The sequence below is a fragment of the Streptomyces klenkii genome (assembly GCF_003626645.1).
Taxonomy (GTDB): Bacteria; Actinomycetota; Actinomycetes; order Streptomycetales; family Streptomycetaceae; genus Streptomyces; species Streptomyces klenkii.
The window spans coordinates 169,375-280,327 of sequence record NZ_RBAM01000007.1; the positions used below are offsets into that span (position 1 = coordinate 169,375).

At 71.7% G+C, this 110,953-nt stretch carries 110 protein-coding genes (2 of these 110 running past the window's edge); 76 read left to right on the forward strand and 34 right to left on the reverse strand.

Translation table 11 applies throughout. The features are described 5' to 3' along the window. From rpsC to truA, 24 genes are all read left to right on the forward strand, one after another. A protein-coding gene (gene rpsC, locus D7231_RS18370) for a 30S ribosomal protein S3 (protein WP_030368410.1) crosses the window boundary here: on the forward strand, positions 1 to 304 show its end. It extends 527 nt beyond the left edge of the window; 304 of the gene's 831 nt are visible here — the last part of the coding sequence; its start codon lies off the left edge, out of view; its stop codon occupies positions 302 to 304. Positions 305 to 309: 5 nt separating this feature from the next. Further along, a complete protein-coding gene (rplP, locus tag D7231_RS18375) occupies positions 310 to 729 on the forward strand; it encodes a 50S ribosomal protein L16 (protein WP_030368409.1) in 420 nt (139 codons plus the stop codon). Continuing rightward, positions 729 to 953, forward strand: a complete 225-nt coding sequence (gene rpmC, locus D7231_RS18380; RefSeq protein ID WP_030368408.1) for a 50S ribosomal protein L29 — start codon at positions 729 to 731, stop codon at positions 951 to 953. The genes rplP and rpmC overlap by 1 nt, the downstream gene beginning before the upstream one ends. Further along, positions 953 to 1,234, forward strand: a complete 282-nt coding sequence (rpsQ, locus tag D7231_RS18385; RefSeq protein ID WP_120756561.1) for a 30S ribosomal protein S17 — start codon at positions 953 to 955, stop codon at positions 1,232 to 1,234. The genes rpmC and rpsQ overlap by 1 nt, the downstream gene beginning before the upstream one ends. Positions 1,235 to 1,339: 105 nt before the next feature. After that, positions 1,340 to 1,708 (forward strand): 50S ribosomal protein L14, encoded by a 369-nt coding sequence (gene rplN, locus D7231_RS18390; protein ID WP_030368406.1) that lies wholly within the window; start codon positions 1,340 to 1,342, stop codon positions 1,706 to 1,708. Between the two features lie 3 nt (positions 1,709 to 1,711). Further along, positions 1,712 to 2,035 carry a 50S ribosomal protein L24 gene (rplX, locus tag D7231_RS18395; protein WP_120756562.1) on the forward strand — a complete coding sequence of 108 codons (324 nt, stop codon included), beginning with the start codon at positions 1,712 to 1,714 and terminating at the stop codon, positions 2,033 to 2,035. Then, positions 2,035 to 2,595 carry a 50S ribosomal protein L5 gene (gene rplE / locus D7231_RS18400; protein WP_087927569.1) on the forward strand — a complete coding sequence of 187 codons (561 nt, stop codon included), beginning with the start codon at positions 2,035 to 2,037 and terminating at the stop codon, positions 2,593 to 2,595. The genes rplX and rplE overlap by 1 nt, the downstream gene beginning before the upstream one ends. 5 nt (positions 2,596 to 2,600) lie before the next feature. Then, the gene (locus D7231_RS18405) at positions 2,601 to 2,786 is read left to right on the forward strand and encodes a type Z 30S ribosomal protein S14 (RefSeq protein WP_030368403.1); all 186 of its coding nucleotides are present in this window, start codon (positions 2,601 to 2,603) and stop codon (positions 2,784 to 2,786) included. Between the two features lie 262 nt (positions 2,787 to 3,048). Continuing rightward, positions 3,049 to 3,447: a 30S ribosomal protein S8 gene (rpsH, locus tag D7231_RS18410; protein WP_030368402.1), complete on the forward strand. Its 399-nt coding sequence runs from the start codon at positions 3,049 to 3,051 to the stop codon at positions 3,445 to 3,447. Between the two features lie 22 nt (positions 3,448 to 3,469). Further along, positions 3,470 to 4,009 (forward strand): 50S ribosomal protein L6, encoded by a 540-nt coding sequence (gene rplF / locus D7231_RS18415; protein ID WP_030368401.1) that lies wholly within the window; start codon positions 3,470 to 3,472, stop codon positions 4,007 to 4,009. 3 nt (positions 4,010 to 4,012) lie between these two features. Next, positions 4,013 to 4,396 (forward strand): 50S ribosomal protein L18, encoded by a 384-nt coding sequence (gene rplR, locus D7231_RS18420; protein WP_116212433.1) that lies wholly within the window; start codon positions 4,013 to 4,015, stop codon positions 4,394 to 4,396. Positions 4,397 to 4,442: 46 nt separating this feature from the next. Beyond that, positions 4,443 to 5,045, forward strand: coding sequence for a 30S ribosomal protein S5 (gene rpsE, locus D7231_RS18425; protein ID WP_030368399.1), 603 nt, complete (start codon positions 4,443 to 4,445; stop codon positions 5,043 to 5,045). Beyond that, the gene (gene rpmD, locus D7231_RS18430) at positions 5,045 to 5,227 is read left to right on the forward strand and encodes a 50S ribosomal protein L30 (protein ID WP_087927574.1); all 183 of its coding nucleotides are present in this window, start codon (positions 5,045 to 5,047) and stop codon (positions 5,225 to 5,227) included. The genes rpsE and rpmD overlap by 1 nt, the downstream gene beginning before the upstream one ends. A gap of 1 nt (position 5,228) precedes the next feature. Beyond that, a complete protein-coding gene (rplO, locus tag D7231_RS18435; RefSeq protein ID WP_120756563.1) occupies positions 5,229 to 5,684 on the forward strand; it encodes a 50S ribosomal protein L15 in 456 nt (151 codons plus the stop codon). A gap of 202 nt (positions 5,685 to 5,886) precedes the next feature. Continuing rightward, complete coding sequence (gene secY / locus D7231_RS18440; RefSeq protein ID WP_120756564.1) at positions 5,887 to 7,200, forward strand: preprotein translocase subunit SecY; 1,314 nt, start codon at positions 5,887 to 5,889, stop codon at positions 7,198 to 7,200. Further along, positions 7,200 to 7,850 carry an adenylate kinase gene (locus tag D7231_RS18445; protein ID WP_120756565.1) on the forward strand — a complete coding sequence of 217 codons (651 nt, stop codon included), beginning with the start codon at positions 7,200 to 7,202 and terminating at the stop codon, positions 7,848 to 7,850. Before secY ends, D7231_RS18445 begins: the two co-directional genes overlap by 1 nt. Positions 7,851 to 7,950: 100 nt before the next feature. Beyond that, positions 7,951 to 8,787 (forward strand): type I methionyl aminopeptidase, encoded by an 837-nt coding sequence (gene map, locus D7231_RS18450; protein WP_120756566.1) that lies wholly within the window; start codon positions 7,951 to 7,953, stop codon positions 8,785 to 8,787. Between the two features lie 163 nt (positions 8,788 to 8,950). Next, on the forward strand, positions 8,951 to 9,172 hold the full coding sequence (infA, locus tag D7231_RS18455) for a translation initiation factor IF-1 (protein ID WP_003956442.1): 222 nt from the start codon (positions 8,951 to 8,953) through the stop codon (positions 9,170 to 9,172). 57 nt (positions 9,173 to 9,229) lie between these two features. Next, positions 9,230 to 9,343 carry a 50S ribosomal protein L36 gene (gene rpmJ, locus D7231_RS18460; RefSeq protein WP_003956441.1) on the forward strand — a complete coding sequence of 38 codons (114 nt, stop codon included), beginning with the start codon at positions 9,230 to 9,232 and terminating at the stop codon, positions 9,341 to 9,343. 178 nt (positions 9,344 to 9,521) lie between these two features. Further along, complete coding sequence (gene rpsM / locus D7231_RS18465; RefSeq protein WP_030368393.1) at positions 9,522 to 9,902, forward strand: 30S ribosomal protein S13; 381 nt, start codon at positions 9,522 to 9,524, stop codon at positions 9,900 to 9,902. A gap of 105 nt (positions 9,903 to 10,007) precedes the next feature. After that, the gene (gene rpsK, locus D7231_RS18470) at positions 10,008 to 10,412 is read left to right on the forward strand and encodes a 30S ribosomal protein S11 (protein WP_003948617.1); all 405 of its coding nucleotides are present in this window, start codon (positions 10,008 to 10,010) and stop codon (positions 10,410 to 10,412) included. A gap of 249 nt (positions 10,413 to 10,661) precedes the next feature. After that, entirely contained in the window at positions 10,662 to 11,684 is a 1,023-nt protein-coding gene (locus D7231_RS18475) for a DNA-directed RNA polymerase subunit alpha (protein WP_004946635.1), read from the forward strand. A 145-nt stretch (positions 11,685 to 11,829) separates the two neighbouring features. After that, a complete protein-coding gene (gene rplQ, locus D7231_RS18480) occupies positions 11,830 to 12,294 on the forward strand; it encodes a 50S ribosomal protein L17 (RefSeq protein WP_030368392.1) in 465 nt (154 codons plus the stop codon). Positions 12,295 to 12,373: 79 nt separating this feature from the next. Continuing rightward, the gene (truA, locus tag D7231_RS18485) at positions 12,374 to 13,228 is read left to right on the forward strand and encodes a tRNA pseudouridine(38-40) synthase TruA (protein WP_120756567.1); all 855 of its coding nucleotides are present in this window, start codon (positions 12,374 to 12,376) and stop codon (positions 13,226 to 13,228) included. Between the two features lie 57 nt (positions 13,229 to 13,285). On the opposite strand, the gene D7231_RS18490 is transcribed toward truA, so the two are convergent. Then, a complete protein-coding gene (locus D7231_RS18490; RefSeq protein ID WP_120756568.1) occupies positions 13,286 to 15,409 on the reverse strand; it encodes a glycosyltransferase family 4 protein in 2,124 nt (707 codons plus the stop codon). A 448-nt stretch (positions 15,410 to 15,857) separates the two neighbouring features. Between D7231_RS18490 and D7231_RS18495 the strand changes: the two genes are divergently transcribed. Continuing rightward, entirely contained in the window at positions 15,858 to 16,673 is an 816-nt protein-coding gene (locus D7231_RS18495; protein WP_120756569.1) for a hypothetical protein, read from the forward strand. A 36-nt stretch (positions 16,674 to 16,709) separates the two neighbouring features. Here the strand turns inward: D7231_RS18495 and D7231_RS18500 are convergent, their stop codons facing one another. Next, positions 16,710 to 17,666, reverse strand: coding sequence for a hypothetical protein (locus D7231_RS18500; RefSeq protein WP_120756570.1), 957 nt, complete (start codon positions 17,664 to 17,666; stop codon positions 16,710 to 16,712). A 203-nt stretch (positions 17,667 to 17,869) separates the two neighbouring features. Between D7231_RS18500 and D7231_RS18505 the strand changes: the two genes are divergently transcribed. From D7231_RS18505 to glmM, 4 genes are all read left to right on the forward strand, one after another. Beyond that, entirely contained in the window at positions 17,870 to 19,498 is a 1,629-nt protein-coding gene (locus D7231_RS18505) for an ABC-F family ATP-binding cassette domain-containing protein (protein WP_199739406.1), read from the forward strand. A gap of 287 nt (positions 19,499 to 19,785) precedes the next feature. Next, positions 19,786 to 20,232, forward strand: coding sequence for a 50S ribosomal protein L13 (gene rplM, locus D7231_RS18510; protein WP_120756571.1), 447 nt, complete (start codon positions 19,786 to 19,788; stop codon positions 20,230 to 20,232). A gap of 43 nt (positions 20,233 to 20,275) precedes the next feature. Further along, complete coding sequence (rpsI, locus tag D7231_RS18515) at positions 20,276 to 20,791, forward strand: 30S ribosomal protein S9 (protein ID WP_120756572.1); 516 nt, start codon at positions 20,276 to 20,278, stop codon at positions 20,789 to 20,791. Between the two features lie 194 nt (positions 20,792 to 20,985). Further along, positions 20,986 to 22,344, forward strand: coding sequence for a phosphoglucosamine mutase (gene glmM / locus D7231_RS18520; protein ID WP_120756573.1), 1,359 nt, complete (start codon positions 20,986 to 20,988; stop codon positions 22,342 to 22,344). 94 nt (positions 22,345 to 22,438) lie between these two features. On the opposite strand, the gene coaA is transcribed toward glmM, so the two are convergent. Then, the gene (gene coaA / locus D7231_RS18525) at positions 22,439 to 23,431 is read right to left on the reverse strand and encodes a type I pantothenate kinase (RefSeq protein ID WP_120756574.1); all 993 of its coding nucleotides are present in this window, start codon (positions 23,429 to 23,431) and stop codon (positions 22,439 to 22,441) included. 221 nt (positions 23,432 to 23,652) lie between these two features. Between coaA and D7231_RS18530 the strand changes: the two genes are divergently transcribed. From D7231_RS18530 to tgmC, 6 genes are all read left to right on the forward strand, one after another. After that, positions 23,653 to 23,904 (forward strand): hypothetical protein, encoded by a 252-nt coding sequence (locus tag D7231_RS18530; protein ID WP_120756575.1) that lies wholly within the window; start codon positions 23,653 to 23,655, stop codon positions 23,902 to 23,904. A 71-nt stretch (positions 23,905 to 23,975) separates the two neighbouring features. Continuing rightward, positions 23,976 to 25,823, forward strand: a complete 1,848-nt coding sequence (gene glmS, locus D7231_RS18535; RefSeq protein WP_120756576.1) for a glutamine--fructose-6-phosphate transaminase (isomerizing) — start codon at positions 23,976 to 23,978, stop codon at positions 25,821 to 25,823. Further along, positions 25,820 to 26,188 (forward strand): holo-ACP synthase, encoded by a 369-nt coding sequence (locus D7231_RS18540; protein WP_120756577.1) that lies wholly within the window; start codon positions 25,820 to 25,822, stop codon positions 26,186 to 26,188. The genes glmS and D7231_RS18540 overlap by 4 nt, the downstream gene beginning before the upstream one ends. A 101-nt stretch (positions 26,189 to 26,289) precedes the next feature. Further along, positions 26,290 to 27,483, forward strand: a complete 1,194-nt coding sequence (locus D7231_RS18545; RefSeq protein WP_120756578.1) for a helix-turn-helix domain-containing protein — start codon at positions 26,290 to 26,292, stop codon at positions 27,481 to 27,483. A gap of 166 nt (positions 27,484 to 27,649) precedes the next feature. After that, entirely contained in the window at positions 27,650 to 28,297 is a 648-nt protein-coding gene (locus tag D7231_RS18550) for an MvdC/MvdD family ATP grasp protein (RefSeq protein WP_241999786.1), read from the forward strand. Continuing rightward, positions 28,290 to 29,408, forward strand: a complete 1,119-nt coding sequence (gene tgmC, locus D7231_RS18555) for an ATP-grasp peptide maturase system methyltransferase (RefSeq protein ID WP_120756579.1) — start codon at positions 28,290 to 28,292, stop codon at positions 29,406 to 29,408. The genes D7231_RS18550 and tgmC overlap by 8 nt, the downstream gene beginning before the upstream one ends. Positions 29,409 to 29,529: 121 nt before the next feature. Here the strand turns inward: tgmC and D7231_RS18560 are convergent, their stop codons facing one another. After that, positions 29,530 to 29,778: a chaplin gene (locus D7231_RS18560; protein WP_120756580.1), complete on the reverse strand. Its 249-nt coding sequence runs from the start codon at positions 29,776 to 29,778 to the stop codon at positions 29,530 to 29,532. 193 nt (positions 29,779 to 29,971) lie between these two features. Here D7231_RS18560 and D7231_RS18565 point away from each other — a divergent pair, with 193 nt between their 5' ends. After that, entirely contained in the window at positions 29,972 to 30,931 is a 960-nt protein-coding gene (locus D7231_RS18565) for a MerR family transcriptional regulator (RefSeq protein ID WP_120756581.1), read from the forward strand. 164 nt (positions 30,932 to 31,095) lie between these two features. Further along, positions 31,096 to 34,425, forward strand: a complete 3,330-nt coding sequence (locus D7231_RS18570) for a serine protease (RefSeq protein WP_120756582.1) — start codon at positions 31,096 to 31,098, stop codon at positions 34,423 to 34,425. Between the two features lie 25 nt (positions 34,426 to 34,450). On the opposite strand, the gene D7231_RS18575 is transcribed toward D7231_RS18570, so the two are convergent. The 3 genes from D7231_RS18575 to D7231_RS18585 form a co-directional block, all read right to left on the reverse strand. Further along, positions 34,451 to 34,831: a PIN domain-containing protein gene (locus D7231_RS18575; protein ID WP_194960034.1), complete on the reverse strand. Its 381-nt coding sequence runs from the start codon at positions 34,829 to 34,831 to the stop codon at positions 34,451 to 34,453. Beyond that, positions 34,828 to 35,082, reverse strand: coding sequence for a hypothetical protein (locus D7231_RS18580; RefSeq protein ID WP_120756583.1), 255 nt, complete (start codon positions 35,080 to 35,082; stop codon positions 34,828 to 34,830). The genes D7231_RS18575 and D7231_RS18580 overlap by 4 nt, the downstream gene beginning before the upstream one ends. Before the next feature lie 110 nt (positions 35,083 to 35,192). Continuing rightward, positions 35,193 to 36,641 carry an NAD(P)H-hydrate dehydratase gene (locus D7231_RS18585; protein ID WP_120756584.1) on the reverse strand — a complete coding sequence of 483 codons (1,449 nt, stop codon included), beginning with the start codon at positions 36,639 to 36,641 and terminating at the stop codon, positions 35,193 to 35,195. Positions 36,642 to 36,806: 165 nt separating this feature from the next. On the opposite strand from D7231_RS18585, the gene alr reads away from it, so the two are divergent. From alr to tsaE, 3 genes are all read left to right on the forward strand, one after another. Next, the gene (alr, locus tag D7231_RS18590) at positions 36,807 to 38,000 is read left to right on the forward strand and encodes an alanine racemase (RefSeq protein ID WP_120756585.1); all 1,194 of its coding nucleotides are present in this window, start codon (positions 36,807 to 36,809) and stop codon (positions 37,998 to 38,000) included. A 148-nt stretch (positions 38,001 to 38,148) separates the two neighbouring features. After that, the gene (locus tag D7231_RS18595; RefSeq protein WP_120756586.1) at positions 38,149 to 39,453 is read left to right on the forward strand and encodes an alpha/beta fold hydrolase; all 1,305 of its coding nucleotides are present in this window, start codon (positions 38,149 to 38,151) and stop codon (positions 39,451 to 39,453) included. Between the two features lie 162 nt (positions 39,454 to 39,615). Next, positions 39,616 to 40,098: a tRNA (adenosine(37)-N6)-threonylcarbamoyltransferase complex ATPase subunit type 1 TsaE gene (gene tsaE, locus D7231_RS18600; protein ID WP_228774286.1), complete on the forward strand. Its 483-nt coding sequence runs from the start codon at positions 39,616 to 39,618 to the stop codon at positions 40,096 to 40,098. 475 nt (positions 40,099 to 40,573) lie between these two features. On the opposite strand, the gene D7231_RS18605 is transcribed toward tsaE, so the two are convergent. After that, positions 40,574 to 41,185: a hypothetical protein gene (locus D7231_RS18605; protein WP_199739407.1), complete on the reverse strand. Its 612-nt coding sequence runs from the start codon at positions 41,183 to 41,185 to the stop codon at positions 40,574 to 40,576. Positions 41,186 to 41,427: 242 nt separating this feature from the next. Here D7231_RS18605 and tsaB point away from each other — a divergent pair, with 242 nt between their 5' ends. The 5 genes from tsaB to D7231_RS18630 are packed head-to-tail and all read left to right on the forward strand — an operon-like array spanning position 41,428 to position 44,822. Further along, positions 41,428 to 42,096, forward strand: a complete 669-nt coding sequence (tsaB, locus tag D7231_RS18610) for a tRNA (adenosine(37)-N6)-threonylcarbamoyltransferase complex dimerization subunit type 1 TsaB (RefSeq protein WP_120756587.1) — start codon at positions 41,428 to 41,430, stop codon at positions 42,094 to 42,096. 23 nt (positions 42,097 to 42,119) lie between these two features. Further along, a complete protein-coding gene (gene rimI, locus D7231_RS18615) occupies positions 42,120 to 42,602 on the forward strand; it encodes a ribosomal protein S18-alanine N-acetyltransferase (protein ID WP_120756814.1) in 483 nt (160 codons plus the stop codon). After that, positions 42,586 to 43,740: a tRNA (adenosine(37)-N6)-threonylcarbamoyltransferase complex transferase subunit TsaD gene (gene tsaD / locus D7231_RS18620; RefSeq protein ID WP_120756588.1), complete on the forward strand. Its 1,155-nt coding sequence runs from the start codon at positions 42,586 to 42,588 to the stop codon at positions 43,738 to 43,740. The genes rimI and tsaD overlap by 17 nt, the downstream gene beginning before the upstream one ends. A gap of 40 nt (positions 43,741 to 43,780) precedes the next feature. Continuing rightward, positions 43,781 to 44,404, forward strand: a complete 624-nt coding sequence (locus D7231_RS18625) for a hypothetical protein (protein ID WP_147449759.1) — start codon at positions 43,781 to 43,783, stop codon at positions 44,402 to 44,404. Between the two features lie 52 nt (positions 44,405 to 44,456). Continuing rightward, complete coding sequence (locus tag D7231_RS18630; RefSeq protein ID WP_120756590.1) at positions 44,457 to 44,822, forward strand: hypothetical protein; 366 nt, start codon at positions 44,457 to 44,459, stop codon at positions 44,820 to 44,822. A 40-nt stretch (positions 44,823 to 44,862) separates the two neighbouring features. Here the strand turns inward: D7231_RS18630 and D7231_RS36545 are convergent, their stop codons facing one another. Beyond that, complete coding sequence (locus D7231_RS36545) at positions 44,863 to 45,015, reverse strand: hypothetical protein (RefSeq protein ID WP_158673782.1); 153 nt, start codon at positions 45,013 to 45,015, stop codon at positions 44,863 to 44,865. Then, a complete protein-coding gene (locus tag D7231_RS18635; protein ID WP_120756591.1) occupies positions 45,012 to 45,230 on the reverse strand; it encodes a hypothetical protein in 219 nt (72 codons plus the stop codon). Before D7231_RS18635 ends, D7231_RS36545 begins: the two co-directional genes overlap by 4 nt. A gap of 433 nt (positions 45,231 to 45,663) precedes the next feature. On the opposite strand from D7231_RS18635, the gene D7231_RS18640 reads away from it, so the two are divergent. Together D7231_RS18640 and D7231_RS18645 are read left to right on the forward strand one after the other, a co-directional pair. Continuing rightward, a complete protein-coding gene (locus D7231_RS18640) occupies positions 45,664 to 46,557 on the forward strand; it encodes a hypothetical protein (protein WP_120756592.1) in 894 nt (297 codons plus the stop codon). 56 nt (positions 46,558 to 46,613) lie between these two features. Next, positions 46,614 to 47,192, forward strand: a complete 579-nt coding sequence (locus D7231_RS18645; RefSeq protein ID WP_120756593.1) for a Uma2 family endonuclease — start codon at positions 46,614 to 46,616, stop codon at positions 47,190 to 47,192. Between the two features lie 20 nt (positions 47,193 to 47,212). Here D7231_RS18645 and D7231_RS18650 read toward each other — a convergent pair whose 3' ends face one another. The 3 genes from D7231_RS18650 to D7231_RS18660 all read right to left on the reverse strand — a co-directional run bounded on the left by D7231_RS18650 (position 47,213) and on the right by D7231_RS18660 (position 49,312). Further along, positions 47,213 to 47,614 carry a hypothetical protein gene (locus D7231_RS18650; RefSeq protein ID WP_120756594.1) on the reverse strand — a complete coding sequence of 134 codons (402 nt, stop codon included), beginning with the start codon at positions 47,612 to 47,614 and terminating at the stop codon, positions 47,213 to 47,215. A 121-nt stretch (positions 47,615 to 47,735) separates the two neighbouring features. Beyond that, positions 47,736 to 48,050 (reverse strand): hypothetical protein, encoded by a 315-nt coding sequence (locus tag D7231_RS18655; protein WP_120756595.1) that lies wholly within the window; start codon positions 48,048 to 48,050, stop codon positions 47,736 to 47,738. A gap of 71 nt (positions 48,051 to 48,121) precedes the next feature. Next, positions 48,122 to 49,312 (reverse strand): THUMP-like domain-containing protein, encoded by a 1,191-nt coding sequence (locus tag D7231_RS18660; RefSeq protein WP_199739408.1) that lies wholly within the window; start codon positions 49,310 to 49,312, stop codon positions 48,122 to 48,124. 98 nt (positions 49,313 to 49,410) lie between these two features. Here D7231_RS18660 and D7231_RS18665 point away from each other — a divergent pair, with 98 nt between their 5' ends. From D7231_RS18665 to groL, 3 genes are all read left to right on the forward strand, one after another. Further along, entirely contained in the window at positions 49,411 to 50,298 is an 888-nt protein-coding gene (locus D7231_RS18665; protein WP_120756597.1) for a polysaccharide deacetylase family protein, read from the forward strand. A gap of 336 nt (positions 50,299 to 50,634) precedes the next feature. Further along, positions 50,635 to 50,943, forward strand: coding sequence for a co-chaperone GroES (gene groES, locus D7231_RS18670; RefSeq protein WP_058046787.1), 309 nt, complete (start codon positions 50,635 to 50,637; stop codon positions 50,941 to 50,943). Positions 50,944 to 51,038: 95 nt separating this feature from the next. Beyond that, positions 51,039 to 52,661: a chaperonin GroEL gene (gene groL / locus D7231_RS18675; RefSeq protein WP_120756598.1), complete on the forward strand. Its 1,623-nt coding sequence runs from the start codon at positions 51,039 to 51,041 to the stop codon at positions 52,659 to 52,661. 121 nt (positions 52,662 to 52,782) lie between these two features. Here the strand turns inward: groL and D7231_RS18680 are convergent, their stop codons facing one another. The 3 genes from D7231_RS18680 to D7231_RS18690 form a co-directional block, all read right to left on the reverse strand. Continuing rightward, positions 52,783 to 53,481, reverse strand: a complete 699-nt coding sequence (locus D7231_RS18680; RefSeq protein WP_120756599.1) for an ester cyclase — start codon at positions 53,479 to 53,481, stop codon at positions 52,783 to 52,785. Positions 53,482 to 53,634: 153 nt separating this feature from the next. Further along, complete coding sequence (locus tag D7231_RS18685) at positions 53,635 to 54,408, reverse strand: SDR family NAD(P)-dependent oxidoreductase (protein WP_120756600.1); 774 nt, start codon at positions 54,406 to 54,408, stop codon at positions 53,635 to 53,637. Between the two features lie 169 nt (positions 54,409 to 54,577). Beyond that, positions 54,578 to 55,252 carry an MOSC domain-containing protein gene (locus D7231_RS18690; protein WP_120756601.1) on the reverse strand — a complete coding sequence of 225 codons (675 nt, stop codon included), beginning with the start codon at positions 55,250 to 55,252 and terminating at the stop codon, positions 54,578 to 54,580. Positions 55,253 to 55,332: 80 nt separating this feature from the next. Between D7231_RS18690 and D7231_RS18695 the strand changes: the two genes are divergently transcribed. Then, entirely contained in the window at positions 55,333 to 56,244 is a 912-nt protein-coding gene (locus tag D7231_RS18695) for a LysR family transcriptional regulator (protein ID WP_120756602.1), read from the forward strand. A 56-nt stretch (positions 56,245 to 56,300) separates the two neighbouring features. Here the strand turns inward: D7231_RS18695 and D7231_RS18700 are convergent, their stop codons facing one another. Further along, positions 56,301 to 56,606 (reverse strand): WhiB family transcriptional regulator, encoded by a 306-nt coding sequence (locus tag D7231_RS18700; protein ID WP_030368345.1) that lies wholly within the window; start codon positions 56,604 to 56,606, stop codon positions 56,301 to 56,303. A 400-nt stretch (positions 56,607 to 57,006) separates the two neighbouring features. Between D7231_RS18700 and D7231_RS18705 the strand changes: the two genes are divergently transcribed. From D7231_RS18705 to D7231_RS18720, 4 genes are all read left to right on the forward strand, one after another. Beyond that, positions 57,007 to 57,618, forward strand: a complete 612-nt coding sequence (locus D7231_RS18705; RefSeq protein ID WP_003948568.1) for a response regulator transcription factor — start codon at positions 57,007 to 57,009, stop codon at positions 57,616 to 57,618. A 368-nt stretch (positions 57,619 to 57,986) separates the two neighbouring features. Beyond that, positions 57,987 to 58,589, forward strand: coding sequence for a sigma-70 family RNA polymerase sigma factor (locus D7231_RS18710; protein ID WP_058046781.1), 603 nt, complete (start codon positions 57,987 to 57,989; stop codon positions 58,587 to 58,589). A 210-nt stretch (positions 58,590 to 58,799) separates the two neighbouring features. Continuing rightward, a complete protein-coding gene (gene guaB, locus D7231_RS18715) occupies positions 58,800 to 60,302 on the forward strand; it encodes an IMP dehydrogenase (protein WP_120756603.1) in 1,503 nt (500 codons plus the stop codon). A 217-nt stretch (positions 60,303 to 60,519) separates the two neighbouring features. Next, positions 60,520 to 61,647 carry a GuaB3 family IMP dehydrogenase-related protein gene (locus tag D7231_RS18720; RefSeq protein ID WP_030368342.1) on the forward strand — a complete coding sequence of 376 codons (1,128 nt, stop codon included), beginning with the start codon at positions 60,520 to 60,522 and terminating at the stop codon, positions 61,645 to 61,647. Between the two features lie 88 nt (positions 61,648 to 61,735). Here D7231_RS18720 and D7231_RS36550 read toward each other — a convergent pair whose 3' ends face one another. After that, the gene (locus D7231_RS36550; protein ID WP_158673783.1) at positions 61,736 to 62,338 is read right to left on the reverse strand and encodes a hypothetical protein; all 603 of its coding nucleotides are present in this window, start codon (positions 62,336 to 62,338) and stop codon (positions 61,736 to 61,738) included. A gap of 153 nt (positions 62,339 to 62,491) precedes the next feature. Between D7231_RS36550 and D7231_RS18730 the strand changes: the two genes are divergently transcribed. Next, positions 62,492 to 63,643 carry a rod shape-determining protein gene (locus tag D7231_RS18730; protein ID WP_120756604.1) on the forward strand — a complete coding sequence of 384 codons (1,152 nt, stop codon included), beginning with the start codon at positions 62,492 to 62,494 and terminating at the stop codon, positions 63,641 to 63,643. 119 nt (positions 63,644 to 63,762) lie between these two features. Here D7231_RS18730 and D7231_RS18735 read toward each other — a convergent pair whose 3' ends face one another. Beyond that, entirely contained in the window at positions 63,763 to 65,034 is a 1,272-nt protein-coding gene (locus tag D7231_RS18735) for a nucleotide sugar dehydrogenase (RefSeq protein WP_120756605.1), read from the reverse strand. A gap of 218 nt (positions 65,035 to 65,252) precedes the next feature. Here D7231_RS18735 and D7231_RS18740 point away from each other — a divergent pair, with 218 nt between their 5' ends. The 3 genes from D7231_RS18740 to D7231_RS18750 all read left to right on the forward strand — a co-directional run bounded on the left by D7231_RS18740 (position 65,253) and on the right by D7231_RS18750 (position 72,759). Further along, the gene (locus D7231_RS18740; protein ID WP_120756606.1) at positions 65,253 to 66,959 is read left to right on the forward strand and encodes a glycerol-3-phosphate dehydrogenase/oxidase; all 1,707 of its coding nucleotides are present in this window, start codon (positions 65,253 to 65,255) and stop codon (positions 66,957 to 66,959) included. A gap of 372 nt (positions 66,960 to 67,331) precedes the next feature. Next, positions 67,332 to 69,233 carry a serine/threonine-protein kinase gene (locus D7231_RS18745; RefSeq protein WP_120756607.1) on the forward strand — a complete coding sequence of 634 codons (1,902 nt, stop codon included), beginning with the start codon at positions 67,332 to 67,334 and terminating at the stop codon, positions 69,231 to 69,233. A 388-nt stretch (positions 69,234 to 69,621) separates the two neighbouring features. Further along, positions 69,622 to 72,759 carry a protein kinase gene (locus D7231_RS18750; RefSeq protein ID WP_120756608.1) on the forward strand — a complete coding sequence of 1,046 codons (3,138 nt, stop codon included), beginning with the start codon at positions 69,622 to 69,624 and terminating at the stop codon, positions 72,757 to 72,759. Here D7231_RS18750 and D7231_RS18755 read toward each other — a convergent pair. Continuing rightward, on the reverse strand, positions 72,741 to 74,354 hold the full coding sequence (locus D7231_RS18755) for a class I adenylate-forming enzyme family protein (protein WP_120756609.1): 1,614 nt from the start codon (positions 74,352 to 74,354) through the stop codon (positions 72,741 to 72,743). The genes D7231_RS18750 and D7231_RS18755 overlap by 19 nt on opposite strands. 142 nt (positions 74,355 to 74,496) lie before the next feature. Here D7231_RS18755 and D7231_RS18760 point away from each other — a divergent pair, with 142 nt between their 5' ends. The 4 genes from D7231_RS18760 (at position 74,497) to D7231_RS18775 (ending at position 78,841) form a co-directional block, all read left to right on the forward strand. Next, a complete protein-coding gene (locus D7231_RS18760; protein WP_120756610.1) occupies positions 74,497 to 75,696 on the forward strand; it encodes an amidohydrolase family protein in 1,200 nt (399 codons plus the stop codon). Positions 75,697 to 75,702: 6 nt separating this feature from the next. Further along, positions 75,703 to 76,872 (forward strand): acyl-CoA dehydrogenase family protein, encoded by a 1,170-nt coding sequence (locus tag D7231_RS18765; protein WP_120756611.1) that lies wholly within the window; start codon positions 75,703 to 75,705, stop codon positions 76,870 to 76,872. A 2-nt stretch (positions 76,873 to 76,874) separates the two neighbouring features. Next, the gene (locus tag D7231_RS18770; RefSeq protein WP_120756612.1) at positions 76,875 to 77,957 is read left to right on the forward strand and encodes an acyl-CoA dehydrogenase family protein; all 1,083 of its coding nucleotides are present in this window, start codon (positions 76,875 to 76,877) and stop codon (positions 77,955 to 77,957) included. A 413-nt stretch (positions 77,958 to 78,370) separates the two neighbouring features. Then, entirely contained in the window at positions 78,371 to 78,841 is a 471-nt protein-coding gene (locus tag D7231_RS18775) for an ATP-binding protein (RefSeq protein WP_120756613.1), read from the forward strand. Positions 78,842 to 79,068: 227 nt separating this feature from the next. Here D7231_RS18775 and D7231_RS18780 read toward each other — a convergent pair whose 3' ends face one another. Beyond that, positions 79,069 to 79,995, reverse strand: coding sequence for a cyclase family protein (locus D7231_RS18780; protein WP_120756614.1), 927 nt, complete (start codon positions 79,993 to 79,995; stop codon positions 79,069 to 79,071). A 102-nt stretch (positions 79,996 to 80,097) separates the two neighbouring features. Between D7231_RS18780 and D7231_RS18785 the strand changes: the two genes are divergently transcribed. The 4 genes from D7231_RS18785 (at position 80,098) to D7231_RS18800 (ending at position 84,831) form a co-directional block, all read left to right on the forward strand. Then, positions 80,098 to 81,009: an SDR family oxidoreductase gene (locus tag D7231_RS18785; RefSeq protein ID WP_120756615.1), complete on the forward strand. Its 912-nt coding sequence runs from the start codon at positions 80,098 to 80,100 to the stop codon at positions 81,007 to 81,009. A gap of 13 nt (positions 81,010 to 81,022) precedes the next feature. Further along, entirely contained in the window at positions 81,023 to 82,186 is a 1,164-nt protein-coding gene (locus tag D7231_RS18790) for an acyl-CoA dehydrogenase family protein (RefSeq protein ID WP_120756616.1), read from the forward strand. Further along, a complete protein-coding gene (locus tag D7231_RS18795; RefSeq protein WP_120756617.1) occupies positions 82,183 to 83,691 on the forward strand; it encodes an aldehyde dehydrogenase family protein in 1,509 nt (502 codons plus the stop codon). Before D7231_RS18790 ends, D7231_RS18795 begins: the two co-directional genes overlap by 4 nt. A 69-nt stretch (positions 83,692 to 83,760) precedes the next feature. Beyond that, a complete protein-coding gene (locus D7231_RS18800; RefSeq protein ID WP_120756618.1) occupies positions 83,761 to 84,831 on the forward strand; it encodes an alcohol dehydrogenase catalytic domain-containing protein in 1,071 nt (356 codons plus the stop codon). 27 nt (positions 84,832 to 84,858) lie between these two features. Here the strand turns inward: D7231_RS18800 and D7231_RS18805 are convergent, their stop codons facing one another. After that, positions 84,859 to 85,980: a GlxA family transcriptional regulator gene (locus tag D7231_RS18805; protein WP_241999787.1), complete on the reverse strand. Its 1,122-nt coding sequence runs from the start codon at positions 85,978 to 85,980 to the stop codon at positions 84,859 to 84,861. Positions 85,981 to 86,213: 233 nt separating this feature from the next. Between D7231_RS18805 and D7231_RS18810 the strand changes: the two genes are divergently transcribed. Both D7231_RS18810 and D7231_RS18815 read left to right on the forward strand, forming a co-directional pair. Next, positions 86,214 to 87,578: an MFS transporter gene (locus tag D7231_RS18810; RefSeq protein ID WP_120756619.1), complete on the forward strand. Its 1,365-nt coding sequence runs from the start codon at positions 86,214 to 86,216 to the stop codon at positions 87,576 to 87,578. Between the two features lie 218 nt (positions 87,579 to 87,796). After that, the gene (locus D7231_RS18815) at positions 87,797 to 88,858 is read left to right on the forward strand and encodes a hypothetical protein (RefSeq protein WP_147449760.1); all 1,062 of its coding nucleotides are present in this window, start codon (positions 87,797 to 87,799) and stop codon (positions 88,856 to 88,858) included. A gap of 60 nt (positions 88,859 to 88,918) precedes the next feature. On the opposite strand, the gene D7231_RS18820 is transcribed toward D7231_RS18815, so the two are convergent. The 3 genes from D7231_RS18820 to D7231_RS18830 all read right to left on the reverse strand — a co-directional run bounded on the left by D7231_RS18820 (position 88,919) and on the right by D7231_RS18830 (position 92,912). Further along, on the reverse strand, positions 88,919 to 89,611 hold the full coding sequence (locus tag D7231_RS18820; protein ID WP_228774228.1) for a flavin reductase family protein: 693 nt from the start codon (positions 89,609 to 89,611) through the stop codon (positions 88,919 to 88,921). Between the two features lie 147 nt (positions 89,612 to 89,758). Then, complete coding sequence (locus tag D7231_RS18825; RefSeq protein ID WP_120756622.1) at positions 89,759 to 90,649, reverse strand: enoyl-CoA hydratase/isomerase family protein; 891 nt, start codon at positions 90,647 to 90,649, stop codon at positions 89,759 to 89,761. 37 nt (positions 90,650 to 90,686) lie between these two features. After that, positions 90,687 to 92,912 carry an acetate--CoA ligase family protein gene (locus tag D7231_RS18830; protein WP_120756623.1) on the reverse strand — a complete coding sequence of 742 codons (2,226 nt, stop codon included), beginning with the start codon at positions 92,910 to 92,912 and terminating at the stop codon, positions 90,687 to 90,689. A 159-nt stretch (positions 92,913 to 93,071) separates the two neighbouring features. On the opposite strand from D7231_RS18830, the gene D7231_RS18835 reads away from it, so the two are divergent. Then, the gene (locus tag D7231_RS18835) at positions 93,072 to 93,596 is read left to right on the forward strand and encodes a Zn-ribbon domain-containing OB-fold protein (protein ID WP_120756624.1); all 525 of its coding nucleotides are present in this window, start codon (positions 93,072 to 93,074) and stop codon (positions 93,594 to 93,596) included. Here the strand turns inward: D7231_RS18835 and D7231_RS18840 are convergent. Next, positions 93,539 to 94,243: a pyridoxine/pyridoxamine 5'-phosphate oxidase gene (locus tag D7231_RS18840; RefSeq protein ID WP_422396738.1), complete on the reverse strand. Its 705-nt coding sequence runs from the start codon at positions 94,241 to 94,243 to the stop codon at positions 93,539 to 93,541. The two genes, D7231_RS18835 and D7231_RS18840, sit on opposite strands and share 58 nt — an antisense overlap. Before the next feature lie 34 nt (positions 94,244 to 94,277). Continuing rightward, entirely contained in the window at positions 94,278 to 95,456 is a 1,179-nt protein-coding gene (locus tag D7231_RS18845) for a thiolase C-terminal domain-containing protein (protein WP_120756625.1), read from the reverse strand. Between the two features lie 88 nt (positions 95,457 to 95,544). Here D7231_RS18845 and D7231_RS18850 point away from each other — a divergent pair, with 88 nt between their 5' ends. Then, positions 95,545 to 96,810, forward strand: a complete 1,266-nt coding sequence (locus D7231_RS18850; protein WP_120756626.1) for an acyl-CoA dehydrogenase family protein — start codon at positions 95,545 to 95,547, stop codon at positions 96,808 to 96,810. Between the two features lie 29 nt (positions 96,811 to 96,839). Further along, complete coding sequence (locus D7231_RS18855) at positions 96,840 to 97,307, forward strand: nitroreductase family deazaflavin-dependent oxidoreductase (protein WP_120756817.1); 468 nt, start codon at positions 96,840 to 96,842, stop codon at positions 97,305 to 97,307. Between the two features lie 173 nt (positions 97,308 to 97,480). Here the strand turns inward: D7231_RS18855 and D7231_RS18860 are convergent, their stop codons facing one another. Beyond that, the gene (locus D7231_RS18860; protein WP_120756627.1) at positions 97,481 to 98,128 is read right to left on the reverse strand and encodes a TetR family transcriptional regulator; all 648 of its coding nucleotides are present in this window, start codon (positions 98,126 to 98,128) and stop codon (positions 97,481 to 97,483) included. Positions 98,129 to 98,618: 490 nt separating this feature from the next. Between D7231_RS18860 and afsK the strand changes: the two genes are divergently transcribed. Further along, complete coding sequence (gene afsK / locus D7231_RS18865; protein WP_194960009.1) at positions 98,619 to 101,150, forward strand: protein serine/threonine kinase AfsK; 2,532 nt, start codon at positions 98,619 to 98,621, stop codon at positions 101,148 to 101,150. A gap of 65 nt (positions 101,151 to 101,215) precedes the next feature. On the opposite strand, the gene D7231_RS18870 is transcribed toward afsK, so the two are convergent. From D7231_RS18870 to D7231_RS18880, 3 genes are read right to left on the reverse strand one after another with little or no spacing between them, the layout of a single operon-like run. Beyond that, on the reverse strand, positions 101,216 to 102,010 hold the full coding sequence (locus D7231_RS18870) for an enoyl-CoA hydratase/isomerase family protein (RefSeq protein WP_120756629.1): 795 nt from the start codon (positions 102,008 to 102,010) through the stop codon (positions 101,216 to 101,218). Beyond that, positions 102,007 to 102,474, reverse strand: a complete 468-nt coding sequence (locus D7231_RS18875; RefSeq protein ID WP_120756630.1) for a Zn-ribbon domain-containing OB-fold protein — start codon at positions 102,472 to 102,474, stop codon at positions 102,007 to 102,009. The genes D7231_RS18870 and D7231_RS18875 overlap by 4 nt, the downstream gene beginning before the upstream one ends. 4 nt (positions 102,475 to 102,478) lie before the next feature. Beyond that, positions 102,479 to 103,675: a lipid-transfer protein gene (locus D7231_RS18880; protein WP_120756631.1), complete on the reverse strand. Its 1,197-nt coding sequence runs from the start codon at positions 103,673 to 103,675 to the stop codon at positions 102,479 to 102,481. A 162-nt stretch (positions 103,676 to 103,837) separates the two neighbouring features. Between D7231_RS18880 and D7231_RS18885 the strand changes: the two genes are divergently transcribed. Together D7231_RS18885 and D7231_RS18890 are read left to right on the forward strand one after the other, a co-directional pair. After that, positions 103,838 to 105,583, forward strand: coding sequence for an AMP-binding protein (locus D7231_RS18885; protein ID WP_120756632.1), 1,746 nt, complete (start codon positions 103,838 to 103,840; stop codon positions 105,581 to 105,583). Between the two features lie 120 nt (positions 105,584 to 105,703). Next, positions 105,704 to 106,135, forward strand: a complete 432-nt coding sequence (locus tag D7231_RS18890) for a pyridoxamine 5'-phosphate oxidase family protein (RefSeq protein ID WP_120756818.1) — start codon at positions 105,704 to 105,706, stop codon at positions 106,133 to 106,135. Positions 106,136 to 106,170: 35 nt separating this feature from the next. On the opposite strand, the gene D7231_RS18895 is transcribed toward D7231_RS18890, so the two are convergent. The 3 genes from D7231_RS18895 to afsR all read right to left on the reverse strand — a co-directional run bounded on the left by D7231_RS18895 (position 106,171) and on the right by afsR (position 110,602). Beyond that, positions 106,171 to 106,434 carry a hypothetical protein gene (locus D7231_RS18895; RefSeq protein ID WP_120756633.1) on the reverse strand — a complete coding sequence of 88 codons (264 nt, stop codon included), beginning with the start codon at positions 106,432 to 106,434 and terminating at the stop codon, positions 106,171 to 106,173. Between the two features lie 585 nt (positions 106,435 to 107,019). Next, the gene (locus D7231_RS18900; RefSeq protein ID WP_120756634.1) at positions 107,020 to 107,259 is read right to left on the reverse strand and encodes a hypothetical protein; all 240 of its coding nucleotides are present in this window, start codon (positions 107,257 to 107,259) and stop codon (positions 107,020 to 107,022) included. 412 nt (positions 107,260 to 107,671) lie between these two features. Continuing rightward, complete coding sequence (gene afsR / locus D7231_RS18905) at positions 107,672 to 110,602, reverse strand: SARP-family global regulator AfsR (protein ID WP_120756635.1); 2,931 nt, start codon at positions 110,600 to 110,602, stop codon at positions 107,672 to 107,674. Positions 110,603 to 110,766: 164 nt separating this feature from the next. Between afsR and D7231_RS18910 the strand changes: the two genes are divergently transcribed. Then, positions 110,767 to 110,953: the start of an amidohydrolase family protein gene (locus D7231_RS18910; RefSeq protein WP_120756636.1), read on the forward strand. It continues 1,040 nt past the right edge of the window; 187 of the gene's 1,227 nt are visible here — the first part of the coding sequence; it begins with the start codon at positions 110,767 to 110,769; its stop codon lies beyond the right edge, outside the window.

Genomic DNA, 110,953 nt, shown 5'->3' on the forward strand with positions numbered 1-110,953 from the left:
GCTCCGCGCGAACGTCGACTACGGCTTCTTCGAGGCCAAGACGACCTTCGGTCGCATCGGCGTCAAGGTCTGGATCTACAAGGGCGACGTCAAGAACATCGCCGAGGTCCGCGCCGAGAACGCTGCCGCCCGTGCGGGCAACCGCCCGTCGCGTGGTGGCGCCCAGGACCGCCCGGCCCGTGGTGGCCGTGGTGGCGAGCGTGGCGGCCGCGGCCGCAAGCCGCAGCAGAGCGCCGCTGCCGAGGCCCCCAAGGCCGAGGCCGCTGCCGCTGCTCCGGCTGAGTCCACCGGAACGGAGGCCTGACCGACATGCTGATCCCTCGCAGGGTCAAGCACCGCAAGCAGCACCACCCCAAGCGGAACGGCATGGCCAAGGGTGGCACCGAGCTCGCCTTCGGTGAGTACGGCATCCAGGCCCTGACCCCGGCCTACGTGACGAACCGTCAGATCGAGTCCGCTCGTATCGCCATGACGCGTCACATCAAGCGTGGCGGCAAGGTGTGGATCAACATCTACCCGGACCGTCCGCTGACCAAGAAGCCGGCCGAAACCCGCATGGGTTCCGGTAAGGGTTCTCCGGAGTGGTGGATCGCGAACGTCAAGCCCGGTCGGGTGATGTTCGAGCTGTCTTTCCCGAACGAAAAGGTCGCTAAGGAGGCGCTCACCCGCGCCGCCCACAAGCTTCCGATGAAGTGCCGCATTGTTCGGCGCGAGGCAGGTGAGTCGTGATGGCCGCTGGTATCAAGGCGACCGAGCTGCGTGAGCTGAACGACGAGGACCTCGTCGCGAAGCTCCGTGAGGCCAAGGAAGAGCTGTTCAACCTCCGCTTCCAGGCGGCGACCGGGCAGCTTGAGAACCACGGTCGGCTCAAGTCCGTCCGTAAGGACATCGCCCGGATCTACACCCTGATGCGCGAGCGTGAGCTGGGCATCGAGACGGTGGAGAGCGCCTGATGAGCGAGAAGAATGTGACTGAGACGAACCAGCGCGGTTTCCGCAAGACCCGTGAGGGTCTCGTCGTCAGCGACAAGATGGACAAGACCGTCGTCGTCGCTGTCGAGGACCGTGTCAAGCACGCTCTGTACGGCAAGGTCATCCGCCGTACGAACAAGCTCAAGGCGCACGACGAGCAGAACGCTGCCGGCGTCGGCGACCGCGTCCTCATCATGGAGACGCGTCCGCTGTCGGCGAGCAAGCGCTGGCGCATCGTCGAGATCCTCGAGAAGGCCAAGTAATTACCTGAGGGGATTCCCTCTCAGGCCAGTTCCGCCAGGCTCGGCGTGGGGCCCTCACTCCGGTGAGGCCCCCGCCGGGAACCGGCAGACGATCAGGAGATAGACGTGATCCAGCAGGAGTCGCGACTTCGGGTCGCCGACAACACTGGTGCCAAGGAGATCCTTTGCATCCGTGTTCTCGGTGGTTCGGGTCGCCGCTACGCGGGCATCGGTGACGTCATCGTCGCCACCGTCAAGGACGCGATCCCCGGTGGCAACGTGAAGAAGGGTGACGTCATCAAGGCCGTCATCGTTCGCACCGTCAAGGAGCGCCGCCGTCCGGATGGCTCGTACATCCGTTTCGACGAGAACGCCGCTGTCGTTCTCAAGAACGACGGTGACCCCCGCGGCACCCGTATCTTCGGCCCCGTGGGCCGAGAGCTGCGCGAGAAGAAGTTCATGAAGATCGTCTCGCTCGCGCCGGAGGTGCTGTAACCGATGAAGATCAAGAAGGGCGACCTGGTCCAGGTCATCACCGGTAAGGACAAGGGCAAGCAGGGCAAGGTCATCGTGGCCATGCCCAGCGAGAACCGCGTCCTCGTCGAGGGTGTCAACCGGGTCAAGAAGCACACCAAGGCCGGCCAGACCGCTCGCGGTTCGAAGACCGGCGGCATCGTGACGACCGAGGCCCCGATCCACGTGAGCAACGTTCAGCTCGTCGTGGAGAAGGACGGCAAGAAGGTCGTCACCCGCGTCGGTTACCGCTTCGACGACAACGGCAACAAGATCCGCGTTGCCAAGCGCACCGGTGAGGACATCTGATGACTGCCACCACCAACGCGCCGCGTCTGAAGCTGCGCTACCGCGAAGAGATCATCGGCAAGCTGCGTGAGGAGTTCTCCTACGAGAACATCATGCAGGTTCCCGGCCTCACCAAGATCGTGGTCAACATGGGTGTGGGCGACGCCGCCCGCGACTCCAAGCTGATCGAGGGCGCCATCCGCGACCTCACCACGATCACCGGCCAGAAGCCCGCCGTCACCAAGGCTCGCAAGTCCATCGCGCAGTTCAAGCTGCGTGAGGGCCAGCCGATCGGCGCCCACGTCACCCTCCGCGGTGACCGCATGTGGGAGTTCCTGGACCGCACCCTGTCGCTCGCGCTGCCGCGCATCCGCGACTTCCGTGGTCTGTCCCCGAAGCAGTTCGACGGTCGGGGCAACTACACCTTCGGTCTCACGGAGCAGGTCATGTTCCACGAGATCGACCAGGACAAGATCGACCGCGTCCGGGGTATGGACATCACCGTGGTGACCACGGCGACCAACGACGACGAGGGCCGCGCCCTCCTTCGTCACCTCGGCTTCCCGTTCAAGGAGGCGTAAGCGAGATGGCGAAGAAGTCTCTGATTGCCAAGGCTGCTCGCAAGCCCAAGTTCGGTGTGCGCGCGTACACCCGCTGCCAGCGCTGCGGCCGTCCGCACTCCGTGTACCGCAAGTTCGGCCTCTGCCGCGTGTGCCTTCGTGAGATGGCTCACCGTGGCGAGCTGCCGGGCGTGACCAAGAGCTCCTGGTAATACCCACCCGTCGCCCAACCACCGCCCCTCAAGGGCGTTCTGGCGAACGGCGACATTTTCGGTGGGTTGACCAGGGCTCTCGGTAAGCATCAAGGACGGTGGGGCCCGGCCCGGCACTCGCGTAGAGTTGCAGGGTTGGGTGCCCGCCGCCCATGACCGTCTTACTACGCCGTAGGTCCCCGCACCGCACCCGCCCCGACTCAGTTCGGGGAGAGGGATGGCGCACATAGGAAACCCCGGCGAGAGAGGCCGAAGGCCAAACATGACCATGACCGATCCGATCGCAGACATGCTGACCCGTCTGCGGAACGCGAACTCGGCTTACCACGACACCGTGGCCATGCCCCACAGCAAGATCAAGGCGCACATCGCCGAGATCCTGCAGCAGGAGGGCTACATCGCCGGCTGGAAGGTCGAGGACGCCGAGGTTGGCAAGAGCCTCGTCATCGACCTGAAGTTCGGTCCGAACCGCGAGCGCTCCATTGCGGGCATCAAGCGGATCTCGAAGCCGGGCCTGCGTGTCTACGCAAAGTCCACCAACCTGCCGAAGGTCCTCGGCGGCCTGGGCGTGGCGATCATCTCCACGTCCCACGGTCTCCTGACCGGCCAGCAGGCCAGCAAGAAGGGCGTGGGTGGGGAAGTCCTCGCCTACGTCTGGTAACCAGGGAACGGAGGAATAGCCAATGTCGCGTATTGGACGGCTGCCCATCCAGGTTCCCGCTGGTGTGGACGTCACCATCGATGGCCGTACGGTGCACGTGAAGGGCCCCAAGGGTTCCCTCACGCACGCCGTTGCCGCGCCCATCGAGATCGCTAAGGCCGAGGACGGCACCCTTGTCGTCTCTCGTCCGAACGACGAGCGTCAGAACAAGGCCCTGCACGGCCTGTCCCGCACGCTGGTGGCGAACATGATCACCGGCGTGACCGCGGGCTACAGCAAGGCTCTCGAGATCAGCGGTGTCGGTTACCGCGTCCAGGCGAAGGGCTCCAACCTGGAGTTCTCCCTGGGCTACAGCCACCCGATCCTGATCGAGGCGCCCGAGGGCATCACCTTCAAGGTCGAGTCGCCCACGAAGCTCAGCGTCGAGGGCATCGACAAGCAGAAGGTCGGCGAGGTCGCGGCGAACATCCGCAAGCTGCGGAAGCCCGACCCGTACAAGGCCAAGGGCGTCAAGTACGCCGGCGAGGTCATCCGCCGCAAGGTCGGAAAGGCTGGTAAGTAAGCCATGGCATACGGTGTGAAGATCGCCAAGGGCGACGCTTACAAGCGTGCCGCCAAGGCCCGCCGCCATGTCCGCATTCGCAAGAACGTGTCGGGTACGGCGGAGCGTCCGCGCCTCGTCGTGACCCGCTCGAACCGCGGTATCACCGCTCAGGTCATCGACGACATCAAGGGTCACACCCTGGCGTCGGCGTCGAACCTGGACGCTTCGATCCGTGGTGGCGAGGGCGACAAGTCCGCGCAGGCCAAGCAGGTCGGTGCCCTGGTCGCCGAGCGTGCGAAGGCCGCCGGTGTCGAGGCCGTCGTGTTCGACCGTGGTGGCAACAGGTACGCCGGGCGCATTGCCGCTCTGGCTGACGCCGCCCGCGAAGCCGGGCTGAAGTTCTAAGCCCCGGTTCCGGAGCTAGCGGACGTAACAGAGAGAGGTAAATCCAATGGCTGGACCCCAGCGCCGCGGAAGCGGTGCCGGTGGCGGCGAGCGGCGGGACCGGAAGGGTCGCGACGGTGGCGCTGCCGCCGAGAAGACCGCGTACGTTGAGCGCGTAGTCGCGATCAACCGCGTCGCCAAGGTTGTCAAGGGTGGTCGTCGCTTCAGCTTCACCGCGCTCGTCGTGGTGGGTGACGGTGACGGCACCGTGGGTGTCGGTTACGGCAAGGCCAAGGAAGTTCCGGCTGCCATCGCCAAGGGCGTGGAAGAGGCCAAGAAGAACTTCTTCAAGGTCCCCCGTATCCAGGGCACCATCCCGCACCCGATCCAGGGCGAGAAGGCCGCGGGCGTCGTCCTGCTCAAGCCGGCTTCCCCCGGTACCGGTGTTATCGCCGGTGGCCCGGTGCGTGCCGTGCTCGAGTGCGCCGGCGTTCACGACATCCTGTCGAAGTCGCTCGGTTCTTCGAACCCGATCAACATCGTGCACGCCACGGTGACGGCCCTCCAGGGACTCTCCCGTCCCGAGGAGATCGCCGCCCGTCGTGGCCTGCCGCTGGAGGACGTTGCTCCCGCCGCTCTGCTGCGGGCGCGTGCAGGGGCGGGTGCGTAATGGCTCGCCTCAAGGTCACGCAGGTCAAGTCCTACATCGGTAGCAAGCAGAACCACCGCGACACCCTGCGTTCGCTCGGGCTCAAGCGCCTGAACGACGTGGTTGTCAAGGAGGACCGTCCCGAGATCCGCGGCATGGTGCAGACCGTCCGCCACCTCGTGACGGTTGAGGAGGTCGACTGACATGGCGGAGAACAACCCGCTGAAGGTCCACAACCTCCGTCCTGCCCCGGGCGCCAAGACCGCCAAGACCCGTGTGGGTCGTGGTGAGGCGTCCAAGGGTAAGACCGCAGGTCGTGGTACCAAGGGCACCAAGGCCCGTTACCAGGTTCCGCAGCGCTTCGAGGGTGGGCAGATGCCCCTCCACATGCGCCTGCCGAAGCTCAAGGGCTTCAAGAACCCGTTCCGCACCGAGTTCCAGGTCGTGAACCTGGACAAGCTGGCCGCGCTCTACCCGCAGGGTGGCGAGGTCACGGTGGCCGACCTGGTCGCCAAGGGTGCGGTGCGCAAGAACCAGCTCGTCAAGGTCCTGGGCCAGGGCGAGATCTCCGTGGCGCTGCAGGTTTCGGTTGACGCCGTTTCCGCCTCCGCCAAGGAGAAGATTGCCGCTGCCGGCGGCACCGTCACCGAGCTCGTCTGAGCTCGTTGAACTGACAACCGGGGATGTCCCAAAAGGGGCATCCCCGGTTGGTCGTTCCAAGGGGGGCACGGTCGCCGGTAAGGTGGCGTGCACTGTTAACCTCCGCGCGGCCTGTGTCCGCGCGGATTTTGACTGATAAGTAATCGTCGATCCTCAAGACCGTCACCTCTCGCGTGGCAACGTGAGAGGCGCAGGAGGCACCGTGCTCACCGCGTTCGCCCGGGCGTTCAAGACGCCCGACCTGCGCAAGAAGCTGCTGTTCACGCTGGGCATCATGGTGCTCTTCCGGCTCGGTGCTCATGTACCGGTGCCGGGCGTCGACTACCGCAATGTCCAGATGTGCATGGACCAGACCAAGAGTGGTCAGGGACTCTTCGGCCTCGTGAACATGTTCAGTGGTGGCGCGCTGCTGCAGATCACGATCTTTGCGCTCGGGATCATGCCGTACATCACGGCGAGCATCATCCTGCAGCTCCTGACCGTCGTCATCCCACGGCTGGAAGCCCTCAAGAAGGAGGGTCAGTCGGGACAGGCAAAGATCACGCAGTACACGCGTTATCTGACCGTGGCTCTTGCGATCCTTCAGGGCACCGGCCTGGTCGCCACGGCCCGCAGCGGTGCTCTGTTCGGGGGCTGCACCGTCGGGAACCAGATCGTTCCCAACCAGTCGATCTTCACCACCGTCGTCATGGTCATCACCATGACCGCCGGTACCGCGCTGATCATGTGGCTCGGTGAGCTCATCACCGACCGCGGCATCGGCAACGGCATGTCGATCCTGATGTTCACCTCCATCGCCGCCGGCTTCCCGACCGCCCTGTGGGCGATCAAGCTGCAGGGCAGCCTGATGGGCGGCTGGCTGGAGTTCTCGCTGGTCATCCTCTGCGGCCTGGCCATGGTCGCGCTCGTCGTCTTCGTCGAGCAGGCCCAGCGCCGGATCCCCGTGCAGTACGCCAAGCGCATGATCGGCCGCCGTTCCTACGGCGGCACGTCCACCTACATCCCGCTCAAGGTGAACCAGGCGGGTGTGATCCCCGTCATCTTCGCTTCGTCGCTGCTCTACATCCCGGCGCTGCTCGTGCAGTTCACCGGGTCGAAGGCGGACTGGGCGGAGTGGATCCAGCGCAATCTGGTCAAGGGTGACCACCCGATCTACATGGTCACCTACTTCCTGCTGATCGTTTTCTTCGCCTTCTTCTACGTCGCCATCTCCTTCAACCCCGAAGAAGTTGCCGACAACATGAAGAAGTATGGTGGGTTCATCCCGGGCATCCGGGCGGGTCGTCCCACCGCGGAGTACCTGAGCTACGTGCTGAACCGCATCACGTGGCCGGGCTCTCTCTACCTGGGCCTGATCGCCCTGGTGCCCACGGTGGCGCTGGTCACACTCAACGCGAACCAGAACTTCCCGTTCGGCGGAACCAGCATCCTGATCATCGTGGGTGTCGGTCTGGAGACTGTGAAGCAGATCGAGAGCCAGCTTCAGCAGCGCAACTACGAAGGGTTCCTCCGCTGATGCGAATCGTCCTCGTCGGGCCGCCCGGCGCCGGCAAGGGTACGCAGGCCGCGTACCTTGCCAAGAACCTCGCGATCCCGCACATCTCGACGGGCGACCTCTTCCGGGCGAACATCAGCCAGGGCACGCCCCTGGGCCAGAAGGCCCAGGAGTACATGCGGGCCGGCCAGCTCGTGCCGGACGAGGTCACCATCGGCATGGCCAAGGACCGCATGTCGCAGCCGGACGCCGGCCACGGCTTCCTGCTCGACGGCTTCCCGCGGAACCTCGCCCAGGCCGAGGCGCTGGACGCCATCCTCAAGGCCGACGACCTCAAGCTGGACGCCGTCCTGGACCTGGAGGTCCCGGAGGACGAGGTCGTCAAGCGGATCGCCGGTCGCCGGATGTGCCGCAAGGACAGCTCGCACATCTTCCACGCGATCTACAACCCGCCGGCCGTGGAGGGTGTCTGCGACACCTGCGGCGGCGAGCTGTACCAGCGCGAGGACGACAGCGAGGAGACCGTCCGCCGTCGGCTGGAGGTCTACCACAGCGAGACCGAGCCGATCATCGACTACTACAAGGCCCAGGGCCTCGTGGTGACGATCTCGGCCCTCGGCAAGGTCACCGAGGTCACGGAGCGGGCGATGAGCGCGCTCGACCGCGGCTAAGCCTTTTGCAGCCAGGACTACGGCCGCGGTGCCCCCAGGGGCACCGCGGCCGTAGTGTTGTTACCCGAGTCGGACCGCAGTCCCAGAAAGGCACCACCCCATGGTCGAGATCAAGACCGCCGAGCAGATCGCGAAGATGCGCGAGGCGGGGCTGGTCGTGGCCGCCATCCACGCGGCCACCCGGGAGGCGGCCGTGCCGGGTGCCACGACCAAGGACCTGGACGAGGTCGCCCGCAAGGTGATCGCCGAGCACGGCGCCAAGTCGAACTTCCTCGGGTACGGCGGCTTCCCCGCCACCATCTGCACCTCGGTGAACGAGGTCGTCGTCCACGGCATCCCGGACGAGAAGACGGTCCTCAAGGACGGCGACATCATCTCGATCGACGCCGGCGCCATCATCGACGGCTGGCACGGCGACGCGGCCTTCACGGCCTTCGTGGGCACCGGTCACGCTCCGGAGCTGCTGGAGCTCTCCCGGGTGACCGAGGAGTCCATGTGGGCCGGCATCGCCGCCGTGAAGAACGGCAACCGCCTGGTGGACATCTCCCGGGCCATCGAGGGCTACATCCGCCGCCAGCCCCGCCCGGCCACCGGCAAGTACGGGATCATCGAGGACTACGGCGGCCACGGCATCGGCTCCGAGATGCACATGGACCCCCACCTGCTGAACTACGTCTCCCGCAAGCGCGGCAAGGGCCCCAAGCTCGTCCCGGGATTCTGCATCGCCATCGAGCCCATGGTGAGCCTCGGCACGGCCCGTACGCACGTCCTGGAGGACGACTGGACGGTCCTCACGGACGACATGTCCTGGTCCTCCCACTGGGAGCACTCCGTCGCCCTGACGGAGGAAGGCCCGCTCGTCCTGACGGCCGTGGACGGCGGCAAGGCGAAGCTGGCGGAATACGGCGTCACGGCGGCTCCCGACCCCCTGGCGTGACCGCCGGTTAAGGATCACTGCGGCCGGGCAGTCACCCCTGGATTAGTCTTTCGGGTTGCCCTGACGTAGACTGACGCGTCGGCTCTCGTGTATCCGCATGCCTTCGTACTGATGGCACGCACATACGAGAGTTGATCAAGGTAGCCGATTCGAAAGGCGAAGCGTGGCCAAGAAGCAAGGTGCCATCGAGATCGAGGGCACCGTGATCGAGTCTCTGCCGAACGCAATGTTCAAGGTGGAGCTCCAGAACGGTCACAAGGTCCTCGCGCACATCAGCGGCAAGATGCGTATGCACTACATCCGCATCCTTCCGGATGACCGGGTCGTCGTGGAGCTCTCTCCGTACGACCTGACGCGTGGCCGGATCGTCTACCGCTACAAGTAGATCTTGTCGCCGCCCCGGTTTTCGGGGTGACGGCACTGACCCGGAGAACCTCACACCATGAAGGTCAAGCCGAGCGTCAAGAAGATCTGCGACAAGTGCAAGGTGATCCGCCGTCACGGCCGGGTCATGGTCATCTGCGACAACCTGCGCCACAAGCAGCGCCAGGGCTGACGCAGAACCTGCACTTCGCAGTTTCTTCGCGCGACGCGAGCAAAAATCGTACATACGCAGAACCCGTCCAGTGATCACTGGCGATACCTCCGGCGGGGGCCGGGGACCCGGAACGTACCTAGTACGGCGGCCGGGATCGGTTCTGTGTCAGACCCCCGAGAACATCTGGAGCCATTGAATGGCACGCGTTTCCGGTGTTGACATCCCGCGCGACAAGCGCGTGGAGGTTGCACTCACCTACGTCTTCGGTATCGGCCGCACCCAGTCGCAGGCGACCCTCGCCGCCACCGGTGTGAACCCGAACACCCGCGTTCGTGACCTTCCCGAAGAGGACCTGGTCAAGATCCGCGAGTACGTGGACGCCAACCTCAAGACCGAGGGTGACCTCCGTCGCGAGATCCAGGCCGACATCCGCCGCAAGGTCGAGATCGGCTGCTACCAGGGTCTGCGTCACCGTCGTGGCCTGCCGGTCCACGGTCAGCGCACCAGCACGAACGCTCGTACCCGCAAGGGCCCGCGTCGCGCCATCGCCGGCAAGAAGAAGCCGGGCAAGAAGTAGTCCACAGCGGACGCTGCGGTGCACCGGGGGGCGACCCCCGAGACGCCCGCAATCCAGCGGTCTTCGCTGTAGGACCGACCACCTCCCTCCATTCAGGAGTAAGACATGCCCCCCAAGGGTCGTCAGGGCGCTGCCAAGAAGGTGCGCCGCAAGGAAAAGAAGAACGTCGCTCACGGCCACGCGCACATCAAGAGCACGTTCAACAACACGATCGTGTCCATCACGGACCCGACCGGCAACGTGATCTCCTGGGCCTCCGCCGGCCACGTCGGCTTCAAGGGCTCGCGCAAGTCCACGCCGTTCGCCGCGCAGATGGCTGCCGAGTCGGCCGCCCGCCGCGCGCAGGAGCACGGCATGCGCAAGGTCGACGTATTCGTCAAGGGCCCGGGTTCCGGTCGTGAGACCGCCATCCGTTCGCTCCAGGCGACCGGTCTCGAGGTCGGCTCCATCCAGGACGTCACCCCGACCCCGCACAACGGCTGCCGTCCCCCGAAGCGCCGCCGCGTCTGACGCTGCGCTGAGCTTCGGCGGTGCGGCACCGGCTGGGGGTGCGGGGGTTATCCCCCGCATGTCGCAGCACGGCTGCCGTCCCCCGAAGCGCCGTCGCGTCTGATCCGTCGGGCCGCGAGGCCCGCTGATCATCTTCGCGCCGCTTCGTACGGCACACGGGCGGTACGGCTCCTCGGGGCCGTATCGCCCGTACCCTTGTAGTACTCAGGACATCAAATAGTGGGTGTCCATGACTGAAGGATTCATCGCATGCTGATCGCTCAGCGCCCCTCGCTGACCGAAGAGGTCGTCGACGAGTTCCGCTCGCGGTTCGTGATCGAGCCGCTCGAGCCGGGCTTCGGCTACACCCTCGGCAACTCCCTGCGTCGTACGCTCCTCTCCTCGATCCCGGGTGCGGCGGTCACGTCCATCCGCATCGACGGTGTCCTGCACGAGTTCACCACCGTGCCGGGCGTCAAGGAGGACGTCACCGACCTCATCCTGAACATCAAGCAGCTGGTCGTCTCCTCGGAGCACGACGAGCCGGTCGTGATGTACCTGCGCAAGCAGGGCCCGGGTCTGGTCACCGCCGCCGACATCGCCCCGCCGGCCGGCGTCGAGGTGCACAACCCCGACCTGGTCCTGGCGACCCTGAACGCCAAGGGCAAGCTGGAGATGGAGCTGACCGTCGAGCGCGGTCGCGGCTACGTCTCCGCCGTCCAGAACAAGCAGGTGGGCCAGGAGATCGGCCGTATCCCGGTCGACTCCATCTACTCGCCGGTTCTCAAGGTCACCTACAAGGTCGAGGCGACCCGTGTCGAGCAGCGCACCGACTTCGACAAGCTGATCGTCGACGTCGAGACCAAGCAGGCCATGCGCCCGCGCGACGCCATGGCGTCCGCCGGTAAGACCCTGGTCGAGCTGTTCGGTCTGGCCCGCGAGCTCAACATCGACGCCGAGGGCATCGACATGGGCCCGTCCCCGACGGACGCCGCCCTGGCCGCCGACCTGGCGCTGCCGATCGAGGAGCTCGAGCTCACCGTTCGCTCGTACAACTGCCTCAAGCGCGAGGGCATCCACTCCGTGGGTGAGCTCGTCGCCCGCTCCGAGGCCGACCTGCTCGACATCCGCAACTTCGGTGCGAAGTCGATCGACGAGGTCAAGGCGAAGCTGGCCGGCATGGGCCTGGCCCTCAAGGACAGCCCGCCCGGATTCGACCCGACCGCTGCCGCGGATGCCTTTGGCGCCGACGACGACGCGGACGCGGGTTTCGTGGAGACCGAGCAGTACTGATCGGTCTTCGGCTGCCGGCCCGCTGTGGCTGGTGGCGCAGTTCCCCGCGCCCCTTTGGGGTGCGGGGTCTCCGACGGGCAACCGCCCGCTCGGATACTGACTCCGGTACCTGATACGGCCGGGGCAGACACCTAGGAGAAACACCATGCCGCGTCCCACCAAGGGTGCCCGTCTGGGCGGCGGTGCCGCGCACGAGAAGCTGATGCTGGCGAACCTCGCCAAGTCGCTCTTCGAGCACGGCCGCATCACGACGACCGAGGCCAAGGCCCGCCGCCTGCGTCCGGTCGCCGAGCGCCTGATCACCAAGGCGAAGAAGGGCGACATCCACAACCGTCGCCAGGTGCTGCAGACGATCACGGACAAGGGCATCGTGCACGTGCTCTTCACCGAGATCGCTCCGCGCTTCGCCGAGCGTCCGGGTGGCTACACCCGCATCACCAAGATCGGCAACCGTCGTGGCGACAACGCCCCGATGGCCGTGATCGAGCTGGTCGAGGGCGAGATCGCCAAGAAGGCGACCGTCGCCGAGGCCGAGGCCGCCACCAAGCGTGCGGTCAAGGAGTCCGAGGCTGCTGCCGAGGCTCCGGCCGAGGAGTCGAAGGACGCCTGACCACGCTGATGCGTGTCAGTGACGGGCCCGCCCCTTTCGGGGGCGGGCCCGTCCCGCATTTCTGTGAGAGGAACTCTCGGTGAGTGACGAGGTGGCACCCGGTTTCGTGCGGGTGCGGCTGGACCTGTCGTACGACGGCAAGGACTTCTCCGGCTGGGCCAAGCAGCGCGAGGGCCAGCGCACGGTGCAGGGTGAGCTGGAAGCCGCGATCCGGACCGTGACCCGGTCCAAGGAGACGTACGAGCTGACGGTCGCGGGCCGTACGGACTCCGGGGTGCACGCGCGGGGCCAGGTCGCGCACGTCGACCTGCCGGCCGAGGTGTGGGCCGAGCACGAGGAGAAGCTGCTGCGCCGGCTCGCCGGCCGGCTGTCCCACGACGTACGGGTGTGGAAGGTCGCCGAGGCGCCGGCCGGTTTCAACGCGCGCTTCTCCGCGATCTGGCGGCGCTACGCCTACCGGGTGACGGACCATCACGGTGGTGTCGATCCGCTGTTGCGCGGTCATGTCCTGTGGCACGACTGGCCGTTGGACGTGGCGGCGATGAACGAGGCGTCGCAGGCGCTGCTCGGCGAGCACGACTTCGCCGCGTACTGCAAGCGGCGCGAGGGCGCGACGACCATCCGGACGTTGCAGCAGCTGAGTTGGGAGCGGGACGCTTCCGGCGTCATCACGGCGACCGTGCGGGCGGACGCGTTCTGCCACAACATGGTGCGCTCGCTGGTGGGTGCGCTGCTGTTCGTCGGTGACGGGCACCGGCCGGTGGACTGGCCGGGGAAGGTCCTGGCGGCGCGGGTGCGGGATTCCGCCGTGCATGTGGTGCGGCCGCACGGGCTGACGCTGGAGGAGGTCGGGTACCCGGCCGATTCCGAGCTGGCGGCGCGGAATATCGCGGCGCGGAACAAGAGGACGCTGCCCGGCGCGGGCTGCTGCTGACAGAACGAAAACGAAGTGGGGCCCGGCTTTCGCCGGGCCCCACTCACGCTTCGAGGCTCAGACGGAGCAGCTGATCGCCAGGTCGCTGTTGACCGTGAAGTACGGCTTGATGCCGTCGATCTTCGGGTACAGGTCCGTCTTGTTGCGGTCGACGATGTCGCCGATGAGGCGGGCCACCTTGACCGGCTCGCCGTCCGGGGTCAGGCGCAGGGCCAGGTCCCAGACGGTGTTCTCCTCGCCGGTGCCGCGGGCGTGCCGCAGGTCGGCGTAGGGGACGGTCACGCGGAAGGTCGTGCTGTCGACGGCGGTGACCTCGGCGGTCACCCGGTCGGCGGTGTCCGCGCGCGGGGTGGCGACGAGGACCGGCTCGGCGCCGTCGGCGAACTCGGCGCCGTGCAGGGTGCCTTCGACGGTGACGGTGGTGTCGTCCTGGTGGACGGCGCGGGCCTCGGCGTGGACGGGGCGGTTCCAGGCGCGCAGGGCGAGGAAGCCGTCGACCGTCGGGTAGGGCACCCACCAGGTGAAGGGGGCGCCGGGCAGGGCCTCCAGCTCGACGAGGCCGCGGCCTTCGGCGAGGTGGGAGACGACGCGGCGGCGGGCGTTGTCGTCGCCGCGGACGACGTGGAGGTCCCAGCGGCCCTCGCCGAGGCGGAGCTGCTTGCGGTCGAGGACGGCGGTGTACGGGGCCCGGGGGCCGGCCGGTGCCTTGAGGGGCACGCTGACGGGCTTGCCCTCCTTGCGGCGGGTGACCGTGAGGGAGAGCTTCTCGCCGGAGAGGCCCTTGCGGTCGACGAAGACGTGGATGTTGCCGTCGGCGTCGACGCGGCAGGAGGCGGTGCAGCGCAGCGGCTTGCGGACGATCTCCTTGAGCGCGGCCTTCACCGGCGGGGTGGCGGGCTTGGCGACGCCGCGGCGCAGCGGGCGCAGCAGCTTGCCGGCCGTGCGGCGCAGCATCTTGGAGAGGGGGACGGGCGCGGGCTTGCGCTCGGCCGTCCCGGAGCCGGTGCCCGTGGGGGCGGCGGCCGGGGCGGAGCCGTCGCGGACGCCGCCGAGGCTCTCGATGAGCTCCTCGTAGCGGCGGGCGATGGCGTCCGGGTGGTAGCGCTCGGCGGAGACCAGGGCGTTCTTGCCCATGGTGTGCCGCAGCTCGTCGTCCTCGATGAGCTTGAGGAGGCCCTTGGCGATGGCGTCGCTGTCGAGGTTGGTGACGAGGAGGCCGTCGTGGCCGTCCTTGATGATCTCGCCGGGGCCGTGCGGGCAGTCGGTGGCGACGACGGGGACGCCGCAGTTCATGGCCTCCACGATCGTCATGCCGAAGGACTCCTCGCGGGAGGTGACGGCGGCGATGGAGCCCTTGGCCCACTCGGTCTCGATGGGGGAGTGGGCGCCCATGAGGGTGATGTGCCCGGCGAGGCCGAGCTGGTCGATCTGCTCGCGGAGCTTGGCCTGCTGGGGGCCGCGGCCGTAGATGCGCAGCTTCCAGTCGGGGCGGGCGGCGGCGACGGTGGCCCAGGCCTTGACGAGGAGGTCGTAGCGCTTGACGGGGATGAGGCGGCCGGCGGCGACGACGAGCTTGGCGTTGCCGTCGGAGGGCTCGACCTCGGAGGCGGGGACGCCGTTGGGCAGCGCGATGAGCTTGGTCTTGATGCCGGGGAACTGCTCGCGGTGGGTCGCGGCGTCGGCGTCGGAGACGGCGGTGTGGGCGTCGAGGTGCGGGATCGCGAGGTCCTGGGCGGCGCGGATGTTCGGCTCGTGGGTGCCGTAGATCCGGTGTTCCTGGCCGATCCGCAGGTAGCGGTCCTGCCCGAACTCGGCCAGGTACATGACCAGGCCGGGGCGGGTGGCGACGACGACGTCGGCGTCGGTGCGGGCGAGGTGCTCGGCGACGCGCTTGTCGGTCAGGGCGCTGAAGTGGGCGCCCTTGGCCTCGACGGGCGGGATGTGGGCGCTGTCCTGCTCCAGCAGGGGGTTGTCCCGGTCGGCTCCGGTCTCGGCGCGGGTGTCGATCAGGTGGACCAGCTTCACCTTGCGGTCCAGGGGGAGCTTGGGTGTGCCGCCCGTCCTGTGGATCGACACGATCTCCACGTCGTGCCGGGCGGCGAGCGCGCCGGCGACGTTGAAGGTGGAGCGGATCGTGCCGCCGATGCCGTAGGCGTTCTGCAAAAGGAAAGAGATCTTCATGGCGGTGTGTGCGCGGCGCGAGCGGGCGGCGCGTCCGTCCTTCCCCCTGGCCTGGGTGTACGGGTCTCCCCTCGGCCGGACGTCTCGTCGGTCCGGTCCGATCCGTCGGTTAAGACCGTTGGGAGGGATTTCGGTTGCCTGTGCAGGCTACATTGTGGCTTGAGTCACATCGTCTACGTCAAGGGTGAGATCGTTCTCCGGGTCGGTCTACGCCCTCGCCCGTGAGACGCCCGGGCGGGATGTGCGGTTCCACGGGTGCGGGGCGCTGCATGGGTGTGCGCTCCCCTCTCCCGCTGGTCCGGTGTCGCCCGCTTGTTCGGGCGAGCGAACTGTAGGGGCAGTCGCGAAGCCCCTGTCAAGCCGTACGTCGAACGGCAGTCCCGAGGGTAACCGTGTGGACTGGCGTGGCGCGGGGACGGACCCCCCGGGCGCTGGGAGGCTGTGCCCTGTGAAGGCGATGGTGGCGGTCTCCGCGGTCGTGGCCCTCGGGCTGACGGCCGGATGCGGCGGCAGTGGCGGCGGCAACGGCGGTACCGGTGGCGCGGGGAGCCGCGGCGGCTCCCGGGGCGAGGCCAAGGGGCTGCGCAGTGCCGTGCGGATACTGAGCCCTGCGCAGCTGCGGCACGTCGAGCTGGGGGCGCGTGAGGTGCCCGGCTTCCAGATCGAACGCGCCGGCAGCAGTGCGGCGGGCGGCGGGCGGCCCCGTACCGACGCCGACGCCTGCCGGCCGCTCGTCGAGGCCCTCGGCTCCGAGCCGCGGCCCGAGCCGGCCGCGTCCGTCGTCAACACCTTCGCCAAGGCCGGCGAGGACAGCGACTTCCAGGGGCTCATGGGCATGATCCGCGTCTCCGCGTACCGCGGTGACGGCGCGGCCGCGACGCTCCGCGGGCTGCGCTCCGCCGCGGGCCGCTGCGCGGGCGGCTTCGCGATGCTCACGGGCGAGGGCGAACCGCAGGAGTTCCGGGCCGTACGGACCGTCGCCGCGCCGCGGCTGGGCGACGAGGCCGTCTCCTACCGCCTGGAGAACGCGGCGGAACGGGCGCCGAGCCTGATCACGGTCGTCCGCTCCGGCGCGACGCTCGCGATGTTCTTCGCGACGAGCCTGGGTGACCCCGAGGACGTCGAAATCCCGCCGGACCTGGTGGCCGCGCAGGTGAAGAAGGTCGAGCAGGCGGAACAGAAGGCCCCCACGGCGCCGCCGCCGTCGTCGCCGATGGCGGCGGGGGAGGGCGGGGAGGCGGGGGACGGCGGGGACGGGGGCTGAGCCCGGCGGGTGCTCCGCACCCCCCCCCGCGAGGGCTTACGCCTGCTTCTTCGCCCCCGGCGACGGTGTCGCCACCGATGCCGCCGCCTGGGCGTTCGCCCGGGCCATGATGCGGCGGAACGTGTAGCCCGCCACGTCGCGGCCCGCCTGGAGGGCGTCCTTGTCGTCGTCGGGGACGGCCTTGCCGTTCGTGTACCCCGCGACCGTGAAGTACGCGTAGCGCCCCTCCGCATTGGCGGTGAGGCGGCAGGCCGTGGCCCGGCAGAAGGACGGGCCGTCGCCCGCGAAGGACTCGATGTTGCCCGTGGACTGCTCCTTGGCCTTGTCCGCCGCGGCCTTCGTGTCGAAGACGGCGACGCCGACCGTCACCGCGACCCCGTCCCGTACGTACGTGGCCCGCAGGACCTCGCGGCAGCCGTTGCCGGTGAGGACGGCGCCGAGGCCGCCCTGCGCCGCCGAGGCGCAGTCGTTGTTGGTGGTCGTGGCCGTGCGGTCGTACTTGCGCTTGTCCAGGGACGGCTTGCTGTGCGGGAACAGCGTCTTCGTGCTCAGCGGGGCCTTGTCCTTGTCCGCACTGGCTATGAAGTCCCGCGGATTGGGCGGGGGCGGCGGGGCGACCTGCGAGAACGACGGCTCGGGCGAGCCCGGGGAGCTGGGGAGCTTCTGCGGCGAGGGCAGGCCGGCGGCCTTGCCGCTCTTGCCGGAGCCGACGACGAGGGCCGCCACGGTGCCGGCGACGGCGATCGTGGCCAGCGCGCCGCCGCCGATCAGCAGCCACTTGCGGCGGCGGCCGCGGGAGGCGGTGGTGTCGGCGAGGGCGTCCCAGTCGGGGGTCTGCGAGGCGGCCTGGCCCTGGCCCGGGACGGGCCCCCAGGGAGCCGGCTGCTGGGGCAGCGGCTGAGGCTGAGAGGGAGCCTGGGACGGGGCCTGGGGCTGCTGGGGAGCCTGCGGCAGCAGCACCGGCGGCGGACCGAACTGCCCGGCCGGCGGCATCGGCTGCCCGCCCGGCGCCGGAGCGGGCGCAGGAGCCGGAGCCGGACCCGGCGGCGGTCCCGAGGGCGGCCCCGGCGGCGGTCCCGGCTGCTGCGGATCACCCGGGGCCCCGTGCGGCCCTCCCTGCCCAAAGTTCATGGCGTGCATCGTAAACCGCGGAAACTGGTTGGTCGCCCCCTGTGGAAACAGGGAGAATCCCGCCCATGGGACATGTCGAAGCGGGCCACCTGGAGTACTACCTCCCCGACGGGAGGGTGCTCCTCGGCGATGTCTCCTTCCGCGTGGGCGAGGGGACCGCGGTCGCCCTCGTCGGCGCCAACGGCGCGGGCAAGACCACGCTGCTGCGCCTGATCGCGGGCGAGCTCCAGCCGCACGGCGGCGCGGTCTCGGTGAGCGGCGGGCTCGGCGTGATGCCGCAGTTCGTCGGCTCGGTCCGCGACGACCGTACGGTCCGTGACCTGCTGGTTTCCGTCGCCCAGCCCCGCATCCGCGAGGCCGCGAAGGCCGTCGACGAGGCCGAGACCGCGATCATGGAGCGGGACGACGAGGCCGCGCAGATGGCGTACGCGCAGGCGCTCTCCGACTGGGCCGAAGCCCGTGGCTACGAGGCCGAGACGGTGTGGGACATGTGCACCACGGCCGCGCTCGGCGTCCCGTACGAGAAGGCGCAGTGGCGCCGGGTGCGCACGCTCTCCGGCGGCGAGCAGAAGCGGCTGGTCCTGGAGTCCCTGCTGCGCGGCCCGGACGAGGTCCTGCTGCTGGACGAGCCGGACAACTACCTCGACGTCCCCGGCAAGCGCTGGCTGGAGGAGAAGCTGCGCGAGACGAAGAAGACGGTGCTCTTCGTCTCCCACGACCGCGAGCTGCTGGCCCGCTCCGCCGAGAAGATCATCAGCGTGGAGCCGGGCCCGGCGGGCAGCGACGTCTGGGTGCACGGCGGCGGCTTCGCCACGTACCACGAGGCGCGCAAGGAGCGGTTCGCCCGCTTCGAGGAGCTGCGGCGGCGCTGGGACGAGAAGCACGCCCAGCTGAAGAAGCTGGTGATCACGCTGCGGCAGGCGGCGGCGGTCAGCCACGAAATGGCCTCGCGCTACGCCGCGGCGCAGACCCGGCTGCGGAAGTTCGAGGAGGCGGGCCCGCCGCCGGAGCCGCCGCGCGAGCAGGACATCCGGATGCGGCTGCGCGGCGGGCGCACCGGCGTGCGGGCGGTGACCTGCGAGAAGCTGGAGCTCACGGGGCTCATGAAGCCCTTTGATCTTGAGGTCTTCTACGGCGAGCGGGTCGCGGTGCTGGGCTCGAACGGCTCGGGCAAGTCGCACTTCCTCCGCCTCCTGGCCGGGGACTCCGAAAATCCGGTGGCGCACACGGGCTCCTGGAAGCTGGGCGCGCGCGTCGTGCCGGGGCACTTCGCGCAGACGCACGCCCACCCGGAGCTGCTGGGCCGCACGCTCGTCGACATCCTGTGGACGGAGCACGCCAAGGACCGCGGCGGGGCGATGTCCGCCCTGCGGCGGTACGAGCTGGAGAAGCAGGGCGACCAGCCCTTCGAGAAGCTGTCGGGCGGGCAGCAGGCCCGCTTCCAGATCCTGCTGCTGGAGCTCGCGGGAACGACGGCCCTGCTGCTGGACGAGCCCACGGACAACCTGGACCTGGAGAGCGCGGAGGCCCTCCAGGAGGGGCTGGAGGCGTACGAGGGCACCGTGCTGTGTGTCACACACGACCGCTGGTTCGCCCGTACGTTCGATCGCTTCCTGGTCTTCGGTGCGGACGGCCGTGTCCGTGAGGTCCCGGAGCCCGTCTGGGATGAGGGGCGTGTGGCGCGGGCGCGGTGACCGTGCGGGCGGCCGCCTGCGGCGGTGTCCTCGAACGCCGGACGGGCTGAATTGTCCGAGCGGTGAGACCATGTGTTTTGACCCCGCCGGTGGGCTCCCGGTACTCTACGAGTTCGTTATGCGTATTGGCTTGGTCGTTCTCACGCGAGGGGCCCTTACGCTTGCCCACCAGAGTGGCCGCCAGCGGCCCGCACCCGGGTTGCGTCCCCGGAGTGCGTCCCTCGCCGGCAGCCGCCTCAGGCGGGCCGTGTCAGGACCCACTCACTGAAGAAGCGAAGGCTACGACCGTGCGTACGTTCAGCCCCAAGCCCGGCGATGTCCAGCGCCAGTGGCACATCATCGACGCGCAGGACGTCGTCCTGGGCCGTCTGGCCTCTCAGGCCGCCAACCTCCTGCGTGGCAAGCACAAGCCCGTGTACGCCCCGCACATGGACATGGGTGACTTCGTCATCATCATCAACGCCGACAAGGTGCACCTGTCCGGCAACAAGAAGACCCAGAAGATGGCGTACCGCCACTCCGGCTTCCCGGGCGGTCTCCGCTCCGTGCGTTACGACGAGCTGCTCGACAAGAACCCCGAGAAGGCCGTCGAGAAGGCCATCAAGGGCATGGTTCCCAAGAACTCCCTCGGCCGTCAGATGCTCTCGAAGCTGAAGGTCTACTCGGGCCCCGTGCACCCGCACGCCGCCCAGAACCCGCAGCCGTTCGAGATCACCCAGGTCAAGCAGGGCTAGTCCCGGCCACCGCCGACCAGACAGAAAGTATCTGAGGAGAATCGTGGCTGAGACCACCGCCGAGACCCCCGTCATCGACGACGAGGCTGGCGTCGAGGAGTACACCACCGAGACCGAGGTCGTCGAGTCGGAGTACACCTCCGAGTCGCTCGCTTCCCGTTTCGGTGACCCGCAGCCGGCCGCCGGCCTGGGCCGTCGCAAGAACGCCATTGCCCGCGTCCGGATCGTTCCGGGCACCGGCAAGTGGAAGATCAACGGTCGCACCCTTGAGGACTACTTCCCCAACAAGGTGCACCAGCAGGAAGTCAACGAGCCCTTCAAGGTGCTCGAGCTTGACGACCGCTACGACGTCATCGCCCGCATCGCGGGTGGCGGCGTTTCCGGCCAGGCCGGCGCCCTGCGCCTCGGCGTGGCCCGCGCGCTGAACGAGGCGGACGTGGACAACAACCGCGGCCCGCTGAAGAAGGCCGGCTTCCTGAGCCGCGACGACCGTGCGGTCGAGCGCAAGAAGGCCGGTCTGAAGAAGGCCCGCAAGGCCCCGCAGTACAGCAAGCGCTAATCACGCGGCTTCGCTGCTTCTGCTCGAACGCCCCGGCGGCACGCTCCGTGCCCGCCGGGGCTTTCGGCTATCGGGCACCCGGGACGTATCGGCGTATACCTGAAGTCAACGTTCCGGTTCCGGACCCGACACTTTTGTTTGCGGGGCCCGTTCACAGGCAGGCCCCGTATCCGCGCGTTTTTCGGAGGACACCAGTGGGACGACTCTTCGGTACGGACGGTGTGCGCGGCGTCGCCAACGCCGATCTCACGGCTGAGCTCGCGCTCGGCCTGTCGGTCGCCGCGGCGCACGTGCTCGCCGAGGCGGGCACCTTCGAGGGCCACCGCCCCGTGGCGGTCGTGGGCCGGGATCCGCGCGCTTCGGGCGAGTTCCTGGAGGCCGCCGTCGTGGCCGGCCTGGCCAGCGCCGGCGTCGACGTGCTGCGGGTGGGCGTCCTGCCCACGCCCGCCGTCGCCTACCTCACCGGCGCGCTCGGCGCCGACCTCGGCGTGATGCTCTCCGCGAGCCACAACGCCATGCCCGACAACGGCATCAAGTTCTTCGCCCGCGGCGGCCACAAGCTCGCCGACGAGCTGGAGGACCGCATCGAGCAGACCTACCGGGCGCACGCCTCCGGCGAGCCCTGGGACCGTCCCACCGGTGCCGGCGTCGGCCGCGTCCGCGAGTACGACCAGGGCTTCGACAACTACGTCGCCCACCTCATCGGCGTCCTCCCCAACCGCATGGACGGCCTCAAGGTCGTCATCGACGGCGCCCACGGCGCCGCGGCCCGCGTCTCCCCGGAGGCCTTCGCCCGCGCCGGCGCCGAGGTCATCACCATCGGCACCGAGCCCGACGGCCTCAACATCAACCACGAGTGCGGCTCCACGCACCTGGACAAGCTCCGGGCCGCCGTCGTCGAGCACGGCGCCGACCTGGGCGTGGCCCACGACGGCGACGCCGACCGCTGCCTCGCCGTGGACCACAAGGGCAACGAGGTCGACGGCGACCAGATCCTCGCCGTCCTGGCCCTCGCGATGCGCGAGGCGGGCTCGCTGCGCAAGAACACCGTCGTCGCGACCGTGATGTCCAACCTGGGCTTCAAGCTGGCCATGGAGCGCGAGGGCGTCGAGCTGATCCGGACGGCCGTCGGCGACCGCTACGTCCTGGAGGAGATGAAGGCGCACGGCTTCGCCCTCGGCGGCGAGCAGTCCGGCCACGTCATCGTCCTCGACCACGCCACCACCGGCGACGGCACGCTGACCGGCCTGATGCTGGCCGCCCGCGTCGCCGCCACGGGCCGCTCGCTGGCGGATCTGGCCGGCGTGATGGAGCGCCTGCCGCAGATCCTCATCAACGTCCGCGACGTCGACAAGTCCCGGGTGAACTCCTCGGAGGAGCTCGCCTCGGCCGTCGCCGACGCCGAGCAGCAGCTGGGCTCCACGGGCCGCGTGCTGCTGCGCTCGTCCGGCACCGAGCCGCTCGTCCGGGTGATGGTGGAGGCCGCCGACATCGAGCAGGCGCGGACGGTCGCGCAGTGCCTCGCCGACGCGGTCAAGTCCGCGCTGGGCTAGCCTTTCCGGCTTCCCGTGGCCGTACGTACGAGCTTTGAGGCCCGTGCGTACGGCCACGCGGCTTTCAGGGGCTCTCGGGGGCTCTCAAGGGCTGTCAGAGCTTGCGCAGCGACAGCCGCTGCACCTTGTGGTCCCGCCCCTTGCGCAGGATCAGGTTCGAGCGGCCGCGCGTGGGCGCCACGTTCTCCAGCAGGTTGGGCTTGTTGATGGTCCGCCAGTTGCGGCGCGCGTAGTCCAGGGCCTCCTCCTCGGAGACCTCGGTGTAGCGGCTGAAGTACGAGTCGGGGTCGGTGAAGGCCGTGGCGCGCAGCTTCTTGAACCGCTCGTAGTACCAGCCCTCGATGTCCTCCGCGCGCGCGTCCACGTACACGCTGAAGTCGAAGAAGTCGGCGAGCCCGACGCGCGTGCGGCCGTCCTTGCCGGGCAGGGCCGGCTGGAGGACGTTGAGGCCCTCGATGATGAGGATGTCGGGGCGGTGCACGGTCAGCCGCTCGCCGGGCACGATGTCGTAGATCAGGTGGGAGTAGACGGGGGCGGTGACCTCGTCCTTGCCCGCCTTCACGTCGGCGACGAAGCGGGTCAGGGCGCGCCGGTCGTACGACTCGGGGAAACCTTTCCGCGACATCAGGCCGCGGGCGTGCAGCTCGGCGTTGGGCAGCAGGAAGCCGTCGGTGGTGACCAGCTCGACGCGCGGGTGCTCGGGCCAGCGCGCGAGCAGCGCCTGGAGGAGGCGGGCGGTGGTCGACTTGCCGACCGCCACGCTGCCCGCGACCCCTATGACGAAGGGCGTGCCGGGCTGGGAGTGGGAGCCGTGCCCGCCGCCGACGTCGCCCAGGAAGGTGTTCAGCGTGGCGCGCAGCCCGCTGGTGGCCTCCACGTAGAGGTGCAGGAGCCGGGACAGCGGCAGGTAGACCTCGCGGACCTCGTCCAGGTCGACGACGTCTCCCAGGCCGCGCAGCCGCTCGACCTCCTCGGCGGTCAGCGGCAGCGGGGTGTCCTCGCGCAGGGCGCTCCACTCGGCGCGGGTCAGGTCCACATACGGGGACGAGTCGGCGCGGCGGCGCTGCTGCTCTGTGGTGGTCGGCACGGCCCCATTGTGCGCGGCCGGGGCGCGGCGCTCACTTCCGGGTGGCGGGAGCGGGCGTTCTCGTGGGGTTTGCGCGCCTCGTACGGGCGGTAACCGGCCGGGCTCGGTGGGTGAACTTTCACCGATCTCTGTACCTACTGACCGGTCAGGCACTACGTTCCGCTCGCGGGCCGCACGCGCACCTGCCCCCCCCACGCGGCCGCATCACGCTAGGGACGGCCGTGTTCGCTCTCCGAAACCACCCTCGCAGCCCCCGCCGGCGGCCGGTCTCCCGGTCTGCCGAGGCCGACCGGGAGGCCTTCGCCGCGCGCGTCTGCGCCGAGCTGGCCGACGATCTGCCCGAGGAGGACCTCACCCAGGACCTGGACGACTGCCTCGACCGCTACGAGCTCGGCAGCAAGCCGCGCTGCGAGGAGGTCGAGTACCTGGAGATGGTGCAGGACGCGATCGACAGGATCGAGCGGGGCTGCTGATCCGCCGGAGGCGGTGGCGGTTGCGCCGTTGCCGCCACGCGCGGGGGCGCCCGGGCCGTAACCTGCTCCGCATGTGCGGAATCGTTGGCTATGTGGGAGGGCAGTCCGCCCTCGATGTCGTATTGGCGGGGCTGCGGCGGCTGGAGTACCGCGGCTATGACTCGGCCGGGGTGGCGGTGCTGGCCGACGGCGGCCTCGCCGCCGCGAAGAAGGCGGGCAAGCTCGCCAACCTGGAGAAGGAGCTGTCCGACCGGCCGCTGCCGTCCGGCCCGACCGGCATCGGCCACACCCGCTGGGCCACGCACGGCGCGCCCAACGACGCCAACGCCCACCCCCACCTGGACAACCCGGGCCGCGTCGCCGTCGTCCACAACGGCATCATCGAGAACTTCGCCGAACTGCGGGCCGAGCTGACCGAGCGGGGCCACGCCCTCGGCTCGGAGACCGACACCGAGGTCGTCGCGCACCTGCTGTCCGAGTCCTTCTCCTCCTGCGGGGACCTCGCCGAGTCGATGCGGCAGGTCTGCCTCCGCCTGGAGGGCGCGTTCACGCTGGTCGCGGTGCACGCGGACGAGCCGGACGTGGTGGTCGGCGCGCGCCGCAACTCCCCGCTCGTGGTCGGTCTCGGCGACGGCGAGTCCTTCCTCGCCTCCGACGTCGCCGCGTTCATCGAGCACACCCGCGAGGCCGTCGAGCTGGGCCAGGACCAGGTTGTCGAGCTGCGCCGCGACGGGGTGACCGTCACCGGCTTCGACGGCGCGCCCGCGGACGTCCGCCCGTACCACGTCGACTGGGACGCCTCGGCCGCCGAGAAGGGCGGCTACGACTACTTCATGCTCAAGGAGATCGCCGAGCAGCCGAAGGCCGTCGCGGACACGCTGCTGGGCCGGATCGACGCCGCGGGGACGCTGTCGCTGGACGAGGTGCGGATCCCGGCGTCCGTGCTGCGCGAGGCCGACAAGATCGTCATCGTGGCGTGCGGGACGGCGTACCACGCGGGGATGATCGCCAAGTACGCGATCGAGCACTGGACGCGGATCCCCTGCGAGACCGAGCTGGCCAGCGAGTTCCGCTACCGGGACCCGATCCTCGACCAGCGGACGCTGGTGATCGCCATCAGCCAGTCCGGCGAGACGATGGACACCCTGATGGCGCTGCGGCACGCGCGGGAGCAGGGCGCGAAGGTCCTCGCCATCTGCAACACCAACGGCTCGACGATTCCGCGCGAGTCGGACGCGGTCCTGTACACGCACGCGGGCCCGGAGGTGGCCGTCGCCTCCACGAAGGCGTTCCTCACCCAGCTGGTGGCCTGCTACCTGGTGGCGCTGTACCTGGGGCAGGTGCGCGGCACCAAGTGGGGCGACGAGGTCGTCTCCGTGATCCGCGAGCTGTCGCAGATCGCGGGGCAGGTGGAGGAGGTCCTGGAGACCATGGAGCCCGTGCGGGAGCTCGCGCGCTCCCTGGCGGACAAGAACACGGTGCTGTTCCTGGGCCGGCACGTGGGCTATCCCGTGGCCCTGGAGGGCGCGCTGAAGCTCAAGGAGCTCGCGTACATGCACGCGGAGGGCTTCGCGGCGGGCGAGCTCAAGCACGGGCCGATCGCGCTCATCGAGGAGGACCTGCCGGTGGTGGTGGTCGTGCCGTCGCCGCGGGGCCGGTCCGTCCTCCACGACAAGATCGTGTCGAACATCCAGGAGATCCGGGCGCGCGGCGCGCGCACGATCGTGATCGCCGAGCGGGGCGACGAGGCGGTGCGGCCGTACGCCGACCACCTCGTGGAGATTCCGCGGACGCCGGTGCTGCTGCAACCCCTGGTGGCCACGGTGCCGCTCCAGGTCTTCGCGTGCGAGCTCGCGACGGCCCGCGGCAACGAGGTCGACCAGCCGCGCAACCTGGCGAAGTCGGTGACCGTCGAATGATCGTCGGAGTGGGCATCGACGTCGCCGAGATCGAACGCTTCGACGCCGCCCTGCGGCGTACGCCCGCGCTGGCGGAGCGGCTGTTCGTGGAGCGGGAGCTGTACCTGCCGAGCGGCGAGCGGCGCGGCATCGCGTCCCTGGCCGCACGCTTCGCGGCGAAGGAGGCCGTCGCCAAGGCCCTGGGCGCGCCGGGGAACCTGCTGTGGACGGACGCGGAAGTCACGACGGAGGCGAGCGGCCAGCCGCGGCTGCGGGTGTCGGGAACGGTGGCGGCGCGGGCCGAGGAGCTCGGGGTGACGTCGTGGCACGTCTCGCTGAGCCATGACGCGGGGGTGGCGTCGGCGGTGGTGGTGGCGGAGAAGTAGCGCTCACCGTCGCCCTGTTGCAGGGCAGTTGACCTGTGGCCGGTCGGCCTGTCACAGGACAGGGGTACGGTTTCCGTGTCGCGTCAGAAACGGAGCCACGTATGCCCCCGCACTTTGACGAACACACCGGCCACACCGGCGCACGCATCGCCGGCGTGCGGAAGGTCCGCCGCCTGACCCGGCGCGAGTTGGCGGACCTGGCCCACGTCTCGTACAGCACCCTGACCAAGGTCGAGCAGGGTGCTCTGCCCGCAAGCCCTTCGGTCATCGGGGCGCTGGCTCGTGCGCTCTCCCTGCCCGTCACCGAACTGACCGGCCAGCCCTACGTGGACGAGCTGCGGGCGGACCAGCTGGACGGGCTGATCCAGCCGATCCGCGAGGCGCTGGACGTCTACGACCTCGGGCCCGATCCGGACGTCATGCCGCGCACCCTGCCCGAGCTGGAAGCGCACGCCGACGAGCTGTGCGCCATGGTCCGTGCGACGAACATCAAGCAGGTCGCCGCCGGTCTGCCCGCGCTGATCCACGAGGCGACCACGGCGGCGCACACGGCCCCCGGGGACCGCAGCTGGCGCGTCCTGGCCAGCACGTACCGCACGGCCTACGACGTGACCACGAAGCTCGGCTTCCTCGATCTGTGCACGGTCGCGCTGGACCGCCTGGAATGGGCCGCGCAGCGCGCCTCGGACCCGGTCCTCGGCGGGATGCGCCAGTACTTGCGGGCCCTGGCCTACCTGCGCGCCAGTGACTACCGCACGGGCAAGCGGCTCGTGCGGCTCGGCATGGCCACCTTGGCGCAGGCCGAGGCGGGGCGGGTGCGCGACGTCGTCACGGGCCAGCTGCACCTGGGTGCCGCCGTCCTCGCGGGCCGCGACAAGGACGAGGGCGCCGCCACCGGGCACCTCGACGAGGCGCGGCGGATCGCGGAGCGCACGGGCGAGGCCGGGAAGGTGCACTGGCTGTCGTTCGGGCCGACCAACGTCGGAGCGCACCACGTGAGCGTCCTCGCCGAGCTGGACCGGTATCCGGAGGCGGTACGGGCGGCCGAGGACACGGTCATCCCGGCCACCTGGCCACCGTCCCGCCGGGCCCACCACTACACCGAGGTCGCACGGGCCGAGCTGTGGACCGGCCGCACGGACGCGGCCTTCAGGAATCTCCAGCTGGCGCGGAAGGTGGCGCCGCAGCAGACGCGCTACCACCCGGTGGTGCGGGAGACGTTCGCGGGGCTGGAGTCGGCGAGGCGGCGCATGCCGGAGACGTTCAGCAACTACGGTGCTTGGCTGGGCCGGTGACGCACGGTCGAGCGGATGGGGTGGACGGCTCATGGTCGGGGAGAGGACTGCCGACTTATCCGCCGTGCGCGCTCTGTACCACCGTCGGCCGAACGTCTACGCAACGGACAGCGGGGGGCAGACCGCTCGGTTCGCCGCTCAGGAGAACCGGCGTGGACTGGGCGGAGTGCTGGGCGCGCTCCCGGGGTGTCTGTACGTCAGCCACCCGCAGGCCATCGCGCGGGCCGAGTACAAGCCTGCTCAGCTGGACGTGGCGACTCGGGCGGGGCTCACCGTCCCGGCGACCCTGATTACGAACGATCCGGTGGAGGCCGAGGCCTTCTGCGCTGAACAGCCTTCGATTTACAAGCCTTTGCATGCCGGGGCGTATGACATCGGAGGCGAACCTGCCGGAATCTGGGCCGCTCCGGTCGGACCGGGAGAGATCGACGGGGCGGTGGCCGGCAGCGCCCACCTGTTCCAGGCTCGTGTGCCCAAGGTGGCCGATGTGCGCGTGGTTGTTGCCGGAGATCAGGTGTTCAGCGCCCGGATCACCGCGCCACCGGGCGTCGTGGACTGGCGGGCTGAGTACCAGAGTCTCGCTTATGAGCCGGTGACCTGCCCTGATGGGATACACGAGGCATTGGCGCGGTTCCTTGCCGACTTCGGACTGCGTTTCGGCGCCTTCGATTTCGCCGTGACCGCGGACGATGCTTGGTGGTTCCTGGAGTGCAATCCCAACGGCCAATGGGCGTGGCTGCAAGCTGCGGCCGGGCTGCCGATCACGAACGCAATCGCGGATCTGCTGGCGAACGGAGCGAGCCATCATGATTGACCCCGTGCTCTCGGAACACCGGCGGGCCGGCCTCGCGCGGCACCTGTCCGAGGTCGGTGCTTTGCGCAGCCCGGAATGGGAGGCGGCCGTGTTGTCCGTGCCCCGTGAGTCGTTCGTCTCGGGTTGGTTCGAGTACGAAGACGGCCGCTGGTACCGGCCTGTGTCCGTGGACTCTGCGGCCGGGCTCGCTCGGATCTACGAAGACGACTCCCTTGTGACGCAGGTGGCGGGCGGCGTTTTTCCTGACCAGGTCGAGGGACGTATCGCGGCGGCCCCCTCTTCGTCGTCCACCATGCCGAGCCTGGTTGTGCGGATGCTCGAAGATCTGCGGGTGCCCGAAGGCGGACACGTCTTGGAGATCGGCACAGGCACGGGTTACTCGACGGCGCTGCTCTGTCATGTCGTCGGTGAGGACAACGTGACTACGGTCGAAGTCGACGCGGAGGTGTCCGCCCGCGCCGGGATGGCGCTCGCAGGCGCCGGGTACTGGCCTGCCCGTGTGGTGGGCGACGGCCTGAAGGGCTGCAAGGACGGCAGCCCCTATGACCGGGTGGTCGCCACATGCGGCGTGCACACGGTGCCGGCCGACTGGCTCGCGCAGACGCGTCCCGGCGGTGAGATCCTGGTGACGGTCGGTGGATGGATGTACGCATCCGAACTCGTGCGGCTCACGGTCGCTGAGGACGGCACGGCGAGCGGCCCCGTACTCGGCGGCCAGGTCTCGTTCATGCTCGCCCGTCCGCACCTTCCACCCCCGCTCGGAATCCTGCCGGATCTCAGTGAGGGTGATGCAGTGCCCACAGAGCTGGGTGCGGACGTGCTGGACGACTGGACGGCTCGATTCGTCGCACAGTTCGCAGTGCCGTGCGCGCAGCGGTTCACGCTCGAACGGGACGGCCTGGCGGAGCACGTCGTCGTTGACGTCGAGGCCGGATCCTGGGCGGCCATCTTTCAGGACCGCGGACAGTGGATGGTGAGGGAAGGCGGCACGGCACGCCTGTGGGATCAGATCGCTGAACGCGTCACACACTGGCAGGCGGACGGGCGGCCGTCGGCCGACCGGATGCGGCTGCACGTCGGCCCCGCCGGGCAACGCCTTACGTGGGCGTAGCCGTCAGCAGTCTGCTCATGGCGCCCGGTCCTCGGACGGGGCCGCGCCTCCGGTCCCGGTCAGCGCGGTCTCGTCCGGTGCGGTTTCGCCGTGCCGGACGAGATGGAGGAGGCGCGCGGGGCTAGTCGGTGATGCAGACGTTTCCGGCGGTCTGGTTGAGGAGGCCGATGATGTTGATGGGGAAGGAACACAGCGTCACCGGCACGCGGATGGGCACCTGGATCGTGTTGCCCGTGATGACGCCTTGAGAGTTGGCGGCGGCGCCGGCTGCGACGCTGTCCGCGGAGGCCGTACCCGCGGTGGCCGCGCCTGCGGCGGCGAGGAGCGTGGCGGTGGCGGCCGCGCTGGCGGCCTTGGCGGAGGGTGTCATGGGAGCTCCCGGGGATGGGGGGTTGATGCGCGGCCAAGTCTCCCGCATGATTCTCCCTTTTTGTCTCATTTGCCGTGTGTGCCGTATCCCGGTGAGTGCCGCATCCCGGCGAGTGCCGTGGCGCGCCGGGTGCCCGTAAGCCGGCGGATCCGGTGTTGACTCTCCAGCGACCGGAGACTCCAAGGTGAGGGACATGGACGACGACACCTCGTACGCCTCGGGCTCCCCGCACTCGATCGGGGAGCTGGCCCGGCTGACCGGGCTGACGGTCAGGACGATCCGGTTCTGGTCCGACACGGGCGTGGTGCCGCCGACCGACCGCACACCCGCGGGCTACCGCCTCTACGGCCCCGACGCGCTCGCGCGCCTCGGCCTCGTGCGGACGCTGCGCGAACTCGGCGTGGGTCTGCCCGTCATCCGGCAGGTGCTGGAGCGGGAGATCACCGTCGCCGAGGTCGCGGCCGTCCACGCCGAGGCCCTGGACGTGCAGATCCGCACCTTGCGGTTGCGTCAGGCCGTGCTGCGGGCGGTGGCCGGGCGCGGGTCGACACCGGAGGAGATGGAACTCATGCACAAGCTCGCGACCCTGTCTGATCAGGAGCGGCGCCGGCTGATCAACGAATTCATCGACAGCGCCTTCGAGGGCCTGGACGTCGACCCCGGCTTCCTCGCCTCGATGCGCAGCGGCATGCCAGAGCTGCCGGAGGACCCCTCGCAGGAGCAGCTCGACGCCTGGGTGGAGCTCGCGGAGCTCGTCCAGGACGAGGGGTTCCGGGCCGGGATCCGGCGGGCGGCCGAGGACCAGACGCGCGTGTGGAAGGAGTCCGGGCGGCCCGACGGCGAGCGCACGAAGCGGGTCGCGCAGGCGATCAAGGAGAGGTCGGAGGCCGCGCGGCAGGCCGGGATCGCGCCGGACAGCCCCGAGGCCGGGCCGTACCTCGACGAGCTCGCCGCGGTCTGCGCGGAGATCTCGGACCGCGAGGACGGGCCGGAGTTCCGGGCCTGGCTGCTGGAGCGGCTGGAGACCGGCAACGACCCGCGCTACGGCAAGTACTGGCGGCTCATCGCCGTGATCAACGGCTGGGCGCTGCCGGACATGGAGCCGGCGACGGAGTGGTTCACGGCCGCGGTTCGCGCTTCGGTGCGCGGATAGGGGCTGTGGGGCGGGGCGCGGCCGTGCCCCGCCCCAGCAGCCTCCCGGGAGGCCGTGCGCACTTGTGCGGAACCCCCTGTCGCCTCACGTCTCCTGACGTATCGTCTGTTCGCGGTAACGCGGCGGCCGGAGCGGAATCGGACGGGGATCGGACGGCGATACGGGTGCACCCGGCGAAGGAACGCATCGCGGCGGTTTTCGGACGGAGTCAGGGCAGCGGATACCTCCTCGCCCCGAACCTGGTCCTGACCGCCGCGCACGTGATCGGCGATTGCGCGCACCCGCGCGCGATCGTCCCCGGCGGCACCGGCCAGGTGCGCTGCAAAGTGGTCTGGGCGCGCGACGACAGCCGCCGCTGCGACGTCGCCCTGCTCGTCGGCGAGCGCGACCTCGTGCCCGCCGAGGTCGCCGGAGCCTTCGAACCCCTCGTCTGGGGCCGGGCCTACGACCTGCGGGTCTGGCCCGGCGCCCAGGCCGTCGGCTTCCCGCACGTCCAGCGGGACGCGGCCGACGAGCTCGACACCGAGCAGGTCGTCGGCACCCTCAAGCCCGGCAGCAACCTGCTCAGCGGCCGGCACGTCCTCGACGGCGAGCACGGCCCCCCGCTGCCGCCCGCCGACGGCGGATCCCCCTGGGCCGGCATGTCCGGCGCCGCCGTCTTCGTGGACGGCCTGCTCGCGGGCGTGGTCTGCGCCGACCCGCACGGCTGGCAGCACGGCCGCCTCACGGTCACCCCGTCGGCCACGCTCTGGCAGGACTTCGCCTTCCTCAGCGCGTGCCTGCTCGCGGGGCACAAGCCCGAGTCCCGCTCCCTGGCCTCGCCGCGGCAGCTGGAGATCGAGGCCTTCGAGCGGCGGCTGCGCGACTACATCGTCGGGAAGTGCGGCGAACTGACGATCATCGGCCTGACCCTCTCCGACGGCGAGGGCGAGACATGGCCGCTGGACGCCGCCTACCTCAGCCTCGAACTCACGGGAGGCGGCGGCGCGCAGAGCGGCGGCGGCCACGCCGAGGCGCGCGTCCCGGACGAGTGGGCGGCGGAGAACTCCACGCCCTCACCCAAGCGCGCCGAGGAGGCCCTCGCCGGCCGCCGCCGCGTCCTCCTGCGCGGAGCCGCCGGCTCCGGCAAGACCACGCTGCTGCAATGGCTCGCCACCCTCACCGCCCGCGGCGACCTCCCGCCCGGCCTCGGCCACCTCAGCGGCTGCATGCCGATCACCCTCCCCCTCCGTACGCTCATCCGCCGCGGCGAACTCCCGCAGCCCGAGGAGTTCCTGGCCGCGGCCGCGGGCCCCCTCGCCGGCCTGCCCGCCGCGCAGGGCTGGGTGACCCGGCGGCTCACGGAGGGCACGGCGCTGCTGCTGATCGACGGCGTGGACGAGGTCCCCGAGGCCGACCGCCGCCGCACCCTCACCTGGGTCAAGGACCTCCTCGCCGCCTACCCCGACGCCCGCTACGTCATCACCACCCGCCCCTCCGCCGTACGCGAGGGCTGGCTCGCCGACGCCGGCTTCACCGAGCTGGAGCTGCTCCCCATGAGCCGCGGCGACGTCGCCGCGTTCATCGACCGCTGGCACGACGCGGCGGGCGCGCGCCACCACGAGCCCCTGCGGCACTTCCGCGACGCCCTCACCACCGCCGTCGTCACCAAACGCGACCTCGGCATGCTCGCCACCAACCCCCTGATGTGCGCGCTGATCTGCGCCCTCAACCGCTCCCGCAAGGGGTATCTCCCGCACGGCCGCATGGAGCTCTACCGCGCCGCCCTGGAGCTCCTGCTCGTACGGCGCGACCGCGAGCGGGGCGTGGTGACCGGCGAGGACGGGCCGGAGCTGGAACACGCCCAGCAGGTCGCCCTGCTCCAGAAGATCGCCTACTGGCTGATCCGCAACGGCCGCTCGGTCATCGAGTGGCACAAAGCCGTCGAGATCCTCGACCGGGCCCTCCCCGCGATGCCGGCCGTCGCCGCCCGCGGCGGCGCCGAGGACATCCTGCGCCACCTCGTCCTGCGCAGCGGCCTGCTGCGCCGCCCCACGACCGAGAGCCTCGACTTCATCCACCGCACCTTCCAGGACTACCTGGGCGCCCAGGCCGCCGTGGACGACTGGGACTTCGACGTCCTCGTCAACCACGCCCACGACGACCTGTGGGAGGACGTCCTGCGCATGGCCGTCGGCCACGCCCCGCCGCGGGCCCGCGCGGAGCTGCTGCGGATGCTCCTGGAGCGGGGCGATGAGGAACCGGGGAACCGGGCCCGCCTCCACCTGCTGGCCGCCGCCTGCCTCGAACACGCCACGGAGGTGGACTGGGAGGTCCGCGCGCGCGTCGAGAAGGCGGCGGGGGAGCTCGTACCGCCGCGGGACCTGGAAGCGGCGAAGGAGCTGGCGGCGGCGGGGCGGGTGGTGCTGGATCTCCTGCCGGGGCCGGAGGGGCTCACGGACGAGGTCGCGCACGCGGTGGTCGTCGCGGCGACGACGGTGGCGGACGAGAAGGCTCTGCCGTTGCTCTCGCGGTACGTGGACCATCCGCACCAGCAGGTGCGGGCGCAGCTGGCATGGGCGTGGGACCGGTTCGATACGGAGGCGTACGCGGAGGGGGTGATCGGGCGGCTGGCGTACGAGGGCGAGGCCTACGAGGGGCTGGAGTTCGTCGCGAAGACGGAGAAGCACCTGGCCGCGATCAAGCGGCTCGGCGGGCGGCCGCGGGTGCAGCTACGGGACTGGCCGGCCGGCGGGGATCTGTCAGCCTTGGCCACCCCGGTGCTCAGCCACATCACGTTCTGGGGGCACGGGGAGACGGTCGATCTGCGCATGCTGCGCGGGTGCCGTCCGCTGCGGGGTCTGCGCGTCGTCGACTCCGGACGCCTTCTCCACCTGGACAAGTTGGACGCGAGGGCCCTGGAGGGCCTGCACGTGTGGCTGGCCGAGGAACTCGACGGCTTCGCTGCGTTGCGGTACATGCCGGAGCTGCGCGAACTGACGCTGTCCGGGACGCCGGCGGTGGGCGCGTTGCGCGGCCAGGAGCTGCCGCTGCCTCCGGGGATCCGCCGTCTGAACCTCGGGAGGGGCCCCTGCGCCCTCGCGCGCTTCTCGGGCCTTGACGGGCATCCCGGGCTGGAGGAGCTGGCGTTCGGCGCTTCCGGCGGCTACCGGACGCACTTCGCCCCGGAGTCCCTGCCCGCCCTGCGGACCCTGCGGGTCTGGTCGGAGGACCTGAGAACCCTGGCGAAGGCCGAGCCCGCGCCACAGGTGCAGGAGCTCGACCTCAGCGAGGCGTTCGGCCTCGCCGGGCTGGGCGATGTGCGGCGTGCTTACCCCGGCCTCAAGGAATTCGCTCTCATCGACCCCGTGGTCACGGACAACGGCCCCCTCGACCTGGCCCCCCTCGCCAACCTCGGCCCGGTGAAGATCTTCATCCGCCACCACGGCCCCGTCATCAACCAGGAAGCCCTGGCCGACGGCTGCGAACTGACCCTCCTCACCGACCGGAAGTGAGAGGCAGAGGTTCAGCGGCAGATGTTCAGGGGTTGATGTCGAGGACCCGCACGGGTTCCCCCGCCCAGCGTCCGGGCTCCGCCGTGGCGACGAAGGCCCCGTCGGGCCGCTCGAGGTTCGGCTCGGCGGCGTGCCGTGTGTGTGCGTCAGCCCAGCTGCCGCTGCGTGCAACGGCCAGTGCTGCCGGCAGGTCCAGGTCGAGGACGGTGACGCCGGGGAGTGCGGCGAGGTGCTCGGCCGTGCCGGGGCGGGCCCGGTCGGCCTCGACCAGTGCGCAAGCCGGTGCGTACAAGTGCCATCCCGCTTCGATGTGCGCGCGGTGGATGAGCCGGGAGGCGACGGCATTGCCACGGCCGGCGGCCACCATGGCCGTGTCGTCGAGGACGATGTGCAGGTGGTCGCTCACCGGGCCGCCTCGGAGAGCCGCCGGTCCAGCTCGGCGTCGAGCCGTTCTTCTTCGTCCTGGCCGGGGTCGTAGCCGTTCCACTCGCGCAGCATCCGACGGGCTCGTTCGGCTTGCTCGGCGCGCTCGGCCGGGGTGAGGAGCTCGTCGGCCAGGCGGGAGAGATAGGCGCGCAGGGACAGGCCTTCCGCCGCGGCGACCTCGGCGAGGCGGTCACGGGCATCGGCGGGAATGCGGATGTTCGCGTCTGCCATGGGTAATCCTCTGTTCAGCATGCGGCGAGGGTATGGGTACGTACCCGTACCCATATCGCATTCTCTTCGATTTCTCTCGAACGAGTGGTCTCCCGATGCCGTGGCTGACGTCATCCCGCCACGTCCCTCCACACCCCCCGCAGCTCCTCCGCCACCCCCACCGCCGTCAGCGGCGCGTCCCCCAACTCACGGGCCGCCAGCCCGTGCAGGTACGCGCCCACCGACGCCGCGTCCCGTCCCGACAGCCCCGCCGCCAGCAGTGACCCCGTCAGCCCCGACAGGACGTCGCCGCTCCCCGCCGTCGCCAGCCACGGGGTGCCCGTCGGGTTCACCCGTACCGTGTGGTGCCCGCGGCTGCCCGGGGCCGCGGCGATCAAGGTCGTGGAGCCCTTCAGCAGGGCCGTGACTCCGAAGCGTTCGGCGAGGGCGCGGACCGCCGCCAGGCGGCCGGACTCGACCCGTTCGCGGGAGACGCCCAGCAGGGCCGCCGCCTCGCCGGCGTGCGGGGTCAGTACGGTCTCCGCCGTGCGGTCACGCACCGCGTCGGGCGACATCAGCCGCAGTCCGTCCGCGTCGACGAGTACGGGGACGTCCGAGGCCAGGACGTCCTCCAGCGCCTGCCGGGCGTCCGCGCCGTCGCCGAGGCCGGGGCCGACGACCCACGCCTGGACGCGGCCCGCCTTCGACGGGGGGCCGGCCGAGACGAGGGTCTCGGGGAAGCGGGCGATCACGGCGTCCGCGGCGGGCCCCGCGTAGCGGACCGCGCCCGCGCCGCCGTGCAGGGCGCCCGCGACGGCGAGGACGGCCGCGCCGGGGTAGCGGGCCGAGCCCGCGACGACGCCGACGACACCCCGCCGGTACTTGTCGCTCTCCGCCTCCGGCCACGGCAGCAGCGCCGCGACGTCCGCGTGCTGGAGGGCCTCCGCGTCCGGCCGGGAAGGCAGCTCCAGCCCGATGCCGACGAGCCGGAGCGCGCCCGCGTGCTCGCGCGCCGGGTCGATGAGCAGCCCGGGCTTGTACGAGCCGAAGGTGACCGTCGCGTCGGCCCGTACCGCCGTGCCCCGTACCTCGCCGGTGTCGGCGTCGACACCGCTCGGCAGGTCGACGGAGACGATCACCGCGCCGCCGTCCGACGCGGCCCGGGCGAGCTGGGCCGCGTCGGGGCGCAGGCCGCCCTTGCCGCCGATGCCGACGATCCCGTCGACGACGAGGTCCGCGCCGCGCAGCACCCCGTCCGCGGCCTCGGCGGAGGCGACGCGCCCGCCCGCGGCGCGCAGGGCGGCGAGCCCCTCGACGTGCGCCCGCTCGGGGTTCAGGAGCACCGCGGTCACCCCGGCGCCGCGCCGGGCGAGCCGCGCGCCGGCGAACAGGGCGTCGCCGCCGTTGTCGCCGCTGCCGACGAGCAGGGCGATCCGTGCCCCGTACACGCGCCGGAGCAGGCCGGCGCAGGCGGCGGCGAGCCCGGCGGCGGCGCGCTGCATCAGGGCGCCGTGGGGGAGCTGGGCCATGAGCGCGCGCTCGGCGGTCCGTACGGTCTCGACGCTGTAGGCAGTCCTCATGCCCCCAGTCTCGCCACGGCGGGCCGTTCACGCCCCCGGTCTCACGACGCCGGGCCGTTCACGCCCCCGAAATGACGTCCGGACCGTCCCCGAAATGACACCCTGTGTCCCTCCCTGAGCCCCACCCCTCACCTCCTCCCCGGCCGTCCTGAGAGACTGACGTGGATGAACGAGACTCCGCTTCGCGCCCGCGAGACCCCGATGCGCGCCCGTGCCCTGGTCGACCTGGCCGCGCTGCGGGCCAACGTACGCACGCTCAAGGCCCGCGCTCCCCGGTCGCAGCTGATGGCCGTGGTCAAGGCGAACGCCTACGGTCACGGCGCCGTGCAGTGCGCCCGCGCGGCCCGCGAGGCCGGCGCCGAGTGGGTCGGCACGGCCACGCCGGACGAGGCGCTGGCGCTGCGCGCGGCGGGCGACACGGGCCGGCTGATGTGCTGGCTGTGGACGCCGGGCGGCCCGTGGCGCGAGGCCGTCGAGGCGGACATCGACGTGTCGGTGAGCGGCGTGTGGGCGCTCGCGGAGCTCACGGAGGCTGTACGGGCCGCGGATCGTCCCGAGGGCCGTCCCGCCCGCGTCCAGCTGAAGATCGACACGGGTCTGGGGCGCAACGGCTGCCAGCCCGACGACTGGCCGGAACTGATCGCCGCGGTGCGCGAGGCGGAGGACGCGGGCCTGGTGAAGGTGACCGGCATCTGGTCGCACTTCGCGTGCGCCGACGAGCCCGGCCACCCCTCCATCCAGGCCCAGCTGCGCGTCTTCCGGGACGCGGTGGCGTACGCGGAGCGGCAGGGCGTCGAGCCCGAGGTGCGCCACATAGCCAACTCGCCGGCGACCCTGACGCTCCCCGAGGCGCACTTCGACCTGGTCCGGACGGGCATCGCGATGTACGGGGTGTCGCCGAGCCCCGAGGTCGGCACGCCGCAGGACTTCGGCCTGAAGCCGGTGATGACCTTGTCGGCGTACTTGGCGTCGGTCAAGCAGGTGCCGGGCGGCCACGGCGTCTCGTACGGGCACCACTACGTCACCCCGGGCCCCACGACCCTCGCGCTCGTGCCCGTGGGCTACGCGGACGGCATCCCGCGCGCGGGCTCCGGCACGGGCCCGGTGCTGGTGGGCGGCAAGTGGCGGACGGTGGCGGGCCGGGTGGCCATGGACCAGTTCGTGGTCGACCTGGGCGGCGACGACACGGCGCGGGTGGGCGACGAGGCGGTGCTGTTCGGGCCGGGCGACCGGGGCGAGCCGACCGCCGAGGACTGGGCGCGTGCCACGGGCACGATCGCCTACGAAGTTGTCACGCGCATCTCCAATCGGGTGCCGCGCGTCTACGTCGGTGAGAACGTGGACGGATACACGGAGTAGGTCCGGCAAGGAGCCGGTCCAACTGGTCCAGCCGGACCTGGAACGGCGTACGAGCACGACCCAGCACGACCCAGCACCACCCAGTACGACCAGCACGACGAGTACGCGGACGTGGACATGCCGAAAGACGGGGACACGGGGGCGCGCGATGAGCAGTGACAGCGGGAGCGCGGGCACAGCGGCGGCCGGGGCCGCCGCGGCCGCCGGGGCGATCGGAGCGATCGAGGCGATCGGGGCCGTCGCCGGGAGCGGCGCGGCGGCGCAGGGCACGGCCGGCGGCGGCTGGCGGCGCGGGGCGGGGGTCGCGGGCGCGGCCCTGGGCGTCCTGGCCGCGGGAGCTGCGGTCGGCGTGGCGGTCGAGCGGCTGACGGTCGGGCGCGGCATGCGCCGCAAGGCGCGGCTGGCCCTGGACTCGTCGGGCCCGTACGGGACGCTGCGGGGGACGCCGGGCTCGGTCGTCGCGGAGGACGGCACGCGCTTGTACTACGAGGTGGACGAGCCGGGCGAGGGGGAGGCGGCGGGGGAGGCCGCCCCGCGGCGGCTGTTCGGCGGCCGGCGCGGGCCCGCCGCCCCGCCCCTCACGGTCGTTTTCAGCCACGGTTACTGCCTCAGCCAGGACTCCTGGCACTTCCAGCGCGCCGCCCTGCGGGCCGCGGGCGTCCGCGCGGTCTTCTGGGACCAGCGCAGCCACGGCCGCTCCGAGCGCAGCCGTACGGACGCCGTCTCCATCGACCTCTTCGGCCGCGACCTCAGGGCCGTCATCGACGCCGCCGCCCCCGAGGGGCCGCTGGTGCTCGTGGGGCACTCGATGGGCGGCATGACGACGATGGCGCTGGCCGCGCAGTACCCCGGCCTGATCGCCGAGCGCGTCGCCGGCGCGGCCTTCTTCGGCACGTCCTCGGGCGGGCTCGCGGAGAACACGTACGGGCTGCCGGCCGCCGGGATGAGCCTGGTGCGGCGGCTGGTGCTGCCGGGGGCGTTCAAGCTGATGGCGGCCCGGCCCGAGCTGATCGAGAAGGGCCGCCGGGCCACCGCCGACCTGTTCGCGGGCGTGCTGCGCTGGTACTCCTTCGGCTCGAAGGACGTGGACCCGGCGGTCGTGCGGTTCGCGGAACGGCTGATCGAGGCCACGCCGGTCGACGTCGTCGCGGGGTTCTACCCGGTCTTCGCCGAGCACGAGAAGCGGGAGGCGCTGTGCGCCTTCGAGCGCCTGCCGGTGGTCGTCGTGGCCGGCGACAAGGACCTGCTCACGCCCGCCGAGCACAGTGAGGCCATCGCGGAGGCCCTGCCCGGCTCCCGGCTCCTCCTCCTGGAGGACACCGGCCACCTGGTGATGCTGGAGCGGCCCGAGGTCGTCACCGGCCAGCTCGCCGACCTGCTCGCCGCGGCGGCGGACGGCGGCGCGCTGGACCGCGGACGGCGCGCGGCGGCGGGGGCGCGCGGCCGCGCCTGAAACGCGCCGGGGCCGCCCGGCCCCGTACCATCGGCGGGTATGAGCGCCCAGCCTGACATCACCGCCACCGCCGCTGAGACCCCCACCGCTGAGACCACCTCCACCGGGACCAGCACCAGCACCAGCGCCGAGACCGAGCTCACGGTCAGGACCGCCGACGCCATGCGGGAGGTGGGCCGCCGGCTGGCCGGCCTGCTGCGCCCCGGTGACCTGGTGCTGCTCACGGGCGAGCTCGGCGCGGGCAAGACGACCCTGACCCGCGGCCTGGGCGAGGGCCTCGGCGTCCGCGGCGCGGTCACCTCTCCGACGTTCGTCATCGCGCGCGTCCACCCCCACCTCGGCGGCGGCCCGGCGCTCGTCCACGTCGACGCGTACCGGCTCTCCGGCGGCCTCGACGAGATGGAGGACCTGGACCTCGACGTCTCCCTTCCCGAGTCCGTGATCGTCGTGGAGTGGGGCGACGGCAAGGTCGAGGAGCTGTCCGAGGACCGGCTGCACGTGGTCATCCACCGGGCGGTCGGCGCGAGCGCCGCGGACGCGGCGGACGTGGCCCACGCGGCGGAGGACGCGGACGACGTGCGGAGCGTACGGGTGACGGGCGTGGGCGCGCGCTGGGCGGGCGTGGACCTGTCACAGCTGGGCTGAGAGGCACGTGCTCCGGGTTGCGGAAGCGCGTGCTCCGGGCTGAGGAACACGCGCTGCTGTACGCCGCTATACGTTCCGACAAGCCGTCGGCAAGATGTTGCGTCGGCGGCTGCGGGCGTGGTCTGCTGGTAGGCAGAGACACGGTTAGGTCTACCTAACCTTGCCCAGTTGCCCCCCAGGAGGCACCATGCCGGCCCCAGAGCAGCAGACGCAGTCCGGGACCCGCTCGGAAGAGCGGCCTCCGTCGACGTCGATGCGTGACCTGCTGGCTTCCTGCGCGGCGGCGGACGCGGTGTCGAAACCGCCGCGGGCGCCGGAGGCGCCCGATGAAGATGAACAGGACGCCGCATAAATTCAGCCTGTCCGGCGTTTGAGAACGACGCGCGTCAGCGCGGACAGGGGTCCGGGGCGCAGCCCCGCTCGCGGGAAAGGACGCAGCCCCGCTCGCGGGAAAGGGCGCGGCCGGGGAGAACCCCTACGCGACCACGACCACCTTCGTGCCGTTCAGCGCGAAGTCCCACATCGCCCGCCCGTCCGCAGGCGTCTCCCGCACCGCACCCGTCTTCTTGCCCGCGGCCGCCGGATCCGGCAGGGAGCCGTCCACCGCCGCGCTGAAGCCGAAGACGACCCCCGCCGGGTTGGTGTGGAACCGCACCACGTGCTCGATGGCCTTGCCGTCGGAGCCGGTCCCCGTGGCGGACCGCGAGGTCACCGCGTAGGGCCCGGGCACCGGGTTCACCGCGCTCGGCGCCACCTCGAAGCTGTGCGTCGCCTTGCCGTCGGCGCCGACCAGCCACACCCGCTTCTGCCCGACCGCGTAGACGACCCGCTTGCCCGCGCCGGAGCCGGCCGGCACCTCCGGGAGGGCGGCCTGCGCGCCGCTGTCCTTGCCGGAGCCGTCGCCGGTGCCCGCGCCGGCGGGGTCGTCCTTGCCCTTGTCCTCGTCCTTGGCGGCGCCCGGAGGGCTCGCGTGCGAGGCCTGCGGCTTATCGGGCGCGGCCTCGGCCTGGAAGGCGAGGAAACCGACTCCCGCGAGGGCCGCCGCGGTGAGCGCGGCCACGATGACCCCCGAGCTGCTGCGTGCCACGGCTGCGCACCCTTCTCTTCCTGCGTATCTCTTCCTGCATACATACGCATACGGCGATGCGGTGACCGTAGCACCCGCGGCCACCCGCCCCGCGCCGCCTGCACCGGGCCCCGTGCCGCCCGCGACCGCGCCCCCGCGCTGCCCGCGACCGCGCCCCCGCGCTGCCTGCAACCGCGCCCCCGCGGCCGCCTCCCCGGCTCCTCGGGAGTCGCCCACCCCACGGCGAGCCGTAGTCTGTCAGTGTGCTGCTGCTCGCTCTTGATACCGCCACGCCCGCCGTCACCGTAGCCCTCCACGACGGCGACAAAGTCGTCGCCGAATCGCGTCAGGTCGACGCGCGCAGGCACGGTGAGCTGCTGCTTCCCTCCGTCGACCGGGTGCTCCGCGAAGCGGGCCACAAGCTGGACGCCGTCACGGACATCGTGGTGGGCGTCGGCCCCGGCCCGTACACCGGCCTGCGGGTCGGCATCGTCACCGCCGCCACCTTCGGCGCCGCGCTCGGCGTGCCCGTCCGCGGCCTGTGCTCGCTCGACGGCATCGCGTACGCGGCCGGGCAGGCGGGCCTGGAGGGCGAATTCGTCGTGGCGACGGACGCCCGCCGCAAGGAGGTCTACTGGGCGCGGTACGCGGACGCCCGTACCCGCGTCACCGAGCCCTCCGTGGACCGCCCGGCGGACCTGACCGAAAAGCTGGCCGGCCTGACCGTCATCGGTGCGGGCGCGGTCCTCTACGCCGACGCCTTCACGGACGTACGGGCCGACATGCCCGAGCACCAGTCCGCCGGGGCCCTGGCCTCCCTCGCCGCCGAGCGCCTGCGCACGGGCGGCGAGTTCCTCCCCGACCAGCCGCTCTACCTCCGCCGCCCCGACGCCCAGGTCCCCGCCAACTACAAGGTGGTCACTCCCAAGTGACCACGAACGTGCGTGTCCGCGAGATGCGCTGGTGGGACATCGGGCCGGTGCTGGAGCTGGAGCGCGCGCTGTTCCCGGACGACGCCTGGTCCAAGGGGCTGTTCTGGTCCGAGCTGGCGCACGCGCGCGGCCCGGGCGCCACGCGCCGCTACGTGGTCGCCGAGGGCGGCGACGGCCGCGTCGTCGGCTACGCCGGCCTGGCGGCGATCGACGGCACGGGCGACGTCCAGACCATCGCCGTCGCCCAGGAGCACTGGAGCACCGGCCTCGGCTCCCGGCTGCTGCGCGAGCTCCTGACCGCCGCGACCGACTTCGAGTGCCGCGAGGTGCTCCTCGAAGTGCGGGTCGACAACACCCGCGCCCAGCGCCTGTACGAACGCTTCGGCTTCGAAGGCGTCGGCGTGCGCCGCGGCTACTACCAGCCCGGCAACGTCGACGCCCTCGTGATGCGCCTCTCCGATCCCCTCTCCGCAGTGCAAGGAATGACCCATGGCTCGCAAGGCTGACGAACCCCTCGTCCTCGGCATCGAGACCTCGTGCGACGAGACCGGCGTCGGCATCGTCCGCGGGCACACCCTGCTCGCCGACGCGGTCGCCTCCAGCGTGGACGAGCACGCGCGCTTCGGCGGCGTCGTCCCCGAGGTGGCGAGCCGCGCCCACCTGGAGGCGATGGTCCCGACCATCCAGCGCGCGCTGGACGAGGCCGGCGTCTCCGCGAAGGACCTCGACGGCATCGCGGTCACGGCGGGCCCGGGGCTCGCGGGCGCGCTGCTGGTGGGCGTCTCGGCGGCGAAGGCGTACGCGTACGCGCTGGGCAAGCCCCTGTACGGCGTGAACCACCTGGCCTCCCACATCTGCGTCGACCAGCTGGAGCACGGCCCGCTGCCGGAGCCGACGATGGCCCTGCTGGTCAGCGGCGGCCACTCCTCCCTGCTGCTCGCCCCCGACATCACCTCCGACGTCCGCCCGCTCGGCTCGACCATCGACGACGCGGCGGGCGAGGCCTTCGACAAGGTCGCCCGCGTCCTGAACCTCGGCTTCCCCGGCGGCCCGGTCATCGACCGCTACGCCCGCGAGGGCAACCCGGACGCCATCCGCTTCCCCCGCGGCCTCACCGGCTCCCGCGACCCCGCCTACGACTTCTCCTTCTCCGGCCTGAAGACGGCCGTGGCCCGCTGGATCGAGGCCAAGCGCGCGGCGGGCGAGGAGGTGCCGGTCGCGGACGTGGCCGCGTCGTTCCAGGAGGCCGTCGTGGACGTCCTCACGCGCAAGGCCGTCCGCGCGTGCAAGGACGAAGGCGTCGACCACCTGATGATCGGCGGCGGCGTGGCGGCGAACACGCGCCTGCGGGCGATGGCCCAGCGGCGCTGCGAGGACGCGGGCATCACGCTCCGCGTGCCGCGGCCGAAGCTGTGCACGGACAACGGGGCGATGGTGGCGGCGCTGGGCGCGGAGATGGTGGCGCGGGGACGCTCGGCGTCGTCGTGGGAGCTGTCGGCGGACAGCTCGCTGCCGGTGACGGAGACGCATGTGCCGGCGGAGGAGGGCCATGGGCACTCGCACGGCCATTCTCACGGCCACGGTCACGCCCATGACCACGACCACGTTCACGAACTGAGCAAGAAGAACCTGTACGAGTCGTAGAACGAACCAGACGAACCAAACGACCAAACGAATCAATTCGATGGGTATAGCGAAGCTGCCACCGCCACCACCGCCGTGGCACCTGAGCACATGGCCGACGCGCGAGGCCATGCTGGCGGACCGGTCGAGGGCGCTGGACGCCCTCATCCGGAAGACGCTGTCGCCGGGCCGCCTGCTGCTGACGTGGCTCCTGACGTGCGTGTTCGTGCTGGGCTGGACGTTCGCGGTCCTGGGCCTGCAATCCGTGGTCGAAGGCGGGATCTCTTACGTCTACGCGGCGGCGTTCCTGATCCTGGCGGCGGGCGCGGCGATCCCGTCACTGCTGGGTATCCGCGCCGGCCTCCGGACCGGGAAGGAAGCCCGGCGGCGGCTGCGCCTGTGGGCGGCGCTGGACCGCGACGCGGTGCACGACGCGGGCCTGGAGGCGGGCGGCCGCGTGTGGTTCTGGCTGCTGATGTCACTGCTGCCGTGCGCGGGCGCGCTGGTGGTCGGGGGCGCGTTCGTCCAGGAGGTACTGACGACGGCCGGCGCCCCGAAGGACGGCTCGTCCCTGGCCTACGCGTGGGGCCTGACGGCCCCGCTGGCGGCGGCAGGCGCGTACGGCGTGGCCACCGCCCTGACCCACCGCCGCTGGTTCCGCTCCCTCAACCGGCAGCGGCGCTGAGCGTATTCTGGCGAGGGAGCGGACAGGGCAGGCGGTTGGGGAGGAGCCGGACATGGAGTGGCTCTGGTGGGTGCTGATCTTCTTCGGCGTGGGCGGCTTCACCAAGGCCGCCGACACCGCCCGCACGGCCCTGCGCACCCGCCATGAACGCAAGCTGGAGCTCCTGGAGACGGAGCGCGCAGAGCGCGCGGCCCTGGAGGCCGCCTCCAAGCCGCCCCAGCCCATATGCGGCTGCACACACCATCTGGCCAAGCACGACAAGCAGGGCAAGTGCCATGAGGCGGTGGAGACTCCGGTCTCCTGGGACGCGGAGAAGAAGCCGACGTCGTACGAACTGCGCCAGTGCAACTGCCAGCAGTACGTGGGACCGCAGCCGCTGACGACGTTCTACGCGGAGGATCTGACGGACCTGGCGTGAGGGTGCGACGGCCGTTCAGAGGTGCTGGAACTGCTGCTGGTCACCGGCGCTCGGCCTCCGGGGCGGCGCCCGGGAAGGGCGCGAACTCCGCGACGGCGGTGTGGGCCGCGTCCGGGGACTCGGCCGCGGCGACCGCCGCGCGGAGGTCGTCCGGGGTGTGCCCGGACGGTTCTTCCGGCGCGGCGGTGTTCACACGAGCCTCCGCATACGGTTCGCCTCGATGACGCGGGCGCGCAGGTAGACGCGGAGGGACGTCACCTCGGTCGCCTCGACCGGGCAGTCCCATGCGGCGCCCCCGTTGGGCGGCCGTAGACGCACCAAATCCACGGCGTGTGCGGTGACTTGACCGACCTCATCGATCCGCGTGTCGATGACGTACGCCCCGAGAGGCGGAATTTCCTTGTTCACGCTATCCAGGGTTATGGCCCGTCGTCAGCCTGGGGAGAAACCTTCGCGGTACGAGGCGCGTGGGTACCGTTGATCTTGGCGGGAAGGTGCGGCGCGGTGACGAGTATGAACTCTCAACCGCTGATGACCTGGCGAAAGCGATGGAACAGGGCCACGCGGCGAGCTGACCGCGCTTCGGGATCCGGGATCCGAGTTCCGAGTTCCGAGCGTTCTTTCCATGGAATGGGTGGGGAGATAACCCACCCACCCTCCCTCCGCGCGCATCGCGCGAGGGAGGGGCCAACCGCCCCGCATACCACACGAGTTCACTTTCGGCGACCCGGTTGCGACGAACGGTCACGGCCCTCTAGCGTTCGCAGCAACAAATCAGCCCCGGCAGGTGCGCCAACACCTCACCGGGGCCTGACCATCACGATCGAACAGGCTCGATCCCATGGCTGACGCCAACTCTAGCGCCGACGCGCGCGCCGTATCCGCCCACCCCCAGGCCAAGCCCGGCTACGGCAAACGAAGCGCCCCCGACCAGCACCGCCGCACCGCCAAAGACTTCGCGCACCTCCCGCCCCGCGAGGCGTCGATCGCCGCATTCATCGACCGCCTGCCCGAAGGCGCGGCCATGGATGCGAAAACCCTTGCGGCTCACCTCCCCTCCTACGGCCAGGCGGCCTGCCTCACCGCGCTCCGCCGCCTGTCGGCCGCAGGCCACCTCCGCAGGGTGAGGGAGCGGATCAAGGATGACGGCGGCAGCACGCACTGGGTGACCCGTACGTACTTCTCCCGCACGGCGCGGGACGACGCCTGGTGGGCGGACCTCCAGGCGGGCAACGTGCCCAAGCCGCCCGTTCAACCGCAATCGCCGTCGCAACCGGCAGCAAAACCGCCCCGCTCGCAGGCGTACGAGGCGCTCGCGCTGGCCGGCCGCATGGACCCGCGCATGACGCTGTCCGCCAAGGACTGCGCCGCGCTGGAGCCCCTCGCGGAGGAGTGGCTGGCGAGGGGCTCGACCCCGGCGGACGTCGCGCGGGAACTCACCGCCGGCCTGCCGCCGGAGGTCCACCACGCCACCGCTCTGGCCCGCCGCCGCTTGCGGGACAAGCTCCCGCCGGAGCGGCCGGCGCAGCCGCCGCCGGGGCGGACCCTCCGCATCCTGGAGTGCACGGTCTGCCGCCTTCCGGGCCGCCCGGAGGCCCTCCCGGGCGGCCTCTGCCGCGACTGCCGCGGCGAACCGGCCCCGTACGTCCCCGAGGCCGTCCCCGCGACGGAAATCCACCGCCGAGCCGCCGCCATCCGCGTAAACCTCCGCACCCTCGAAAGGAGCACCAGGTGAGTGTTCAGGAATTGCCTCAGGTCATAGAGGCACCATGGAGGGGAGGAGGCGACGCCATGACCCCTACGTCCGCCCATCGGCCGCAGATGCTCGTCGAGGACTTCGAGCGGATCGCCAGTTCGGCGCCGGAAACCGTGACGCTGGAACTCATCAACGGGAAGCTGGAGGTCAAGCCTGTGCCGGACGGGGATCACGGGGAGATCTACATGTGGCTGCTGGAGCAGTGCATGCAGCAACGCCCCGACCTGCGGCTCTACCCGGATCGGGGCCTGAAGACCGAGGGCTACCGCCAGGGGCGTTCGCGGCCGGACGGCGCCCTTGCGCCACGAAGGCACTTCACCGGTTACGGCGAGTGGGCCGATCCCGCGGCCGTTCTGATGACGGTCGAGATCACGTCGTACGACTCGGACACCGATCTGCGTGACCGCAAGGAGAAGCGCGACGGCTACGCGGCAGCGGATATCCCGGTCTACCTCCTTGTTGACCGCAACGAGTCAACTGTCGTCGTCTACAGCGAGCCGCGGGGCGGTAAGTACCGGATTCACAGGTCGTACCCCTACGGGGACGTGATCAAGATCCCCGCCCCGGTAGGCGTCACGCTGGAGACGGAAGAGCTGAAGGACTTCGCCAACTGATCCGGCCCGGGGGGGGGGCCTCACACGCCCCCCAACGCCGTCGGCCCCCGGAGCGCATTCCCCCGCACCGGCTCCGCCGCCTGCGAGGGCACCCCGTATTCGGCCACGAGCGACCGCAACTCCTCCGCCACGCCCGCCCGCTGTTCCGCCGGAAGCCCCTCCAGCAGCGTCTCGAAGCGGTCCTGCCAGACGGCCTCCTGGCGGTCACGTATCCGTACGAGCTCTCCGGACGCCGCCGCGGCCTTCAGCGCGACGGCCGTGCGGTCGAGCCGCTCCAGCTCCGCGCGCTCGCGCGCCTCGTCGCCGCGCCCGAACCAGCGGGCGACCCGCTGCCGGAGCCCGGTCCACGCGTCCGTGCCCGCCGACTGCACGACCGCCGTGCCGCTCGCCGCGGCAACCGCCGCCAGTGCCTCGCTCAGCATCCCGCCCGCCCCCTCGTCGCAGAACGTTCCCGTGCCGGACGCGAAGGACGCTAGCGCCGAACCGCCCGCGGCAGCGCCCGTTCAGCGGGAAATACGACGATCGCCGACGCGTGGAGGCGCGTCACTCGGATTCGCGTGCGAGTTCGAGTGCGAGGGTCTGGAGGATCTCCTCCGTCGGCGCTTCGGGCGCGGTCTCGTCGTACGCGTCCGCGACCGCCTCGAAGGCCAGCATCAGGCCGCTGATCAGCGCGCTCATGGGCTCGGAGAGCTGGTTGAGCACCGCGAGCCCGACCTCTCTCGCCTGCGCGCCCACGGGCACCATGAACTCGTCGGGGATCACCTCGCCCAGCAGGGACGACACGTAGTCCGTCCCCACGCCGCCGCGCAGGGCCGTGAGCGCCGCGATGGCCTTGAGCTTGATCTCGTTCTCGGTCATGGGGCGAGCGTAGGAGCAACAGGCCCTCCGCCCGGCCATCCCGGGCGGGCTACGCGCTGACTACGTGCCGGCTATGCGCTGACGGCGTGCCCCAGCAGCATCACCGGCGCTCCCGCGGCGCGGGTCAGCACGATCACGCAGGAGTTCGGGCCCTCGAGCTTCAGCTTCTTGCGGAGCTCCTCCGGCTCGACCGCCGAGCCGCGTTTCTTCACCGTCACGACCCCCACCTTCCGCTCCCGCAGCAGCGCCTTCAGCTTCTTCAGGTTGAAGGGCAGCACGTCCGTGATCTCGTACGCCGACGCGTAGTCCGTGGCCCGCAGCTCGTCGGCCGTCACGTACGCGATCGTCTCGTCGATCAGGCCGCTGCCGGAGAAACCGGAAGCCACGTCCGCCACCAGGTGCGCGCGGATCACCGCGCCGTCCGGCTCGTACAGATACCGCCCCACCGCCCGTACCGACGGATCCGGCAGCCCCGCGCCCACCAGCGAGTGCCCGCCCGGCAGCAGCGTCGCCCGTCGCGCGCCCGGCGCCGTGCCGAACCACAGCACGGCCTCCTTCACATCGCCCCCGTCGGAGATCCACTCCGCCTCAGCGTCGTCCGGGATGGCCTCGTGCGGCACCCCGGGAGCGATCTTGAGGGCGGCATGCGGGGCCCGGCGGGCCGCCTCGATCGCCCACGACAGGGGCGGGGAGTACGCCTCCGGGTCGAAGATGCGGCCGCGGCCGCCCCGCCGCGCCGGGTCGACGAACACCGCGTCGTAGCCCGCGGTGTCCACCTCGGCCACATCCGCGCAGCGCACCTCGATGAGCTCCGCGAGCCCCAGCGCCTCCGCGTTCGCGCGCGCGACCTCGCAGGTCAGCGGGTCGCGGTCGACCGCGAGGACGCGGATGCCCAGCCTGGCCAGCGCGATCGCGTCGCCGCCGATGCCGCAGCACAGGTCCGCCACCGAGCGGATGCCGAGCGCGGCGAAGCGGGCGGCGCGGTAGTCCGCCACGGAGCGGCGCGTCGACTGCTCCACGCCGTTCGGCGTGAAGAACATCCGGTACGCGTCCTCCGCCCCGAACTTCGCCACCGCCCGCTGCCGCAGCCGGGCCATGCCGAGCGCCGCCGACACGAGCTCCGCGGGGTGGTCGCGGCGCAGCCGGGTCGCCGTGGCCAGCTCCCGGGCCGGGTCGTGGTCGCGCAGCTCGGCGAGCAGGCTCCGGCCCTCGTCGGTGAGGAGGGCGGCGAAAGTGGTGACGGGTTCGTTCGGTGCTGGCACCCGGCCATTCTTGCCCAGCCCTCTGACAGGCCGCCCCTTCTGTCCCGCTGCTCTCCCGCCAGCTGCTCATCTCGAACGCATGAACAACAATCGGAGGTGTGAGCTCCCGTATATCCGGTCCAGGCCTCGGTTCCCGATCCGCCCGCCGCGCCGCCGCCGTCACCCCGCTCCTGCTGGCCGTGCTCCTCAGCGGCTGTTCGTCCGGCGGCAGCGGCGGGACGAAAGCGTCCAGTGCTCCCTCTCCCCGTACGGAATCCACGGCCACGGCTACGGCCCCGGCCTCCCCCGACGCCGCCGCCTACCGCCGCTGGGGCATCGACAAGCCCCTCGCCGCGCCCCCGGCCCCGCCCTCCGCCAAGCTGACCGACGGGCTGAAGCCCGGGGCCGCCCCCAAGGTGATCCGGCGCGTGCCCACCAGCGACAAGGTCGTCTTCCTGACCTTCGACGACGGTGCGGAGAAGGACCCGGAGTTCGTGAAGATGACCAAGGACCTCAAGCTGCCCTTCACGATGTTCCTCACCGACGACATCGCGCGCGCGGGCACCGGCTACGGCTACTTCGAGCAGCTGCGCGGCGAGGGCAACCGCAACAGCATCAACAACCACACCCTCTCCCACCCCAACCTGCGCACCCTCTCCGCCGACGCCCAGCGCCGCGAGATCTGCGGGCAGCAGGACGTCCTGGAGAAGAGGTACGGCGGAAAACCGCCCCTGTTCCGTCCGCCCTACGGCAACTACAACGACGCCACCCTCGCCGCGGCCGGCGGCTGCGGGGTCAAGGCGCTGCTGCTGTGGGAGGCGACGATGCAGATCAACGACATGCGCTACGCGCAGGGCGACCAGCTGCGCCCCGGCGACATCGTCCTCGCCCACTTCCGCGGGCCCTCCGAGCTCAAGGGCACGACGATGACCAAGATGGTCGCCAACATGCTGCGCAGCATCGAGCGGCAGGGATTCACGGTGGCCCGCCTGGAGGACTACGTGTGAGACCGCGTGTGAGGGCCGTGTGTGAGGGCTACGTGCACGGCCGGGGAATCCGGAGGATTACGACCCGCGGCCCGCGGGCAGATCCACTTCCGCGCTCCGTGGCCCGCCCGGCCGGGTGCGCACTCCCAGGAGTGAACCGCCGAGCTCGCCGCACGGCGAATTGGCACTCCGCTTGACCGAGTGCTAACCGCGTCATAGTCTCGGCTCCGTTGGCACTCTCCACCCGGGAGTGCCAAACGCAGCGACGGGCAGAATCCGGCACCCGCGACGACGGATCCTCCTGGTCGCCACCTCAGACAGATAACCCCGTGAATCTCCGAAGGGGGAGGTCGGATCGTGACGACCGCCAGCTCCAAGGTTGCCATCAAGCCGCTCGAGGACCGCATCGTGGTCCAGCCGCTCGACGCCGAGCAGACCACGGCCTCTGGCCTGGTCATTCCGGACACCGCCAAGGAGAAGCCCCAGGAGGGCGTCGTCCTGGCCGTGGGCCCGGGCCGCTTCGAGGAGGGCAACCGTCTTCCGCTCGACGTGAACGTCGGCGACGTCGTGCTCTACAGCAAGTACGGCGGCACCGAGGTGAAGTACAACGGCGAGGAGTACCTCGTCCTCTCGGCTCGCGACGTGCTCGCGATCATCGAGAAGTAATTCACCCAGTTTGATGTGATCTGCGCCCTGGTTCCCGTGTGTGTAAGCCGCCGGGGTCCGGGGCGCGGTTCGTTTGAGAGGACTTGAAGCAACCCATGGCGAAGATCCTGAAGTTCGACGAGGACGCCCGTCGCGCCCTCGAGCGCGGTGTCAACAAGCTGGCCGACACGGTCAAGGTGACGATCGGCCCCAAGGGCCGCAACGTCGTCATCGACAAGAAGTTCGGCGCCCCGACCATCACCAACGACGGCGTCACCATCGCCCGCGAGGTCGAGATCGAGGACCCGTACGAGAACCTGGGCGCCCAGCTCGTCAAGGAGGTGGCGACCAAGACCAACGACATCGCGGGTGACGGCACCACCACCGCGACCGTCCTGGCCCAGGCGCTGGTCCGCGAGGGCCTGCGCAACGTCGCCGCCGGCGCCTCCCCGGCCGCCCTGAAGAAGGGCATCGACGCCGCGGTCAAGGCCGTCTCCGACGAGCTGCTCGCGACCGCCCGCCCGATCGACGACAAGGCCGACATCGCCGCCGTCGCCGCCCTGTCCGCCCAGGACAAGCAGGTCGGCGAGCTCATCGCCGAGGCGATGGACAAGGTCGGCAAGGACGGTGTCATCACCGTCGAGGAGTCCAACACCTTCGGCCTGGAGCTGGACTTCACCGAGGGCATGGCCTTCGACAAGGGTTACCTGTCGCCCTACATGGTCACCGACCAGGAGCGCATGGAGGCCGTCCTCGAGGACCCGTACATCCTCATCCACCAGGGCAAGATCTCCTCCATCCAGGACCTGCTGCCCCTGCTGGAGAAGATCATCCAGGGTGGCTCCTCCAAGCCGCTGCTGATCATCGCCGAGGACGTCGAGGGCGAGGCCCTGTCGACCCTGGTCGTCAACAAGATCCGTGGCACCTTCAACGCCGTGGCCGTCAAGGCCCCGGGCTTCGGCGACCGCCGCAAGGCGATGCTGGGCGACATGGCCACCCTGACCGGCGGCACCGTCGTCGCCGAGGAGGTCGGCCTCAAGCTCGACCAGGTCGGCCTGGACGTGCTGGGCTCCGCCCGCCGCGTGACCATCACCAAGGACGACACCACGATCGTCGACGGCGGCGGCGAGTCCGCCGACGTCCAGGGCCGCGTCGCCCAGATCAAGGCCGAGATCGAGTCCACGGACTCCGACTGGGACCGCGAGAAGCTCCAGGAGCGCCTCGCCAAGCTCGCCGGTGGCGTCTGCGTCATCCGCGTGGGTGCGGCCACCGAGGTCGAGCTCAAGGAGAAGAAGCACCGTCTGGAGGACGCCATCTCCGCGACCCGCGCCGCGGTCGAGGAGGGCATCGTCTCCGGTGGTGGCTCCGCGCTCGTCCACGCCGTCAAGGTGCTCGAGGGCAACCTCGGCAAGGAGGGCGACGAGGCCACCGGTGTCGCCGTCGTCCGCCGCGCCGCCGTCGAGCCGCTGCGCTGGATCGCCGAGAACGCCGGCCTCGAGGGCTACGTCATCACCTCCAAGGTCGCCGAGCTCGACAAGGGCCAGGGCTTCAACGCCGCCACCGGCGAGTACGGCGACCTGGTGAAGGCCGGCGTCATCGACCCGGTCAAGGTCACCCGCTCCGCCCTGGAGAACGCCGCCTCCATCGCCTCCCTGCTGCTCACGACCGAGACCCTGGTCGTCGAGAAGCCGGCGGAGGACGAGGCCGAGGCCGGTCACGGCCACGGTCACTCGCACTAACCTCGCACTGACCTCGCGCCGCGCACAGCGGTGAGTGGTGAGAGGTGAGCAGTAGCCGGTCCGGAGCCCGGCACCCCTGGTGGGTGCCGGGCTCCGGCCGTTCACAAGTACTTGTGAACGCTCACACCGGCCCCGACTCCAGCTGCCGCTTCAGCCCCAGCATGTCGTAGATCCACCAGCCCTCGGCGATCTTCCCGTCCTGGAAGCGGAAGGTGGTGGTGCCCTCCATGGTCACGTCCTGCCCGGTGGGCTGGTGTCCCATGAAGTCGCCCTGGTGCGTGCCGCGCCAGGTCCAGCGGGTGGCGACCTCGTCGCCCTCGGCGAGCTGGGAGTGGAGGGTGAAGTCGAAGTCGAACGCGCCCCGCCAGCTCTCGACGTCGGAGCGCATGGCATCCAGGCCGACGACGGTGGGCTCCTCCTTGCCGATGTCGTGGTCGCGGTAGCCGGCGCTGAAGAGCTCGTCCATCAGACCGAGGTCGCCGTCCCGCGCCACCTCCTCGAAGAAGCGGCGGGTGGTGGTCTTGTTCAGCTGCTCGTCGCGGACCACGTCGAGGTCGGTGAAGGCCGGCACCCCGTCGCAGAGCGCGGCCATCTCGGCGAAGATCCGGTCGGTCTCGGGGAGCTTCGAATTGCGCATCGCGGCCTCGTGGGACGGGAACTCCACGATCTCCACGTAATGGCCGTCCTGCGCGCGGTCCTTGCCCACGATCGCATGGGTGGCGGTCCGCTTCCCCTCGGTCGCGGCGACCCAGTCGTCCATCAGCCGGTTCATGTCCTCGTACCGGCTCGTCCTGCAATCGATGATCTGCACGAAAGTCATGGCGCCTCCCGGGTGATATTTCCAGGTTAGTCCTGAAGGGATCACCCGGGAGGGCGAGGAGGACGAGGGGCGCGGGAGTGCGGAAGGGTGGCCGGGGCCGGGGCCGGGGCCGGGGCCCGGGGCCGGGGACCGGCGGGCCCGGGGGCCCGGAGGCTACTTCGGCCCGTACTTGCGGCCCGTCGTCGACGACGCCCGCGACACCACCCTGCGCGGTGCCAGCTTCATCAGCCCGGTCATGGCCTTGTACCGCGGGTCGGGCACCGACAGCGTCTTGCCCTGCGACAGGTCCCGCAGCGCCGCCGACACCACCTTGTCGGCGTCCAGCCACAGCCAGCCCGGCACGTTGTCCGTGCCCATCCCGGCCCGCTCGTGGAACTCCGTCCGCACGAAGCCCGGGCACAGCGCCATCAGCCGCACCCCGCTCCCGGCCAGGTCGCGCGCGGCGCCCTGGGTGAACTGCACGACCCAGGACTTGCTCGCGCCGTACGTGCCGCGCGGGACGAACGCGGCCACCGACGCCACGTTGACCACCGCGCCGCGCTTGCGCTCGCGCATCCCCTCGGCCGCCGCGGACGTCAGCCGCAGCACCGCCTCGCAGTGCACCTTGAGCATCTTGAGCTCGTCCGCCAGGGACACCTCCAGATAGCCGCCCTTGTTGCCGAACCCGGCGTTGTTGACCAGCAGGTGCACCGGGCGCTCGCGGTCGCGCAGCCGCGCCTCGACCGCCTCGATGCCCTCGTCCTGGGAGAGGTCCGCGGGCAGGACCTCCACCTCCACGCCGTGCCGGTCGTGGAGCTCGGTGGCGTGCCGGCCGAGCCGCTCCTCGTCGCGGGCCACGAGGACGAGATCGTGTCCGTCGCCCGCCAGGCGGCGCGCGAACGCGGCACCGATCCCGGCCGTCGCCCCTGTGATCAATACAGTCGTCATACCGGCACCGTAGAGCCCGGCGGCCGCGCGTGCCGATGCCGTACGGCGTTTTGACGCCCGGTCGGGCGCTGATTGACGGTCAGAGGACGGCGTACGGGGAGACGTACGGGACGCCGGCGGGCTGCCGACGGGACACTTCGGACGGCCGGCGGACCGTCATCGAAGGGCCTCAGAGGCTCGCCTGATACGCCAGGACCTTCTTGCGTGTCTCGGGGTGAAGGGCGTCCCCGGCTGCCAGAACGCGGGGGAGCAGGGCCCGCTCGACCGTGTTCGCGCGGAAGGCGAAGGACACCGTCACCTCGTGCCCGGGGCGGTGGACGACGGATATCTCATCCCCCGCGCGGATCTCGCCCGGCTCTATCACCCGAAGGTAGGCGCCGGGGGCTGCCTCCTGGGTGAACCGCTTGATCCAGCCCGCCTCTCCCAGCCACGTGGCGAACGTGCGGCAGGGGATCCGCGGGGCGCTCACTTCCAGCACCAGATCGGGCCCGATGCGCCAGCGCTCACCTATCCGTGCGCCGTTGACGTCGATTCCGCTGGTGGTGAGGTTCTCGCCGAACGAGCCGTCGGGCAGCGGGCGGCCCAGCTCCCGCTCCCAGCGGTCCAGATCCTCGCGCGCGAACGCGTACACCGCCTGGTCGTCCCCGCCGTGGTGGCGCAGGCTGACGATCGTGTCCCCCGCGAGGCCGCTGCCGCCCGTGCCCTTGGGGCCGGGGGCGGAGACGGCGACCGGGCCGTCGACCGGTCGCTTGTCGATCGCGGTGGCCAGGCCGGCCTCGAAGCCGGGCACGCCCGGGATGTCCGCCGTACCGGCGCGGCCCACGTTCACAGAGAGTAGGTGCATGTACAGAGAGTAGTCGACCGACCCCCAAAGGCGCCAGTGATTATTTCGCTACGCCTCCAAGGTGGCCTTATGCTCGACCTATGATCGAGGCTCGTCATCTGAGGGTGCTGCGCGCGGTGGCCCTGACCGGTTCGTTCTCGGCCGCGGCCCGGGAGCTGGGCTGCACCCAGCCCGCCGTCAGCCAGCAGATGAAGGCGCTGGAGCAGTCCACGGGCACGCCGCTGCTGGTGCGCACGGGCCGCGAGATGCGCCTCACCCAGGCCGGCACGGCCCTCGTCCGGCACGCTTCCGGGATCCTGGCCGGGCTGACGGCGGCCGAGGAGGAGATCGCCGCCATCGCCGGGCTGCGGGCGGGCCGGGTGCGGCTGGTGTCCTTCCCCAGCGGCAGCTCGACGCTCGTGCCGGGCGCGCTCGCGCAGATGCGGGCGGCGCACCCGGGCACCGAGATCTCCCTGGTCGAGGCCGAGCCGCCGCGCTCGGTGGAGATGCTGCGCGACGGCGAGTGCGAGATCGCGCTGGCCTTCCGCTACCCCGACGTCCGCGGCGCGGACCCGGCCGCAGGCGCCGAGTGGGAGGACCTCGTCGTCCGCCCGCTGCTGACCGACCGCCTCATCGGCGTCGTCCCGGAGGGCCACCGGCTGGCCGGGGCGGACCGGATCGGCATCACCGACCTGGCCGAGGAGCCCTGGATCGCGGGCTGCCCGCGCTGCCGGCGGCATCTGGTGGAGGTCTGCGAGAGCGCCGGCTTCACCCCACGCATCGACTTCGCGACCGACGACTATCCGGCGGTGTTCGGCCTGGTCGGCGCGGGGCTGGGCGTCGCGGTGATGCCGGAGCTGGCGCTGGAGTCCGTACGCCCCAAGGGTGCGCGGACGGTTCCCGTGGAGCCCGCCGTGCACCGGGAGATCGTCGCCCTGACGCTGCCGGACCTGGCGCGGGTGCCGGCGGTGGACGCGATGCTGGACAGGCTGGCGGGCACGGCGGGGCGCTGAGCCGTGCCTACGTCACGGCCGGGCGCTACCTCCGCGGGGTGTCTCCGCGGCCGGGCTTACGAGCCGGCCGCGGCGATGGCTCTGTGTCGCGCGCGGCCCATCAGCTCCTCGCGCTCGTCCTCGGTGAGGCCGCCCCACACGCCGTAGGGCTCCCGTACGGCCAGCGCGTGCGCCGCGCATTCCGCGCGTACCGGGCAGCGCATGCACACCTCTTTAGCCGAGGTCTCGCGTGCGCTGCGGGCGGCTCCACGCTCGCCCTCCGGGTGGAAGAACAGCGAGCTGTCGACCCCGCGGCAGGCTGCCAGGAGCTGCCAGTCCCACAGGTCGGCGTTGGGACCGGGAAGCCGGGAGAAATCTGCCATTGCAATCCCCTCGAAGCGAACGGTCTGCCGGGTGGATGTAAATATGACTGATTGCGAATCTAGTCATAGACACCAGCAAATGGGAAGAAAAACTGCTCCTCATGGGCAAATGGGGCATAGCGCAGCTGTGACACGGGTGCGGCGGGGGTGCGGCAGGGGTGGCGCGGCGGGCGCCCCCAATGCGCCCTGCTCCGTGTCCGCGCCCTCACGTAGAGTGCCGAACGTGCTCGACCGACCCCGTAACTCTTTCGGGTGACCGTCGTTGAGAGGGCGGAGGCGGTTGACGGATGAAGCAGTCGGGCAGGTGTCCGACCCGGCGCCAGAGCCGTCGATCGCACAGGTGACGATCAGTACCAGCCTGGAGGCTCAAGGTGACGCGCATCAGCTGCGGAGGACGGTCATGACATCCGTCCTCGTCTGCGACGATTCCCCGCTTGCCCGTGAGGCGCTCCGCCGTGCGGTGGCGACCGTGCCCGGTGTCGAGCGTGTGACGACGGCAGCCAACGGCGAGGAAGTCCTCCGCCGCTGGGGAGCCGATCGTTCGGACCTGATTCTGATGGACGTACGCATGCCCGGACTCGGCGGTGTCGAGACCGTCCGCCGGCTGCTGTCCGCGGACCCCGGGGCCCGCATCATCATGCTCACCGTCGCCGAGGACCTCGACGGTGTCGCGCTCGCGGTCGCCGCCGGAGCGCGCGGTTATCTGCACAAGGACGCCTCGCGCGCCGAGCTGCGGGCCACCGTGACGCAGGCCCTCGCCGACCCGACCTGGCGGCTCGCCCCGCGCCGGCTGCGCTCGGCCGAGATGGGTGCCGCGCCCACGCTCACCGCGCGCGAGATCCAGGTCCTCGAAGGAATGAGCCACGGCCGCTCGAACGCGGAGATCGGACGGGAGCTCTTCCTCTCGGAGGACACCGTCAAGACCCACGCCAGGCGCCTCTTCAAGAAGTTGGGCGCGTCGGACCGGGCACACGCCGTGGCGCTCGGCTTCCGCTGGGGCCTGGTCCGCTAGGGCGCGGCGTGGCGCGCAGCGTCGTGAGGTCGCGGTGCGCGCCACCCCGGTGGGCGATCAGCACCGCGGCCCCACCGCTCGGCGTCCGACGCCGAAACTCCGAGGGATGCCGCATCCTTGGAGTGTGACTCCTCCCCGGCAGGAGCCGAGGCATCGCCCTCGGCCCCAAGAGACCTCATGACGGAAAAGCCTTGCCCCGTGCCGTGCGGCGCGGGCACAAGCTATCGGTGGAGTCGTGAGTGCTGGGGCGGGCATACCCGAAAGGGGAGGCGCTAGACGTGAGTGCGAGGACACCGACGCGTAACGGTTCTACGGACAACCACGAGGGTGGTGCCGAGGAAGCTGCCACGCCGAGGCACCATGGACCGATGCGCGAAGACGACACCAAGGGGTCCCCGGCGGCGGCCGCCCCGGGAGAGATCGGCGCCCTCGTCGCCCGCGCTGTCGAGGGTGACCGGCGGGCCACTCACGATCTGCTCGCCCTGGTGCACCCGCTCGCGCTGCGCTACTGCCGCACCCGGCTGTCGCGCCTGCCGGGTGATGCCCGTCACTTCGTGGACGACCTCGCGCAGGAGGTCTGTCTCGCCGTCCTGTGCGCCCTGCCCCGCTATCGCGACACGGGGCGCCCCTTCGAGGCCTTCGTCGTGGCCATCGCCGCGCACAAGGTCGCCGACCTCCAGCGGGCCGCCATGCGCCACCCCGGCAGCACGGCCGTGCCCTCCGACGAGATGCCCGAGCAGCCGGACGATTCGCTCGGGCCGGAGGAGCGGGCCCTGCTCAGCAGCGATGCCGAGTGGGCCAAGAAGCTCCTCGCCAGCCTTCCGGAGAACCAGCGCGAGCTGGTCCTGCTGCGCGTCGCCATCGGCATGACCGCCGAGGAGACGGGCCAGATGCTGGGCATGTCGCCGGGTGCGGTGCGGGTCGCGCAGCACCGGGCGCTCAGCCGGCTGCGCGCGCTGGCCGAGCAGTAGAGCGGTGGAGCAGCAGGCCCTGAATGCCCGGGAGGCCCGAGTGCCGCTCGCGGGCAGGATCGGGTCTGATGCGTACGGACCTGAGGTGTGCGGATCTCCATTCGTAGGAATCTCCAAGTGACGCGATCCTCAGCCGTCGTGGAATGGGACACGTGTGACGGCCGTTAGCATGGGAGTCCGCGCTGGGGCAAGACCATTTGGGAAGGTGTCATGACTGACAACGTCGACGGAATGCCCGGGAAATTCGCGATGCTCGGTCTGACTTATGACGACGTCCTGCTGCTGCCGGGCGCTTCGGAGGTCCTGCCGAACGCCGTCGACACCTCCTCCCGGGTCTCGCGCAACGTCCGGGTGAACATCCCGCTGATGTCGGCGGCGATGGACAAGGTCACCGAGGCGCGCATGGCCATCGCCATGGCCCGCCAGGGCGGCGTGGGCGTCCTGCACCGCAACCTCTCCATCGAGGACCAGGCCAACCAGGTCGACCTGGTCAAGCGCTCCGAGTCCGGCATGGTCACCGACCCGATCACGGTCCGCCCGGACGCCACCCTCGCCGACGCGGACGCCCTGTGCGCGCGCTTCCGCATCAGCGGCGTGCCGGTCACCGACGCGGCCGGCAAGCTGCTCGGCATCGTCACCAACCGCGACATGGCCTTCGAGCTGGACCGCAGCCGCCAGGTGCGCGAGGTCATGACGCCGATGCCGCTGGTCACGGGCAAGGTCGGGATCTCCGGCGAGGACGCCATCGAGCTGCTCCGCCGCCACAAGATCGAGAAGCTGCCGCTGGTCGACGACTCCGGCGTGCTCAAGGGCCTCATCACGGTCAAGGACTTCGTCAAGGCCGAGCAGTACCCGAACGCCGCCAAGGACGCCGAGGGCCGCCTGATCGTCGGTGCCGCCGTGGGCGTCGGCGACGAGGCCTACGACCGCGCCCAGGCGCTCGTCGAGGCCGGCGCCGACTTCCTGGTCGTCGACAGCGCCCACGGCCACAGCCGCGGCATCCTCGACATGATCGCCAAGGTCAAGTCCAACATCAGCGTCGACGTCGTCGGCGGCAACGTCGCCACCCGCGACGGCGCCCAGGCGCTCATCGACGCCGGTGTCGACGGCGTCAAGGTCGGCGTCGGCCCGGGCTCGATCTGCACCACCCGCGTCGTCGCCGGCATCGGCGTCCCGCAGGTCACCGCGATCTACGAGGCCGCGCGGGCGTGTCACGCCGCGGGCGTGCCGCTGATCGGCGACGGCGGCCTCCAGTACTCGGGCGACATCGCCAAGGCGATCGCCGCCGGTGCCGACACGGTGATGCTCGGCTCGCTGCTCGCGGGCTGCGAGGAGTCGCCGGGCGAGATGGTCTTCATCAACGGCAAGCAGTTCAAGTCCTACCGGGGCATGGGCTCGCTGGGCGCCATGCAGTCGCGCGGCCAGGCCCGCTCCTTCTCCAAGGACCGCTACTTCCAGGACAACGTCCTCTCCGAGGACAAGCTCGTGCCCGAGGGCATCGAGGGCCAGGTGCCCTACCGCGGCCCGCTGGGCTCGGTGGCCCACCAGCTCATCGGCGGCCTGCGCGCCTCCATGGGCTACGTCGGCTCGGCCAACATCCAGGAGCTCAAGGACAAGGGCACCTTCGTCCGCATCACGTCGGCGGGCCTCAAGGAGAGCCACCCGCACGACATCCAGATGACGGTGGAGGCGCCGAACTATTCGCGCCGGTAACGCGGACCCCCGGCCGGGGGTCCGGGGGTTGTCCCCCGGAAGGCGCTGTCAGATGACGGTGGAGGCGCCGAACTACTCCCGCCGGTAAGAGGCACTACGCCCACCGGTAGTAGTACGCGTTTCAAGCAGTTTATGGAGCCCGCGACCTCTCAGGCCGCGGGCTCCGCCGCGTCGGGGATACTGGATGCGGCAGGACGTAGAAGGAAAGGCCACACACGTGACTGAGATCGAGATCGGGCGCGGCAAGCGCGGCCGCCGGGCGTACGCATTCGACGACATCGCCGTCGTCCCGAGTCGCCGTACCCGCGACCCGAAGGAGGTCTCGATCGCCTGGCAGATCGACGCCTACCGCTTCGAGCTGCCGTTCCTGGCCGCCCCGATGGACTCGGTCGTCTCGCCCGAGACCGCCATCCGGATCGGCGAGCTGGGCGGTCTGGGCGTCCTCAACCTCGAGGGCCTGTGGACCCGCTACGAGGACCCGGAGCCGCTGCTCGCCGAGATCGCCGAGCTGGACGAGACCGCGGCGACCAAGCGGCTTCAGGAGATCTACGCCGCCCCGATCAAGGAAGAGCTGATCGGGCAGCGCATCAAGGAGGTCCGCGACTCCGGTGTCGTGACCGCCGCCGCGCTCTCGCCGCAGCGCACCGCGCAGTTCTCCAAGGCCGTCGTCGACGCCGGCGTGGACATCTTCGTGATCCGCGGCACCACCGTCTCCGCCGAGCACGTCTCCGGCGCCGCCGAGCCGCTGAACCTCAAGCAGTTCATCTACGAGCTCGACGTGCCGGTCATCGTCGGCGGCTGCGCCACGTACACCGCCGCCCTGCACCTGATGCGCACCGGCGCGGCCGGTGTCCTCGTCGGCTTCGGCGGCGGCGCCGCGCACACCACCCGCAACGTCCTGGGCATCCAGGTCCCGATGGCGACCGCCGTGGCCGACGTGGCCGCCGCCCGCCGGGACTACATGGACGAGTCCGGCGGCCGCTACGTGCACGTCATCGCCGACGGCGGCGTGGGCTGGTCCGGCGACCTGCCCAAGGCCATCGCCTGCGGTGCGGACGCCGTGATGATGGGCTCCCCGCTCGCCCGCGCCACCGACGCGCCGGGCCGCGGCTTCCACTGGGGCATGGAGGCCGTCCACGAGGACGTGCCGCGCGGCAAGCGGATGAACCTGGGCACGGTCGGCTCCACCGAGGAGATCCTCACCGGTCCCTCGCACACCCCGGACGGCTCGATGAACATGTTCGGCGCGCTGCGCCGTGCCATGGCCACCACGGGCTACAGCGACCTCAAGGAGTTCCAGCGGGTCGAGGTGACGGTCGCGCCGTCGCAGCACGACAAGCGCTGACGTCTGACGCGCAGCAGCTTGCCCGAAGGGCCCGGACCGCCGTCGCGGTCCGGGCCCTTCGGCATGCCGGGGCAGGGGGCGCGGGCCGTCAGCCGCCGAGCTTGCGGGCGGTCTGGAAGGCGCCCGCGCCGCCGAGTATGAAGAAGAGCGCGTCGATCGGCTCCAGGTATTCCTTCCACGCCTTGTTCAGCGTGTCGAAGTGCTCGGTGAACACCTGGCTGACCGGGATGTTGGCGATGTCGCTCAGCTCCAGGGCGATGCCGAAGATCTGGCCCAGGTAGACGCCGAGCAGGCCGAGGAGCGCACCGGCCACCGGCAGCGCGGGGTTGCGCCCGCCGACCTTGCCGAGGGCGGCGCCGATCAGGGCGCCCGTACCGACGGCGAGGTAGCCGATCTGGCCGCCGTCGGAGGCCTTGAGGATCCCTCCGTAGACTCCGGCGCCCACGAGCATGGCCACGATGCCGAGGACCACGGCGAGCCCGGGGTTGCCCCGGCGGACGGGCGCGGGCGGTGGGAAGCCGCCGGGGGCGCCGTACGGCGGCGGGGGCTGCTGCCCGTAGCCGTAGGGCTGCTGGTGGGGCGGCTGCTGCGGCTGGTGCTGCGGCGGGTACGGCTGGGGCGGCGGCTGGCCGTACGGGTTGTGCTGGGGCGGCTGCTGTGGTTGCTGCGGCTGCTGCCAGGGCTGGCTCATGTGCGATGTCCCCCGAATGTCCTGGGCGTTGGAGTAAGGGCTAAGTAAAGGCCAAAAGGTATCAGCGTGCTACGACAGCAATCCGCCACCCACGGTGATCATGTGGCTGTGAACTCCGTATAAAAGTTCGACCGTAAGGAATAATGGCAACTTATGGCGCAAAGCAAGTCGTTCAGCGGCAGGGACATGGGGATCGACCTCGGCACGGCGAACACCCTGGTGTACGTGCGCGGGAAGGGAGTGGTGCTCAACGAACCGTCAGTCGTCGCCGTGAACGCGGACGACGGCAGCGTGCTCTCGGTCGGCTCCGAGGCCAAGGAGACCATAGGCCGGACCCCCTCGAACATCGTCGCGGTCCGCCCGCTGCGCGACGGCGTCATAGCCGACTTCGAGGTGGCCGAGCGGATGATGCGGCACTTCATCAAGAAGGTCATGGGCAACCGCTTCTTCGCCCGCCCCCGCGTCGTGGTGTGCGTGCCCTCCGGCATCACCGGCGTCGAGCGGCGCGCCGTCATCGAGGCCGCCTCGCGGGCCGGCGCCCGCCAGGTGCACCTCGTCGAGGAGCCCATGGCCGCGGCGATCGGCGCGGGCCTGCCCGTCAGCGAGCCGACCGGCTGCATGGTCGTCGACATCGGCGGCGGCACCACCGAGGTCGCCGTGATCTCCCTGGGCGGCATCGTCACCGCCCGCTCCGTCCGTACGGCCGGCGACGCGATGGACGCGGCGATCATCTCGTACGTGAAGAAGGAGTACTCCCTCGCGATCGGTGAACGCACCGCGGAGGAGATCAAGATGAACATCGGCTCCGCCGCCCCGACGGGCTACTGGTCCGCCGCCGGGCTGGCCGCCCTCGCCAAGCAGCTGGAGAAGGACAGCGGCCTGGAGGAGGTCGGCGGGGACCCGGAGGAGACCCAGGGCCTCAAGCCGCCGGAGCGCTGCACCATCCGCGGCCGCGACCAGGTCAGCGGCCTGCCGAAGACGCGCGAACTGACGGCCGACGAGATTCGCCACGCACTGTCGGAGCCCGTCGACGCCATCGTCATGGCGGTCCGCCAGACCCTGGACGAGACCCCGCCGGAGCTGTCCGGCGACATCATGGACCGCGGCATCGTCCTCACGGGCGGCGGCGCGCTCCTGCGCGGCCTGGACGTGCGGCTGAGCAAGGAGCTCGACATCCCGGTCATCATCGCCGACGACCCGCTGGACTGCGTGGCGGTCGGCACGGGCCGCTGCGTCGAGGACTTCGCGGCCCTGAGGACGGTCCTGGACGCCCCGAACAGGGCACTGGGGCTGGGGAGGCTGTAGCCCTCAAAAATTTTCAGCCCGCTCGGATCCTCAAACGTCGGCCTGGCAGAGAATCAGCCTGTCCGGCGTTTGAGGACAAGCGCCGTCAGGGCGCGAACCTGACCGGTCAGGGGGCACCCCTAGAGCCGATGCCCCGCGCCAGCGGGAATCGCTCCGCGCGTGTCCAGCAGCAGCTGCGCCTTCACAGCGAGACCTTGCAGGTCATACGTCCGGTGATGCTGCAACAGCACCGTGAGGTCGGCCGCGGCCGCAGCCTCGTACACGCTGTCGGCCCGCGGCACCGGCCGCCCCATCACCCGCCACTGCGCCACGTGCGGGTCGTGGTAGCTGAGCTGGGCGCCCAGCTCCATCAGCCGTGAGGCGATCTCCCGGGCGGGCGCCCCCTGCTGGTCGGAGACGTCGGCCTTGTAGCTGACGCCCAGGAGCAGCACCCGCGCGCCGCGCGCCGACTTGCCGTGCTCGTTGAGGAGCGTGGCGCACCGCTGGGTGACGTACCGCGGCATGCGCCCGCTGACCTCCTGCGCGACCTCCACCATCCGCAGCGGGTAGCCGAGGCTGCGCCCCTTGTACGAGAGGTAGTTGGGGTCGATGGGGACGCCGGGGCCGCCCACCCCGGGCCCCGGGCGGAACGCCTGGAAGCCGAACGGCTTGGTCTCGGCGCAGCGCACGACGTCCCACAGGTCGACGCCGATGTCGTGGCAGAAGACGGCCATCTCGTTGACGAGGGCGATGTTGACGTAGCGGTAGTTGGTCTCCAGGACGCGGACCGCCTCGGCCTCGCGCAGGCCGCGCGCGCGGACGACCTTTTCGCAGACCCGCCCGTAGAAGGCGGCGGCGGCCTCCGTGCAGGCGGGGGTGAGGCCGCCGATGACCTTGGGGATGCCGGCGTAGGCGTGGCGCTTGTTGCCGGGGTCGACGCGGCTGGGGGAGTAGGCCAGGTGGAAGTCGTGGCCGGCGCGCAGCCCGGAGCCGGATTCGAGCAGGGGGCGCAGGAATTCCTCCGTGGCGCCCGGGTAGACGGGGGACTCCAGGAGGACGGTGGTGTGCGGGCGGAGCCGTACCGCGAGGGCGCGGGCGGCGGCTCCGATGGGGCCGAGGTCGAGGGCCCGGTCCTCGCCCAGCCGGGCGGGGGCGCAGATGACGGCGGTCCGTACCTTGCCGAGCTCGGCGTCGGCGGTCGTGGGGCGGAAGCCCGCGGCGAGCATCCGGCGGACCTCGGCGGCGGTGAGGCAGCCGTCGGCGCACTCGGGGGGCAGCCGGCCGGCGCGCAGCTCGGCGACGGTGTGCGGATCGGGGTCGTAGCCGATGGTGTCGATGCCGGCGGCGGTCGCGGCCTGGGCGAGGGGGAGTCCGAGGTGGCCGAGTCCGATGACGGCGAGATCTGCGGGCATGGCGAGGCGGTCCTTCCCGGGGAGCCGGGGGTTTTCGGCACGCGGACGAGTTACATCAGGTTAAGCGGATATATGACTGTTATTCGGGATCAACGCGGCCCGGCTCGCTCCCCTGCGCCGCCGGCGCGGCCAAACCCGCGGATCTGGGGCAGCATCGAAGGAGGAGCAACCAAGCGCGGGGACCAGCGGAGCAACCGGCGGCCGAAACGGAGGCAGCGGTGAGGACAGCGACACTCGGGCCGGACGAGCGCGGTGCGGCGCTCGCCCGGATGGCGGAGCGGGAACTGGACATCCTGGTCGTGGGCAGCGGCGTCGTCGGTGCGGGCACCGCGCTCGACGCGGCCACCCGGGGGCTGACGACCGGCCTGGTCGAGGCGCGCGACTGGGCGGCGGGCACCTCCAGCCGCTCCAGCAAGCTCATCCACGGCGGCCTGCGATATCTGGAGATGCTCGACTTCGCCCTCGTCAGAGAGGCCCTCAAGGAGCGCGGGCTGCTGCTGGAGCGGCTCGCCCCGCACCTGGTCAAGCCCGTGCCCTTCCTCTACCCGCTACAGCACCGCGGCTGGGAGCGCCTCTACGCGGGCACGGGCGTGGCGCTCTACGACGCGATGTCCGTCTCGTCGGGCCACGGCCGGGGCCTGCCCACGCACCGCCACCTCTCCCGCAAGCGGGCCCTGCGCGTCGCCCCCTGCCTGAAGAAGGACGCGCTGGTCGGCGCGCTCCAGTACTACGACGCCCAGATGGACGACGCCCGCTACGTCACCACCATCGTGCGCACCGCGGCCGCATATGGCGCTGACGTCGCCAACCGGGCGCGAGTGACGGGTTTCCTGCGCGAGGGCGAGCGGGTGGTCGGCGCCCGGGTGCGCGACCTGGAGCAGGGCGGCGAGTTCGAGATCCGCGCCCGGCAGATCGTCAACGCCACGGGCGTGTGGACGGACGACACCCAGAAGCTCATCGCCGAGCGCGGGCAGTTCCACGTACGGGCCTCGAAGGGCATCCATTTGGTGGTGCCCAAGGACCGCATCCACTCCACCACCGGGCTGATCCTGCGCACCGAGAAGAGCGTGCTCTTCGTGATCCCCTGGGGCAGGCACTGGATCGTCGGCACGACGGACACCGACTGGGACCTGGACAAGGCCCACCCCGCCGCCTCCAGCGCGGACATCGACTACCTGCTGGAGCACGTGAACGCCGTCCTGGCCGTTCCCCTGACCCGGGACGACGTGCAGGGCGTGTACGCGGGGCTGCGTCCCCTGCTGGCCGGCGAGTCGGACGCCACGAGCAAGCTCTCGCGCGAGCACACCGTGGCCCACCCCGTGCCGGGGCTGGTGGTCGTGGCGGGCGGGAAGTACACCACGTACCGCGTGATGGCCAAGGACGCCGTGGACGAGGCGGTGCACGCACTCGACCGGCGCGTGGCCGAGTGCGTCACGGAGGACGTGCCGCTGGTCGGCGCCGAGGGCTACAAGGCGCTGTGGAACGGGCGCGCCCGGATCGCCCAGCGCACCGGCCTGCACGTCGCCCGCGTCGAGCACCTGCTCAACCGCTACGGCTCGATGGTGGACGAGGTGCTGGAGCTCGTCGCCGCCGACCCGTCCCTGGGCGACCCGCTCACCGGCGCCGACGACTACCTGCGGGCCGAGGTCGTCTACGCCGCCTCGCACGAGGGCGCGCGCCACCTCGACGACGTCCTCACCCGCCGCACCCGGATCTCGATCGAGACGTTCGACCGCGGCACGCGCAGCGCCCGGGAGGCCGCCGAGCTGATGGCGCCGGTGCTGGGCTGGGACCGCTCCCAGGTCGAGAAGGAGGTCGAGCGCTACGAGAAGCGGGTGGAGGCGGAGCGCGAATCGCAGTTGCAGCCCGACGACCTGACGGCCGATGCGGCACGGCTGGGGGCGCCGGACGTCCAGCCGATCTGACGCCTGGTCGGTGGTTTTCGGCCACTACGTAACGTCTGGGACGACTGCGTCTGATGAGCATCATGTGACAGCTCCGACGCGCCGGGAACCGCCCTGTCCGAAACCGGGTCCTGTAAAGGCAACGGACCCGTGCGGCACCCGGGGCCGGTGCCGCGCCGGGCGCCGGCCGGCCGCCGCGGCGCAGGTCGGCCAGGCCGGCACGGCGGTTGCGCGGCAACTGCCGCCGTGCGCTGCACGGAGGGCGCCGGGTGGCGGGTTGCCCGTATTGTCCGCAAGCCGGTGGACCCTGGCCTTCCGCCGGTCTGTGGATGAGAGACAATGGTGGCTCTGCCAGGGTCGGTTGGTCGCAGAGCTGATTGCCAGAGGGGACGCATGTCGGAGGCGGAGCAGACGCAGGGCACGGCAGGGCGCCTCCTGGCCGGGCGGTACCGCCTCGGGGACGTCCTCGGCCGCGGCGGCATGGGTACGGTCTGGCGGGCGAGCGACGAAACCCTCGGCCGCACGGTGGCCGTGAAGGAACTGCGGTTCCCGGCCAACATTGACGAGGACGAGAAGCGACGCCTCATCACGCGCACACTGCGCGAGGCGAAGGCCATCGCCCGGATCCGCAGCGCGGGCGCCGTCACCGTCTACGACGTGGTGCACGAGGACGACCGCCCGTGGATCGTCATGGAGCTCATCGAGGGCCGCTCGCTCGCCGACGTCATCCGCGAGGACGGGCCGCTGAAGTGGCGCCGGGGCGCCGAGGTCGGCCTCGCCGTCCTCGACGTGCTCGGCGCAGCGCACCGCCAGGGCATCCTGCACCGCGACGTGAAGCCGTCCAACGTGCTCATCGCGGACGACGGCCGCGTCGTCCTCACCGACTTCGGCATCGCCCAGGTCGAGGGCGACCCGTCCGTCACCTCCACCGGCATGCTCGTCGGTGCCCCTTCGTACATCTCCCCCGAGCGCGCCCGCGGTCACAAGCCCGGCCCGCCGGCCGACCTGTGGTCCCTGGGAGGCCTGCTCTACGCCGCCGTCGAGGGCGTCCCCCCGTACGACAAGGGGTCGGCCATCGCGACCCTCACCGCCGTCATGACCGAGCCGCTCGGCCCGCCGAAGAACGCCGGCCCGCTGGCCGAGGTCATGTACGGCCTGCTCGCCAAAGACCCCGAGAAGCGGCTCGACGAGGCCGGCGCCCGCGCGCTCCTCACCGACGCGGTCAACGCCCCTGACGAGCGCCTGCCCCCCAAGCGGCAGCCCTCGTCCCCGGACCTGGACGCGACGCAGGCCATCGCCGTCCCGCCGATACCGGAGGCGGCCGCGCCCGCCAGGCCCGCGCCCAAGTCCCCGGTGCCCCCGGTGTCGCCGGCGAAGCGGCCGGGTGCGGCCGTGGGCCGGACCGCGGACGCCCAGCCGTCGCAGGCCTCGCCCGGCCCGATGCCCGGGGTCCCCGGCGTGCCGCCGCGGTCCGCTGAGGCGACGAAGTCCACCACCCGTCAGTTCTCCGGCGGCACTGCCGGCGGACCGGGTGCCGTCGGCGGCAGCCTGCTCGGCGGTAGCGGGCGGCGGACGCCGATCCTGGAGGCCGTGCCGCGCCGGACGCTGGTCGTGGCCGCGGTCGTCGTGGTGCTGGCCGTGCTCGGCACGGTGCTCGCCTTCGCGCTGAGCGGGGACGACGGCAGCGACAAGGAAGGCAAGAAGCAGGGCAAGTCCGTCACGGGGACCGGGCGCGTGGCGTCGCCCGGAGCCTCCGGCAAGGCGGGCGGCGAGCCCAAGGTGATCCAGTCCCAGTCCGCCGCGGCCGTCTCCGGCGGTAAGAACGCGGACGGCGCCAAATACCAGCACATCGAGAACGACGAATACCACTTCGGGATCTCCATCCCGGAGGGCTGGACACAGACCGGCACCGCGGGCGAGCACTCGGGCGCCATCTACAGCGCCTCGGGCGGCTTCCCGCGCGTCCAGGTCGACTTCGGCCCCGAGCCCAAGGACGACGCGGTCAAGGCCTGGCGGGATGCCGAGGGCGGCGCCAAAGGCAGCATGCCCGGCTACAAGGGCCACTCGATCCAGGACATCCGCGGCTGGGTGGGCCACGACTACCCGACCATCGCGGACTGGTCGTTCGAGCGCGACCAGAACGGCAAGCGCGTCCAGGTCCTCAACCGCGGCTTCAAGGTGGACGACGAGCACGGCTACGCCATCATGATCACGTGCGAGAAGGGCAAGTGGGGCGACGCCGACTGCCGGTCGCTGCGCGACATGGCTTTCAGGACGTTCACACCCGAGGACTGAGCTCCTTGGTCCTTACGGGCTGAGCCTCTCCGGTCATTTTGGGCTGAGTCGTTCGGCCCGTCCAGGCTGGGCCTCTCGGACTCGTCCGGGCTGGGCCTCCAGGGTCTGAACTCGACGGGGTTGAACCTCTCTTCGGCGCTACGTACATCCGAAACCCGAGTGACGCGGGGGAGCGGATTCCACTCGACGGACGGGTGTGGCGGGACGGACGCCATCCGGTCGATCCGCTGAGCGACGTACTGAGCCGTACGCGCCCGAAGGGGCGGGTTCGGCACGTATCGTGAGGCGTCATGGACGGTGCGCAGCCGCAATAGGCGGCCGATTGACCGCTGTTGGCGGTTGTCCGGGCATTCGGGCGAGGTGTGGATCGCGCGCTTGGGGAGGCGTCGTGGACGACTACGCGGGTCGGATCCTGGCCGGCCGGTATCGCCTTCCGTTACCGCCCTCCGATGTGTTCGAGCTCGTCGAGACCCGCGCCTTCGACACCTTGAGCGGGCAGGAAGTCCTCGTCCGGCAGATCCCGCTGCCGGAAGTCGTGGACGCGGAGGTGGTGGACGCCTCCGGCGGCTGCCCGGGCCTCGGCCAGGGCCCCGGCCCCGCCGCCTACGGCGCGGGGCGTGCGGGGAGGGCGGCCGCTGACGATCCGGCGGTGAACCGCGCGCTGGCCGCGGCCACGGCCGCCGCGCGGGTGCCCGACCACCCCCGGCTCGACCAGGTCTTCCACGTCTTCGCCGAGGGCGGCAGCCTGTGGGTCGTCAGCGAGCTCGTCCCGGCCCGCCCCCTCGCCGCGCTCCTCGCCGAGCGGCCCCTCTCGCCCCACCGCGCCGCCGAGGTCGCCGCCGACGTCCTCACCGCTCTGCGAGCCCTGCACGCCCACGGCTGGACCCACCGCAACATCACCACCCGCACGGTCCTCATCTGCGACGACGGCCGCGCCGTCCTCACGGGCCTGGCCGCGGGCGCGGCCGAGGAGGCTCTGTGCGGCTACAACCCCGTTCCGGAGGGCGCTGACCTGCCTGCGGGCATGGATGCCGGGGCGGGCCCGAACGGCGGGGTGGGTATGGACGCCGGGGCCGGCTCGAACGCCAGGGGCGGTATGCCGTCGACGCGGGGGGCGCCTCGCGGGGCGGCGCCGCTGCCGGGGCGGCCGGGGCAGTCAGGGCGGCCGGGGCAGCCGGGTGGCTCGGCGCCGGGCGGTGGCCCGAGGGGAGCAGGCGGGTCACAGCCCGGGCGCGGTTCAGGGCTTGGCTTCGGCCCTGGACCCGGTCCGGATTCCGGGTTCGGCCAGGGTTCCGCGCCGCGCGGCGGCGCACCAGGAGGAGGCGCCCCCGGCGGCGCTGCTCCGCCGCGCCCCGGCGGGCAAGAGGCCGGGCCCTCGCCGTCCCCGTACCGGGACCAAGGCGCCGCAGGAGGCTTCCTCCCGCCGGGCGGTCCCCGCGCGTCGGGGCAGCCCTGGCCACCGGTCAACTCCCGGCCACCGGCGGGCGGGCAGGGTACGGGGCGCCCCGGCAGAGGACAGCCGGGTGGACAGGGGGCCGGAAGCGGAGCCGGGCAGCCGGGCGCACCGGCCGGCCCCCGGCAGGTGCGCTCTTCGGCGATCGCCGCCTACCGCGCGGGCGCCGCCCGGGCCGCCGCCGCCCGCGCAGCCGGGGAGAACGCCCCGCCCGCCACCCCCACCGGCTCGTCCACCTGGGGCGGTGGCAGCGCCGCCAGCGGCGCGGCCCCCACACCCGCCCCCTGGGCCGACCCCGGCTCCCCCCACGGCTCCTCCTCCGGCCGGAACCGGCCGCCGGGCCCGCCCGGAGCGCGCAGCGGCCCCGCCGGACCGGGAAACGCCGCCCGGCCGGACGTCCCCGAAGTGAAGCTCCCCGGATCCGCCGCCTCCTGGCCCAGCTTCCCCGGGCTGGCCGTGCCCCCTCCCTTCGCCGCTCCCGGGCCGCCACCGGCCGCACCGCCGGGCCCCCGCCCCGGAGCGGGCAATGGGCCCGGCTCCGGCCATGGAGCCGGCAACGGAGCCCCGCCCCCGCGCGCGTCGCAGAGACCTGGCCAGAGCCCCGAACAGGGCCCCGGACACAGCCCCGCAAAGAGCCCCGAGAGCAGCCCCTTCGCGACCGTCCCCGGCAGCGAATCCCCCGACAAGCCGCCCGCGCCCTGGGGAGCCGCAGGACAGCAGCCCGCCGGAGCCCTCGCCGTCGAGCGCGCCCGGCAGGCCCGTATGGTCGTCGTCGGCGCCGTCACCGAGCGATGGGCCCCGGAGCAGGCCTGGCCCGTACAGGAGAGCTGGCAGCTCGCGCCGCCCGTCGGACCCGCAGCCGACCTCTGGGCCCTCGGCGCCCTGCTCTTCCGCGTCGTACAGGGGCACGCCCCGTACCCGGAGGACAGCACGGCCGAACTGGTCCGGCTCGTGTGCGTGGAGCCCCCCGCCTTCGCGGAGGAGTGCGGCGCCCTGCGCCCCGTGGTCGAGTCGCTGATGCGTAAGGACCCCGCCGAGCGCCCCGAGTTCGAAGAACTCCGCGGATGGTTGCGCTCCCTGATCCGCTCCGCGCCCGAACCGGAGCCCGGCGGCCGCACCCTCACCGTGCCCGACACCGTTCCGGACGCCCCCGCCGACGAGCACCGGCTCCCGGTCGTCCGCCGCAAGGGCGAGCTGGTGCGGCGCAGACGCGGCCGCCCCATCACCGCCGTGGATACCGCGCAGTCCGCGCACGGCCGTCACAAGAAGACGGCCAGGGACAGCGCCCCCGTCCCCCGCTCCGGCACGCCCCGCACCGGGCATCTACAGGAACAGCGCGGCCGCCCGGCCCGCCAGGCGTTCGGCCTCGGCCGGCTGCTGCTCGGCCTGGTCATGCTGCTCCTCATCGGGGCCGCCCTGTACGCGATGCTGTTCATGCCGCGCGCCGAGGACAGTGCAGGCCAGGCCCGCGCGGACCATACGGGCTCGGCCGGTGCCCGCAGCGCCGCGCCCCGGTCCCCGGGCACCGCCGGCACGCAGGGCGGGACCAAGGCGGCGGGTGGGACCGGCGCCTCGGGAGCGGCGACGGCGGAGGAGCGGATCGCCGAGTCCGACGGCGTCGCCAAGGGTTTCGCCCTGCGCAAGGACCCCAAGGGGTTCACCGTGGCCGTCGCCAAGGACTGGCAGCGCCGCGGGGAGAACGACCGCGGGCAGGTCGTCTACGCGGGCGGCGAGTACCAGCTCGTGGTGGTCCCCGGCCGTGACAAGGTCGCGGACTTCGGCAGCGACCCGATGGCGTACCAGCAGGACAAGGAGCCCGAGCTGGAGGCCTACCGCTCCTCCTCGTGGTCCGGCGCCGGCGGGCTGCGCCGCATCGACGTCGGCGGGACGGCGTCGGCGGAAGGCACCTTCAACTGGAACGACAGCAGCGGCAGGCAGGTCTATGTACGCAACTCCGCCACCATCGTGAACGGCCGCTACCACCTCCTCCAGATCATCGGGCCGATGAACGAGCAGCGGGCAGTGGACCGCTACTTCGAGCAGGCGACGGCCACCTACCGGGCGGGCGGCTGAGCGGACCGGGCGAAGCGCTCGCGCAGCTCGTTCTTGAGCACCTTGTGCAGGGTGTCGTCGCGGGGGAGCCGCCCGACCAGCTCCAGCTGCTCGGGGACCTTGTGTACGGACAGCCCGGCGTCCGCCAAGTGGGAGGCCACTTCCCCGAGGGTGAGCCGCCGCGCTCCGGGGGCCTGCTGGACGACGGCGCAGACCCGCTCCCCGCGCACGGGGTCAGGCAGCCCGATCACGGCGGCGTCATCGATGAGCGGATGGCTCCGCAGGAGCTGTTCGACCTCCTGCGCGGAGATGTTCTCGCCTTTGCGGATGATGACGTCTTTGGCGCGGCCCGTGATGACGAGGTGGCCGTCGGCGGTGATGCGCCCGAGATCGCCGGTGAGGAGGAAGCCGTCGGCGTCGAAGGCCTCGGCGCTCTGGGCGGGGTCGAGGTAGCCCCGGCAGACGGCCTCGCCGCGCAGCCGGATCGCACCCTCGGCGCCGGGCGGTACGGGTGACCCGCCGGCGTCGGTCACGCGGATCTCCATGCCCGCGGGCGGCCGGCCTTCCGTACCCGCAAGGTGCTCCGCCGTGTCCTCCGGATCCCCCATCGTGATCATCGGGGCTTCGGTCATGCCGTAGCCGTGCACCAGCGGGCAGCCGAGCTCGCGGGCGACCTCGTGATGCAGTTCCGGTGGCCTGGGCGCGCCGCCGCCCGCCAGGAGCCGGAGGGTGGGGATGATCCTGCGCCCGGGCTGCCGGCGCTGCTCGGCGAGGAACATCGTGTAGAAGGCGGTCGAGCCGCCCGCGACGGTGACGCCGTTACGGCGGTAGGCGCCGAGCGAACCGGGGAGGGAGAAGTGCTCCACGAGGAGGGCGGGGAAGCCCCGCAGGAGCAGCATGACGGTGTAGTCGGGCCCGGCGACGTGCGCGTAGGGGAAGGCCATCGACCCGACGTCGTCGGGGGTGAGGCGCAGGGCGGCGGCCAGGTGGCTGCCGGCGGCGATGAGCCCGCGGTCGGTGTGCAGGGCCCCCTTCGGCGCGGAGGTGGTGCCGGAGGTCCAGTAGATCCAGCGAACGGCGGTGCCGTCGGCGGGCGGGGGCGGAAGGTCCGCGGGGTCCCCTTCGGGCAGGGCGTCGTAGGCGGTGAGGACGAGGGGCGGCGAGGGGAGCGCGAGGGCGAGCCGGTACGCCATGAGGGTGTGGTCGAAGCCCCGCCACACGCCGGGGACGGCGAAGAACCCGGCCTCGGCGGCCCGCAGGGCGTGGCCGGCCTCGCGGTCGCGGTAGTAGGGGATGAGCGGCGTCTGGACGGCGCCGAGGCGGGCCAGGGCGAAGGCCAGGACGACGGTCTCGATGCGGGTGGGCAGCTGCCAGGCCACCCGGCTGCCGGGGCGCACCCCGAGCCCGTACAGCCCGGCGGCGGTGCGCTCGGCGCGCGCCCGCAGCTCGCCGAAGGTCACCGTGCGGTCGGCCGACCCGGCCGGGGCGTGCCCGGCCCCGGGGTCCGGTTCGTCGGCCTGGATGAGGGCGGGGGCTCCGGGAGTCAGGTCCGCGCGGCGGTCGAGCAGCTCCCACAGGGTGCGGGAGGCGGACAGGTCGTCTGCGGTGCCGGTCATGGCAGGACCTCCGCGATAACTGACGGGTTGTCAGAGAGTGCGGCGAAGCGTAGGCCGCCACGCCTTGCCGGTCCAGGGGGTGCGGGCTAGCCTCAAAACTGACACATCGTCAGATCGACTGGCCGGACCCGGGAAGGCCCCGATGGAACTGCCCCGCATCGTCAGCGTCGACGACCACGTCATCGAACCCGCCCACCTCTTCGAACGCTGGCTCCCCGCCCGCTACCGCGACCGCGGCCCCCGCCCCCTGACCACCGGCATCGGCCGGCTGGAGTACACCGGCGGCAGGTACACCGTCGCCATGGACCCCGACGGCCCGCCCGCGGACTGGTGGATCTACGAGGACCTCGCCGCCCCCTACAAGCGCGTCATCGCCGCCGTCGGCTTCGACCGCGACGAGATGACCCTGGAAGGCATCACCCGCGCCGAGATGCGCCCCGGCTGCTGGGACCCCGCGGAGCGCCTGAAGGACATGGACCTCAACCACGTCGAGGCGTCGCTGTGCTTCCCGACCTTTCCCCGCTTCTGCGGCCAGACCTTCGCCGAGGCGCACGACAAGGAGGTCGCCCTCGCGTGTGTACGCGCCTACAACGACTGGATGGTCGAGGAATGGTGCGGTGACAGCGGCGGGCGCCTCATCCCCCTGTGCCTCATCCCGTTATGGGACGTGGACCTCGCCGTCGCGGAAATCCACCGCAACGCCGCCCGCGGCGTACGGGCCGTGACCTTCAGCGAGCTCCCCACCTGCCTCGGCCTCCCCAGCATCCACACCGGCTACTGGGATCCCTTCTTCGCGGCCTGCCAGGAGACCGGCACCGTCGTCAACATGCACATCGGCTCCTCCTCGCAGATGCCCGCCGCGTCCCCGGACGCCCCGCCCGCCGTCCAGGCGACCCTGTCCTTCAACAACGCCATGGCGTCGCTGGCCGACTTCCTCTTCAGCGGCGTCCTCGTCCGCCACCCCCGGCTCACCCTCGCCTACAGCGAGGGCCAGATGGGCTGGATCCCCTACGCCCTGGAGCGCGCCGACGACGTCTGGCGCGAGCACCGCGCCTGGGGCGGTGTACGCGACCTCGTCCCCGAGCCGCCGTCCACCTACTACTACCGCCAGGTCTTCTGCTGCTTCTTCCGCGACAAGCACGGCATCGAAGCACTCGACACGGTCGGCCGCGACAACGCCACCTTCGAGACCGACTACCCCCACGTCGACTCGACCTTCCCCCACACCAGGCAGGTCGCCCTCGACCACGTACGCGGCCTGGACGACGAGACCGTCCGCAAACTCATGCGTGGCAACGCCATCCGAATGCTCGGACTGGACCTCGACCCCATGGGCGGGTGAGCCGCAATGGACCTCACCCTCACCAAGGACGAGGAGGACTTCCGCGACCGGCTCCGCGCCTGGTTGCACGACACCCTGCCCCGGCTGCCCCCCGAGCCCCCCGCCGACGACTGGCCCGCACGCCGCGCCCACGACAGCGCCTGGCAGCGCGCCCTCCACGACGCCGGATACGCCGGCCTCCACTGGCCCGCCCACGCCGGCGGCCAAGACGCCACACCCACCCAGCACTTGATCTTCATCGAAGAGACCGAACGCGCCGGAGCCCCTTACGTCGGCGCCAACTTCGTCGGCCTCCTCCACGCCGGCCCCACCATCGCCGCCGAAGGCACCGCGGCCCAGCGCGCCCGCTGGCTGCCACCGATCCTGCGCGGCGACGAGATCTGGTGCCAGGGCTTCTCCGAACCCGACGCCGGCTCCGACCTGGCCTCACTGCGCACCCGGGCCGTCCGCGACGGCGACTCCTACATCGTCACCGGCAGCAAGATCTGGACCTCCCACGCCGAGATCGCCGACTGGTGCGAACTCCTCGTCCGCACCGACCCCGCGGCCCCCCGGCACCACGGCATCACCTGGCTCGCCCTGCCCATGAACGCCCCCGGCGTCACCGTCCGCCCACTGCGCACCCTCGCCGGCACCACCGAGTTCGCCGAGGTGTTCCTCGACGACGTGCGCGTGCCCGTCACCCACCGCGTCGGCCCCGAGAACGACGGCTGGCGCGTCACCATGGTCACCCTCTCCTACGAGCGCGGCACCGCCTTCGCCGGCGAGGTCGTCGCCTGCCGCCGCACCCTCACCCGCCTCGCCCGCACCGCCCACGCCAACGGCCGCTGGGACGACGCCGTCCTGCGCCGCCGCCTCGGCCTCCTCCACGCCGAATTCACGACCCTGTGGCGGCTCGTCCAGTGGAACACCTGCGAGGCCGCCCACGCCGCACGCACCGGGAGCAACGGAGCCCCGGGCCCTGGCGCCTCCGTCTTCAAACTCCGCTACTCCCAAGCCCGTCAGGAGCTCTACGAAGCAGCCGCCGAAGTACTCGGACCGCAGTCCCTGGACACCCGCCACGAGTGGACGGCGCAGCGCCTGTCCTCGCTCTCCTACACGATCGCCGCAGGCACCTCCCAGATCCAGCGGAACATCATCGCCGAGCGCATCCTCGGCCTTCCCAGGGGGCGATGACCATGGACTTCCGCCTCACCGACGACCAGCGCGCCCTGCGGGCCGGCATGCGGGGCCTCCTCGCCGCCCGGTACCCCCGTGAGCGGCTGCGCTCCCTGGCCGACGCCGACGCTGATGTCGACGCCGGCGCCCCGGGCGGCCCGCCGACGCCGGACCGCGGCCTGTGGCAGGCCCTGGGGGAGGCGGGATTCTTCGCCCTGCGCCTCACGGAGCAGGACGGCGGCGCGGGGCTGGGGCTCCCCGAAGCAGTGCTCCTCTTCGAGGAGGCCGGGCGGGCCCTGCTGCCCGGGCCGCTGGTCGCCACCCACCTCGCCGCCGGACTCGTGCCGGGAGCGGCCGAGGGAGCCTGTGCTGTCACCGCCCTGGACCGGCCGGGAGCGGCCGAGCACCTCGCCTCGGCGGAAGCCGTCCTGCTCCTCGACGGCCCGGCCGCCCGGGCCCTGCGCCTACGCCCCGGCGGCGCCCCACGGGCACTGCGGGCGCGCCCCGCCCGGTCCGTGGACCCCACGACGCCCCTGCACCTCGTCCGCCAACTGCCCCGGCCGTCGAAGGGAAGCATCACGACGTTGCCTGCCGATGCTTCCCGGCTGCGCCGGGAAGCGGCGCTGCTGACCGCCGCCCAGCAACTCGGCAGCGCCTTCCGCACCATCGGCCTGGCGGTCTCCCATGCCCGGCGCCGCTCCCAGTTCGGACGCCCGGTCGGCGCCTTCCAGGCCGTGCAGCACCTGTGCGCGGAGATGCTCGTCCGGGCCGAGCTCGCGCGCACCGCGGTCTATGCCGCGTCGCTCTCCGCCGAAGCGGACGGACCGGCTGAAATCGCCACCGCCAAGCTGCTCGCTGACAGTGCAGCCATACGCAACGCTCGTGACTGTCTGCAAGTGCACGGTGGCCTGGGGTTCACATGGGAAGCGGATGTTCATCTGCACCTGAAACGTGCGTGGCTGAGGGCGGGTCAATGGCAGTCGGCAGCCGAATCCGAGGAATTGCTTGCGAATACCCTTCTGCACGAGGCTTCACACCTCCCGGAGGGTCATCACGCGAGTGATGCAACGGATGTTCTCGACGCAGAGAATGTCACGGCGTAATCGTCATGGGTGAAATACCGGGCATGTCATGCCGAACCGCTCACAGCATGTCGATATCAGGCTGTGTCCCGGACGTTATTCGTCACAGGCTGGAGTCGGGCCCCGGCTCGGGTACTCTCCCTTGGATGCGAGAGGTTCAGAAGCGCGGCGAGGCGTATGTGGCCCATGTGGCGGCGCCGGGCGTGCACATGTCTGATGCTCGTCCCGGAACAGGCCTCAAGAGCCGCCGGTGTTCGAGTCTCCTCAGCGCGCGTCGCACAGTATGCAGCAGCCTTACTCCTTTGCGCCGGAATATGCCCGAAGCGCTTGTTGGGGTGACTGTGCGTCAACCATGCTGTCTCGGAAGGCGATCACGTTCCGTGGTCCCTCGGAGACGCGAGGCGTTGTGTCCGCCGGTACGGATGGTGTGAGCGGTGCAGGTGCTTCAGATGCAGATGGAGGTCCGGGCCGACCCCGCGGAAGTGGGACGGGCCCGCAGGTGGGCGAGGTCGCGACTGGCCGGCTCGGGGATAGGCGTCGATGAGCCGCTGGCCGAGACACTGATCCTGCTGATCTCCGAGCTGGTCACCAACGCCGTCGTCCACACCGGCTGCCCGGCCGTGCTGCGCATGCTCTTCCCGGGGGCCGGCGGCGGGATGGCCGGCGTATGCGGGGGCACCGTCCGCGTCGAGGTCGCCGACATCAGCGCCCGTCCGCCCCGCCGCAGGTGCGCGGGCGGCGAGGACACCGGCGGCCGCGGCCTGGAACTGGTCGACGGTCTCGCGGACCGCTGGGGCTGGCAGGCGGAAGGCAGCGGCAAGCGCATCTGGTGCGAGGTCGACCGCGGCAGCTCCGCATGGGCCGGCGCTTTCGACTCGCCGCGCGCCGTCATAAATCGGGCTTAATCGACAAAGTCCAGACCAGGTGTTGACGTGAAGTGTCCACGTGATCACCCTTGGACGCAGCGATTCGTTGCGAGGGGACGCCGAGAGGTCCGCATTCACCGGGCTGCTCGGCGAGTACGGGTCGCGATCCGGCGCAAGAACAGGGCTCCAGCGCCGGAGCCGGCGGCGACGCGCGGTGCCGTGCTCGGGGTGCGCATCTGCACGTCGCCGCCCGCCCACGTCCGCACTCACAACACGGCGACCGGCGCCACGGGCGCGCCCACCGCCCCCTCGAAGGGCTCGGGTGTCGCCGTCAGTAGGAAGGCGTAGCGCCCCTCCTCCGCGCAGGTCGCGGAGAGCTCCTCCAGATTCCAGTTCTGACCCTGCAACATCCCCATCTCGACCAGATGGAGCGCGTGCACCGGCAGCCAGAGCCCGTCGATCTCCGGCGGGAAGACCTCGAAGCAGAGCGTGTCATTGGCGACGGCCGCGACGTCGCGCGCATGGAACCACTCGGGCGTTCGGATCGACAGCCCGGGCGACGCATTGCCGTACGCACGCCGGTCGCCCGCGAGGTAGCGCTGCATGTGCCCGGTGCGGACCACGACGACGTCCCCCGGGCCCACGGAAACCGCCCCCATGTCCTCCGCCGCCTCCAGGTCCTCCGGGGTGACGGCGTGCCCGGGGTCCAGGCGGTCCACGCCCCGCGCGCGGGCCACGTCGAGCAGCACCCCGCGCGAGACCACGTGCCGGGCCTTCTCGATGCCGCTGAAGGCAGCCCGCGCATGAGCGGTGATCGAGTCCGCCGGCCGGCCGTTGTAGATCCTGCCGCCGTGCGAGACGTGCGGCAGCGCATCCCAGTGGGTCCCCGCCTGGAGGCCCATGGTGACGGTGTCATCGCTTGTGGCCGCTGATCCCGGGCCGAACTCCTCCTGGTTGACCGAGGTCATGGTGTGCAGGGGGTTGACCCTTCCGGGGATCAGTCCGGTCTGGATCCCGTGCTGCCGCAGCGGCACGGCCAGGGCCACCCTCCGGCCGGTGAACACGGTCGCCGCGGCTTCCCGTACAACGGCGTCCGTGATCAGGTTCAGCGTCCCGATCTCATCCCTCTCGCCCCAACGGCCCCAGTTGTTGACCCGCTTGGCGATCTCATGGAACTCCGGTGGCAGTGGCATGGACGTCCTCCCCGGATCGGTCCCCGTGCGGGGCTTGTGCCTTCGCCCGCCCTGCCCAAAAATCTAACGGTCCGTCAGATAGAGCGGGAAGGGGCGTGCGCCGTGGGGAGCTTCTTGGCGGGAAAGGTGATCGCCGTCACCGGGGCGGGGCGTGGCATCGGCCGCGCGGTCGCCCTCGCCTGCGCGGCCGAGGGCGCAAAGGTCGTGGTCAACGACTACGGCGTCGCCGTCGACGGCGCCGAGCCCACGAGCGAGGTGGCGGCCGGCGTCGTCAAGGAGATCGAGGCGGCGGGCGGCAAGGCCGCCGCCGTCGCGGACGACGTGTCGGCCATGGCCGGCGGGCAGCGGATCGTCGACACGGCCCTCGCCCGCTACGGGCGGCTGGACGGCGCCGTGTGCGCCGCGGGGATCCTGCGCGAGCGGATGCTCTTCAACATGACGGAGGAGGAGTGGGACCCCGTCATCGCCGCACACCTCAAGGGCACCTTCACCGTCTTCCGCGCCGCCTCCGCCGTCATGCGCCGCCAGGGGTACGGCACCCTCATCGGCTTCACCAGCGGCAACCACCAGGGCAGCGTCGCCCAGGCCAACTACTCCGCCGCCAAGGGCGGCATCATCTCCCTCGTCCGCAGCGCCGCCCTGGGCCTGCACAAATACGGGATCACGGCCAACTGCGTCGCCCCCGTGGCCCGTACCCGCATGTCCGCCAACGTGCCGATGGAACTCAAGGAGATCGGCGACCCCGAGGACGTAGCGGCACTCGTCGTCTACCTGCTCGGCGAACAAGCCCGCGACGAAGGCATCACCGGACAGGTCTACACCGTGGCCGGACCCAAGATCGCCGTGTGGGCCCAGCCCCGCGAACTGCGCGCCGTTTGCGCCGATGGGCCCTGGACGCCGGACAGGATCGCCGACCTGCTGCCCCGCACCATCGGCACCGATCCCATGCCGATGCTCGCCCACCTGGAGGCGATGGCCGAAGCTGCCGCCGCCAAAGCCCGCCCCAACGCATGACGGGGAGCCCCTCATGGATTTCTCCTTCGGGCCGGACGACGAAGCCCTCCGGCAGGAAGCACGCACCTGGCTCACCGGCCACCTCGCCGTGGAACCGGCACCCACCGCAGGCCGCGCCTGGGAGCGCGAACTGGGCGCCGGCGGCTGGATCGGCCTCGGCTGGGACTGCGCGGCCGGTGCCTACGGCAATCGCACGGCGCCCCTGACCGGGCAGGTCGTCTGGGCCGAGGAATACTCCCGCGCCCGCGCTCCCGCCCGCCTCGGCCACATGGGCGAGCACCTCCTCGCCCCCACCCTCATCGCCCACGGAGACCCCGCCCAGCGCTCTCGCTTCCTCCCCGCCATCGCCCGCGGCGAGGAGATCTGGTGCCAGGGCTACAGCGAACCCGGCGCGGGCTCCGACCTCGCCGCCGTGCGCACCGCAGCCGTCAGGGACCCCGGCAGCCGCACCTACCGCATCACCGGCCAGAAGCTGTGGACCTCACTCGCTCACGAGGCCGACTGGTGCTTCCTGCTCGCCCGCACCACCGAAGGCTCCCACCGGCACCACGGTCTCTCCCTCCTGCTCGTGCCGATGGACCAGCCCGGCCGGATCGAGGTCCGCCCGATCCGGCAGCTCACCGGGGGCGCCGACTTCAACGAGGTCTTCTTCGACGGAGCCGAGGCCGGCACCGCCCACGTGCTCGGCGGCGAAGGCAACGGCTGGCGGGTCGCCATGGACCTCCTCGGCCGGGAGCGGGGGCCCGCCACCCTCGCCCAGCAGATCGGCTTCGCCGAAGAGCTCGCCCGCGTCGTCAGCCTCGCCCGGGAGACCGGAGCCGCAGCGGAGCCGGCGGTGCGTGACCGGCTCGTACGGCAGTGGGCCGAGCTGCGGACCATGCGCTGGACCGCCCTACGGGCCCTGGGCGGCACGGACCTCCCCGGCGCGCCCAGCGTCGCCAAACTGCTCTGGAGCAGCTGGCACCAGCGCCTCGGTGAACTGGCCCTGCAAGTGCAGGGCCCGCCCGCCGTCCTCGGACCGTATGACTGGAGCGACGAGCGTCCCTACGTACTTGACGCCTTGCAGTGCCTGTTTCTCTTCTCCCGGGCCGACACGATCTACGGCGGGTCGGCCGAAGTGCAGCGCACCATCATCGCCGAGCGCGTACTCGGCCTGCCGAAGGAGCATCGCCCATGACGGCGAAGGGTGCGACGGGGAACGGGACAACGGCGTACGGCGCGAAGGCGTACGGGAACTGGATCGGCGGGTCGTGGCGTACGCCGGAAAAGGGTCACTATCCAGTTGTCAATCCGGCGACCGAACAGGTCGTCGGGGCGGCGCCGGCGGCGACCCCCGCCGAGGTCGCCGCCGCCGTGACCGCCGCACAGGCCGCGCAGGACGGCTGGTCCCGTACTGACCCGCGCGAGCGCGCGGCCGTACTGAACCGGACAGCGGAATTGATCAGTGAACATGCAGCGGAGCTCCTGCCCCTGCTCCAGGCCGAGACTGGCGCGACGGCGCGCGTCACCTCGGCCTTGCACCTGCCCATGACGGCGGATCGCTTCCGTCGCTATGCCCGGGGAGCGGTCGAGCCGGCGGTCCTCCCGCTCGCGCCGCACCCCGTCCAGGGCAGCCCGCTGGCACCCGGCGGCCTGATGGGCGCCGCCGCGGTCCGACGCCCCGTGGGCGTCGTCGCCTGCATCACCTCCTACAACCTTCCGCTCGTTAATCTCGCGGGCAAGCTCGCGCCCGCTCTGGCCATGGGGAACGCCGTCGTCGCCAAACCGGCGCCGCAGGATCCCCTGTGCTGCCTGTCGCTGGGCCCGATCCTCCGGGAGGCCGGCCTCCCGGACGGCGTCTTCAACATCGTCACGGGCTCGGGGCCGGGCACGGGGCAGGCGCTGGTGTCCCATCCCGGCATCGACATGATCAGCTTCACCGGATCCACCACCGTCGGAAAACAGATCGCCGAGGCCGCGGGGAGGTCGATGAAGCGCACCCTTCTCGAGCTCGGCGGCAAGGGCGCGGCCATCGTCCTGGGGGATGCCGACCAGAACGTGCTCAAGTCGGCGATACGGGCGGTCGGTTCGGTCTGGTCATTCCACAGCGGACAGATCTGCACGGCGCCGACCCGCGTACTCGTACAGCGCGCGCTGTACGAGAAGGTCGTCGCCGGTCTCCAACGTTACGCGCGCACACTGATCGTCGGGGACCCTGTGGATAACTCAACGGTGGTCGGCCCGCTGATCTCCGCCGCCCAGCGCGACCGGGTGGAGGCGTACATCGCCCAGGCCAGGGCGGAAGGAGCGCGCATCATCGTCGGCGGCACCCGCCCGGACATCAAACCCGGCTTCTACGTCGCCCCCACCCTGATCGCCGACGTCGACCCTCAAAGCGTTGTTGCTCGTGAGGAGTTGTTCGGGCCCGTCGTTGTCGCCCTCCCCTTCGAGGACGACGAGGACGCCGTGCGCATCGCCAACAGCACGTCCTACGGCCTCTACGACTACGTGTTCAGTGCCGACACCGCCCGCGCCTGGGCCGTCGCCGCGCGCCTCCGCAGCGGAAACGTCGGCATCAACACCGCGCAGCGGCACCCCGAGACGCCCTTCGGCGGCTTCAAGGAGAGCGGAGTCGGCCGCGACGGCGGCTCGTTCGGACTGCATGCCTACAGCGAACTCCAGTCGGTCGTCTGGGCTTCCTGAGCCCTGCGGACCCATCCGCAGCGCCCGCGACCCGCCGCCCGTCCCTTCCCACTCCGAGAGGACCCAGCCGTGCGAGGCGTCATCTTCGACGGAAAACACCCCCTGGTCGCCGACGATCTGGAGGTCCGGGAGCCCGGCCCCGGCGAGGTCCTGGTCTCCGTCGCCGCCGCCGGGCTCTGCCACAGCGACCTCTCAGTGATCGACGGCGCGATCCCGTACCCCGTCCCCGTGGTCCTCGGGCACGAGGGCTCGGGCGTGGTCGAGGCGGTCGGCCCGGGCGTCGCACACCTCACGCACGGTGATCACGTGACGCTGTCGACGCTCGCCGCCTGCGGTGTCTGCGGAGAGTGCGGCCGGGGCCGCCCGACGATGTGCCGCGAGTCGTTCGGCAAGCCCACCCGGCCTTTCACCCGGAGGGGTGAGCGGCTTTTCCACTTCGCCTCCACCTCCGTCTTCGCCGAACGCATCGTCGTCAAAGCCGTCCAAGCGGCGAGGATTCCCGGCAGCATGCCGCTGACCTCGGCGGCACTGATCGGATGCAGCGTCCTGACCGGCGTCGGCGCCGTACTCAACCGTGCCCGTGTCCGCCCCGGCGAATCGGTCGTCGTCATCGGCGCCGGCGGCGTCGGGCTCAACGTCTTGCAGGGCGCCCGCATCGCCGGGGCGTCCGTCGCTGTGGCCGTTGACACCGACCCGCGCAAGGAAGCGGCGGCCCGGCAGTTCGGCGCCACCCACTTCGTCGACGCCTCCACAGTCCCCGGCAGCCCGGCGGCCGTGCGGGAGATCCTCCCGGACGGCGCCGACCACGCCTTCGAATGCGTCGGCGACGCCGGACTCGTCCGGCAGGCGGTCGACCTCCTCGGCAGGCACGGGCAGGCAGTGCTGCTCGGCGTACCGCCCGCCGGGGCTGAGGCGTCGTTCCGCGTCGACTCCCTCTTCCTCGACAAAGCGATCCTGGGCTGCCGCTACGGCTCCTCCCGCCCTCAGCGCGACATCCCCCTCTACGCCGGGCTCTACCAGGAAGGACGCCTCCTCCTGGACGAACTCATCACCAAGACCTACCCCGTCGAGGACTTCGCCCGCGCCGTCGACGACACCCGCCACGGACGCGTCTCCCGCGCCGTCCTCACCTTCCGCTGACACGCCCGTGCCGCGGCCGCCGACCGGTCAGCGGCGGGAGACGTCCGTCACCGCACGGAACGTGCGCCGGTAGGCCGTCGGGGACACCCCGAGCGCTGCCTGCAAGTGCTGCCGCATCGAGGCGGCCGTGCCGAACCCGGCGCTCCGCGCCACCTGGTCCACGGACAGGTCGCTGTCCTCCAGCAAGTGCCGCGCACGCTCGACACGTTGCTGCGTCAGCCACTGGCCCGGGCTGATGCCGACCTCCTCGCGGAAGCGGCGCGTGAACGTCCGCACGCTCATGGCCTCCTGCTCGGCCATGTCACGCAGCTGGATCGGCTGCTCCAGCCGCCCCAGGGCCCAGGCGCGGGCCCCCGTGGTCGTCGCGAGCTGGGGCTCGGGCACCGGGCGCTGGATGTACTGCGCCTGACCGCCGTCGCGGTGCGGCGGGACGACGCTGCGCCGGGCCACCTCGTTCGCGACGGCGGTGCCGTGGTCGCGCCGCACGATGTGCAGGCAGAGGTCGATGCCGGAGGCCACTCCGGCCGAGGTCAGCACGTCGCCGTCGTCCACGAACAGCACGTCGGCGTCCACGCGCACGGAGGGGAACATGCGCTGGAAGCGCTTCGTGCTGGACCAGTGCGTGGTGGCGGGCCGCCCGTCGAGGAGGCCGGCGGCCGCCAGGATGTACGAGCCGGTGCAGATCGACACCATGCGCGTGCCGGGACGTATGCGGGCCAGGGCGGCGGCCAGTTCGTCGCCGAGCCGCCCCTCGTCGTACGGCGGCCCGAACTCGTACGAGGCGGGGACGACGACCGTGTCGGCCTCGGCCAGGGCCTCCGGGCCCAGATCGACGTTGATGGAGAAATCGGCGTCGGTCGGGACCGGCCCGGCGGCCAGCGCGCAGGTCACCACCTCGTACAGCGGCTCCCCGGACGAGGTCGTGGCCTTGCCGAAGATCCGGTACGGGATCGAGAGCTCGAAGGGGATCACTCCGCCCAGGGCGAGGACGGCGACCTTGTGCGGCGGAGCGTCGGGATGCTGGTCGGAGCGGGTGATCTTGCTGACCGGTGTGGTCTGCGGGGTCGGTGCGGCCTGCAACGTCTCCGTGGCCTGCATCGTCTGCATCGTCCGCGTGGCCTGCATCTTCTGCGTGGTCTGCTGCGTCAATTCCCGTTCGCCCCCGAAGCGTTCCGTCCGCCGCCCACGACGTTCCCCCCGTCCCTCCGGCACGTGCAAGAGACGTTTTCATCACCGTACGGCCTGCCACTGACAAGCCGGCCCGCACCGTAGATCCGCCTGGACGGTCTTCCTGTCAGCAGACAATCCTAGTGGCCCGATCCTTGCGGATGCTGTCCCTTCGGCCACTCGTCCGGCCGGAAGTCACTCCCGATGCTGAGGGCGTGACCCAGACAACCGGACGTCCCACTCACCCGGAGAGCGCCTCCGCAGGCCCGGACCCCGCTGCCGCGGGCTCGGACTCCGCCGCCAAGCGTCCCGGGCGGCGCCGCATCCACCGCGCGTGGTCGGTGGCCGCCGTCACCTTCGTGACGATCATCGGTGCGGCGGGGTTCGCCTCGCTGCCCGGCCTGCTGATCGAACCGCTCCACGGGGAGTTCGGCTGGTCGCGCGGCACGATCGGGTTCGCCGCCTCCGTCAACCTCGCCCTGTACGGGCTCACGGCGCCGTTCGCCGCCGCCCTGATGGACCGCTTCGGCATCCGCAAGGTCGTCGCCTGCGCCCTCACTGTGATCGCGGCCGGCGCCGGGCTGACGGTCTTCATGACGGCCGCCTGGCAGCTCGTGCTGTGCTGGGGCGTGCTCGTCGGGCTCGGCAGCGGCTCGATGGCCCTGGCCTTCGCGGCGACGGTGACCAACCGGTGGTTCACCGCCCGGCGCGGCCTCGTCACCGGCATCCTCACGGCGGCCGGAGCCTCCGGGCAACTGGTCTTCCTCCCCCTGCTCTCCTGGATCGTCGAACACCACGACTGGCGGCCGGCCGCCGTGACGGTGTCCATCGCTGCCCTCACCGTCGTCCCGCTCGTGTGGCTGCTGCTGCGCGACCATCCCGCGGACGTGGGCCTCGCCCCCTACGGCAGCGACACCCCCGTACCGAAACCGGCCCCCGCGCCCGGCGCCGCGCGGCGTGCGGTCAGGGCGCTCCTAGGCGCTGTCCGCACCGGCCCGTTCTGGCTCCTCGCAGGAACCTTCGCGATCTGCGGAGCGACCACGAACGGCCTGGTGAAGACCCACTTCGTGCCGGCCGCGCACGATCACGGCATGCCGATGACGGCGGCCGCCGGCCTGCTCGCCGTGATCGGCGTCTTCGACGTCGTCGGAACCATCGCCTCCGGCTGGTTCACCGACCGGTTCGAGGCGCGCAGGCTGCTCGCCGTCTACTACGGGCTGCGCGGCATCTCCCTGATGTTCCTGCCGATGCTGCTGGCGCCCTCCGTACAGCCTCCGATGGTCTTCTTCATCGTCTTCTACGGACTCGACTGGGTCGCCACCGTGCCGCCCACCATCGCCCTGTGCCGCGAGCACTACGGCGAGGACAGCGCGATCGTCTTCGGCTGGGTGCTCGCCTCCCACCAGGTCGGTGCCGCAGTGGTGGCCTTCCTCGGCGGTGTGGCCCGCGATGCCTTCGGCTCGTACGACGTCGTCTGGTACGCCTCGGGCGCGCTGTGCGCCGTGGCGGCGCTCATGGCCCTGGTCATCCGCAGGCGCCCGCGGACCGCGTCCGGGCTGCCGGCCGCCGCCCCGGTGTGATCCCTGCTGCGATCGGCGCAGAGGGTCTTGCGCCGGCCTGCGCCCGGGGGTGTTGTTTGTTCTTGCCCCGCCCTGCTGGTTCTCGCCCCGCCTGATGATTCCGGCGCCCGCCTCCGACTCATCCGCTTCGGGGCGAGTCGGGACGAGGCGGATCATTCGGTCAGTAAAAGCAACCTCTCAGCCGCTGGGGGAATCCTTCTTTAAGAGAGGGGGCAGTGATGACACAGCAGGCTGAGCCGGGCGCGATACCGGAGGCGGTGCCGTCCGACGCGAAGGCGGAGTCCGCAGACGGGGCTGAAGGCGTGTCCCCGACCGGGGCAGGGCCCGGTCCCGAGGAGACGCCTCGCGCGCAGGGGCGCGTGATGCACCCGGACGGCTTCGGCGCGGCGTTCTGCGCGTCGATGGCCGGGCTGTGCGCGGAAGCCGCAGTCGCGGGGACCCTCGGCGTCCTCGTGATGCTCGCGCGTGAGCACGAAGGCCTGCCCCACGGCGTCATGGTGATCGCCGCCGTCCTGTTCGCCGTAGCCCTGCTCGGTGTCCTCGTCAGCGGCTTCGTCACGGCTGTGACCGTCATGCCCGCCCTGGCCCTCGCTCGGCGCGTCACCCGGCGCCTCGGGCGCCGAGAGAGCCCTCTGTGGAACGCGGCAGCGGTGCCCGTCGTGTCGGCCGCCGCGGTCGCCGTGTTCGGCGGGGTGATGGCGCTCGGCAGCCTCTCCTTGGCGTCCCCCGTGAGGTACCTCCTGTGGTGGGCTTCCCTCACGGTCGCCCTGCTGCCCGCCACCCTGATCGCCGGAGTAGCCGGAAGGCGCGTCCGTGAGGGGCGGGCCACGCGCACGGCCCGGAGGGTGTTGCGCGACGGAGCTCTCGCATGGCTCGCCGTCGGCGCGGTGGGCGCCGCGGTCTACGGCACCGGCTTGGTCAGCGTCTACCAGCCGCCCCGGTTCGACACGGAGCAGCTGGCGGGGGCTTGGACCGACGGCCGCGGCGGGACGGTCAGGCTGTCCGAGGACGGCGCGGCAGTGGCTGACGGGCTCGACAACTACGCGTGGGACGGCACCGGCAAGGACAAGCCGAAGGACTGCGACGGCGCGGGCACGTGGAAGCCGGTAAAGGACGACGGGAAGGTCGAGGGCGTGTCCCTGCGCATCGGCTCGTGCGACCTCAAGCGCCAATGGAGCGTCAGCGGCACCGTCAAGGCGCCACGGCTCTACCACGAGATCGGCAAGCCGGGCTCGGGCAAGCGGTACGTACTGACGAAGATCGTCAAGCACAAGAAGTGATGAGGGGAGATCGGGCGAGGAGCCATCAGGAGGCGGACGTCACGCCTCACGCCTCACGCGTCATGCGTCGAACGCGGTGAACGTCCCGAACGCGCTCCTGTGGAAGATCAGCGGCCCGCCCTGATCCGCGTCACCCCCCTCACCCCTCTCTGCGCCTTCATCCCCTTCCCTGTCCCCGTCATCCTCCGCACCCAGGGCTTCGACGCGCCCCACGACGATGAGATGGTCCCCGCCGGTGTGCACGGCGTGGATCTCGCAGTCGACCCATGCGGGCACGCCCGCGAGCAGGGGTGAGCCCGTCACGGGCGCAGGGCTGTGCCGCACGCCCGCGAACTTGTCGGCGGACTGCGCGCCGCTCGCCGCGAAGGCCCGGCAGAGCGCGCCCTGTCCGGCGCCGAGGACGTTGACGCAGAAGACGCCGGCGCGGGCGATGCGCGGCCATGTCGTGGACGTACGACCCACCATGAAGACCACGAGCGGTGGGTCGAGGGAGAGCGAGGCGAAGGACTGGCACGCGAAGCCGGCGGGAGGCTCGCCGCCGGCTCCGGGCGCGGTGATCACGGTGACGCCGCTGGCGAACCGGCCGAGGACGCGGCGCAGCTCCCCGGGCGGGGGTGGGGGCTGCTCGTCCGCACGGACCGCCCGCAGTGCCGGGCGGGGCATGGGGTCGGGCGGCCGCGCCCCGGGGGCCGGTGGACCGGCGGGTCGCAGATAGCGGACGGCGAGGGCGGCCATGCCTGCGTGTCCCATCATGGATCCATTGAAGTTGATGGGGCGTCAGCTTTGAAGGGTTTGTGACGGCACTGCGGCGGTTATTCCTGCGGCGGCCTTTCCTGTGACGGCCCTTCGGCGAGTCAGTGTGCGCGGTGGACGTGGGGCAGCGTCCGCGGTGGGCGCGGGTCAGTGTCCGCGGTAGACCGGGCTGCGGTGTTCGAGGAAGCTCTTGACGCCCTCCTGCGCGTCCTCCGTCGTCATGTTGATCTCCTGGGCGGCGGCCTCCGCCGCGAACGCCGCCGTGCGGTCGCTGTCCAGCGAGGTGTTGACCAGGTGCTTGGTGAGGGCGAGCGCCCGCGTCGGGCCGGTGGCCAGGCGCTCGGCCCACGACCTGGCCGTCGCCGCCAGCCCCGCTCCCGCCACGACGCGGTTGACCAGGCCCATCCGCTCCGCCTCGGCGGCGGTGAGGGCGTCCCCGAAGAACATCAACTCCTTCGCCCGCTGCGGCCCCACCAGCCGCGGCAGGAGGTACGCGCCACCGCCGTCGGGGACCAGGCCGCGGCGGACGAACACCTCGACGAACGTGGCGGATTCGGCCGCGAGGACGAGATCGCAGGCCAGTGCGAGGTGGGCGCCCAGGCCGGCGGCGGTGCCGTTCACGGCGGCGATCACGGGTTTTTCGCAGTCCAGCACGGCGGCGATCAGCCGCTGCGCGCCCCGGCGGATCGTACGGGCCACGTCGCCGGGCAGCCGGCCCGAGGCGACGGAGGCGGCCGATACGCCCGGGACGGCCGGGTTCATTGCGCTTGATGGGGTGGCGCGCAGGTCGGCCCCGGCGCAGAACGCGGCGCCCGTGGCGGTGATGACGACGGCTCTGACACCCGGGTCGGCGGAGGCCCGGAGCAACTCGGAAATCAGGCATTCCCGCTGCTCAGGGGCGATGGCGTTCATGACTTCGGGCCGGTTGAGGGTCATCCACGAGACCCCGTTGTCAGTGGTGTGGAGTATCACTGAGTCATCGGGACCGCTGTGCTCGAGCGGGTTGTCCCGCGGTTTGTCACGGGGGGAGAGGGACATGGGGGTTCTCCTGCTTCTACGCGCTGCCGCGCGCTGTTCAGTGGCAGAAGGCGAGCGCGTCCAGGGCCACGGCGCCCTGACCGCGCTCCAGCACCACCAGAGGGTTGATGTCGAGCTCGGCAAGTGCCCCGCCCAGCTCCAGGGACATGCGCTGGACGCGCAGGACGGTCTCCACGAGCGCGTCCACGTCGGCCGGGGGCGCCCCCCGGACGCCGTCGAGCAGGGCGCGTCCGCGCAGTTCTGTGAGCATCGCGCGGGCGTGGTGCTCCCCGAAAGGCGGCACGGCGACGGCCGTGTCGTGCAGGACCTCCACCAGCGCCCCGCCCAGGCCGACGGTCACGGTCGGGCCGAACAGGCTGTCGGGCGAGATGCCGACGACCATCTCCACCCCGCGCCCCACGAGCTGGCAGACGAGGATGCCGTCCAGCGGCAGCCCCTCGTAGCGGGCGATGTCGGTGAGCTCGCGGTAGGCGTCGCGGACCTGGCTGGCCGAGGTCAGACCGATCTTGATCAGTCCCAGTTCGGTCTTGTGCGCGAGCTGCGGCCCCGACGCCTTCATCACCACGGGATAGCCCACGAGCCCGGCGGCCCGGACAGCGGCGGCCGCGCTGGTCACCAGCTGCTCGCGCGGCACGCGTATGCCGTACGCGCGCAGCAGTTGCTTGGCCGCGTGCTCGCTGAGCTGCTCGCCCGGGCGCATGAGCTCCTGTGCTTTGCGGGCCGAGGGGGACGGGGTGCGCGGCGCGGTGTCGAAGGGGGAGCGGTAGGCGTCGGTGAAGCGGTGGTGGGCGAGGTAGGCGCGTACGGCGGTGATGCAGTTGGAGAAGGTTCGGAAGGTGGCCACGCGCGAGGAGCCGAGCAGCGTGGTGCGATAGGCGTCCTCGGTGCCGACCGGGGAGCCCCAGACGACGCAGACCAGCTTGTCCGTCCGCTCCGCCGCCGCGACGAGGTCCCGGACGAGCCGGTCGCTCATGGGTGGGAAGGGCCCGGGTACGGGGCAGATGAGGACGCCTACGGAGGGGTCGTCCAGCAGCGCGTCGATGATCTTGCGCCCGCGCTCGTCGCCGACGGGGTGTCCGCCGCAGTCGACGGGGTTGGCCACGCTCAGGTACTCCGGTATCCACTGGTGGAGCTCGTCCTGCTTGGCGGCGGAAAGGCCCGGGAGCGGGAGGCCGGCGGCCGTGGCCAGGTCGGCGAAGTGGGCGCCGGTGCCGCCCGAGATCGAATAGACGGCGACGCCGGGGGCCTTGGGCGGCCGGGCGCGGGCGAGCAGGGCCGCGGTGTCCTGGAGCTCGTCCAGGCTGTCGACGCGGATCACGCCGAACTGCCGCATGGCGGCGTCCACCACGTCGTCCGCGCCGGTCAGCTTGCCGGTGTGGGAGGCGGCGGTGCGGGCGCCGGCCTCGGTGCGGCCGACCTTGACGGCCACGACGGGCACCTTGTGCCGGGCGGCCCGGTCCGCGGCGAGCAGGAACGAGCGTCCGTCCTTGAGCCCTTCCATATACGCGGCGATCGCCCCGACCTCGGGCCGGGCGGCGAAGTAGGAGATGAAGTCCGCGCACTCCAGGTCGGCTTCGTTGCCGGTCGGCGCCCAGTGGGAGAGCCGGATGCCGAGCTCCTGGAGGGCGAAGACCGGGCGGCCCTGGTGGCCTGACTGGGTGATCAGCGCGATGGCGGGGCCGTCGAGGTCCTCGCGGAAGTGCTCGAAGGCGTTGAGGTTGGTGTTCGGGCCGAGGAGGCGGACGCCCGAACGGCGCGCGGCGGCGGCGAGGTCGGCCTGGGCGGCGGCGCCCGCCGGTCCGGTCTCGGCGAATCCGCCGGCGAAGGCCACGGCGAAGGCGGCCTTGGCGCCGTCGAGCTCCTCCAGTACGGGGAGCGGGTCGCCCACGAGGAGGACGGCGAGATCGACGCGTTCGGGCAGGTCGCGGACGGAGGGATGACAGGGGAGGCCGAAGACGGAGGTACGGGTGGGGTGCACGGGGTGTAAGCGTGCGCCGACGCGTTCGGACCAGGCGAGGAGCTGCCGGGTGATGCCGGTGTTGGGGCGGCCTTCGGCGTCCGAGGCGCCGACGACCGCGACGGTCTCGGGGCGGAAGAGCCGGTCCAGGTCGGGGATGTCCGAGCGCAGCGGCCTGCCGCTGACGTCGACGTCCTCGGCGCCGTCGGCCCGGCCGTGGACGGCGGGGCCCGGACGCTCGCCGCAGGCCACCACGCGGGCCGGACGGGAGGTGGTGGTGAGGGTGCCGTGAGTCGATCCAAGCATCGTGTCTCGTCCACTCCTGCTCAATGGCCGACAAGCTGACGTATAGTCAGGCTACAGATCTGACGTTCTGTCAGGAATGGCGCTGCGGGCAAACAAACGGAGGGCCGGGGCAGGGCTGATTCCCGTAAAGAGGCCCGGAAATGCAAGGGGGTTGAGGCAGTGCATGCGAATCGGCCGCCTGCGCCGACCGCGCCGCGGTTCGACGTTCCGGAAGCCGACGCCTTCACCCGCCCCTACTGGGAAGCGGCGGGCCGGGGCAGGCTGCTCATACGCCGGTGTCGCGCGGCCGGCTGCGGGCGGGCGCACCACTATCCCCGGGAGTTCTGCCCGCGCTGCTGGAGCGAGGACGTCGTCTGGGAGGCGGCGAGCGGCCGGGCTGTGCTCTACACCTGGTCAGTGGTCCATGTGAACGACCTGCCGCCCTTCGGCGGGCGGCTGCCGTACACGGCGGCCGTGGTGGACCTCACCGAAGGCCCGCGGATGATGACCGAAATCGTCGGCTGCGAGGAGGGCGAGCTGCGCATCGGTATGCCGCTCGCCGTGAGCTTCCGGAAGCTGGACGGGGAGCTGCCGGCAGGGCCGCCACCCCTTTCCGTACCGGTCTTCACGCCCTGCCCCGCACCGGCTCAGGGCCAGAGCAGCTCGGTCGTCCAGCCGCTCTCCGCGGACGGGCTGCGGCGGTAGTTCAGGCGTACGTGCCGGCGCCGGTCGTCGCCCTGGAAGAACTCGACCTCCTGCGCCTCCAGGACGTACAGAGTCCAGGTGCCGACCGGAGCGTCCGGCTCGCGGCGGGCCCGCTCCCAGGCCGCGTCCGAGGCGTGCTCCAGCTCTTCGTACGAGGAGAGCACCTCGCTCTGCCTGCCCACGAGTGCTGCCGCCAGCGCGCCCGTGGAGCGCTTGGCCAGGTCCGCCCGGCTCTCCTCGGCACCCGCGGCCGTCACCGCGCCCTGGACGCGGACCTGGCGGCCGACCGCCGGCCAGTAGAAGCCCAGCGCCGCCTCCGGTCGCACGGCCAGTTCGCGGCCCTTGCGGCTCGTGCGGTGGGTGGCGAAGTGCCAGCCGCGTTCGTCGGCGTCGTGGAGCATCAGGGTCCGTACGGAGGGGCGGCCGGTCGCGTCCGCGGTGGCGAGCGTCATCGTGTGCGGCTCCGGGGAGCCGGCGGCGGCCGCTTCGGAGAGCCACTGCTGGAAGAGGTGCAGGGGGTCGGCGGGGGCGGTGGCCGGGTCGAAGTGCGGCAGCTCTGTGTCCCACACGGGGAGGGAGCGCAAGAGGGTGCGGAAGTCCTGCTGACGGGTGTCGCCCGGTGCGTCTGCGTTGCTCATGGGGGCCATCCAACCGGGTGCGGGGTCTGGGCGCCGGGCGCGCTCAGTCGCGCGCCAGGACGAGCGTCCCCGCGGAGCAGAACCAGCCGCCCGTGCCCGAGGCGACGGCGATCCTCGGGAGCTCCCCGTCCCGCCTGCGGACCTGGCGGCCCGCCTCGGCCTCGCCGCGCAGCTGCCGTACGGCCTCGACGAGGAGGAACAGGCCCCGCATCCCGGGGTGGCAGGCGGAGAGGCCGCCGCCGTCGGTGTTGACCGGCAGCTCGCCGCCGACGGTCAGCCGGCCGTCTTCCACGAAGGCGCCGCCCTCGCCCTTGGCGCAGAAGCCGAGGTCTTCCAGGGTCACCAGCGTCATATAGGTGAACGCGTCGTACAGCTCGGCCACGTCCACCTCTGCGGGGGTGATCCCCGCGCGCTCGAAGGCCGCACGGCCGGAGCGGGCGGCGGGGGAGACGGTGAAGTCCTCCCACTCCGACATCGCCGTGTGGGACACGGCCGTGCCGGCACCCAGCACCCACACCGGCGGGCGGGCGGCGTCCGCGGCGTAGTCCTCGCCCGCGAGCAGGACGGCGCACCCGCCGTCGGACCGGATGCAGCACTGGAGCTTGGTGAACGGGTCGGCGATCAACGGGCCGTCCAGGACGTCGTCGACGGTGATCGGGTCGCGGTACATGGCGTGCGGATTGTGCAATGCGTTGGCGCGGGTTTGAACGGCGATGTCGGCTAACTGTTGGAGGGTGGTGCCGTACTCGTGCATGTGGCGGCGTGCGGCCATGGCGTACTTGGCGATGAGCGTGTGCCCGTACGGCGCCTCGAATTGCAGCGGGCCGCGCGTGCCGTAGGAGAGGCCCGCGGTGCGGCGGCCGGCCTTGAGGTCGGCCCGGGCGGTGGAGCCGTAGACCAGGAGGACGGCGTTCGCGTGGCCTGCGGCGATGGCGTCGGCGGCGTGGGCCGCCATGACCTCCCAGGTTGCGCCGCCGACCGAGGTCGAGTCGGCCCATGCGGGGCGCAGCCCCAGGTGGTCGGCGATCTCCATGGGGGCCAGGGTGCCCAGCCCGGCCGAGGCCAGGCCGTCGATGGAGGCCTTGGCGAGCCCGGAGTCCGCGAGGGCGCGCCGGGCCGCCTGCGCGTGCAGGTCGTAGGGCGTGGCGGAGTCGACCCGCCCGCAGTCCGAGAGTGCGACGCCGAAGACGGCGACCCTGCGTGTGCGGCGGACAGCAGTCATGAACTGACGCTACATCAGATAGGGGCTGGGAAAGTCGGGTTGCCGCACATACCATGACGGCCCGTCAGATCCGGGGAGGGTGTTGCCCATGGACGCCGCATTCACCGAGGAGCAGGGCGAGGTCCGGCGCACCCTGCGCGAGCTGCTGCTCAAGCGCTGCGGGCCCGAGGAGCTCCGGGCCGCCGTCCGCACCCGCGCCGGCCACGACGAGGCGCTGTGGCGGCAGCTGGCCGAACAGCTGGGGCTGCCCGGGCTGGCCGTCGAGCGGCACTACGGAGGCGTGGGCTGCGGCCCCACGGAGCTCGCCCTGGCCTGCGAAGAGACGGGCCGGGTGCTGCTGCCGTCCCCGCTGCTCGCCACGGCGGGCCTCGTGGCCCCCCTGGTCGCCGCGCTGGGCACGCGCGCGCAGCGGACGGAGCTGCTGCCCCGTATCGCCTCCGGAGAGCTCACAGGGGCCCTCGCGCTGCCCTGTGCCTCGCTCACCGCCGCGCTCGGCCTCACAGGACCTCCGGGCGGCGCGTGGGCCGGAGGCGGCAGGACCGGCGGCGTACAGGCGCGGCAGGCGGGGGAGGGGCAGGGCTGGCGGCTGTACGGGGAGGCGGCGCAGGTCCTCGACGGGCACACCGCGGGGCTGCTGCTGGTCGCTGCGCGGGCGGGCGGGTACGTCAGCGGCCGCACGCTGCTGTTCGTCCTGCGGCCCGGTGTGGTCCGTGGGGTGCGCCGTACGCGTCTGACCGCCCTGGACGAGACGCGGCCGCAGGCCCGCATCGAGCTGCGGGACGCGGAGGCCGACCTCCTCGGCAGCGCGGACGGCGGGGTTCCGGAGGCGCTGGCCCGGCTGGGCGCGAGCGTCGCGGCGATGCTGGCCGCGGAGGCCGTCGGCGCGGCGGACCGGGCGCTGGAGCGGACGGTCGAACACGTGCGGACGCGTGAGCAGTTCGGGCGGCCGATCGGCTCCTTCCAGGCCGTCAAGCACCGCCTGGCCGACCTGTACGTGTCCGTGCAGGCCGCGCGCTCCGCCGCCTACTACGCGGCCTGGGCGGCGGGGGAGGTGTCCGCCGCAGCGGAGGACGGCTCAAGCGCCTCAGAAGGCCCCTACGGGGCCGGGGGAGCCGCGGCAGACGCAGGAGTTGCTCTCGCGCAGGCCCTGGAGACGCTGGGGTCCGTGGCCGCGGAGGCCGTCCAGTTGCACGGAGGGATCGGGGTGACGTGGGAGCACGACATCCAGCTGTACTTCAAACGGGCTGCTTCCGACGGCCTGCTCTTCGGACCACCGGAGCGGCTGCGCGCCCGGGCCGCGGAGCTCGCCGGGCTGTTTGCCGGGCGGACCGGCCGGGAAGCGGTGACCCCGTGAAGGGCGCCGCGGCGGAGCGCGTGGAGCGCATGGTGCAGCGGGTCTCGTCGACCCGTACGTTCGCGAGGATCGCACCGCACTGCATCCCGGCCCTGGACCGTGCGGTGCACCGGCTGACGGGCGGCAGGAAGCTGCTCAGCGCCCGCCTGCTGCCCAGCCTGGTGCTCACGTCGACGGGTGCCCGTACCGGGCTGCCGCGGCACACGCCGCTCGCCTGCATGCCGGAGGGCCCGAGGCCGGCGCCTCCGGCCGCATGGGTACTCATCGGGAGCAATTTCGGGCGCCCGGGTCACCCCGCATGGACGGCGAACCTGAAGGCGCACCCCGAGGCGGAGATCAGCTGGAAGGGGCGTGACGTGCCGGTGCGGGCGCGGCTGCTGCGCGGCGCCGAGCGGGAGGCCGCGTGGGCGGACGTGGTGAAGTTCTGGCCGCCGTACGCGCGCTACCAGGCGCGCGTGGAACGGGAGATCCGGCTGTTCCGGCTGGAGCGGAGGTAGCGGGCCGGAAGCGGGTGAGAATCACGGCGGCGGGCCCCCTCCGGGCCGGCCGGTGGGGGCCCGCCGCTGCGATGACAGGACGTGCAGGGGTACGGACGCGCAGACGTACGAGGTGCCGGAGTGCTCTGGAGCGTGCCGGAGCGCTGCCCGGCCGGCTTCTGGCTTGCCGGCTGCTACTTCGTCGGCTTCTTGCCCGTGATGCCCAGGTGGACCAGGAGGGCGAGGTTCGGCTTGAGCTCGGCCTGCTTGACGCCCCAGCTCTGGAAGCCCTTCTGGTGCGAGGCCACCGCGGCGAGCATGGCGACGAGCGAACCGGCGATCGCCGCGGGGTTCACGTCCTTGTCCAGCTTGCCCTTGGTCTGGAGCTCCTTGACGGAGTCCGTGAGGGAGCTGGTGACGGCGTTGAGGATCTTCATGCGGATCTTGTAGAACCGCTTGTCGCCCTCGGCCGCCCCGAGGTCGACCACCCGGAGGATGGCGTCGTGCTTGCGCCAGAACCCGAGGAAGCCGTCCACGAGCTCTTCGGCCGCCTGCCAGCCGGACTTGCCGACCCAGGACCGCCCGGCGACGAGCTCGGTCAGGCTCGCGCCCTCCTTCGCCATCTCCTCGGCGATCTCGAGGACCGCGCCCTCGACGTCCGGGAAGTACTGGTAGAAGGTCGCGGGCGAGGTGCCGGCCTTGCGGGCGACGTCGATGACCTTGACGTCGCGGTAGGGAGAGGAGCTGAGCATTTCGCTGAGGCAGTCGAGCAGCTTCTGCCGCGTCGCCTGGCCGCGCCGACCGGCCACGCGGCCGTCGACGGTGCGTACTTGTCCTGTCATGCCGTCAGCTTACCGAGGGGTGATCGGAGCGCGATTCGGCCGCATGCAAATGGGGGCAGGGGTCCGGAGTGGGGTGTAAGGCCAGCTCAGGCGGTATACGGGGGACCGTGGAAAGATCGCCGGGGATTGGCCCGTACCGGTGAATCGTCTTATCAACAGGCTGTGGACAACGCCCGTCGGAGACCCTTCGCACGGTTGTCCACAGGTCCGCCGGAACACCCCCTTCGCCCGCTACGGTGGCATGCGTGAACACACCCCGCGGGGCATGGCGGAAGCTCCCGGGGGCGGCGGCGGGTCGCGTACGGGAAGCGGGGTCAGGAGGCGCGGGACGAGTCGTTCCGCATGTGGTGGAGAGAAGGTGAAGCGCGACCCGGTTTCGCCACCGCGTCGTTCGCCAGGAAGAATCAGCATGCGTACCCCGGGATAATTCGCGGTGAGACGCTGCACGGGGCTGAAACCCTTCAAGCCCCGACGGGGAGGTGGCAGGTCAGTGGTGGAGCAGCTTACGCAGCACGACCCGAGACGGATCGGCCCGTTCGAGGTGCTCGGCCGACTCGGTGCCGGTGGCATGGGGCTGGTCTATCTCGCCCGCTCGGCGTCCGGCCGGCGGGTGGCGATCAAGACGGTGCGCACGGAGCTCGCCGAGGACCAGCTCTTCCGGGTCCGCTTCACCCGCGAGGTGGAGGCGGCCCGCGCGGTCAGCGGCTTCTACACCGCGGCCGTCGTCGACGCCGACCCGCGCGCCGCCGTGCCGTGGCTCGCCACCGCGTACGTGCCCGCGCCCTCCCTCGAGGAGATCGTCAACGAGTGCGGGCCCCTGCCCGCCCAGGCCGTGCGCTGGCTCGCGGCCGGCATCGCCGAGGCGCTGCAGTCCATCCACGGCGCCGGCCTGGTCCACCGCGACCTCAAGCCGTCCAACGTGCTGGTCGTCGAGGACGGCCCGCGCGTCATCGACTTCGGCATCGCCTCCGGCGTCTCCAACACCCGCCTGACGATGACCAACGTCGCCGTCGGCACGCCCGCCTACATGTCGCCCGAGCAGGCGCGGGACTCCCGCAGCGTCACCGGCTCCAGCGACATCTTCTCCCTCGGCTCCACCCTCGTCTTCGCGGCCACCGGCCACGCCCCCTTCCACGGCGCGAACCCCGTGGAGACGGTCTTCATGCTGCTCCGCGAGGGCCCCGACCTCAGCGGCCTGCCCGACGAGCTGCGGCCCCTGATCGACTCGTGCATGCAGATGGCCGCCGAGCACCGGCCCAGCCCCGCCGACCTCCAGGCCGAGCTGGCCCCGCACCTCTTCGCCTCCGGCGGGGGCGACGACAGCGGCACGGCCTCCGCCTGGCTGCCCGACAACGCCGTCTCGCTCATCGAGCAGCGCCGCGCCGGCCAGCGGCCCGCGGCGGCCGCGGCCACCGGCAGGGCGGGCGGCCGCGGCCGGGCCTCCGCCCCTCCGCCCCCCGCGCAGCCGCCGGCCTCCGCGCCTTCCTACGACCCGTCGGGCCCCGGTGCCCACAGCGGCCCCGCCTGGGGCGACGGGCGCGGCACCGGCCGCTCCCCGATGCCCGCCGGCCACGACCCGCGCGGCGGCCTGAGCGCCCCGCTCGACTCCCGGGCCGGAGCCGCCACGGCTCCGCACGCACCGCCGGCCCGCTATCCGGCGCCGCCCGCGCACGACGGGTCCGTGCGGCTCGCGGGCTCGCAGGTCCCCATCGGCCCGGGCCCCCGCGTCGCCGACGGCCGCGATGCCCACTCCCAGGCGGGCACCGGTCCGGCGACGGGCTGGGTGCGCCCGCCCGCCGGCGTGCCCGGCACCGCGCCCGCCCCCTCCGTGCCCGCCCAGGCGACAGGGCCCGCGGCCGACGCGGCCACCAACGCACCCGGCGACCAGGGGCGTTGGCGGCCCTGGCGCTTCCGCATGTCCAACGACGTCTGGGGTACGCCCACCGTCGCCGGCGAGCTGCTCTACGTCACGTCGTTCGAGGTGCACGCCCTCGACGTGGCCACCGGGCGGCGCCAGTTCAAGACCCGTGACGTGGCCTGGGCGATGGCCGTCACCGACGGGCGCATCCACGCCTCCGACGGCCCCACGCTCTACGCCCTGGACGCGGCCGACGGCGCCGAGCGCTGGCGCCTCGCCACCGACGGCTGGGTCTACTCCCTGCGGGCCGAGCGCGGCACGGTCGTCACGGGCACCCGCGGCGGCGGCGTCCAGGCCTGGGAGGCCGCCAACGGCGAGCTGCTGTGGGAGATGGGCGGCGCCCAGACCGACTTCGAGACGCCGGACTGCGGGCCGGTCGTCCACGACGGCGTGGTCTACGTCTGGGCCGACGCCCGGCTGCGGGCCCTGGAGGCCCGTACCGGCGCCGAGCGCTGGTCGTACCCGGTGGGCGACACCGCCTCGTGCGGCGGCGTTCCCGTACGGCTCCTGGCAGGCCCCGACGGCGTCGTCTACGTCGCCGCGGGCACGCGCGTGCTGGCCATCGACGTGGCGCGCGGTGATGTGCGCTGGCGCTTCGAGGCGCCCGCCGTGTTCCTCAGCCCGCCGGCCTTCGCCCCCGGCCCCGCCGTCACCGGAGGCGGCGTCTACATCGCCGACTACCTGGGCACCGTCTACGCCCTGGACGCCGCCACCGGCCGCGATCGCTGGCGCATCGCCACCGAGGCCCGGCAGTCCACGGAACCGGTGCTGGTGGCGGCCGGCTCCGTCCACCTGGGCAGCGGCGGGGCGCTCTACACGCTCGACGCGGTCACCGGCACGCCGAAGTGGCGCTTCGCGGCCGGCGGCGACGTCGTGGGCTCCCCGGTCATCGCCGACGGCCGCATCCACTTCGGCTCCGCCGACCACTGTCTGTACACGGTGGACGCCGCGGGCGGCCAGCTGCGGTGGAAGCTCGCCACGGGCGGGGAGATCACCGGCTCGCCGGTGGCGGCGGGCGGCGTGGTGTACGCGTGCAGCAAGGACCGCTGCGTGTACGCACTGGACGCGGCCAAGGGCACCGGGATGGCGTCCTCGCGGCGCTGACAGCGCGCCTCGCGGCGGGGCGCCCGCTGCTGCCGGCGCCGCTCAGCGCAGTTGGTGCCCTCGCTTCAGCGCAGCCGGTGCCCTCGCTGCCGTGAGGCGAACAGCCGCGCCTGCTCCTCCGGGGGCAGGTTGCCCAGGGAGATCAGGTGCGGCGCGAGGGAGAGGGCTCGTTCCCGCGTCGCCTCCTTGGCCGCCCACAGTGCCCGCACCGTGCCCTGGACGGCCTCTGTCGGGCAGGCCGCGATGACGGCGGCGGCGCGCAGGGCCGCGGCGACGGCCTCGCCGGGTGCCGTCAGCTCGGAGACGAGGCCGATCTCGTATGCGCGCCGCGCGGAGAGCCGCTCGGCGGTGCCCATCAGGGCCAGGCGGGCGGCCTCGCCGAAGGGCATGCGCTGCGCCATATGGATCGTCTCGTAGGCACTGACCATGCCGTACGTCGTGTGCGGGTCGAAGAAGGAGGCGTCCTCGGCGGCCACGATGAACTCCGCCTCGCCGAGCAGGTAGAACGCCCCGCCGCACGCCATTCCGCCGACCGCCGCGACGACCGGCTTCCACAGGTCGGCCGACTTGGGGCCGACGGCGCGCAAGGGGTCGTCCAGCGAGTAGGGCGAGGCCGGCTGGGGGACGGTGGCGGAGCGGTCGATGCCGGTGCAGAAGGCCCGGTCGCCGGCGCCGGTCAGCACGACGGCCCGGACGGTGTCGTCGAAGCGGAACCGGCGCCATATGGAAGTGAGTTCGGAGGCGGCTGCCAGGTCGAGGGCGTTGTGCCGCTCGGGCCGGTCGAGGGTGACGAGGGCGACGCCGTCGGCGTGCACTTCCGCACGTACGCCCGGGCTGCTGCCGCTGCTGTTGCCGCTCATGGCGTCACCTCCAGCAGCCAGCGCGGCACGGTGAAGCCGCCGGGGAGCCGGGCGAAGGTGACGCGCACGGGGGCGCCGATGTAGAGCTGCTCGGGGTCCACGGAGTTGATGTCCGCTTCCGGCGCCGCCACGAGGTTGCCGATGAGGCGGATGCGCGGGGCTTCGGCCAGCTCCACGACCACGACGTTGTACGGGGCCCGCGCGGCGTAGGCGGGCAGGAGCGGCGGGTGGGGCAGGACGTACGACCAGATGCGGCCGCGGCCGCTCATCCGCCGCCAGTCGCTGTCGAAGGACTGGCAGCGCGGGCAGCACGGGCGCGGCGGGAACCGCAGCTCACGGCAGAGGCCGCAGGCCTGGACGCGGAGTTCGCCGCGCGCCGCGAACTCCCAGAAGGGCGCGCCGTCTTCATCGGGCTCGGGCAGCAGCAGGCCGTTGTCAGTGGTGCCCCTCATCATGGAGGACATGAGCTCAACTCCTCAGCAGCAGAGCCGATGTGGGGACGCCCTCGCCCGCCGTGACCAGGCAGGTCGCGGCGCCCGGCACCTGCGCCGTGGAGGTGCCGCGCAGTTGCCGGACGCCTTCGGTGATGAGGTTGAAGCCGTGCACGTAGGCTTCGCTGAGCCCGCCGCCGCCGGTGTTCAGCGGGAGCCGGCCGCCGAGTTCGAGGGCGCCGTCCTCGGTGAAGGCTGCGCCCTCGCCGCGCCCGCAGAAGCCGTAGCCCTCCAGGGAGAGCGGGATGAGGGGGGTGAAGGCGTCGTAGATCTGGGCGACGTCGATGTCGGCGGGGCCGAAGTCGGCCGTCTTCCACAGCTGCCGGGCGGCGGTCCAGGAGGGGCTGGTGAGCGGGTCGTCGTTCCAGTAGTTGACCATGCCGTGGTGCTGGGCGGGCAGGCCCTGCGCGGCGGAGTGCACGTAGACGGGGGAGCGGCGGCAGTCGCGGGCCCGGTCGGCGGAGACGACGACGCAGGCCAGGGCGCCGTCCGTCTCCAGGCAGTTGTCGTAGAGGCAGAGCGGTTCGCTGATCCAGCGCGAGGTCATGTAGGTCTCGCGGGTGAGCGGGCGCCCGTGCATGACGGCGGCCGGGTTCCGGGCGGCGTGGTTGCGGCAGGCGCGGGCGACGTTGAAGAAGTGGTCACGGGTGGCGCCGTACTCGTGCATGTAGCGGCGGGCGAGCATGGCGATCTCGTCGGCCGGGCGGATCAGCCCGTACGGGCGGGTCCACTGTGCGGGGGTGGGCAGCTGCGTCCGGGTGTTGCGCCAGGGGCGGGGGCCGGAGCCGCGCTTGCGGGAGCGCCAGGCGACGCCGACGGACGCCTGGCCGGTGGCGATCGCCGCGGCGAGGTGGGCGACGGTCGCGCAGGAGGCGCCGCCGCCGAAGCCGGTCCGGGCGAAGAAGGTCACGTCGCCCGCGCCGATGGACTTGGCGATCTCGACCTCGTCGGTCTCCTCCATGGTGTACGAGGCGAAGGCGTCGACCTGGGAAGGGGGGATGCCCGCGTCGTCGAGCGCGGCGAGGATCGCGCGGCAGGCCAGGGTCTTCTCCGAGGCTTCGAGCCGGCGGGCGAAGGGGGTCTGACCTATGCCGACGATCGCGGTGGCGTCCTTGAGCGCCGGTGAGCCCCTGCGGGCCGGGGGAGGTGCAGGTGTCGTGCTTCTCGTGGCCATCGTCGCCTCCGCACTGGTTCCGGCGCTGCTGTCGGCGCTGTTTCCCTCACCGTTGCTACTGCCCTTGCTGCCGCTGCTTCCCCTGCTGACAGCGCGGAAGGGTATCGCTAATCTGACGAACAGTCAGCAGTGGGCCGGCCGGGGCGGCGGGGAGGGCACGCGATGCGCGGAGACCTGGAGTTCATGTCCATACCCCGGCTGGTCCGCACCGCCGCCGCGCGTTACGGCGACCGCGAGGCCGTGGTCGAGGGCCGGACCAGGATCGGCTACGAGCAGCTCGCCGCCCGGATCGAGCGGGCCGCCGCCGGGTGCCTCGCGGCGGGCGTCCAGGCAGGCGACCGCGTGGCCGTATGGGCGCCGAATACGCTCGACTGGATCGTCTCCGCCCTGGGAGCCGTCACGGCCGGCGCGGTCCTCGTCCCGGTCAACACCAGGCTCAAGGGTGCCGAGGCCGCCCACGTGCTCGGGCGCACCCGGGCGAAGCTGCTCTTTGTCACCGGCACCTTCCTGGGCACGTCCTACGTCGCCGCGCTGCGGCGGGTGGCCGGTGGTGCCCGTACGGCCTACGACCGCGGCCGTGACCGCCGGCGGAGCCGTGCGGGGGCGGAGGAGGAGAGGGAGACGCCCCTGCCCGGGCTTCCGCACCTGGAGCAGGTCGTCGTGCTGGCCGAGGACGCACTGGCGGGCCCTGGTTTCCGGACGTGGAAGGAGTTCAACGCCGCGGCGGACGCGGTGCCGGCCTGGGCCGTACGGGCCCGGGCGAACGCCGTCAGCCCCGACGCGCCCTCGGACATCATCTTCACCTCCGGTACCACGGGCGAGCCCAAGGGCGTGGTCGTCACCCACGCTCAGACCCTGCGCACCTTCGGTGCCTGGTGCGACCTCGCGGGGCTGCGGAGAGGAGACCGCTATCTGATCGTCAACCCGTTCTCGCACACCTTCGGCTACAAGGCCGGGGTGCTCGCCTGCCTCATGCGCGGTGCGGTGATGGTGCCGCAGGCGGTCTTCGCGGTGGACACGGTGCTGGCCGGAATCGCGGCGGAGCGCATCACCGTGCTGCCCGGCCCGCCCACCCTGCACCAGGCGCTGCTCGACCACCCGGCCCGGTCGGTGTGCGCGCTGTCGTCACTGCGGCTGGTGGTGACAGGGGCGGCGGCAGTGGATCCGGGGCTGGTCGAGCGGCTGCGGGCGGAGGCCGGCGTTCCCACGGTGCTGACGGCGTACGGGATGAGCGAGGCCACCGGTGTCGTCACCATGTGCCGGCGCCACGACTCCGCCGAGGTCGTCGCGGGCACCGCGGGCCGGGCCCTGCCGGACACCGAGGTCAAGGTGGCCGGGGCCGACGGGAAGGCGCTGCCGCCGGGCCGGCCGGGGGAGATCCTGGTGCGCGGCTACCAGGTCATGTCCGGCTACTTCGAGGATCCGCGGGCCACGGCGGAGGCGATCGATGCGGACGGCTGGCTGCACACCGGCGACGTCGGCGTGCTGGACGGTGAAGGCAATCTGCGGATCACCGGCCGGATCAAGGACATGTTCGTGGCCGGGGGCTTCAACGTGTATCCGGCGGAGGTGGAGCGGCTGCTGGCCCGGCATCCGGGCGTAGCCGAGGCCGCCGTCGTGGGCGTGCCGGACCGGCGGCTGGGCGAGGTCGGCAGGGCCTATGTGGTCCGCAGGGACGGTGGTCCCGCCCCGTCAGCGGAGGAGCTGATCGCCTGGGCGCGGCGCGAGATGGCCGCGTACAAGGTGCCGCGTGAGGTGGAGTTCGTTCCCGGCCTCCCGCGGAACGCTTCCGGCAAGGTCATCAAGGGCGAATTGCGGGCGCCCGGCGAAACAAAGGGCCTCATGGGCGATGAAGCCGAAGCAAATGAAGCCGGAGCCAGCGAAGACGAGGCCGATGAAGGCGAATGAGGGACGTGTAGGAGGCGCATGAGGGGGCAATGAGAGGGAACAGCGGCGCGGCCGACGGCGCGGTGCGGGGCACGGAGTGAAGATGGCCCTCGGAACCCGAGTGCGAACGAGGTGGATGCCATGCCGCTGTCCGTCGAAGAGCGTGAGAAATTCCTGGCCGGCCGGCGCGTGGCGGCGATCGCCGTCGAGGCGGGCGGGGGACGCGGACCGGTGAACGTGCCCGTCTGGTATCTCTACCGTCCGGGCGGTGAGGTCGTGCTTGTCACCGGCCGCGCCTCCCGCAAAGCGCAGCTCATTGCCGATGCCGGGCGATTCACGCTCTTGGTGGACCAGACGTCTCCGACGTACCGGTACGTCTCCGTCGAGGGCGAGCTCGTGTCGCTCGAAACGGCGACGGAGGAGCTGGCGAGGGAGATCGCTGTCCGTTATCTGCCGACGGAAGCGGCAGTGGACGCGCACGTGGAGAGAATCATGGCCGACCCGGAAGCGGTCGTGGCGATCAGGATGCGGCCGCGGCACTGGCACTCGGCCGATCTGGGTGGCGCGAGCTGACGCTGACCGGCAGGGCCGGCGTCGCCGCCGCCCGCCTAGTACGCCGCTGCGTCGGGGCCGGCCCAGATGGTGCCGTGATCGTCCCGGCCGCCCGTGCCGTGGTCGTCGCGGCCACCGGTGCCGTGGTCGTCGCCACCGATCGGGTGCGCGAGCTGCACCAGGCCGGCCGACGTCGTCGCTTTGGTCCCGTGGTCGTCAGCGGCTGCCGGGCCCGCCGCGGCCAGTGCCCCGGCACCGGCCATGGCGGCCATCGCGGCTATGACGAGGGCCTTCTTCGCGCGCCTGCTCGTAGCGTTCATTTCCCACTCCTCTGATTCGGGGGGTGTTGCGGTGATGGTGCACGTGCCGGTGAACGTAGCGGGTGAGGACGGCTGCGTCCGCCGTTCGGACCGAAGTGTGTGACGGAACTCCGCTCCATTTGCCTGCAGTTCTGCGCGCATGGGCGCAAGACCGCAGGGGTCGGCGTCGACGGCTTCCCCTCCGTGCTGCCGACGCCGGCCCCTGCGGTCCCCCGTTGGACCTTCCCTTTTTCAGTTGTTGTGCGATCCCCCGTTGTTCCCCCGTACGTTCCCCCGTGCTGTGGCGCCTTTCTCCCCGTCCGACGCCCCCCGTTTCGCTCATTTCAGCGTCGGACGACCCCCGTTGGAAATCCCCCGTTGGATCTCCCCCGTCGTGCGTTCCCCCGTGAGTCCCCCGTCGTACGTTTCCCCCGTACGGTTCCCCCGTCGTGCTTTTCCCCCGTCGTACGTCGTGCCCGGGTGCGTTCCCTGCGGATCTTCCTCCCCCGGAACGTCCCCGTGTCGTGCTCTCCCCCTGAGCCCCCGGCCGGGAGATTCCTGCCCGCCGATGTTTCCGGCCAGAAATCCCCCGTCCCGGGAGCCCGATCAGATCAGCCCGGATGTGGGCTTGTCCCCCGTGGGGTGGTCGTCCATGACGATCAGTTCATCGCCCGGAAGAGGTTTTTTCTTCAGGACCTTGCTGTCTTTGAGGATGACGGGCTCACCGATGGTGGCGTGGTCGTCCGGCGGCGGGGCGAACTGCTGCCCCGCGGTGAACGTTCCCCCGGTGGGATGGTCGTCCTGCGGTGTGGCCACGCCTGGCGTGAGCTTGCGCTCGTCGCTCATAGCGATCAACTCCGATGGGTCGGTGCGAGTCGTTTGGCGTGAGGGGTTGGTGCTGGGATGCAGAACCCGCCCGGCGACTCCCCCGATGGCCGCCGGACGGGGACTGGGGCTGATCACCCCTGAGGTGAGGCCTCACCTACGACCCGTCTGCCCCCCGACGCGACGGATCGACAGCACTCAGACTGCACTGTCGCGATAAACGATCGATGAACGGGCACGTGACAGCGTTTTCCCGGGCCTCTACGGCTGCGCTGGCGACTCCGGAACGACACCGAGGGGGATCCGGAAGGGCGTACGAAGGGACGCCCCTGTGTCGCACGGCACTGCGAATGCGGGATTCCGCTCCGCGTCCTGTCGCTCGCTACCTGTCCGCTACCCCGGAGCGCGGAGTTCCACCCACCGGCGGCCGGGTCTACGCCGCCTGTACCACCGACAGCAGATTTCGTACCTCTGCCGCCTCAGGCGAGCCCAGCTGCTCGTAGATCGCCAGCGCCTCCGTCCAGCAGGCGCGCGCCCGGCCCGGCTGCCCCAGCGCGTCGAGCGAGCGCCCGAGCACGGTCAGAACGTTACTGCGCCGCCACTCCCCGCCGATGCCGCGCAGCTTCAGCGCCTGCTCGGCGTGGTGGGCGGCGGCCGTCGGCCGCCCGGCCAGGAGGTGGACCTCGGCCATCCGGTAGTGGGTCATGCCTTCCCACAGCCGCTGCCGGTTGTCGACGAAGATCGGCATGGCCTCGTTCAACTGCCGCAGCGCGTCCTCGTACCGCCGCGCCCGGGTGAGGGCCAGACCGTACGTGTAGAGGCCGTTCGCGATCCGCCAGCTGACGTTGATCTCCCGGAAGATGCCGATGGCCTGCTCGGCGAGCTCGACGGCCGAGGCGGACCGCCCGGTGTCGAGGTGGACCCGCGCCAGGTTGCTGAGGGCGGTCGCCTCGCACGGGCGGTTGCCGTCCTCGCGGAAGCACTCCAGGGCCTGGCCGATGTACGCCTCGGCGTCCTCGTAGCGGTGCTGGTAGATGGCGACGATGCCGCGGTTGTTGGAGGCGTACCCGCACGGGATGGGGTCCTCCGTGGCGCGGCCGAGGAGGACGGCGTGCAGGGCGTGCTCGTCGGCCTGGGCGAAGCGGCCCGCGAGGCTGTTCACGTGCGTGAGGACGGTCCGGGCGCGGCCTTCGGCCCGGGCGTCCCCGGTCTCCTGCGCGGCGGCCAGGAGCGCCGTGGCGGCCTGCTCGTAGAGCCTGAAGTCGGCGCCGGACTCGGCGAGGTCCTTGGCGGCCAGCAGCAGGTCGACGGCGCGGCGCAGGGTGCCGCCGGTGGCGGACGCGTGCTGGCGGACGCAGGCCAGCAGGCAGCCGGCCTCGGCGAACAGCCAGTCGCAGGCCGCGTCCCGGTCGGTGAAGACGAGCCCGGGGTGGGTGGTCGGCGTCAGGTGGGCGAGGAGCTGGTCGCCGGGCCGCTCCAGGACGTACACGCCGGCGGCCGTCGCCAGGTAGAAGTCCAGGAGCCGTGAGAGGGCGGCCTCGCGCTCTGCGGGCGGCTGTTCGTCCCGCTCCGCGCATGCACGCGCGTAGAGGCGTACGAGGTCGTGGTAGCGGTACCGGCCGGGTGCGGCGGATTCCAGCAGGGACGTGTCGACGAGCGACTCCAGCAGCTCCTCGGTGGCGTCCGTGTCCAGGTCCAGGACGGCCGCGGCGGCCGCGAGCGAGATGTCCGGGCCGTCCGCCAGGCCCAGCAGCCGGAAGGCGCGGGCCTGGCCCGGCTCCAGCTGCCCGTAGCCCAGCTCGAAGGTGGCGGTGACGGCGAGGTCGCCGGCGCGCAGCTCGTCGAGGCGGCGCCGCTCGTCGCCGAGCTTGCGGGCCAGCACCGATACCGTCCATGTCCGGCGGGCGGCGAGGCGGGAGGCGGCGATGCGGATGGCGAGCGGCAGGAAGCCGCACGCCGCGACGACGTCCATCGCCGCGTCCCGCTCGGCCTCCACGCGCTCGGTGCCGACGATGCGGGTGAACAGCACCAGCGCCTCGTCCGGGCTCATCACGTCCAGGTCGACGAGGTGGGCCCCGGCGAGGCCCACCATGCGCGCCCGGCTCGTGACGAGGGCCGCGCAGCCTTCCGTGCCGGGCAGCAGCGGGCGGACCTGGGCGGCGTCCCGGGCGTTGTCCAGCAGGGCGAGGACGCGGCGGCCGTCGAGGGTGGAGCGGAAGAGCGCGGACCGTTCCTGCACCCCCTCAGGAATAGCGGAATCCAGAATTCCGAGCGCCCGCAGGAACGATCCGAGCACTGCTTCCGGCTCGGCGGGCAGAGGGCCGGTGCCTTGCAGGTCCACGTACAGCTGACCGTCCGGGAAGTGGTGCCGCGCGGCGTGCGCGACGTGCACCGCCAGCGTCGTCTTGCCGACGCCGCCGATGCCGGCGACGGCCGACACGGCCATCACCCGGCCGTCGCACGTCGCGAGCTGGTCGCCGAGCTCGTCCACGAAGGCGGCGCGCCCGGTGAAGTCGGAGACCGTCGCGGGCAGCTGAGCGGGGCGGATGAACGCGGGCCCGGCGTACGGCCGGTCGTCCGGGATGAAGGGCAGGGCGAGGTCGGCGTCGGCGTTGAGGATGCGCTGCTGGAGCTCGGAGAGCTCGGGGCACGGGTCGACGCCCAGCTCGTCGGCGAGGAGCCGGCGGGTGTCGGCGTAGACGGCGAGGGCCTCGGCCTGCCGGCCGCTGCGGTAGAGGGCGAGCATCAGCAGCTCGCGCAGCCGCTCGCGCAGCGGGTGGGCGGCGGTCAGGGCCGTCAGCTCCGAGACCGCCTCGGCGTGGCTGCCCACCTCCAGGTCCAGGTCCAGCCGGGTCTCGATGAGCGACAGCCGCCACTCCTCCAGCCGCGTGCGCTGCGTCTCCGCGTACGGGCCGGGCAGGCCGGCCAGCGGCTCGCCGTCCCACAGGCCGAGGACCTCGTTGATGAGGTCGCGGGCGCGGTGGCGGTCGCCGGAGGCGCGCGTCTTCTCCGCCTCGGCGACGAGGTGCTCGGCCCGGTCGATGTCCAGGCAGCCGAAGCCGACCCGGACGGCGTAGCCCCCGGACTCGCTGACCAGGACGTCGGCGTCCCGGCCGAAGGCCTTGCGCAGCCGCGAGGCGTACGTGCGCAGCGCGGCGAGGGCGGCGTGCGGCGGCTCGTCGCCCCAGAGCGCGTCCACCAGCTCGGGCGCGGTGGCGGTCCGGCCGCCGCGCAGCAGCAGGGCGGCGAGGAGCGCCCTCTGCTGCGGCGAGCCGGTGTTCAGCAGTTCCCTGCCGCGGCGGGCCCGGACGGGCCCGAGCACGGTGAATCGGAGCTGCTGCCCGTGCCCTGTATCGCCGGCCATGGTGACCCCCTGCTTGTCCCGCTCGGTCGCACGGCCAGTCTGCCTTGTCCGGGGGCTCTGCGTCAGCAGGGGTCCGGCCTCTCCACAAGGCCTGCCAGAGACCGCCTCACCCCTGTCTCCACGGAGTACTGACGAGTCGTCAGATCGTCGCTAACGTGTCAGCCATGGAGAGCATCCCCCGCATCATCTCGGTGGACGATCACACGGTCGAGCCTCCTCACGTCTGGTCGGACCGGCTACCGGCGAAGTTCCGCGATGTCGGGCCGCGGATCGTGCGCGCGCCGGTGAAGGAAATGACCTTCGTCGGCGGAAGGTTCACTCCCGTCATGGGCGACCCGGGCGACGGCGGCC

Excerpts from the sequence above, each read along its gene's own strand:
- D7231_RS18895 (WP_120756633.1), bottom strand. The coding sequence starts at position 106,434 with ATGAACGCTACGAGCAGGCGCGCGAAGAAGGCCCTCGTCATAGCCGCG.
- D7231_RS18560 (WP_120756580.1), bottom strand. The coding sequence starts at position 29,778 with ATGACACCCTCCGCCAAGGCCGCCAGCGCGGCCGCCACCGCCACGCTC.
- rimI (WP_120756814.1), top strand. The coding sequence starts at position 42,120 with ATGCGCTGGTGGGACATCGGGCCGGTGCTGGAGCTGGAGCGCGCGCTG.
- rpmC (WP_030368408.1), top strand. The coding sequence starts at position 729 with ATGGCCGCTGGTATCAAGGCGACCGAGCTGCGTGAGCTGAACGACGAG.
- D7231_RS18545 (WP_120756578.1), top strand. The coding sequence starts at position 26,290 with ATGCCCCCGCACTTTGACGAACACACCGGCCACACCGGCGCACGCATC.
- D7231_RS18500 (WP_120756570.1), bottom strand. The coding sequence starts at position 17,666 with ATGCCGCCGGCCGGGCAGTTCGGTCCGCCGCCGGTGCTGCTGCCGCAG.
- D7231_RS18625 (WP_147449759.1), top strand. The coding sequence starts at position 43,781 with ATGGGTATAGCGAAGCTGCCACCGCCACCACCGCCGTGGCACCTGAGC.
- rpsQ (WP_120756561.1), top strand. The coding sequence starts at position 953 with ATGAGCGAGAAGAATGTGACTGAGACGAACCAGCGCGGTTTCCGCAAG.
- D7231_RS18815 (WP_147449760.1), top strand. The coding sequence starts at position 87,797 with ATGACACAGCAGGCTGAGCCGGGCGCGATACCGGAGGCGGTGCCGTCC.
- D7231_RS18505 (WP_199739406.1), top strand. The coding sequence starts at position 17,870 with ATGGGACATGTCGAAGCGGGCCACCTGGAGTACTACCTCCCCGACGGG.
- D7231_RS18565 (WP_120756581.1), top strand. The coding sequence starts at position 29,972 with ATGGACGACGACACCTCGTACGCCTCGGGCTCCCCGCACTCGATCGGG.
- D7231_RS18900 (WP_120756634.1), bottom strand. The coding sequence starts at position 107,259 with ATGAGCGACGAGCGCAAGCTCACGCCAGGCGTGGCCACACCGCAGGAC.
- guaB (WP_120756603.1), top strand. The coding sequence starts at position 58,800 with ATGACTGACAACGTCGACGGAATGCCCGGGAAATTCGCGATGCTCGGT.
- D7231_RS18885 (WP_120756632.1), top strand. The coding sequence starts at position 103,838 with ATGCGCGGAGACCTGGAGTTCATGTCCATACCCCGGCTGGTCCGCACC.
- D7231_RS18645 (WP_120756593.1), top strand. The coding sequence starts at position 46,614 with ATGACCCCTACGTCCGCCCATCGGCCGCAGATGCTCGTCGAGGACTTC.
- D7231_RS18685 (WP_120756600.1), bottom strand. The coding sequence starts at position 54,408 with ATGACGACTGTATTGATCACAGGGGCGACGGCCGGGATCGGTGCCGCG.
- rplQ (WP_030368392.1), top strand. The coding sequence starts at position 11,830 with ATGCCGCGTCCCACCAAGGGTGCCCGTCTGGGCGGCGGTGCCGCGCAC.
- D7231_RS18405 (WP_030368403.1), top strand. The coding sequence starts at position 2,601 with ATGGCGAAGAAGTCTCTGATTGCCAAGGCTGCTCGCAAGCCCAAGTTC.
- tgmC (WP_120756579.1), top strand. The coding sequence starts at position 28,290 with ATGATTGACCCCGTGCTCTCGGAACACCGGCGGGCCGGCCTCGCGCGG.
- D7231_RS18760 (WP_120756610.1), top strand. The coding sequence starts at position 74,497 with ATGGAACTGCCCCGCATCGTCAGCGTCGACGACCACGTCATCGAACCC.
- tsaE (WP_228774286.1), top strand. The coding sequence starts at position 39,616 with ATGCGGGAGGTGGGCCGCCGGCTGGCCGGCCTGCTGCGCCCCGGTGAC.
- rpsK (WP_003948617.1), top strand. The coding sequence starts at position 10,008 with ATGCCCCCCAAGGGTCGTCAGGGCGCTGCCAAGAAGGTGCGCCGCAAG.
- D7231_RS18870 (WP_120756629.1), bottom strand. The coding sequence starts at position 102,010 with ATGAGCGGCAACAGCAGCGGCAGCAGCCCGGGCGTACGTGCGGAAGTG.
- rpmD (WP_087927574.1), top strand. The coding sequence starts at position 5,045 with ATGGCTCGCCTCAAGGTCACGCAGGTCAAGTCCTACATCGGTAGCAAG.
- D7231_RS18540 (WP_120756577.1), top strand. The coding sequence starts at position 25,820 with ATGATCGTCGGAGTGGGCATCGACGTCGCCGAGATCGAACGCTTCGAC.
- D7231_RS36550 (WP_158673783.1), bottom strand. The coding sequence starts at position 62,338 with ATGAGCCAGCCCTGGCAGCAGCCGCAGCAACCACAGCAGCCGCCCCAG.
- D7231_RS18700 (WP_030368345.1), bottom strand. The coding sequence starts at position 56,606 with ATGGCAGATTTCTCCCGGCTTCCCGGTCCCAACGCCGACCTGTGGGAC.
- D7231_RS18730 (WP_120756604.1), top strand. The coding sequence starts at position 62,492 with ATGGCGCAAAGCAAGTCGTTCAGCGGCAGGGACATGGGGATCGACCTC.
- D7231_RS18820 (WP_228774228.1), bottom strand. The coding sequence starts at position 89,611 with ATGATGGGACACGCAGGCATGGCCGCCCTCGCCGTCCGCTATCTGCGA.
- alr (WP_120756585.1), top strand. The coding sequence starts at position 36,807 with ATGAACGAGACTCCGCTTCGCGCCCGCGAGACCCCGATGCGCGCCCGT.
- D7231_RS18880 (WP_120756631.1), bottom strand. The coding sequence starts at position 103,675 with ATGGCCACGAGAAGCACGACACCTGCACCTCCCCCGGCCCGCAGGGGC.
- D7231_RS18745 (WP_120756607.1), top strand. The coding sequence starts at position 67,332 with ATGTCGGAGGCGGAGCAGACGCAGGGCACGGCAGGGCGCCTCCTGGCC.
- map (WP_120756566.1), top strand. The coding sequence starts at position 7,951 with ATGGTCGAGATCAAGACCGCCGAGCAGATCGCGAAGATGCGCGAGGCG.
- D7231_RS18680 (WP_120756599.1), bottom strand. The coding sequence starts at position 53,481 with ATGACTTTCGTGCAGATCATCGATTGCAGGACGAGCCGGTACGAGGAC.
- D7231_RS18580 (WP_120756583.1), bottom strand. The coding sequence starts at position 35,082 with ATGGCAGACGCGAACATCCGCATTCCCGCCGATGCCCGTGACCGCCTC.
- glmS (WP_120756576.1), top strand. The coding sequence starts at position 23,976 with ATGTGCGGAATCGTTGGCTATGTGGGAGGGCAGTCCGCCCTCGATGTC.
- D7231_RS18735 (WP_120756605.1), bottom strand. The coding sequence starts at position 65,034 with ATGCCCGCAGATCTCGCCGTCATCGGACTCGGCCACCTCGGACTCCCC.
- D7231_RS18490 (WP_120756568.1), bottom strand. The coding sequence starts at position 15,409 with ATGAAGATCTCTTTCCTTTTGCAGAACGCCTACGGCATCGGCGGCACG.
- D7231_RS18770 (WP_120756612.1), top strand. The coding sequence starts at position 76,875 with ATGGACTTCCGCCTCACCGACGACCAGCGCGCCCTGCGGGCCGGCATG.
- D7231_RS18655 (WP_120756595.1), bottom strand. The coding sequence starts at position 48,050 with ATGACCGAGAACGAGATCAAGCTCAAGGCCATCGCGGCGCTCACGGCC.
- D7231_RS18860 (WP_120756627.1), bottom strand. The coding sequence starts at position 98,128 with ATGACAGGACAAGTACGCACCGTCGACGGCCGCGTGGCCGGTCGGCGC.
- D7231_RS18795 (WP_120756617.1), top strand. The coding sequence starts at position 82,183 with ATGACGGCGAAGGGTGCGACGGGGAACGGGACAACGGCGTACGGCGCG.
- D7231_RS18850 (WP_120756626.1), top strand. The coding sequence starts at position 95,545 with ATGGACGCCGCATTCACCGAGGAGCAGGGCGAGGTCCGGCGCACCCTG.
- D7231_RS18765 (WP_120756611.1), top strand. The coding sequence starts at position 75,703 with ATGGACCTCACCCTCACCAAGGACGAGGAGGACTTCCGCGACCGGCTC.
- D7231_RS18640 (WP_120756592.1), top strand. The coding sequence starts at position 45,664 with ATGGCTGACGCCAACTCTAGCGCCGACGCGCGCGCCGTATCCGCCCAC.
- afsR (WP_120756635.1), bottom strand. The coding sequence starts at position 110,602 with ATGGCCGGCGATACAGGGCACGGGCAGCAGCTCCGATTCACCGTGCTC.
- D7231_RS18705 (WP_003948568.1), top strand. The coding sequence starts at position 57,007 with ATGACATCCGTCCTCGTCTGCGACGATTCCCCGCTTGCCCGTGAGGCG.
- rpsH (WP_030368402.1), top strand. The coding sequence starts at position 3,049 with ATGACCATGACCGATCCGATCGCAGACATGCTGACCCGTCTGCGGAAC.
- rpsM (WP_030368393.1), top strand. The coding sequence starts at position 9,522 with ATGGCACGCGTTTCCGGTGTTGACATCCCGCGCGACAAGCGCGTGGAG.
- rplP (WP_030368409.1), top strand. The coding sequence starts at position 310 with ATGCTGATCCCTCGCAGGGTCAAGCACCGCAAGCAGCACCACCCCAAG.
- D7231_RS18475 (WP_004946635.1), top strand. The coding sequence starts at position 10,662 with ATGCTGATCGCTCAGCGCCCCTCGCTGACCGAAGAGGTCGTCGACGAG.
- D7231_RS18780 (WP_120756614.1), bottom strand. The coding sequence starts at position 79,995 with ATGCCACTGCCACCGGAGTTCCATGAGATCGCCAAGCGGGTCAACAAC.
- D7231_RS18840 (WP_422396738.1), bottom strand. The coding sequence starts at position 94,243 with ATGGCCCCCATGAGCAACGCAGACGCACCGGGCGACACCCGTCAGCAG.
- rplO (WP_120756563.1), top strand. The coding sequence starts at position 5,229 with ATGGCGGAGAACAACCCGCTGAAGGTCCACAACCTCCGTCCTGCCCCG.
- tsaD (WP_120756588.1), top strand. The coding sequence starts at position 42,586 with ATGGCTCGCAAGGCTGACGAACCCCTCGTCCTCGGCATCGAGACCTCG.
- rplF (WP_030368401.1), top strand. The coding sequence starts at position 3,470 with ATGTCGCGTATTGGACGGCTGCCCATCCAGGTTCCCGCTGGTGTGGAC.
- D7231_RS18585 (WP_120756584.1), bottom strand. The coding sequence starts at position 36,641 with ATGAGGACTGCCTACAGCGTCGAGACCGTACGGACCGCCGAGCGCGCG.
- D7231_RS18825 (WP_120756622.1), bottom strand. The coding sequence starts at position 90,649 with ATGTCCCTCTCCCCCCGTGACAAACCGCGGGACAACCCGCTCGAGCAC.
- groL (WP_120756598.1), top strand. The coding sequence starts at position 51,039 with ATGGCGAAGATCCTGAAGTTCGACGAGGACGCCCGTCGCGCCCTCGAG.
- D7231_RS18630 (WP_120756590.1), top strand. The coding sequence starts at position 44,457 with ATGGAGTGGCTCTGGTGGGTGCTGATCTTCTTCGGCGTGGGCGGCTTC.
- rpsE (WP_030368399.1), top strand. The coding sequence starts at position 4,443 with ATGGCTGGACCCCAGCGCCGCGGAAGCGGTGCCGGTGGCGGCGAGCGG.
- D7231_RS18790 (WP_120756616.1), top strand. The coding sequence starts at position 81,023 with ATGGATTTCTCCTTCGGGCCGGACGACGAAGCCCTCCGGCAGGAAGCA.
- D7231_RS18595 (WP_120756586.1), top strand. The coding sequence starts at position 38,149 with ATGAGCAGTGACAGCGGGAGCGCGGGCACAGCGGCGGCCGGGGCCGCC.
- D7231_RS18445 (WP_120756565.1), top strand. The coding sequence starts at position 7,200 with ATGCGAATCGTCCTCGTCGGGCCGCCCGGCGCCGGCAAGGGTACGCAG.
- rplE (WP_087927569.1), top strand. The coding sequence starts at position 2,035 with ATGACTGCCACCACCAACGCGCCGCGTCTGAAGCTGCGCTACCGCGAA.
- D7231_RS18710 (WP_058046781.1), top strand. The coding sequence starts at position 57,987 with ATGCGCGAAGACGACACCAAGGGGTCCCCGGCGGCGGCCGCCCCGGGA.
- D7231_RS18875 (WP_120756630.1), bottom strand. The coding sequence starts at position 102,474 with ATGTCCTCCATGATGAGGGGCACCACTGACAACGGCCTGCTGCTGCCC.
- D7231_RS18845 (WP_120756625.1), bottom strand. The coding sequence starts at position 95,456 with ATGACTGCTGTCCGCCGCACACGCAGGGTCGCCGTCTTCGGCGTCGCA.
- rplR (WP_116212433.1), top strand. The coding sequence starts at position 4,013 with ATGGCATACGGTGTGAAGATCGCCAAGGGCGACGCTTACAAGCGTGCC.
- D7231_RS18650 (WP_120756594.1), bottom strand. The coding sequence starts at position 47,614 with ATGCTGAGCGAGGCACTGGCGGCGGTTGCCGCGGCGAGCGGCACGGCG.
- rpmJ (WP_003956441.1), top strand. The coding sequence starts at position 9,230 with ATGAAGGTCAAGCCGAGCGTCAAGAAGATCTGCGACAAGTGCAAGGTG.
- D7231_RS18855 (WP_120756817.1), top strand. The coding sequence starts at position 96,840 with ATGGTGCAGCGGGTCTCGTCGACCCGTACGTTCGCGAGGATCGCACCG.
- D7231_RS18755 (WP_120756609.1), bottom strand. The coding sequence starts at position 74,354 with ATGACCGGCACCGCAGACGACCTGTCCGCCTCCCGCACCCTGTGGGAG.
- D7231_RS18695 (WP_120756602.1), top strand. The coding sequence starts at position 55,333 with ATGATCGAGGCTCGTCATCTGAGGGTGCTGCGCGCGGTGGCCCTGACC.
- D7231_RS18830 (WP_120756623.1), bottom strand. The coding sequence starts at position 92,912 with ATGCTTGGATCGACTCACGGCACCCTCACCACCACCTCCCGTCCGGCC.
- D7231_RS18690 (WP_120756601.1), bottom strand. The coding sequence starts at position 55,252 with ATGCACCTACTCTCTGTGAACGTGGGCCGCGCCGGTACGGCGGACATC.
- D7231_RS18890 (WP_120756818.1), top strand. The coding sequence starts at position 105,704 with ATGCCGCTGTCCGTCGAAGAGCGTGAGAAATTCCTGGCCGGCCGGCGC.
- rplX (WP_120756562.1), top strand. The coding sequence starts at position 1,712 with ATGAAGATCAAGAAGGGCGACCTGGTCCAGGTCATCACCGGTAAGGAC.